At 59.2% G+C, this 115,343-nt stretch carries 96 protein-coding genes and 10 pseudogenes (1 of these 106 running past the window's edge); 51 read left to right on the forward strand and 55 right to left on the reverse strand.

Annotated elements, in window-relative coordinates:
* Positions 1-828 precede the first annotated feature (828 nt).
* The 4 genes and pseudogenes from HDG37_RS13650 to HDG37_RS13665 all read left to right on the forward strand — a co-directional run bounded on the left by HDG37_RS13650 (position 829) and on the right by HDG37_RS13665 (position 5,763).
* A complete protein-coding gene (locus tag HDG37_RS13650; RefSeq protein WP_184048152.1) occupies positions 829-2,010 on the forward strand; it encodes a porin in 1,182 nt (393 codons plus the stop codon).
* A 235-nt stretch (positions 2,011-2,245) separates the two neighbouring features.
* Positions 2,246-3,874 carry an MmgE/PrpD family protein gene (locus HDG37_RS13655; RefSeq protein WP_184048155.1) on the forward strand — a complete coding sequence of 543 codons (1,629 nt, stop codon included), beginning with the start codon at positions 2,246-2,248 and terminating at the stop codon, positions 3,872-3,874.
* A 471-nt stretch (positions 3,875-4,345) separates the two neighbouring features.
* Positions 4,346-4,515: pseudogene (locus HDG37_RS13660) on the forward strand (aldehyde dehydrogenase family protein); the annotation flags it as partial.
* Between the two features lie 61 nt (positions 4,516-4,576).
* Positions 4,577-5,763, forward strand: a pseudogene (locus HDG37_RS13665) (acetyl-CoA C-acyltransferase family protein).
* Between the two features lie 877 nt (positions 5,764-6,640).
* On the opposite strand, the gene HDG37_RS13670 reads toward HDG37_RS13665, so the two are convergent.
* Together HDG37_RS13670 and HDG37_RS13675 are read right to left on the reverse strand one after the other, a co-directional pair.
* Positions 6,641-7,099, reverse strand: a complete 459-nt coding sequence (locus tag HDG37_RS13670) for a hypothetical protein (protein WP_260334807.1) — start codon at positions 7,097-7,099, stop codon at positions 6,641-6,643.
* Between the two features lie 238 nt (positions 7,100-7,337).
* Entirely contained in the window at positions 7,338-10,190 is a 2,853-nt protein-coding gene (locus HDG37_RS13675) for an AAA family ATPase (RefSeq protein ID WP_184048158.1), read from the reverse strand.
* 217 nt (positions 10,191-10,407) lie between these two features.
* Here HDG37_RS13675 and HDG37_RS13680 point away from each other — a divergent pair, with 217 nt between their 5' ends.
* Positions 10,408-10,890 carry a conjugal transfer protein TraD gene (locus HDG37_RS13680; RefSeq protein ID WP_184048165.1) on the forward strand — a complete coding sequence of 161 codons (483 nt, stop codon included), beginning with the start codon at positions 10,408-10,410 and terminating at the stop codon, positions 10,888-10,890.
* A gap of 259 nt (positions 10,891-11,149) precedes the next feature.
* Here the strand turns inward: HDG37_RS13680 and HDG37_RS13685 are convergent, their stop codons facing one another.
* Complete coding sequence (locus tag HDG37_RS13685; RefSeq protein WP_311541296.1) at positions 11,150-13,132, reverse strand: ParB/RepB/Spo0J family partition protein; 1,983 nt, start codon at positions 13,130-13,132, stop codon at positions 11,150-11,152.
* A gap of 219 nt (positions 13,133-13,351) precedes the next feature.
* On the opposite strand from HDG37_RS13685, the gene HDG37_RS13690 reads away from it, so the two are divergent.
* The 7 genes from HDG37_RS13690 to HDG37_RS13720 all read left to right on the forward strand — a co-directional run bounded on the left by HDG37_RS13690 (position 13,352) and on the right by HDG37_RS13720 (position 17,432).
* Positions 13,352-13,765: an antirestriction protein gene (locus HDG37_RS13690; protein WP_184048168.1), complete on the forward strand. Its 414-nt coding sequence runs from the start codon at positions 13,352-13,354 to the stop codon at positions 13,763-13,765.
* 52 nt (positions 13,766-13,817) lie between these two features.
* Positions 13,818-14,651, forward strand: coding sequence for a DUF932 domain-containing protein (locus tag HDG37_RS13695; RefSeq protein ID WP_184048171.1), 834 nt, complete (start codon positions 13,818-13,820; stop codon positions 14,649-14,651).
* A gap of 65 nt (positions 14,652-14,716) precedes the next feature.
* Entirely contained in the window at positions 14,717-15,043 is a 327-nt protein-coding gene (locus tag HDG37_RS13700) for a hypothetical protein (RefSeq protein ID WP_184048174.1), read from the forward strand.
* A 20-nt stretch (positions 15,044-15,063) separates the two neighbouring features.
* A complete protein-coding gene (locus HDG37_RS13705) occupies positions 15,064-15,321 on the forward strand; it encodes a hypothetical protein (RefSeq protein ID WP_184048177.1) in 258 nt (85 codons plus the stop codon).
* A gap of 54 nt (positions 15,322-15,375) precedes the next feature.
* A complete protein-coding gene (locus HDG37_RS13710) occupies positions 15,376-15,738 on the forward strand; it encodes a single-stranded DNA-binding protein (protein WP_184048180.1) in 363 nt (120 codons plus the stop codon).
* A 695-nt stretch (positions 15,739-16,433) separates the two neighbouring features.
* On the forward strand, positions 16,434-17,144 hold the full coding sequence (locus tag HDG37_RS13715) for a hypothetical protein (protein ID WP_184048182.1): 711 nt from the start codon (positions 16,434-16,436) through the stop codon (positions 17,142-17,144).
* Between the two features lie 27 nt (positions 17,145-17,171).
* Positions 17,172-17,432 (forward strand): XRE family transcriptional regulator, encoded by a 261-nt coding sequence (locus HDG37_RS13720; RefSeq protein ID WP_184048184.1) that lies wholly within the window; start codon positions 17,172-17,174, stop codon positions 17,430-17,432.
* A gap of 281 nt (positions 17,433-17,713) precedes the next feature.
* Here HDG37_RS13720 and HDG37_RS39225 read toward each other — a convergent pair.
* Positions 17,714-18,040: pseudogene (locus HDG37_RS39225) on the reverse strand (DNA methyltransferase); the annotation flags it as partial.
* A 619-nt stretch (positions 18,041-18,659) separates the two neighbouring features.
* On the opposite strand from HDG37_RS39225, the gene istA reads away from it, so the two are divergent.
* The 3 genes from istA to HDG37_RS13735 all read left to right on the forward strand — a co-directional run bounded on the left by istA (position 18,660) and on the right by HDG37_RS13735 (position 26,052).
* A complete protein-coding gene (gene istA / locus HDG37_RS13725; protein ID WP_184048187.1) occupies positions 18,660-20,159 on the forward strand; it encodes an IS21 family transposase in 1,500 nt (499 codons plus the stop codon).
* Positions 20,156-20,977: an IS21-like element helper ATPase IstB gene (istB, locus tag HDG37_RS13730; RefSeq protein WP_184048190.1), complete on the forward strand. Its 822-nt coding sequence runs from the start codon at positions 20,156-20,158 to the stop codon at positions 20,975-20,977. Before istA ends, istB begins: the two co-directional genes overlap by 4 nt.
* 713 nt (positions 20,978-21,690) lie before the next feature.
* A complete protein-coding gene (locus tag HDG37_RS13735; protein WP_184048193.1) occupies positions 21,691-26,052 on the forward strand; it encodes a CHAT domain-containing tetratricopeptide repeat protein in 4,362 nt (1,453 codons plus the stop codon).
* A 107-nt stretch (positions 26,053-26,159) separates the two neighbouring features.
* Here HDG37_RS13735 and HDG37_RS13740 read toward each other — a convergent pair whose 3' ends face one another.
* The 8 genes from HDG37_RS13740 to HDG37_RS13775 form a co-directional block, all read right to left on the reverse strand.
* Positions 26,160-27,668 (reverse strand): hypothetical protein, encoded by a 1,509-nt coding sequence (locus HDG37_RS13740; protein WP_184048196.1) that lies wholly within the window; start codon positions 27,666-27,668, stop codon positions 26,160-26,162.
* Positions 27,643-29,769: a CHAT domain-containing protein gene (locus tag HDG37_RS40030; RefSeq protein ID WP_184048199.1), complete on the reverse strand. Its 2,127-nt coding sequence runs from the start codon at positions 29,767-29,769 to the stop codon at positions 27,643-27,645. The genes HDG37_RS13740 and HDG37_RS40030 overlap by 26 nt, the downstream gene beginning before the upstream one ends.
* Positions 29,770-29,813: 44 nt before the next feature.
* Complete coding sequence (locus HDG37_RS13750; protein WP_184048202.1) at positions 29,814-30,914, reverse strand: CHAT domain-containing protein; 1,101 nt, start codon at positions 30,912-30,914, stop codon at positions 29,814-29,816.
* A gap of 34 nt (positions 30,915-30,948) precedes the next feature.
* Complete coding sequence (locus tag HDG37_RS13755; RefSeq protein WP_184048205.1) at positions 30,949-34,563, reverse strand: tetratricopeptide repeat protein; 3,615 nt, start codon at positions 34,561-34,563, stop codon at positions 30,949-30,951.
* A gap of 933 nt (positions 34,564-35,496) precedes the next feature.
* The gene (locus HDG37_RS13760; protein ID WP_184048208.1) at positions 35,497-36,510 is read right to left on the reverse strand and encodes a tyrosine-type recombinase/integrase; all 1,014 of its coding nucleotides are present in this window, start codon (positions 36,508-36,510) and stop codon (positions 35,497-35,499) included.
* Positions 36,503-37,477, reverse strand: coding sequence for a tyrosine-type recombinase/integrase (locus HDG37_RS13765; protein WP_184048211.1), 975 nt, complete (start codon positions 37,475-37,477; stop codon positions 36,503-36,505). Before HDG37_RS13765 ends, HDG37_RS13760 begins: the two co-directional genes overlap by 8 nt.
* Positions 37,474-38,427: a tyrosine-type recombinase/integrase gene (locus tag HDG37_RS13770; protein WP_184048214.1), complete on the reverse strand. Its 954-nt coding sequence runs from the start codon at positions 38,425-38,427 to the stop codon at positions 37,474-37,476. The genes HDG37_RS13765 and HDG37_RS13770 overlap by 4 nt, the downstream gene beginning before the upstream one ends.
* Before the next feature lie 764 nt (positions 38,428-39,191).
* Entirely contained in the window at positions 39,192-39,476 is a 285-nt protein-coding gene (locus HDG37_RS13775; RefSeq protein ID WP_184048217.1) for a hypothetical protein, read from the reverse strand.
* 87 nt (positions 39,477-39,563) lie between these two features.
* On the opposite strand from HDG37_RS13775, the pseudogene imuA reads away from it, so the two are divergent.
* From imuA to HDG37_RS13810, 8 genes and pseudogenes are all read left to right on the forward strand, one after another.
* Positions 39,564-40,270, forward strand: a pseudogene (gene imuA / locus HDG37_RS39235) (translesion DNA synthesis-associated protein ImuA).
* A complete protein-coding gene (locus HDG37_RS13780) occupies positions 40,200-41,669 on the forward strand; it encodes a DNA polymerase Y family protein (RefSeq protein WP_260334820.1) in 1,470 nt (489 codons plus the stop codon). The pseudogene imuA and the gene HDG37_RS13780 overlap by 71 nt, the downstream one beginning before the upstream one ends.
* 6 nt (positions 41,670-41,675) lie before the next feature.
* Positions 41,676-44,825, forward strand: a complete 3,150-nt coding sequence (locus tag HDG37_RS13785) for an error-prone DNA polymerase (RefSeq protein ID WP_184048223.1) — start codon at positions 41,676-41,678, stop codon at positions 44,823-44,825.
* Positions 44,826-44,871: 46 nt separating this feature from the next.
* Positions 44,872-45,831, forward strand: a complete 960-nt coding sequence (locus HDG37_RS13790; protein WP_184048226.1) for an SOS response-associated peptidase family protein — start codon at positions 44,872-44,874, stop codon at positions 45,829-45,831.
* Between the two features lie 101 nt (positions 45,832-45,932).
* Entirely contained in the window at positions 45,933-46,625 is a 693-nt protein-coding gene (locus HDG37_RS13795; RefSeq protein ID WP_184048231.1) for a helix-turn-helix domain-containing protein, read from the forward strand.
* Positions 46,626-46,889: 264 nt separating this feature from the next.
* Positions 46,890-47,030 (forward strand): hypothetical protein, encoded by a 141-nt coding sequence (locus tag HDG37_RS13800; RefSeq protein ID WP_166665149.1) that lies wholly within the window; start codon positions 46,890-46,892, stop codon positions 47,028-47,030.
* A 140-nt stretch (positions 47,031-47,170) separates the two neighbouring features.
* Positions 47,171-47,431: a hypothetical protein gene (locus HDG37_RS13805; protein ID WP_184048770.1), complete on the forward strand. Its 261-nt coding sequence runs from the start codon at positions 47,171-47,173 to the stop codon at positions 47,429-47,431.
* A gap of 46 nt (positions 47,432-47,477) precedes the next feature.
* Positions 47,478-48,356 carry a tyrosine-type recombinase/integrase gene (locus tag HDG37_RS13810; protein WP_311541302.1) on the forward strand — a complete coding sequence of 293 codons (879 nt, stop codon included), beginning with the start codon at positions 47,478-47,480 and terminating at the stop codon, positions 48,354-48,356.
* A gap of 208 nt (positions 48,357-48,564) precedes the next feature.
* Here HDG37_RS13810 and HDG37_RS13815 read toward each other — a convergent pair whose 3' ends face one another.
* Genes HDG37_RS13815 through HDG37_RS13825 form a run of 3 tightly spaced genes read right to left on the reverse strand, consistent with a single transcriptional unit; the run spans position 48,565 to position 50,937 of the window.
* Positions 48,565-49,041: a DUF6527 family protein gene (locus HDG37_RS13815; RefSeq protein ID WP_184048237.1), complete on the reverse strand. Its 477-nt coding sequence runs from the start codon at positions 49,039-49,041 to the stop codon at positions 48,565-48,567.
* Positions 49,038-50,225 (reverse strand): ThiF family adenylyltransferase, encoded by a 1,188-nt coding sequence (locus HDG37_RS13820; protein WP_184048240.1) that lies wholly within the window; start codon positions 50,223-50,225, stop codon positions 49,038-49,040. Before HDG37_RS13820 ends, HDG37_RS13815 begins: the two co-directional genes overlap by 4 nt.
* Positions 50,200-50,937 carry a multiubiquitin domain-containing protein gene (locus HDG37_RS13825; RefSeq protein WP_184048243.1) on the reverse strand — a complete coding sequence of 246 codons (738 nt, stop codon included), beginning with the start codon at positions 50,935-50,937 and terminating at the stop codon, positions 50,200-50,202. The genes HDG37_RS13820 and HDG37_RS13825 overlap by 26 nt, the downstream gene beginning before the upstream one ends.
* A 133-nt stretch (positions 50,938-51,070) precedes the next feature.
* Between HDG37_RS13825 and HDG37_RS13830 the strand changes: the two genes are divergently transcribed.
* The 6 genes from HDG37_RS13830 to HDG37_RS13855 all read left to right on the forward strand — a co-directional run bounded on the left by HDG37_RS13830 (position 51,071) and on the right by HDG37_RS13855 (position 54,289).
* Positions 51,071-51,286: a ribbon-helix-helix protein, CopG family gene (locus tag HDG37_RS13830; protein ID WP_221312003.1), complete on the forward strand. Its 216-nt coding sequence runs from the start codon at positions 51,071-51,073 to the stop codon at positions 51,284-51,286.
* Positions 51,283-51,906, forward strand: coding sequence for a GNAT family N-acetyltransferase (locus tag HDG37_RS13835; RefSeq protein WP_184048246.1), 624 nt, complete (start codon positions 51,283-51,285; stop codon positions 51,904-51,906). Before HDG37_RS13830 ends, HDG37_RS13835 begins: the two co-directional genes overlap by 4 nt.
* Positions 51,907-51,908: 2 nt before the next feature.
* The gene (locus HDG37_RS13840; RefSeq protein WP_184048249.1) at positions 51,909-52,400 is read left to right on the forward strand and encodes a helix-turn-helix transcriptional regulator; all 492 of its coding nucleotides are present in this window, start codon (positions 51,909-51,911) and stop codon (positions 52,398-52,400) included.
* A 21-nt stretch (positions 52,401-52,421) separates the two neighbouring features.
* Positions 52,422-53,357 carry an ImmA/IrrE family metallo-endopeptidase gene (locus HDG37_RS13845; RefSeq protein WP_184048252.1) on the forward strand — a complete coding sequence of 312 codons (936 nt, stop codon included), beginning with the start codon at positions 52,422-52,424 and terminating at the stop codon, positions 53,355-53,357.
* Positions 53,358-53,629: 272 nt separating this feature from the next.
* Positions 53,630-53,923 (forward strand): hypothetical protein, encoded by a 294-nt coding sequence (locus HDG37_RS13850; protein WP_184048254.1) that lies wholly within the window; start codon positions 53,630-53,632, stop codon positions 53,921-53,923.
* A gap of 57 nt (positions 53,924-53,980) precedes the next feature.
* A complete protein-coding gene (locus HDG37_RS13855; protein WP_184048257.1) occupies positions 53,981-54,289 on the forward strand; it encodes a hypothetical protein in 309 nt (102 codons plus the stop codon).
* Here HDG37_RS13855 and HDG37_RS13860 read toward each other — a convergent pair.
* From HDG37_RS13860 to HDG37_RS13880, 5 genes and pseudogenes are all read right to left on the reverse strand, one after another.
* On the reverse strand, positions 54,269-55,966 hold the full coding sequence (locus HDG37_RS13860; RefSeq protein ID WP_184048274.1) for a phage integrase family protein: 1,698 nt from the start codon (positions 55,964-55,966) through the stop codon (positions 54,269-54,271). The two genes, HDG37_RS13855 and HDG37_RS13860, sit on opposite strands and share 21 nt — an antisense overlap.
* A 456-nt stretch (positions 55,967-56,422) precedes the next feature.
* Positions 56,423-57,050, reverse strand: a pseudogene (locus HDG37_RS13865) (malonic semialdehyde reductase).
* Between the two features lie 10 nt (positions 57,051-57,060).
* Positions 57,061-58,038, reverse strand: coding sequence for a zinc-binding alcohol dehydrogenase family protein (locus tag HDG37_RS13870; protein WP_221312004.1), 978 nt, complete (start codon positions 58,036-58,038; stop codon positions 57,061-57,063).
* A 57-nt stretch (positions 58,039-58,095) separates the two neighbouring features.
* Positions 58,096-58,275, reverse strand: a complete 180-nt coding sequence (locus tag HDG37_RS13875) for a nuclear transport factor 2 family protein (RefSeq protein WP_311541358.1) — start codon at positions 58,273-58,275, stop codon at positions 58,096-58,098.
* A 41-nt stretch (positions 58,276-58,316) separates the two neighbouring features.
* Positions 58,317-59,498 (reverse strand): hypothetical protein, encoded by a 1,182-nt coding sequence (locus HDG37_RS13880; RefSeq protein WP_184048277.1) that lies wholly within the window; start codon positions 59,496-59,498, stop codon positions 58,317-58,319.
* A 106-nt stretch (positions 59,499-59,604) separates the two neighbouring features.
* Here HDG37_RS13880 and HDG37_RS13885 point away from each other — a divergent pair, with 106 nt between their 5' ends.
* Entirely contained in the window at positions 59,605-60,288 is a 684-nt protein-coding gene (locus HDG37_RS13885) for a TetR/AcrR family transcriptional regulator (protein ID WP_184048280.1), read from the forward strand.
* Between the two features lie 116 nt (positions 60,289-60,404).
* On the opposite strand, the pseudogene HDG37_RS13890 reads toward HDG37_RS13885, so the two are convergent.
* Positions 60,405-60,592: pseudogene (locus HDG37_RS13890) on the reverse strand (DDE-type integrase/transposase/recombinase); the annotation flags it as partial.
* Here HDG37_RS13890 and HDG37_RS39240 point away from each other — a divergent pair.
* Positions 60,569-60,646 (forward strand): annotated as a pseudogene (locus HDG37_RS39240) (hypothetical protein); the annotation flags it as partial. The pseudogenes HDG37_RS13890 and HDG37_RS39240 overlap by 24 nt on opposite strands.
* Before the next feature lie 117 nt (positions 60,647-60,763).
* Here the strand turns inward: HDG37_RS39240 and HDG37_RS13900 are convergent.
* The 3 genes from HDG37_RS13900 to HDG37_RS13910 all read right to left on the reverse strand — a co-directional run bounded on the left by HDG37_RS13900 (position 60,764) and on the right by HDG37_RS13910 (position 64,386).
* Positions 60,764-61,543 carry an enoyl-CoA hydratase/isomerase family protein gene (locus HDG37_RS13900; RefSeq protein WP_184048283.1) on the reverse strand — a complete coding sequence of 260 codons (780 nt, stop codon included), beginning with the start codon at positions 61,541-61,543 and terminating at the stop codon, positions 60,764-60,766.
* A 272-nt stretch (positions 61,544-61,815) separates the two neighbouring features.
* The gene (locus HDG37_RS13905) at positions 61,816-62,886 is read right to left on the reverse strand and encodes a cytochrome P450 (protein ID WP_260334834.1); all 1,071 of its coding nucleotides are present in this window, start codon (positions 62,884-62,886) and stop codon (positions 61,816-61,818) included.
* A 264-nt stretch (positions 62,887-63,150) separates the two neighbouring features.
* On the reverse strand, positions 63,151-64,386 hold the full coding sequence (locus HDG37_RS13910; RefSeq protein ID WP_184048289.1) for a cytochrome P450: 1,236 nt from the start codon (positions 64,384-64,386) through the stop codon (positions 63,151-63,153).
* 155 nt (positions 64,387-64,541) lie between these two features.
* Here HDG37_RS13910 and HDG37_RS13915 point away from each other — a divergent pair, with 155 nt between their 5' ends.
* Positions 64,542-65,462 carry a LysR family transcriptional regulator gene (locus tag HDG37_RS13915; RefSeq protein ID WP_184048292.1) on the forward strand — a complete coding sequence of 307 codons (921 nt, stop codon included), beginning with the start codon at positions 64,542-64,544 and terminating at the stop codon, positions 65,460-65,462.
* Here HDG37_RS13915 and HDG37_RS13920 read toward each other — a convergent pair.
* Positions 65,446-66,621, reverse strand: a complete 1,176-nt coding sequence (locus HDG37_RS13920; protein WP_184048295.1) for an amidohydrolase family protein — start codon at positions 66,619-66,621, stop codon at positions 65,446-65,448. The genes HDG37_RS13915 and HDG37_RS13920 overlap by 17 nt on opposite strands.
* 416 nt (positions 66,622-67,037) lie before the next feature.
* On the opposite strand from HDG37_RS13920, the gene HDG37_RS13925 reads away from it, so the two are divergent.
* From HDG37_RS13925 to HDG37_RS13940, 4 genes are all read left to right on the forward strand, one after another.
* Positions 67,038-68,036, forward strand: coding sequence for an SDR family NAD(P)-dependent oxidoreductase (locus tag HDG37_RS13925; RefSeq protein ID WP_184048298.1), 999 nt, complete (start codon positions 67,038-67,040; stop codon positions 68,034-68,036).
* A 348-nt stretch (positions 68,037-68,384) separates the two neighbouring features.
* Positions 68,385-69,281, forward strand: coding sequence for a crotonase/enoyl-CoA hydratase family protein (locus HDG37_RS13930; protein WP_184048300.1), 897 nt, complete (start codon positions 68,385-68,387; stop codon positions 69,279-69,281).
* 139 nt (positions 69,282-69,420) lie between these two features.
* The gene (locus HDG37_RS13935) at positions 69,421-71,049 is read left to right on the forward strand and encodes a FadD3 family acyl-CoA ligase (protein WP_260334840.1); all 1,629 of its coding nucleotides are present in this window, start codon (positions 69,421-69,423) and stop codon (positions 71,047-71,049) included.
* A 181-nt stretch (positions 71,050-71,230) separates the two neighbouring features.
* Positions 71,231-71,551 carry a 2Fe-2S iron-sulfur cluster-binding protein gene (locus HDG37_RS13940; protein WP_184048303.1) on the forward strand — a complete coding sequence of 107 codons (321 nt, stop codon included), beginning with the start codon at positions 71,231-71,233 and terminating at the stop codon, positions 71,549-71,551.
* Positions 71,552-71,761: 210 nt separating this feature from the next.
* Here the strand turns inward: HDG37_RS13940 and HDG37_RS13945 are convergent, their stop codons facing one another.
* A complete protein-coding gene (locus tag HDG37_RS13945; protein WP_184048305.1) occupies positions 71,762-72,172 on the reverse strand; it encodes a cupin domain-containing protein in 411 nt (136 codons plus the stop codon).
* A gap of 183 nt (positions 72,173-72,355) precedes the next feature.
* On the opposite strand from HDG37_RS13945, the gene HDG37_RS13950 reads away from it, so the two are divergent.
* Both HDG37_RS13950 and HDG37_RS13955 read left to right on the forward strand, forming a co-directional pair.
* Positions 72,356-73,141 carry a TniB family NTP-binding protein gene (locus HDG37_RS13950; RefSeq protein WP_311541312.1) on the forward strand — a complete coding sequence of 262 codons (786 nt, stop codon included), beginning with the start codon at positions 72,356-72,358 and terminating at the stop codon, positions 73,139-73,141.
* A complete protein-coding gene (locus HDG37_RS13955) occupies positions 73,119-73,667 on the forward strand; it encodes a TniQ family protein (RefSeq protein WP_184048785.1) in 549 nt (182 codons plus the stop codon). The genes HDG37_RS13950 and HDG37_RS13955 overlap by 23 nt, the downstream gene beginning before the upstream one ends.
* Positions 73,668-74,005: 338 nt before the next feature.
* Here HDG37_RS13955 and tnpC read toward each other — a convergent pair whose 3' ends face one another.
* Both tnpC and HDG37_RS13965 read right to left on the reverse strand, forming a co-directional pair.
* Positions 74,006-74,371, reverse strand: coding sequence for a Tn3 family transposase post-transcriptional regulator TnpC (gene tnpC / locus HDG37_RS13960; RefSeq protein ID WP_184048308.1), 366 nt, complete (start codon positions 74,369-74,371; stop codon positions 74,006-74,008).
* Positions 74,368-77,354, reverse strand: a pseudogene (locus HDG37_RS13965) (Tn3 family transposase). Before HDG37_RS13965 ends, tnpC begins: the two are co-directional and overlap by 4 nt.
* A 253-nt stretch (positions 77,355-77,607) precedes the next feature.
* On the opposite strand from HDG37_RS13965, the gene HDG37_RS39245 reads away from it, so the two are divergent.
* The 4 genes from HDG37_RS39245 (at position 77,608) to HDG37_RS13985 (ending at position 80,596) form a co-directional block, all read left to right on the forward strand.
* Positions 77,608-77,988, forward strand: a complete 381-nt coding sequence (locus HDG37_RS39245) for a hypothetical protein (RefSeq protein WP_260334845.1) — start codon at positions 77,608-77,610, stop codon at positions 77,986-77,988.
* A gap of 83 nt (positions 77,989-78,071) precedes the next feature.
* Positions 78,072-79,019 carry a ParA family protein gene (locus tag HDG37_RS13975; protein ID WP_184048311.1) on the forward strand — a complete coding sequence of 316 codons (948 nt, stop codon included), beginning with the start codon at positions 78,072-78,074 and terminating at the stop codon, positions 79,017-79,019.
* 9 nt (positions 79,020-79,028) lie between these two features.
* A complete protein-coding gene (locus HDG37_RS13980) occupies positions 79,029-79,523 on the forward strand; it encodes a hypothetical protein (protein ID WP_184048314.1) in 495 nt (164 codons plus the stop codon).
* A 293-nt stretch (positions 79,524-79,816) separates the two neighbouring features.
* A complete protein-coding gene (locus tag HDG37_RS13985; protein WP_184048317.1) occupies positions 79,817-80,596 on the forward strand; it encodes a hypothetical protein in 780 nt (259 codons plus the stop codon).
* 205 nt (positions 80,597-80,801) lie between these two features.
* Here HDG37_RS13985 and HDG37_RS13990 read toward each other — a convergent pair whose 3' ends face one another.
* The 3 genes from HDG37_RS13990 to HDG37_RS14000 all read right to left on the reverse strand — a co-directional run bounded on the left by HDG37_RS13990 (position 80,802) and on the right by HDG37_RS14000 (position 83,587).
* Positions 80,802-82,505 (reverse strand): DUF2326 domain-containing protein, encoded by a 1,704-nt coding sequence (locus tag HDG37_RS13990; protein WP_184048320.1) that lies wholly within the window; start codon positions 82,503-82,505, stop codon positions 80,802-80,804.
* Positions 82,506-82,709: 204 nt separating this feature from the next.
* A complete protein-coding gene (locus tag HDG37_RS13995; protein ID WP_184048324.1) occupies positions 82,710-83,339 on the reverse strand; it encodes a hypothetical protein in 630 nt (209 codons plus the stop codon).
* Positions 83,336-83,587 carry a hypothetical protein gene (locus HDG37_RS14000; RefSeq protein WP_184048327.1) on the reverse strand — a complete coding sequence of 84 codons (252 nt, stop codon included), beginning with the start codon at positions 83,585-83,587 and terminating at the stop codon, positions 83,336-83,338. The genes HDG37_RS13995 and HDG37_RS14000 overlap by 4 nt, the downstream gene beginning before the upstream one ends.
* A 272-nt stretch (positions 83,588-83,859) precedes the next feature.
* Here HDG37_RS14000 and HDG37_RS14005 point away from each other — a divergent pair.
* A pseudogene (locus HDG37_RS14005) lies at positions 83,860-84,506 on the forward strand (IS5 family transposase); the annotation flags it as partial.
* A gap of 607 nt (positions 84,507-85,113) precedes the next feature.
* Here HDG37_RS14005 and HDG37_RS14010 read toward each other — a convergent pair.
* Positions 85,114-86,313 (reverse strand): YhcG family protein, encoded by a 1,200-nt coding sequence (locus HDG37_RS14010; protein WP_184048329.1) that lies wholly within the window; start codon positions 86,311-86,313, stop codon positions 85,114-85,116.
* The gene (locus tag HDG37_RS14015) at positions 86,310-86,588 is read right to left on the reverse strand and encodes an HU family DNA-binding protein (RefSeq protein ID WP_184048332.1); all 279 of its coding nucleotides are present in this window, start codon (positions 86,586-86,588) and stop codon (positions 86,310-86,312) included. The genes HDG37_RS14010 and HDG37_RS14015 overlap by 4 nt, the downstream gene beginning before the upstream one ends.
* Before the next feature lie 192 nt (positions 86,589-86,780).
* Between HDG37_RS14015 and HDG37_RS14020 the strand changes: the two genes are divergently transcribed.
* Positions 86,781-86,948 (forward strand): hypothetical protein, encoded by a 168-nt coding sequence (locus HDG37_RS14020; protein ID WP_184048335.1) that lies wholly within the window; start codon positions 86,781-86,783, stop codon positions 86,946-86,948.
* A 129-nt stretch (positions 86,949-87,077) separates the two neighbouring features.
* Here the strand turns inward: HDG37_RS14020 and HDG37_RS14025 are convergent, their stop codons facing one another.
* The 12 genes and pseudogenes from HDG37_RS14025 to HDG37_RS14085 all read right to left on the reverse strand — a co-directional run bounded on the left by HDG37_RS14025 (position 87,078) and on the right by HDG37_RS14085 (position 99,524).
* Positions 87,078-88,118: a YhcG family protein gene (locus tag HDG37_RS14025; protein WP_184048338.1), complete on the reverse strand. Its 1,041-nt coding sequence runs from the start codon at positions 88,116-88,118 to the stop codon at positions 87,078-87,080.
* A gap of 49 nt (positions 88,119-88,167) precedes the next feature.
* Entirely contained in the window at positions 88,168-88,491 is a 324-nt protein-coding gene (locus tag HDG37_RS14030) for an HU family DNA-binding protein (RefSeq protein WP_311541360.1), read from the reverse strand.
* Positions 88,492-88,714: 223 nt separating this feature from the next.
* Complete coding sequence (locus tag HDG37_RS14035) at positions 88,715-89,149, reverse strand: SET domain-containing protein (RefSeq protein ID WP_184048788.1); 435 nt, start codon at positions 89,147-89,149, stop codon at positions 88,715-88,717.
* A 147-nt stretch (positions 89,150-89,296) separates the two neighbouring features.
* Positions 89,297-89,578, reverse strand: coding sequence for a hypothetical protein (locus HDG37_RS14040; RefSeq protein WP_260334853.1), 282 nt, complete (start codon positions 89,576-89,578; stop codon positions 89,297-89,299).
* A gap of 35 nt (positions 89,579-89,613) precedes the next feature.
* Positions 89,614-90,648: a DNA-binding protein gene (locus HDG37_RS14045; RefSeq protein WP_184048344.1), complete on the reverse strand. Its 1,035-nt coding sequence runs from the start codon at positions 90,646-90,648 to the stop codon at positions 89,614-89,616.
* Between the two features lie 463 nt (positions 90,649-91,111).
* Positions 91,112-92,186: pseudogene (locus tag HDG37_RS14050) on the reverse strand (recombinase family protein); the annotation flags it as partial.
* 182 nt (positions 92,187-92,368) lie between these two features.
* A complete protein-coding gene (locus HDG37_RS14060; protein WP_260334855.1) occupies positions 92,369-93,034 on the reverse strand; it encodes a hypothetical protein in 666 nt (221 codons plus the stop codon).
* Between the two features lie 412 nt (positions 93,035-93,446).
* Positions 93,447-94,472, reverse strand: a complete 1,026-nt coding sequence (locus HDG37_RS14065) for a hypothetical protein (RefSeq protein WP_184048347.1) — start codon at positions 94,470-94,472, stop codon at positions 93,447-93,449.
* A gap of 440 nt (positions 94,473-94,912) precedes the next feature.
* Positions 94,913-96,112: a formaldehyde dehydrogenase, glutathione-independent gene (gene fdhA, locus HDG37_RS14070; protein WP_184048350.1), complete on the reverse strand. Its 1,200-nt coding sequence runs from the start codon at positions 96,110-96,112 to the stop codon at positions 94,913-94,915.
* 108 nt (positions 96,113-96,220) lie between these two features.
* Positions 96,221-97,393 carry a 4-hydroxybenzoate 3-monooxygenase gene (locus tag HDG37_RS14075; RefSeq protein WP_184048353.1) on the reverse strand — a complete coding sequence of 391 codons (1,173 nt, stop codon included), beginning with the start codon at positions 97,391-97,393 and terminating at the stop codon, positions 96,221-96,223.
* A gap of 118 nt (positions 97,394-97,511) precedes the next feature.
* Positions 97,512-98,471 carry a PDR/VanB family oxidoreductase gene (locus HDG37_RS14080; protein WP_221312006.1) on the reverse strand — a complete coding sequence of 320 codons (960 nt, stop codon included), beginning with the start codon at positions 98,469-98,471 and terminating at the stop codon, positions 97,512-97,514.
* An 18-nt stretch (positions 98,472-98,489) separates the two neighbouring features.
* Positions 98,490-99,524, reverse strand: coding sequence for an aromatic ring-hydroxylating dioxygenase subunit alpha (locus HDG37_RS14085; RefSeq protein ID WP_184048356.1), 1,035 nt, complete (start codon positions 99,522-99,524; stop codon positions 98,490-98,492).
* A 134-nt stretch (positions 99,525-99,658) separates the two neighbouring features.
* Here HDG37_RS14085 and HDG37_RS14090 point away from each other — a divergent pair, with 134 nt between their 5' ends.
* The 5 genes from HDG37_RS14090 (at position 99,659) to HDG37_RS40315 (ending at position 105,165) form a co-directional block, all read left to right on the forward strand.
* Entirely contained in the window at positions 99,659-100,582 is a 924-nt protein-coding gene (locus HDG37_RS14090) for a LysR family transcriptional regulator (RefSeq protein WP_184048359.1), read from the forward strand.
* 450 nt (positions 100,583-101,032) lie between these two features.
* Positions 101,033-101,698, forward strand: coding sequence for an OmpW family outer membrane protein (locus HDG37_RS14095; protein ID WP_184048362.1), 666 nt, complete (start codon positions 101,033-101,035; stop codon positions 101,696-101,698).
* A 49-nt stretch (positions 101,699-101,747) separates the two neighbouring features.
* Entirely contained in the window at positions 101,748-102,698 is a 951-nt protein-coding gene (locus tag HDG37_RS14100; protein WP_184048365.1) for a hypothetical protein, read from the forward strand.
* Positions 102,699-102,816: 118 nt separating this feature from the next.
* Entirely contained in the window at positions 102,817-104,277 is a 1,461-nt protein-coding gene (locus HDG37_RS14105) for a benzaldehyde dehydrogenase (protein WP_184048794.1), read from the forward strand.
* A gap of 66 nt (positions 104,278-104,343) precedes the next feature.
* Positions 104,344-105,165: a hypothetical protein gene (locus HDG37_RS40315; protein WP_409260111.1), complete on the forward strand. Its 822-nt coding sequence runs from the start codon at positions 104,344-104,346 to the stop codon at positions 105,163-105,165.
* Between the two features lie 88 nt (positions 105,166-105,253).
* Here HDG37_RS40315 and HDG37_RS14115 read toward each other — a convergent pair whose 3' ends face one another.
* Entirely contained in the window at positions 105,254-105,610 is a 357-nt protein-coding gene (locus tag HDG37_RS14115; RefSeq protein ID WP_409260124.1) for a winged helix-turn-helix transcriptional regulator, read from the reverse strand.
* Between the two features lie 144 nt (positions 105,611-105,754).
* Between HDG37_RS14115 and HDG37_RS14120 the strand changes: the two genes are divergently transcribed.
* Together HDG37_RS14120 and HDG37_RS14125 are read left to right on the forward strand one after the other, a co-directional pair.
* A complete protein-coding gene (locus tag HDG37_RS14120; RefSeq protein WP_184048370.1) occupies positions 105,755-106,651 on the forward strand; it encodes an SDR family oxidoreductase in 897 nt (298 codons plus the stop codon).
* A 285-nt stretch (positions 106,652-106,936) separates the two neighbouring features.
* Positions 106,937-107,098, forward strand: a complete 162-nt coding sequence (locus HDG37_RS14125; RefSeq protein ID WP_184048373.1) for a hypothetical protein — start codon at positions 106,937-106,939, stop codon at positions 107,096-107,098.
* Positions 107,099-107,143: 45 nt separating this feature from the next.
* Here HDG37_RS14125 and HDG37_RS14130 read toward each other — a convergent pair whose 3' ends face one another.
* The 9 genes from HDG37_RS14130 to HDG37_RS14170 form a co-directional block, all read right to left on the reverse strand.
* Positions 107,144-108,019, reverse strand: coding sequence for a fumarylacetoacetate hydrolase family protein (locus HDG37_RS14130; protein ID WP_311541316.1), 876 nt, complete (start codon positions 108,017-108,019; stop codon positions 107,144-107,146).
* Between the two features lie 112 nt (positions 108,020-108,131).
* Complete coding sequence (locus HDG37_RS14135) at positions 108,132-108,983, reverse strand: 3-hydroxyacyl-CoA dehydrogenase NAD-binding domain-containing protein (RefSeq protein ID WP_184048797.1); 852 nt, start codon at positions 108,981-108,983, stop codon at positions 108,132-108,134.
* Between the two features lie 74 nt (positions 108,984-109,057).
* A complete protein-coding gene (locus HDG37_RS14140) occupies positions 109,058-109,957 on the reverse strand; it encodes a hypothetical protein (protein ID WP_184048379.1) in 900 nt (299 codons plus the stop codon).
* 24 nt (positions 109,958-109,981) lie between these two features.
* Positions 109,982-110,779: an aldolase/citrate lyase family protein gene (locus tag HDG37_RS14145; protein ID WP_311541317.1), complete on the reverse strand. Its 798-nt coding sequence runs from the start codon at positions 110,777-110,779 to the stop codon at positions 109,982-109,984.
* 145 nt (positions 110,780-110,924) lie between these two features.
* Positions 110,925-112,106 carry an OmpP1/FadL family transporter gene (locus tag HDG37_RS14150; RefSeq protein WP_184048385.1) on the reverse strand — a complete coding sequence of 394 codons (1,182 nt, stop codon included), beginning with the start codon at positions 112,104-112,106 and terminating at the stop codon, positions 110,925-110,927.
* A gap of 360 nt (positions 112,107-112,466) precedes the next feature.
* The gene (locus HDG37_RS14155) at positions 112,467-113,435 is read right to left on the reverse strand and encodes a PDR/VanB family oxidoreductase (RefSeq protein WP_184048389.1); all 969 of its coding nucleotides are present in this window, start codon (positions 113,433-113,435) and stop codon (positions 112,467-112,469) included.
* Between the two features lie 83 nt (positions 113,436-113,518).
* The gene (locus tag HDG37_RS14160) at positions 113,519-114,442 is read right to left on the reverse strand and encodes a 3-keto-5-aminohexanoate cleavage protein (protein ID WP_184048392.1); all 924 of its coding nucleotides are present in this window, start codon (positions 114,440-114,442) and stop codon (positions 113,519-113,521) included.
* Positions 114,443-114,483: 41 nt separating this feature from the next.
* Positions 114,484-115,185, reverse strand: coding sequence for an alpha/beta fold hydrolase (locus HDG37_RS14165; RefSeq protein WP_184048395.1), 702 nt, complete (start codon positions 115,183-115,185; stop codon positions 114,484-114,486).
* A 99-nt stretch (positions 115,186-115,284) separates the two neighbouring features.
* On the reverse strand, positions 115,285-115,343 hold the final stretch of the coding sequence (locus HDG37_RS14170; RefSeq protein WP_184048398.1) for a 3-carboxyethylcatechol 2,3-dioxygenase. 922 nt of this gene lie beyond the right edge of the window; the window shows 59 of its 981 coding nt (coding positions 923-981); the start codon falls outside the window, past its right edge; its stop codon occupies positions 115,285-115,287.

The raw sequence follows: 115,343 nt of genomic DNA on the forward strand, positions 1-115,343 counted from the left end.
TGAAAATCCATACCGTGTGCCCGTACCACGGATGCCAACGATACAGAACTTCCCTTGACTCGCTGATATGGGCGTTGTGTTGCCGGCTTGTACAACCAGAGACGACCTCATTCGAGTCTGGATGACCGCACGCCGGATGAGGCATACTTCGCGACGCTGCCTGCGATCAAATTGGCAGCATGACCGCCTAGGACGTTCCACTTAAAAATCTCAGAAGACTGTCCGAACGAGTGAGGCCACCTCTCTACTCGCCGGGACGGTGTGCATGAAAGTCGGATGTGCCGCCGTGGCAAACTGTTTTTTTCCTCTTGTTTGCTGCAGGTCGTCGTTGCCAGCGTTGGGGCGTGACTGTTCGAGTTCCGATAAGTCCGTGACTTCGCATCTTTCGGTGCGTTCGGAGTACGGAACGTCTAGAAGCAATTTGTTGCTCCATCGTTGTGTCCACTGTCAAATGGCTGGACAAAATACATAGATGGAGACACTCATGTACTGCACTGACTTCCGACGATTACCTGGTTAGCCAAAGCACTTACAGGCCAGTCAGCATCCAATGAATACCTAGTGCCGACATCGCGGACTTCAACGCCTTCGTCCACTATGCCAGCGCACTTCCCGGCGAGAGGCGGTCGACCTGCCATCTGATTTTCTTGGAATTTCGATAGTCGCCGACAGATGGAGTGGCGCGGGGACAGTTATGGTCCTTGGTCCGATGGGCGCGAATGGACAGGAAAAAGCGTAGCAGAGGGGCACGCGCTTTCTTTCTCGTCTCTTTTCATTAGCAGCATGTTGCAATCAACACACCAATATATAAATTAACGGAGATTGTAAATGAAGAAGTCTATCGCACTATGGATGTTGCTCGGGACGGCCAGCGGTCTCGCGTACGGACAGGGCAGTGTGACGCTTTACGGCATTATCGATGAGGGATTCAACTACAACAGCAATGCCGACGGGCATCGGCTCTACAACTTATCGAGTGGTGTGCTGCAAGGAAGCCGTTGGGGCCTGCGCGGAAAGGAGGATCTGGGTGGAGGACTGGCCACAGTCTTTGTCCTCGAGAGCGGATTCGATGTTAATACCGGCAAACTCGGTCAGGGCGGACTGCTGTTCGGTCGGCAGGCATATGTCGGACTATCCAGTCCTTATGGCACTGCAACGGCAGGTCGACAATACGACTCCGTCGTAGACTATCTTGGTCAGTTCGAAGTCGGCGATCAATGGGGAGGTTACATCGCCGCCCATCCTTCCGACAATGACAACTTCAATAACACCAACCGCACCAACAACGCGATCAAATACACGAGTCCTTCTCTCGCAGGTTTCACCTTTGGAGGTGTGTATGCGCTGGGCGGAGTCGCCGGCAGCGTGGGACGCAATCAGATCTGGTCGCTCGGCGCGAGGTACACGAACGGGCCACTCGCTGCGGGCGTCGGCTACCTCAACGTACGCAATCCCAACACGTCTTTCTATGGTGGCGGTGGAACTGTCGCTCCGGTGACCGGTGGCGTGCCAGGCTCGAATTTCGGCGCCTCGCCGGTGATTTCGGGCTATGCGTCCGCGCGGTCGCTACAAGTGATCGGCACCGGCGCGGCCTACACGTTCGGAGCCGCGACGTTCGGAGCGACGTACTCGAACACTCAATTCCGGAACCTCGGCGACAGGACCTCGGGTCCTGTTCCCGCTGGTGGCATCGCCGGTACCGCGACCTTCAACAACGTCGAAGTCAACTTTAAGTATCAAATCACGCCAGCCTGGCTTGCCGGTGCGGCTTACGTCTATACCAAGAACAACGGTGCGGGCGGTTCCAGCGGCGCCAAATATAACCAGGGCTCCGTCGGCACCGACTACTTCCTCTCCAAACGCACCGACGTCTACCTCGTTGTCACTTATCAAAAGGCAAGCGGGACCGATTCCACGGGAAAGGAGGCAGTCGCCTCGATCAATCAGTTGACAGCTTCGACATCGAATCATCAGACTGCCGTACGTATCGCTATTCGCCATAAGTTCTGACAGATGGATGCGGAATACAAGAGGGCGTGCCCCCTGCTGCAGATGGGTAGGCGGCCTGCGGCACAGGCCTTATCGATGTCGGCTGTCGAAGCGTCCGTATAAAAGAATTCGTGGCTGATCGGCCTTCCGGAAAGCGAACGTGCTTCCTGCCGATCAACACGGAGCGGTGGTGCCGTCGAGCCAGTCATGGCGTAATCAACACCGCAACACCGGCCCCAAAAACGTAGGAGCGTGCATGTCGGATCAAGCGGATCAAAGAATGCGGGGAGGGGATGCGTCGGCAGAAGTGAAGCTGAGCCGTCGCCAAGCGGTCAAGGACATCGGTAAGATCATGGCGGCTGCTGCGATACCGCTTGCTGTCGGCACCGACTCGATCGCGCAGATAGTCGGACAGACCACGTCTGCGGCCGTACCATCGTCGCCGGTAAGCGAGACGAGTGCGGCCGAGTTGCCAGTGAGCGAGGTAATGACGCGCTTCAGCGCCTACATTAGTCAGGCGCGCGTGCACCCGCTCCCGCCAGACGTGGCGGAGAAAGCTAAGTGGGCGCTGCTCGACGGCTTCGCGGCGATGGTGTCGGGCGCGCAACTGCCCGGCGGCCGCGCGGCAATCCGTTTCGCACGCGAGAACGGCGGCAAGCCGACCTCGACGGTGATCGGTAGTCAGGCCGCTTGCGATCCGGTCACCGCAGCGTTGGCGAATGGCACGATTGGCCACTCAGACGAAACAGACGACGTGCTCGTCGGCCCGTGGCATCCTGGCTGCAACGTAATTCCGGCTGCACTCGCGCTTGGCGAGAAATTCGGGATCTCGGGCACGCACTTCCTCCGAGCGATCGCGCTCGGCTATGATGTCGGCTCGCGCGTGATGAAGGCGACCGGCGTGAAGATGGACTTCCGCGCGCCCACTAACAGCATGGGCGGCACGTGGGGCGCGGCGGCGGCCGCTATCTGCGCGGCAGGCCTTAACGAGGAGCAGACACGCTGGGCGCTCGCGTACACCGCCCAGCAATGTTCGGGCATCGACGATTTCCGTCGCGATCCCCGGCACATCGAGAAGGGCTTCATGAACGGGGGGATGGGCGCACGCAGCGGCGTGACATCGGCGTTGCTCGTGTTGTCAGGGTTCGACGGCGTGAACGACATAATGTCCGGCGACGTGAGCTTCTTCACCGCCTATCGCGAAACGGCGAACCCCTTGCTGCTCGTCGACAAACTCGGCGAGGATTATTATCTTACGCGCGCGATCTACAAGCACTGGCCGACAGGCCTGCCCATCAGTGCGCCATTGGACGCACTGCGTGAATTGCTCAGGCGAGGTCAAATCGACTCGAAACACATCCGCGAAATCGTTGTGTCTTATTGGTCGCCTGGATCGATTACGGACAACAGCGGACCTCCGGACGTTAATATGCAACATGCGGTTGCATTGATGCTTGCCGACGGGCGGTTGACGTTCAAGTCGATTCACGACTATACACGTCTGAAAGATCCGGAGGTGATGCGGCTACGTTCGATTATCCGGATCGCGAGTCGGGCCGGGGATGTGGAGTCGATTATTGGCTCGTCCGGGAAACAGCATTCGACGGCGCCAGCGATTCAAATCACGATGGACGACGGTACACAACTCGTGCAAGCGGCGGCGACGCCGGGGCCCGGAACTCCGGATATGCCTTACACGCGTCAGTGGATGGTCGGGAAGGCGAGGAGTCTGATCATGCCGGTCTTCGGGCGGCCGCAGACGGATAAGCTGATCGAGACGATTCTTGAACTGGAAAGCCAGCGGGATATTCGAGTCCTCGGGCCATTGCTCACGGCGAATGCCGATCTGCCGCCAAAGTTGTCGGATTGGCCTATGGAGCAGTAGGGTTGGGCGGTGGGAGCCGCCGCTTTGCTTACGCAAAACTGTGGCAGGTTTAATTCGCTCGGTTGTTCGACTAAGGCGGCCCTTTTCACCAGTCAGCGCCATGTCGCGGTTAGTCGCTCACTCTCGTGCGTTGGTCTGGATGACGTAACTCAGCGCAACGCCGCGGTCGAATTCAGATCGGCGTTCATCGACATGGACTAACTGAGCGGACTAGGAAGTGAACGAGCGAGAGCAATCTGAATGGTTCCGTGTCGCGGTCGCCGGGGTCGCGTCGAGCGTGCGCTGCGCCAATAGACAGGGGTAACGATGCTCGAAACCTTCGGACCAGCGCCACTAAATCAGTCGATGAAGATGGTCGCCTTGCGTTACGTGAGGAGTACATGCCCTGCTATTGCGGTCGACTTTCAAAGACAGTCTTAATTTCACAGACCGCCGAAAATGCATTCGGCCATCCGGCGTTGTGAGCCAATCCGGGTAATGGAGGCACTTGAATGCGGCGTCATCGGAATAAATGAAAGCCTGGTGTTCAATGAAGTCGCCCCCTTCGACGGAATCAAGGAATCGGGTATAGGGAGGGATCGCATTCAGGAGTGGAAGAATACCTAGAGCCGAAATACGTCTGTTTCGGAAACCTCGGATAGATGTTCATGGCATTTGGCCACGGAGCAATTTTCGTCATTTAATTGTCAAGGAGAGTAATCGTTGAACAATCGTGATGTAGTGGTACTGGGCGCAGCCCGGTCGGCCATTGGAACGTTCGGCGGGTCCCTCTCGGACATTGAGCCGCCGGAACTGGCCGGCATCGTGATGAAGGAGGCGGTCATGCGCTCCGGCGTTGACCCGACAGCGATCAATTGTGTAACAGTGGGCACCACAATTCCCACGGATAGCTGCTTCGCCTACGTGGCGCGTGTGGCGGCCATCCAAGCCGGGCTGCCTATGGATTCGGTGGCGATGTCGGTGAATCGCCTTTGCTCGTCCGGCCTTCAGGGCATCGTCACGACTGCACAGAACATTTTGCTCGGCGACTGCGACTATGGTATCGGCGGCGGGGTCGAGGTGATGAGCCGCGGCGGCTCTATCTATCCACCACGACGCGCAGCGGCGCACGCATGGGTGACACGACGCTGATCGATACCATGGTCGCCACCTTGACCGACCCGTTCGGTGTCGGCCACATGGGAATCACGGCCGAGAATCTGGTCGCAAAATGGGGCATCACGCGTGAGCAGCAGGATGCACTGGCCGTGGAATCGCATCGTCGAGCAGCGCAGGCGATCGCCGAAGGGCGCTTCAGGTCGCAGATTGTTCCGATCGTCAAGCAGACGAGAAAGTGCGAGGTGATATTCGACACCGACGAACACGTGAAGCCAAACACGACAATGGAGACGCTGGCCAAGATGAAGCCGGCGTTCAAGAAGGACGGCTCGGTGACCGCCGGCAACGCTTCAGGCATCAACGACGGCGCGGCCTTCTTCGTGCTGGCCGACGCAGCAGTGGCAGCAGCGGCCGGCCACAAGCCGATCGCGCGACTGGTCTCCTACGCGGTGGCCGGTGTGCCCAACGAAATCATGGGTGAGGGCCCGATTCCCGCGACGAAACTAGCGCTCAAGAAGGGTGGCCTTACGCTTGACCAAATGAACGTGATCGAAAGCAACGAGGCGTTCGCGGCGCAAGCCATCGCTGTGGCGCGCGCGCTTGAGTTCGACATGGAAAAGACCAACCCGAACGGCGGTGCGATCGCGCTCGGTCATCCGATCGGCTGCTCGGGCGCTTTTCTCGCTATCAAGGCGATCTACGAATTGCAGCGCATCGGCGGCCGCTACGCACTTGTTACGATGTGCATCGGTGGCGGTCAAGGGATTGCAGTGGTATTCGAGCGCCTCTGAGGCTCAAGCCCAGGTCAAACGTCGGTAAAGCAAGCGATGACGCAATGTTTTGACTCGACGCTATGCGATCCGTCTATGCCTGATCTGAGCCGGCGCCGGCACTTGGGAGGCAGAGCGTCGGATCAGATGCCGATCTTCATGCTTACTGGAATCGTTGGTTCACTTAATTTTGTTCCTGCGCGTGGCCATTCGAATTGCGGCTCGCAGTCCAGAGGACGGGAACAATTTTATGCAAACCGACGGGGATCGTCGGTGCAAGTAATTTTTGTTACTACTGGACCGCCGCAAATTAGCGGCTGCCACGACCATCGAGAACAAAATTGCTTGCAAAAAGTTCAAGCAAAATTGTTCCTTCGGCCGACAGTGCAAGCAATTTTGTATCCTTTTCAACACGTTTGTTGCTGCTTCGACGTGAGCTGCTCGCTGCGGCCCAGTGCTTCGAACTGCTGGCCTTTCCTGACGATGAGCCTGCGGCAACACCGCGGCGATCATGACCCGCCCGGCATAGCCGCGCTCATGATCTATCTGCGTTGTCCTGCAGCGTGGAGTGTACGGGCTGCTCACCGAGCCGCTGACCGACGAGCATGAGGGTTCGAAATAAAATTACTTGCAAAACAGGAACAAATTTACTTGAACCGTGAGGCGTTCAAGTGAAATCGCCGGACTGCAAGCAATTTGACATAAAAAGAATTAGCAATTTTTCTAAGTACTCCTACATATATCACCGATGCTCGAGTGTTCAACGACGTTAGCGCTCCGCCTTGCGCGCATCTGAACGTGGTGGGCGTGGCTTCGCGCTGCTAGAGATCACCGCTCACACCCAGGAATGTCGTAGCTTAAACTCACACACCTACAAGTCAGTGCAGCGGCGTGAGTGTTACTCCTCGACGACGATAGGCGAACTTTCGGTTCCTGCGAGAAAATCCCTGAGTTGCTCTTCGGCGTGACGTACCGCATGCAGTGGTGCGCGGGCAAGTTGCGCGTCATACAGCGCTATCAGTTCTTCAAAGTCGCCGATGACGTCCGGCATCAGACGCCACTCGCCCGTCTCATGCGCGTGCACCAGCGTCACCTCCACAGCACACTCGGCGACCTTGAAGTGCTCGGCGGGATGCCTTCCGTAGCCCGCGCGTTGCAGAAAATAAGCAAGATAGACGGCGCGCATCAGTTCGTTGATCAGGTGACTATTGGCCTGGCACTCACGACAAGCGACCAGCGCCAGATGCAGTCTCAGGGACTGTTCGCTAGCGGACGCACGATCCATCGGTAATAACAGCGCCTTTGTCAGCGGCCGGCGTGGCTGGCTGGCCCGGGACCGGTTTCGTTTGACGGACATCTATTGGGAACGGAGGTGTGAAAAGGTAGTCCGATTATAGCGAAGCTTTTTGGCGGTTCACTTCGGTGGTCACGCCACCGGCTTATGCGTCCAGGTATTGGAATCGGAGTGTATCCGCAAAAAGTTGTAAAAAAACCGTGCTCCAGGACGTCAACAGGTAGGCAGCAGTTCAATTAATCCGGATTTCCCGCAAATCATCCCGCGCTTCAGTTTTACTTCGTAACTCCAATAATCGAAGTCATTCACCGATTTCCGGGCCGCCTCGACCGCGCGATTCTGACCTTTCACGCAATGAACTGCTTGGCTCGACCATCTGACCCGCCGCCTCGCGGAGCTGCGCTTTGAACTCATTGCGCCGGTCCTGCCGCTCCTCGGGTGTCATGTCGGCAAAACGTCGGGATGCTCCGCTTCCGGGCGTCGGTTGCGAGAGCCCGGCGGCCTCATCATTGACTCCTGAGTGCTGTGCCCGCGCAGCTCTCACCTCGTTGACGAGCGCTGCTGCCCGCGCGGCGCCGCTGAGCTCAACGAGTGCGCGCCACGCGCGATCATCCCGTTCCACCACGTGGCGAATCTCGCGACGCATCGCGGAATCGGCCCTGTCCAGTTCCGCGCCCGCCCGCTTCAGCGCCGCGCGATCTTTCGCCGGTACCGGCCTGCCCGCCCGGGTTGCGGCCGCCGCCGCAGAGAGGGCGTCGGCATACTGCCCGACCGTACGATTGAGGGTCTTGTCCGGGCGTTGTGGCCGCGGTGCGTTCGAGAACTCGACGCGTCGCTGATTCAGCGTGTGCCGGTAGCCCAGCTCCGGCTGGCGGTCACGCTCCGGTCGTAGCTCATGCTGTGCGCTGAACGATTTATCGTCGGCACGCGCAAGACTACGCATCAGCGCGTCGCCATCCACGAACGCGTCCCGCCCGGCCGCCACAACCAGCTTTTCCCTGTGCCGCGTCATCGCGACGTAGGCCAGCTCGGCGTGCATGCCCTTCGTGGCCAGCACGTACGCGCGATCGACCGTCACCCCCTGGCTCTTGTGGACTGTGAGCGCGTAGCCGTAGTCGAAATGACCGTACTGCGCCGTATCGACCGCGAGTTGCCGGCCATCATCGAGCCGCACATGCAGGACGGCGCCGGCCGCTTTCGTGTCAGTTGCTGTGTCAGCTGTCGTGCCAGCCGCGGCGTCGATCCGTTCGACGGTCGCCAGTGTGCCGTTTTTCACCAGCATCACGTACTCGTTCTGCAGGAACATGATCCGTTCACCGGCGGCGATCGCAATATGCCGCTCACCGGTCCGCACGGTCCGTTCGTCACCGAGCTCGCCGGCGATCCGCTGCAATTCGCGCACGCGTGCATTTAACGCACAACGCTCGTCGTTGGTGTGTGTGACCAGTAGCTGGGACAGGCCGGGGGCTCTCCGGCGATCGTCCTGCCATTGCGCAATCAGCTGCTCGCGCGCGTCGGCGACGGTTGGATACAGCTGCACGCCACCGTGCTCCGCATACGCGGACACCGCCGATTGCACGTCGTGCCGGGCTAGCGCGGAGGTTGCCTCGCGCTGCCAGGCCTCCTTCTGTCGCATGATCCCGGTCAGACTTTCGAGCTGGCCGGCGGCCGCCGCTTCGCGCGACACCGCCCGAAACGCGTCGCCTGCGTCAACCGCATGCAGTTGCCACGCATCGCCCACCAGGCGCACCCGTGCACCGGCCGCCTGTGCGTGGCCCAGCAGCTTTTCCATCTGCCGAGAGCCGACCATGCCCGCTTCGTCGATCACCAGAACGGTTTTCGGATCGAGCGTGAGCGCGCCGCGTTCGATGCCCGACAGCAGGCTGTGCAGCGTCCGGCTTGCGATGCCGGCATCGCGCTGCATGTCGTCGGCCGTTTTGCCCTGCAGCGCCGCGCCCATCACGCGCAATCCATCCGCCTCGAGCGCCTCGCGCGCTGCGGCAAGCACATAGCTCTTGCCGGTCCCGGCCGCCCCATTCACCACCACGAGCTGGGCACGCCCGGCGAGCGCCACAAAAGCCGCGTCCTGTCCTGGATTGAACTTCCGGGCTGTGCGTACGGTTTCGCGCACCGCGGCGTCGCCCGCAATCCCGTCACTGATACGACTCATCGTGCGCGCGCGTTCGACCAGCCGCACCTCGATCGCGCGTAGCTCCGCCGACGTGAACCATTCGCCGTGACGACCGGAATCGCTGAGCGCGAGCAGTTCCTTCGAATTCATCAGGCGGGCATAAACCTGCCGGAACTGTTCCGCCCCGTCGGTGTTGCGGAACACGAACTGCTCGACATCGCGCCGTGAGAAGGTGGATTGATGGATCGTCAGCGCGGCGACGCCGATCGCCGGATTGATCAGCAGTCGCTGACCGTTGCGGAAAGCGCGCTGGCGATTCTCTTCCAGCACACTGGCCATCACGCCACGCTCGCCCGCATAGCGCGCCACGCCCACCTTGACGGACGGTTCCAGCTCAATCCCCAGCGTCCGGTAACTGCGGTGGTCAATGCGGGCCTCGATGCCCGCCTGAGCCATGAAGTGATTGGCGGTGACCGCCCACTCTTCGCGCACGTCGCGAACAAACTGCCGGCTGCTCAGATAGCGATCCTTGCCGGCACCGCCCTTTTCCGGTTCCGCCGCGTTCCAGCGCCTGAAATAGTGCGCCGGATCGCGCGCGATGCCGTCGTTCACCCGCTCCGTGAACATGATGTGCGCGTGCGGCTGTTCCAGCCCGTCGCTGGCGGCCGGATTGTGGATCGCCCAGGTGTACGCGTGCCGCTCGCCGAGCGTGTGTTCGACGAATTCCCGCACCAGCGCGACGCGCTGTTCGTCGTCCAGTTCGCGCGGAATCGATACCTCGATTTCGGTGTACGGGCGGCCATTGACCCGTTCATGGGTGTCCGCGGCCTGCCAGAAGAGGCTCGCGTCATGCGCGGCCCATGCCGGCAGGTTGCCGCTCTCGGTCATCTTCAGGTCGCCACGCTCCTCGAACTTCCCGCCGCGGGAAATGTAGGCGTAGTGATCCTCCCGCGCAATGTACTTCGCGTGCTCGCCTGCGGCGGCTTTCCTGCCTGCTTTCACGCTCAGATGGTACGTTGGCATGGGCGGTGTGCTTTCGTCTTACCATAAGCTGTTTCCATGCTAGCATGGAAACGCGGAAGCGCGCCTTGACCCGCCCTGCTCACCAGGTCCTGCGGCGTCCCCTTCCCTACTGGCCGCTTTTGCATTTTTCATGATCCGGAATGGTGTCACAAGCAGGGCCGATGCCCGGCCTGTGCTGCCGCTCGATGCAACGTCAATCTGCTTCAGGAGAAAGATGATGGCAAAGAACGAATGGCTCACGGAACACATTCAGTACATCCAGGGTTTGAAGTCCCCTACGGCCACGCAGACCCTGCTGGTCGAACTCGCGACGATCCCGGCGCCCACCGCGCAGGAGTCCCGCCAGCTGGACAAGCTGGTCCGGCTTGAAAAGATCAACCAGAAGGCAGACTCGATGAAAGCGGAAGCCGCCCGCATGTTGAGTGAGCGACGCGAAAACCAGCGCAGGGCCCACACGCGCGAACTGATCGAACTCGGCGGCATCGTCCCGATGGTCGATTTTCCGGTGGATCGCGGCACGCTGACCGGCGCGTTGCTGTGGGCGCTCGATCAGTTCAGGACGGACGGTGACTTGCAGCGCACGCTGAAGAAGCGGGGCGACGCATTCATCGCCGAGCGGGAAAATGACAAGAAACCGGAGACACAAGCCAGCGCCGGGGTAGCGGCTGAAGCGGCTACGGCGGAGAAGGCGCCCGCGTAACGGGTCGTATCGAACCGGATCGCCCCTGTGCTTTGCTCCGGGTCGGCGTTGTCAACGATCTGCGGCGCGGCGAGGTACCTGCCGACTCGCGCTCCTCGTCGGAATGCGACGGCGCGCGCAACATGCGGGAGCGGATTGGACGCGTGAAAACGGGCTTGCCGGACGACGGAGCTTCAGATCCGCACTACGAAAAACGGGCCGCGCGACTGGCGGCCCGGCAGGTGTCGCCCGGACCACCTGGCCCGGGCTTTGTGTGACGTTAGCGTGTTTTTCCGCGCTTCGTTTCGCTCATTGCACGGTTCCTCAGCACTTCCGGCAACCAGCCGCTTTCTGCCATCCGGAGCTCGGCAGCCGCAGCGGCATCGCCCTTCTTCATGCCTTGCAGTTCTGCCGCTGATTCCAACGAAACGGCTTCGCTCACCACGTCGATGATCCGTGCTTTGGAGACGTGATTCAGGTAGCTTTGCTGCGTTGGCTTCCAGTAGAACGCCATATCAATCTGCATCACGTCGGCGAGCGCGCTGATCGGGTGGGCACTATCAGTCGCGCTGATACCGTCGAGCGTCGCGGCCACGCAAAATGCGAACAGGCTCGCCATGACGTCGGTTTCCTGATTGAGCAGCCAGGGCAACAGGTCGTCCACTTTATTCGGCAGCAGTTTCACCCATTTCGCGCAGTCGGCTTCGATCTGTTCAAAGGCCACACTCGATTCCATGTCGTCGGCCTCGCGCACCAGCGCATCGCGCGATGCGTGCGCGTCGATCTTCACGGCGCTCCCGGCATAAGCGAAGTGATAACGCTCGTCGAACACGGTGGGAATTACCCGGTTCATTAGCGCGGCCAGTGCTACGACAGGGCGGCGGGAAAGTTCAGCCTGCACCGCAGCGGTCCGGTGCGCCGTCAGACGGCGGCACAGCTTTTCGCTGTGCACTGGCTTTTCTTTGGCCTGCGGTACGGTGGCCGTCATGTCTCCCTCGCCATCGTTCGCGCCCTCCTTCGGATACACACGTGCCACATCCTCGCGCTTGACCAGTCCGCGCTCGATGTTGAGCTCCCCCTCCTGGTCTATCGTAATGAACACCCCGCCCAGTTTCATGTCGTCGTCCGCCCAGGTCTCAAGCCGCTCCCCGAACGCGTCGACCTGGTCGCTCAGCGCATACGCTTGCTGTTCCAGTTGCTCGCGTCGTTCGTCATCCTCGACCACTTCCCCATCCTCGCAACCGTTCAGCTTTGCGTCGGCCTCGTCGCGTTTCACGATGAGCGCATCAAGCTCGGCCTGCTCGTCAGCCGTCAGTTCGCGCGAAAATGAGGGCAAGCGGCCATACGCCATGACTTCGCCATAGTCGCGCTTCGTTCGCGTTTCGACCCAACCCCATCCTTCCGCTGCGACTTCCTGCGACGCGGCGACCAGCCGTTCGGCGGCCAGCCGGTGCAGCAGGTCCGGGTCGGCAATATACCCGGCATTCTCCGCATCACTGAAAAGGTCCCGCCTTATGTAACCGCCTGCGGCCGCATAAGCGTCCAGCCCGACAAATCGGGCGAGGTGGCTGCGGCTCGCGTCAATCTCGGTGCCGGTGATCGCAGCACGCAATTCCCGCGGTTCGCGTTGCCATGCCTCGCTCGCCTCCAACCACACGCGCTCCTGCAAATCGTGATCGTCGGCCAGCGCCAGCGCTGTCACCTGCTCGATATTCATTTCGTCGTTGCGGAACAGGTCAAGCAGCTTTGGTGAGACGTTCGCCAGTTTCAGACGCCGACGTACCATCAGATGTGAAATCCTGAAAAGCGCGGCGATGTATTCGACGCTCCGGCCTTCCTCAGCCAGCATCCGGAACGCCTCGCACTGGTCCGCCGGATGCATGGTTTCATGCTGGTTTTCCAGCAGTGACGCGGCAACGGCTTCGGCCTCGCTGACTACCTTCACCGGCACCGGATGGTCTGATGCAATCTTGCCCTGCGCGAATAGCAGGTCGAGCGCAGCCAGACGACGCTGACCGGCGCATACGCCAAGTTTCGGTTTCTTCGCGCGCGAGCCCTTTATGGCGTGCACGACCAGGTTCTGCATCAGGCCTTTGGCTTCAATCGTGATCGCCAGTTCTTCAATTCCAGTCGGGGCTTTCCTGCGGACGTTTGACGGCGACCTGCAAAGCAGCCCGTAAGGCACATACTCGATTCTCGTTTCATTGCCGAAATTCGTTTCGAGTCCAGTTTCGGTAATTCTGTTTTCAACAGACACAGTCACGGTTTATCTCCGGTTTCGGACCACAACGGAATGTTGGGCCACGTGTATATATTAGGTCTAAAAGACCTGTATACCAAGAATAACTCAATCAATAATATCAATTACCCATAAATATCAGTTAACAATATCAATCTGAATATTCCTTGTATTACGGTCTATAAGACCTATTATTAAGACGTGGCCCGACATTCCGTTGTGGTCCGAAACCGGAGATAAACCGTGATTGATAACGAATTCAAGGTGTCGTCGAACGTCGTTCCGGAAGAACTGCGCCTTAACTTCCTCCCTCACTACCTGGGGGCGCACTACCTGCAGGGTGAGGCAATGGTGTACGACTGGGCGCGCCGTCTCTGCCACGCCTACAACGGCGGATCATGGAACTTCTTCCAGCTGTCCAACGGGGGCTTTTACATGGCCCCTGAACGGTGCGGGCAAATGCACGTCCGGTGGCACATGAACGGCTACAACGACATGATGGGAGCCGACGCCTTCGGCATCGTCGTCACGCTGTTTGCCTTGTGCCACCTGCTGGAGAAGTGCGGCGATGACCGGATCGCCGACCACTACCACGCGCTACGCGCCTACGCGGCGCATCACGTGGAAGCCGCCAACATCCTCCGCGCGATCGACTAACCGACCCGCCCCGGCCTGCGGGCTGGGGCTGATCCCGACATTGGGGAACAGCATGGACACCACTTACCTGGCAAACCGCTTCAGCCGCAACGCAGTTGGCACACGTTCGGATCGCCCGCTGACGAATGACGAGATTGCAGAGGTTGCCCCGTCGATCTTCGCGCTATCCGCGCACGAAAGCCGCTCCGAACGGTACACCTACATTCCAACCAGCGATGTACTGGACGGCCTGCGCAAGGAAGGTTTTCAGCCCTTCATGGCCTGCCAGACCCGAGTGCGCACTGACGACAAGCGTGCCCACACCAAACACATGGTCCGCCTGCGCCACGCCGACCAGATTACTGGCCGTGAAGCCAACGAAATCATCCTTCTGAACAGCCACGACGGCACCAGCAGCTACCAGATGATCGGCGGCATGTTCCGGTTTGTCTGCCAGAACGGCATGGTCTGCGGAGACACCGTTGGCGATATCCGCGTGCCCCACAAGGGCGATGTGATCGGCGAGGTGATCGAGGGGGCATTCATGGTGCTCGACGGCTTCGAGTCGGCGACCCGGCAGCGCGAAGGGATGGCCGGTCTGGCGCTGACCGACGGCGAACAGACCGCTTTCGCGCGGGCCGCGCTTGCGCTGCGGTACGACGACGACAAGCCAGCGCCCATCACTGAACGACAACTCCTGACACCGCATCGCATGGAGGATCGCTCTCCGGACCTGTGGACGACGTTCAATCGCGTGCAGGAAAACATGATCAATGGCGGCTTGCGTGGTCGCAATGCGAATGGCCGGACCACCACGACCCGCGCCGTGACCGGCATTGACCAGAACATCCGACTCAATCGCGCCCTCTGGGTCCTTGCTGACGAACTGCGCCGCCTGCGCGGCTAACGGGTACGCCCCGACCCGCCGGTCGGGGCCTGCTCTCACGACATCAAATACGATAGGGACATCAAATGGATACCGTTCATATCCGGCCAACATGGCTGACCGCCCTCTTCCCCCTGCTGGCTGTCTGGCAGTATGGCGACCGGTCGGTGGTGCGCGCCGAACTGCTGCGCATGGCGCTGTCGGCCGACGCCGCCGCAAGGTCAGCCGAAGCGCTCAACCGCATTGCGAACATGCTTGACCGCGATGGTCACGCGATCGAGATGCACCGCGACGAACTCCGTGCAATCGCCCGGACCGCCCTGTCCGAGTTCGACCGGGTGCCACCGCGCGCCCCGCTACCGACCTCCGCCGACGCGGACCTCTACCACGCCTTTTGCGTCCAGTCCTGCTGACATCTTCCGGAGATCACACCATGCATGAAGCAACCGACACAATTGTTCACGGCGTAGACGGCGCGCTCGCGCTGCGCCGGGGTATCGCCGAACTCGCCCGCATCGACGTGTTCGATGAGGATGGCGACATTTTGCTGTTCAGCGCCCCTGCCGACTGGTTGCCCGGACAGATCAATGTCGCCGTCCAGGCCTACCAGCGCGGCGTCAGCCACGGTGAGTTGCATGGCGAGCGCAAGGCGCGCTACGCGATCCGGCGGGCGCTAGGCATTCACCAGTAGCACAGCATGTTCCGCATGCCCCCATCCCCGCATAGACAGATAGGAGTACGTATCATGAACCAGCTTTTCTTTACCGGCCGTGTTGCTGCAACCCCGGTCCTCTCGAATCACAGTGATTCAAAGGTGGCAAAATTCACTCTGATTTCCAACGAGTATGCCGGTCGCGACGAAAGCAGCGGCGAAGCGAAAGAGCGTCAGGTGCGAATCCAGTTTACTGCGTTCGGTTCACGCGGTGAGGTCATCGCCAGAAACGTCCTGAAGGGCGATCAGCTGATCGTTGAAGCGAAGCTGTCGAACAATGACTACCTGGACGGCCAGGGTGTCGAGCGCTACGGCTACAACTTCACAGTCGATAACTTCGAATTCGGCGCACCTGGCGAACTCAGGCGGGCGCAACTCGCGCGGCGTCAGGAATAGTCCATGTCGGGCCCCGGTTCATGCCGGGGCCATTGACCGGAACAGGCGATGAGGCGGCAACCGTGGGCGGCGGCGATATTTGGTGCGGCCTCGCATCTGCCTGAAAATGGCATGAATGGCATCCGCGTCCCAGCCGTCCGATATGGATACCCCCCTCCTGCCAAACTTTGGGCCCGGCTAACCGCAGGCGTCTCGCGCGCGCCGGCGCGCCCGAATCGAGGCGCATGGGGACCCGCGCCAGCAGGCGTGGGGAGAGCGCCGGCGCGGCGCAATAGCGCCGGGACGATCCGGTACGGCACAAGCAGACCGTGGCCGGGGTCGTCAAGCAGCCGCAGGCTGCGTGTTTCCCCCGCGGCGAAGCCGTGGGGGCTGGATCCAGGACCGGTACGGCCTGAGCTGTCGTACGATCCGGTGCGGGAACTGAATCAACGGGAGCAGATAATTGGAAGGAAGAACGCTTTACGCCGGCGCCAAAGGACTGGAGGAGCTTTTTAAGGCACACAGGGTTGTGGCCTGGCGCAAACGGCAGCAACGCACTGGCGTTGACTACAGCGGCGTATATTTCTGCGGTATGGTTTCAGGGCTTGCACTGCCCGAAGCCCTGGATGCGACGTTGTCGTTCGGCGTCGCCTCTTCTATCACCGAACACGGATGTAAGGTCGAAGCCCCCCACTCCGGACAAGCAAGGTAACACCATGAGCATCCCGCCCCGCCCGAAAACACACCGGATTACCAGCGACGTGCCCGAGCACCTCATCGAGGCGTTCCAGCACACCATCACGGAGTTTTTTGCGAACGCGCACGGCGGCCAGACCCCGGCGCAGCGTGCCGCGGAGATTCGCGCCGGCGATCGTGACCGTGGCCTCGATTCGCTCCTGCAGCTCGTCGACGTGGCCGAAGGCGACACAGTACAGGCAGAGACCGTCGCAGAATTGCTCGCAGGCCTGTACAACGGGACGGACTACCGTTTCGATCTCACAGCGTTGCGGGCACTGGACGACGATATTTTCGAGCACTGCCTGGCCGTACTGCGGCTCGATCATCGTCCGGACGTTGAGGTACATGAATATTTCCCCGACGGACAGCAGCGGTGGCAGCAGATAATCGCACGCTGGAATCTTGACAAACGCCCTGCGCCAGAGCCGCCGCCGGTTCGCGGCGAACGCCATCAGGCGCGCTATGTGACGCATTCTGAAGCGCCCGGCTATCGCGACATCACGCTGGTTGTCGCGATCGACGGGGACCCGGCCCGCGAGTTGCCGATCGAGCTACACTTTTCGGCTGCTGACTCCGGGAGCATGGCTCGCGATCTGCTCGATCTGCATCGCCATGCGTGGACACCTCGTGAGCACCGTGTCGCCCCGCTCGACGCGAAAGAAGGCGAGCGGCGGCCTCAGTGGCTTTAAAATTCGATCGCGAGCAAAGGAGCGAACATGACAATAGAGGTTCAGATAAAAATTCGCCCGGAATGCCTGCAACCGGCCGTCAGCTGGATGGAGCCTACCGGGGCGGAGATACAGGAAGTGATTCGCCTGGCGGGATTCTCTGGCAGGCAGGCCGCCGATTTCCTTGGGCTCGCAGATAAGAGCGGCCGCCAGCTTAGACGCTGGATAAGCGGGGACGCAGGCATTCCCTATTCGGCATGGGCGCTGCTCTGCGCCGCGGCCGGGTTAGGCCAGATATGGGAGGGCTGAAGTTGAGCCTGCCCGCCGTTACGCCCAGCATCACGCCGGAATGCTTGTGGACCGATACTGCCAGGCCATCCGACGAAGACGATACTCACGTAGCGCCTGACGGCACGCGCGTTGCTCAGAACATCGTCTTCGACGCCGGATAGCCAGCAGCGGGAAGACGCTGGCAGGCAGTGGCATCCGGGATCCGCGCCGGGTTCCAGTGCATGATGAGAAATCCGTGAATGGCGCCCGTGACGCAACGTCGCTGGCGCGGAACGTGATTCAGCACTTACATCGCACTTGTTCAGGCGGGCTTGCGCAGCGGCATACCACGTCGCGTCCAGCTCAACGCCAATGTATCGGCGATCCAGCTGCTGCGCGGCCAAGCATGTCGAGCCGGAATCCGCGAAAGGGTCGTTTGACGAACCGCGCTCTGGATGCGTACGGCTTGGCGAACACGATGTGCCCCACAATCCGGAAGCCGGCGCGCTTCCATGCGTCAAAAAACAGATCGGCCCGGGTCCATCCATAGAAGCTCGCGCACACGTTTCAGCAAAAACGGGTGCAAGCCAGTCCGCATGAACATCGTTCGCGATCGAGCGCCCGCTACGATCGTGATAATTGACGAGAATGCGTCGCCGCAACCTGCAGCCAAAGGTCGCGACGCAGACTTGATTCTCGCGCATCCCTCGCATCCCCCTCGAAAGACTTGACGGACGGACTCAGGGCGTGAAGCTGCTTTCGAGCCAGCGCCAATTCAACGGCGCTTTCCGAGGTGCAACGACCATTCGCCGGGGCCCGTCGAAAGACGAGTCGTCGGCCTTTGCTGCCATTCGAACGGCGGCGCCGGTCAGGCGGCTACGGGTCGCTTTCCTGACATTCGCAGGTCGGCGGCGGCGAATGACCGGTCTCACGGAAGCTGAACTCGTGCTTTTGTCTTAACGAGAACCGTCTCATGCGATTGGCACGACTTGCCCGCGTCTTGCACTGCTGCGAACGACAGCACGCGCCCGATTCTGAAAAACTCGATGGCTTGCGGTTCGGCCTAGTTTTCACCTCTTACGCCGAAATTCTTCGGGCTAGCGTGGACGGCGACAATGAACTTGTCCGGTGTAGCGGCAATCATCTTGGCCGGTAGTGAGGAGTCGGAGGCGGCGTAGCCGCCGGAGACGACGAGCTACCGGCGGCGCTGGTTCGGCGGAGGCTAGGATGGGCTGACTGAAGCTAAAAGAAGAAGCGGTCAGCCCCATGTCTGGAACCCGCATTACCGACCAACAGGTCCGCCTCTACATGAGCAATCGCAAACATCACTCCCAGAAGCTCGCTGCCGCGAAGTCCGGTATGAGCGAGCGCACGGCGCGACGCGTCGAACACCACGCCGGCCTTCCATCACAGCAACCCCGACGCTACTGGCGCTCGCGCCCTGATCCGTTCGCCGATGTATGGGAGAACGAAGTCGTCCCGTTGCTGCGCAGCGTGCCCAGGCTCAAGGTAATCACCCTGCTGCGGAAATTGCAGGAGGACCATCCGGAGCGGTTTCCCGACAGCATGCGCCGCACGCTGGAGCGACATGTTAGCCAGTGGCGCGCGCTCGAAGGCCCCAGCAAGGAAGTGTTCTTCCCGCAAACGTATCAGCCCGGCGTACGAGGTCTGTCGGACTTCACTCACATGGAGACGCTCGGCGTGACGATCGGCGGCGTCGCCTTTGCCCATCTGCTGTATCACTTCGTGCTGGCGTTCTCCCGCTGGGAGTATGCCAGCGTGGTCGATGGCGGAGAGAGCTTCCAAGCGCTCGCGACAGGATTGCAGAACGCATTGTGGCAGGCAGGCGGCTGCCCGCGCGAACACCGCTCCGATAGCCTGTCGGCGGCATTCAGGAACCGCCAGGAAGAGGAAGACTTCACGGTCCGGTATGCGGCGTTGCTCGACCATTATGGAATGGAAGGCACACGTAACAACCGGGGCCTGGGTCATGAGAACGGCAGCGTCGAATCCTCGCATCGGTATCTGAAGGACCAGATCGATCAGGCCTTGGAGTTGCGCGGTCATCGCGACTTCGCCGACCGGGCGGCCTACGACGAATTCGTTCGCGGGGTTGTGATGCGGCGAAACCGGCGTAATGCCGCGGCGTTCCAGGTCGAGCGCGAATACCTGCTGGATCTGCCTGAGCACCGCACCACCGACTTTGCTGAGGAAGAGGCGCGCGTGACCCGCTGCGGCACCTTCACCGTGCGCGGCGTCCTATACAGCGCGCCGTCGCGGCTGATCAGCCACCGCCTGAAGGTTCGGCTCTACAGCGACCGGCTCGATTGCTATCTGTCCGGCGCGCTTGTGCACAGCACCGCGAGAGCGACGAGCACAAGCAAGGGCCGTGGCCGGGCCATCGATTACCGGCACTTCATCGACTCGCTCAAACGCAAACCGCAGGCCTTCCGGGGGCTCGCATTCCGCGATGAACTGTTTCCACGCGAGGCTTACCGCCGGGCCTGGGAGCGACTGGATCGGGACATGACGCCGCGCAACGCCTGCAAGACCATGGTGGGCCTGCTTGAACTCGCCGGGAACCACGGCGTGGAAGCCAAACTGGCCCATCGACTCGATGCATTGCTCGAACTCGGTGAACTGCCCGATCTGGAGAAGCTGTTCGCCGAATTCGCGCCACGTCAGGCTGAGTGTCCGGAGGTTGTGGTCGAAATGCCAGATGCCTCGCTCTACGACACGTTGCTCGATGAGGAGGTGCTGGCATGAACGCATCCGCTTACGACGCCGGCAGCATGGGACTGATGCTCAACGAGTTGCGCCTGCCAACGATCGGCCGACTGTGGTTGGACTTCGCGCAACGCTCGGACAAGGAAGGCTGGCAAGCCTCGCAGTTGCTCGGCGTGCTGCTCGAACATGAACTGGCTGAACGGGCAAAGCGCAGGCTGGAACGTCACCGGTCCGAATCACAACTGGACCCGACCAAGACGCTGGCGACCTTCGACTTCGGCGTTGTCCCAATGGTTTCGAAGGCCCACGTCATGGCGCTGGCCACCGGCGATGCGTGGCTTGAGAAAGGCGCCACGATTCTCCTGTTTGGGCCACCTGGTGGCGGCAAAAGTCATCTTGGGAGTGCGATCGGACATGCGCTGATCGACGCCGGATACCGGGTCCTGTGCACGCGGACCAGCGAACTGGTGCAGAAGCTTCAGGCAGCCCGCAAGGCTCTGCAATTACCTTCGGCACTCGCCAAACTAGATCGCTTCGATCTGATTATCCTGGACGATCTGTCCTACGTGAGAAAGGATCAGGCCGAAACCAGCGTGCTGTTCGAGTTGATCGCCGAAAGATACGAAAGAAAAAGTCTTCTCATAACGGCCAATCAACCGTTCTCGGGCTGGAATAACGTCTTCCCCGACCCCGGCATGACGGTGGCCGCCATCGACCGGCTCGTCCATCATTCGACGATCTTCGAGCTGAATGTCGAAAGCTATCGACGCCGCAAAGCCAGCGACAAACAGAACGCGCGTCGGCGACAATCACCCAACGACAACGATGAAGGAGCAGCGACAACCATGACCACCTAACCCTTGGCAATCACCTCGGCCGACCGGACAAGATGATTGTCGGTAAACCGGACTTCCTGCTTGACGCTGTCCAGGCTAGCGGTCCTTTCTCCTCTCCTGCCGCTATGCGCTCCCAAATGACCTTGACCTGTTCATTGGTCAGCGATGGAGAATTATCGAACCATTCCATTACGTGGTGCGCGGGATTCGGGTCCTCCACCGCAAGGTGCTGCAGTCGCGCGAGGATTCTGAATTAGCGCTTGCGTAGGCGCAGGTTACGCAATTGGCGACGCACCGCCGAATTCTGCTCGCCGCCGAATTCCGCGCACCGTGGCAACCCATGTTCCGAGTCCACACACTATATTTAAGGTAGTACTTGAACAGCATTTCCCGACTAACTGGAGAATAAGCGCGCCGAGTGGCTGGTCAATGACACTTTCCAGGTTGGGAACCGTCCGTGCAGCGCGCGGCATGGCCGCCGGAGTCACCCGGCGGCGGGATTTGAGCGCGGTTGGCGGCACTATACAGGTCTTCGGCGTCGCGCCCGCCGTCCCGTCGCCTATCACTAAATAGTGTGTCGGGTGCTTGCCACCCCGCCACGGCATTGCGATCTCGCGGGTCCCGTTCGTCTTTTCGTGGAGAAGGCCCCGCCCGGAATTGCAGATGCTCCGCCCGTGCCGCTCCGTCAGCCATCGGGAGATGGTGCGGGCTCAATGAAGAGCGAGGTTTGACCTATGCCGGATTTATCAGAGTGGTTGGCCGCGGTGTTTGCACGATTGACAGTGGAACAGCAACAAACGCTTCGCGCTATCCTGGAGCGTGCGCCCGACGCGGAATCATTTGGCCGCGAGATTGAGAACGACCCGGCACTTCTTTCGGCCGCGCTTGAAACACCTCTTTTTCCCCGTGAAGATCACTTGCCCTGTGACTTACCGGGTGTCCTCCAGGAGCTCGCACGACCCGCGAATAACTTGGGCGAAGTTCCTCGACGTATCGAGCTGTCTCATCTAGCGTTGACCAACGTTAATCGCAACTCGAACGCCTTCTTATGGGGATTCCTGCATTACAGCTTGGGTTCTAGCTTGATGATAAATCCAATGGGTTCACGCGAGGATAATATCGAGCAAGCTGTCTCTCACTTCAAAGAGGCGCTTGAGGTATGGGAGCGAAAGGCGCATCCGGAAGATTGGGCGATGGCTCAGCAGAATTTAGCAGCAGCATTCGGTATGCGCCTTAGTGGCGTGCGCGGTGATAATCTCGAACTATCGATTGCACACTACGAACAGTCGCTCGAGGTGCATACGCGCCAGTCGCATCCGGAACAGTGGGCTATGATCCATGCCAATTTGGGGATTGCCTACCATGGTCGTCTTCGCGGTGATCGAGCCAATAACATCGAGCAATCGATCTCCCATTACAAGCAGTCGCTTGAGATACGGACCCGACAGTCGCATCCGGAACAGTGGTCGAAATCCCAGCAAGGATTGGCAGCCGCTTATTTGGAGCGTCTCCGAGGCGATCGCGAGGACAATCTCGATATGGGCATTGCATGCTGCGAGCAAGTGCTCGAAACGTTTACGAGGGAAATTGATCCAGAACAGTGGGCGTCGATTCAGCACAACTTGGCAGGTGCTTATCTCGTGCGTTCCCGAGGGCAGCGATCTGAGAACCTTGAGAGGACGATCGCTCATTACGAACAGGCGCTCAAGGTATGGACGCGCGATTCGACCCCTGAACAGTGGGCAATGACTCAGAATAACCTGGCCGAGGCGTACATGGACCGCTTTTGCGGGAATCGCGCCGAAAACCTCGAACTGGCGATTTCCCACGCCAAGAACGCGCTCGAAATACTGACTCAGGAGAAATTTCCGAAATACTGGGCGCAAGCTCACAGGCGCCTTGGCGACGCCTATTCCGATTGTCTCATCGGTGATTGTGCCGAGAACATCGATCTGGCGATTACCCACTACGAACAGGCGCTTGAGGTATGGACGCCCCACGAATACGAAGACTGGCGGATGACGAAGCACAACTTGGGGAATGCGTATTTTGCCCGCCTAAGCGGAGACCGTGCGGAGAATATTGAACGTGCGGTCGCCATTTTCGAGCAACTGCTCGAAGTGTGCACACTGGAGACCGATCCTCAAACGTGGATGGGAACCCAAAGCAATCTTGCCGCCGCATATTGCAAACGCGAGAACGGCAAACGGGCGGAGAACATCGAACACGCGATCACCATTTGCGAGGGCGTTCTCAAGGTATGCGTCAGGCAGAACGATCCGGAAGCTTGGGCGAGTGCGCAGAACAACTTGGGTACTGCGTATCACGATCGGATGCACGGAGAGCGGGCTCAAAATATCGAGCGGTCGATTGCCCATTTCGAACAGGCACTTGAGGTACGAACCCGGCAGTCCTATCCCGAGAAATGGGCGGGAATTCAATTTAACTTGGGCATCGCGTACCACGACCGACTACGCGGCGACGGCGCGGAGAACCTTGAGCGGGCGATCGCTCATTGCAAGCGGGCGCTTGAGGTATACACCCGACAGGCTTATCCGGAACGGTGGGCGTCCACTCAGAACAATTATGCTAACGCGTATCTGGATCGCATCCGCGGCGAGCGAGCTGAGAACATCGAGCACGCGATGGTCCGAGCGGAGCAGGCGGCCGAGGTGAATACGCTGGAGAATTATCCGGAAGTCCGCGCAAGGAACCAGCAAATTCTGGCGAGCGCGTATCGTATGCGCCTCGTGGGCGACCTGGCGGACAACCTCGAGCGAGCAATTTTCCATTCCAACAACGCGCTTGAAATATTTACCAGACGGACGAATCCGGAATACTGGGCGGCGACTCATGCCAACTTGTCCGCAGCATATCGAGGTCGCATTCGAGGTGACCGGGCTGAGAACGTTGAGCTGGCAATCCAACATTGCAAACAGGCGCTTGAGGTACATACACGGCAGGCTTATCCAACACACTGGGCGCATACCCAGAGCCGGTTGGGGGACGCTTATCTTTCTCGTGATATCGGTGATCGTGCCGAGAACCTCGATCTGGCCATCGCTCACTACGAGCACGCGCTAGAAGTGCAAACTCGACAAACGGAGCCAAAGTCTTGGGCAACGAACCGCATGAGCTTGGGCTCAGCATACAGCGATCGCATCCGCGGCGAGAAGTCTGAAAACCTTGAACGGGCGATCACCCACTTTGAACATGCGCTTGAAGTGCTGACCCGGCAGACCGAGCCGCAAGCTTGGGCGCAGGCACAGAATAACCTAGCGGCCATATATTTGCAGGGCGTTTACGCGGAGCGGTCGAAAAACTTCGAACGAGCAATCGAGCTCTACATGCAAGGTCTTGAAGTGGCAACGCTTAAGAGCTTTCCAGCGATTTTCCAAAAAATTAAGCAGAACTTGGGTAACCTGTATTTTGGCGAAGGAAAGTGGGACGAAGCGCTTTCAGCGTATCAAGATGCGATTCGTGCGGAGAAGGTGTTGTTAGCAGGCGCATATACCGAGGCCGGACGTCAGACGGAGACGGCTGCGACCGCAGACCTCTATGCCAGCGCAACCTATGTCCTTCTGAAACTCGGCAGGGCGGGTGAGGCGTTGGCACAGTTGGAGCAGGGCAAAACCCGCTTGTTATCTCAAGCGCTAGCACTCGACGAACTCGATTCCACCCTGATACTTGCCGAGCAGCAGAATAATCTCAGCAATTTTCGCCAGACGATAAGGGAGCTTGAAAGCGAGATGCGCTTGCCGGAAGACACGCCGTCCCGTCGGGACGATCGTGTGCTTGCCCAAGCGCTCAGGGAAATCAGGGCCCGTCTGACTGAGTTGATCGATAGCATTCGTCAAGCACATCCAGATTTCATGCCCGAGGGGCTGGGGCTTGCTGAGATCCTGGCCGTCATACCAAACGCTGCGGTACTGGTGGCCCCGGTTGTCACCTCACAAGGCAGCGCGGTCTTCGTCGTGCCAGCATGTCTTCAGTCGGTGACCCTGGACCATGTGCTTTGGCTGGAGGAATTCACGAAAGCGGATCTTTATGCTTTGCTAAGCGGGCCTGCCGAGGACCGGAGATGGGCTGGCTGGTTGGGGGGGTATTTCAACGCGCACATGGATGCGAAAGCTTGGTCCGACACCATCGAGAGCGCCGGACAGGTATTGTGGGCTCGATTGATGGGACCGATCGTTCAGCGGCTTGCCGCCCTTGGCGTCCAACAGGTCTTACTGATACCCCAGGGAGGCTTGGGCTTGTTCCCACTGCATGCCAGCTGGTGCGAGTTGGACGGCGTGCGGCGTTACTTTGTTGACGACTACAGCGTCACTTATGTGGCCAGTGCACATATGAGGCAAGTGAGCGAGGATCGCCTGCGTGATGTACGAAGACAGGTGAGGACCCTGTTTGCTGTTGTTAATCCCACCAAGGATCTGGCGTTCACGCCGGCCGAAGGGCAGCAGGTGGCCAACCTTTTCGGAGAAGGGAACTCAACTGTTTTGTTGGGCGAGCAGGCCACGCCTCAGGCGGTAAGGGACGTGCATGCGAGCTATCTACACTTCGCCTGCCACGGCTTCTACCACTGGGATGACCCGATGCAATCCGGCCTGATCCTCGCCGCAGGAGAGCCGCTCACCTTGGCACAGATCATTGGGCACCTCAACCTGGATGCCACGCGCCTCGTCACGCTCTCGGCGTGCGAGACCGGTATCACGGACATTCGCAAGGCGCCGGACGAGTACCTCGGCCTGCCGGCTGGTTTCCTCCAGGTGGGCACGCCAGCCGTCGTCAGCACCCTGTGGGCTGTGAACGACCTTTCCACCGCGCTGCTGATGGAACGCTTCTATCAACTTCATCTGGACGGCGAGGACATTCCAACTGCGCTGCAACAAGCGCAAATCTGGCTGCGCGATGTTACCGCCGGCGAACTGGAGCAACGCTTCACCCACGAGGAAGAGAAAGCATTGCTCGGAGAAACGTGCATGGACATCGAGACGGCCTCCGCCTTTTTTGCCCGCTTCGCCAGCCACAATGCCGCGTATCGGCCATTCGCCTCCCCCTACTATTGGGCTGCATTCACCTTCAGTGGGGCATAGCGGTAACATGAACCATCGCGCTCAATTGTGAGAGAGGATAAGGCGTTACCGATGCGGAATTTCGTTCTCTCTTTACGAACTATGCGCAGGCGCGCTGTCACACGGCGCTACATCAACCATTCGATCAGGTGATCGCGCGTTGTGCTTTGCCGAAACAGATTGGAATGGTGAACCTGTGCATCCTCACCGAATGACAATATTCGGCTGGCCTTGAATTGCCCACCTGACCAGAGACTGACACCATCTGTGGGCACAACCACGTCATTTTTCTCTTTGCCGAAAATGATGTTCATAGTTCGGTCGGCCGCACGCATGGCGGTCAGCGCTTTATTGGACGACACGTAGTCGGCCTGAACCGCCGCATCCAAACCGTCGGGAACAGCGGAAAGGAGGGCCATCAGACTGCTGTCCGGCTTCTGGTCGTCCAACCCCGGTAGCTGCGGCATGACTTCGGCGACAAGAAGCTTTGCGGTCGCGAGGATGGCGTCCACGGTGACGTCAACAAATTCCGGCAGCAGGTTGCTCGCGGTCATCAGCATCTCGAGATAGAACTGCAAATGCGTGGGCTGAGCCAGCGACGTCCCCATGTTTGGCGTTGCACCGAAAATGATGCGGTCTACCTCGACCGTGACGCCATCGGGAATACGCCAATTCGTTCCCCAGTTGATCATCCCCTCGTCGTATACACCACGATCGACGTCGATCCGAAAGCGCTGCTTGAGTTGTGCCTCATTCATGTCACGCAATGCACGAGCAATGAGGCCGCCTCGACTGTGGCAAATGACATCAAGTGTGTGATGCCCCGGAGATAGCCGGTCAAACAGTTGCATTACGTTTGTGGCAACACCTGTTGCGAGGGTCGCGTGATCGAAGCCGTAAATGTGTTTCCCGTATCTTTCTCGTATACGCTGCTGAAACGCATCGTCTTCCGGTATGCCACTAAACGCCGCGGCAACACGACTGAAAGTGCCATGAATGAATAGCAATGAGCGATTCGCGACAGGAATGTGGGTGATTCCTGACTGAGCCTTTGGCACGAACAGCGATTCATTGTCCAGGACCCGAAGAGGCCGATGCGCAGCTTCCCACGCTCTCACAAGCGGAGGACCCACTCGTCTCGCCGCAGCCCCGACGACTTTCCACCCAATCACTTTGAGCACGTGCTTGGCGACTATGCCTCCAATTCCTCGGGTACCATCACCTGAAGCCTCAGCTACGCGCAACTCGACATCCACCCGTAGCACGGCGCCGCTGGAAGCGCGTACCCCCGGAGGTGGGCGAGTGTCAATTTCCGGAACGTGGATTGACACTCGCCCGTCCCCGTCGAAATATAGAACCAGCCGTCCATCTGCGTCGCTACATCCGGGTAGGCGTAGCGCCAGGCTCTTCTTCTCCTTGCGCTCCGGGTGTATATCGTTGACGACGACGGTACCCATCTCCCGTACGTCGCTGGACCGCAGTACCGTCGGAGTCAAGCCGGAACCGCTGCTTCGCGTGCCGGGCGAAGCAGGCGGATAGGTCTCGATCATGGCATCCAGACTGTCGGATGCGATAAGGATGTCGAGTCCGGGTAGCGCCGCCGAAATTCCGTCACGGTGAAGACGTAGTTGTGCCATGTGCTGTTACTCCATCGAAGGGTTCGTATTCGAGTTTCGCGAGGGGATGTCCCAGATAAAGGTACGCCAGATAGGTGAACAGTCTATTGTTGCTACTGAATTTCGCTCGAATCCGCTGCATGACCTCCCCAAGCGGGCGCTGCTCGGAGATGGCCAGTGTGTAGAACGTCTCGGCGATGTCGCGTGCATGCCTGTCGTAGACGCTCCACAGAGGGCCGACATAACCTCTATAACGCTGACCGAGTAACGCGCGTCCCCATCCCCCGTTGCTCCCTAGCGGTCCCTTTGCCGCCCGCCCGACATTGCATGCGTTAAAGAATGCGAAGACGGGGCGCAACTTACCCAACTGATTTCCCAGGTCGGTGCTCGCGCTATTGATGTCGTACAAAGCCGTGCGATTCGTCAATACAAGCCAGTTTCGACGTATCGCGTCTGTGCAGCAGTCTCCGTGTCCCGCAAAGTGGAGAATGCCCGCTCCTTCGGTTGGAGCCCCGGTTCTCATGAACTTGATGAAATCGTTCGCATTGTCCGGTAGCTCAAACGCTTGAAACTTTGTGCTTAGAAACTGCCTCTCCTGCTGCGCTTGTGGAAGCGGTGATTCGTCGTATGTCGGCGCCGCCACAACAAAACCCTTGAGATCGAGTCGTGCGTCGGGAACACTCGTTCCTGTTTCCAGCAGCCAGCGCCCCACGCGATGCGCGGATCCGAGAAGCAACGGCATGGCGTCGTCGACCACCTTCTCGGAGACCGGCATCAATTCCCAGGGGATATGCGTATCAGCGGTAATCAAAAGAATCGAAAATGCTTCAGATTCTGCGCCAGTCGATGTGTACCGGCCCAAGGCGGTCTCGTAGAGCATCCAGAATCGACGAGGGGCGCAATTCCGCAGCATCAAGAGATTGCTATAGAGTGCATTGACGGAAAGGGGCTTCAGGTTTCCATCGGTGTCCATGTGGTCTTCTGGCCACTCGCCTGGCATGCCGAACGGTGCGAGGTACTGCCGGACGAACTCTTCAGCGCCCAGATTGCGTGTCAAAAGCGGTTCAGCTCCCACGTCCGTCGCAGCAAGGTGGGGCGAATCAATCTGCCAAAGCAGTTGCTGCGGATCGACCTCGGATATCGTGATGGTGAAATCCACAGGGGGCAGATCCGTGCGTACGGCCACTGGCGTGAGGACCGGCGGCGATCGCGTCACGCCACGCTCGTCGAGCGGGTAGCCCGGGACAGGAGGGAACGCGCCGAGCAGCGTTGGCGCGACTGCCTCGTTCGACAGTACTTCGACGCGGCGAACTGCGTACCCCAGCAATTGGCCGTCCAACAGGAAGTGAACACGGAGCGTAGAGAAATATCGCGCTTCCATTCGATCACGCGGGCGCAACACGAATGTGCACGCGCCGGAGGCGCGCGCCTCGGGGTAGAAATTGACCTCACGTGTCCATCCGTCGGCGTTATGCGTTTCATCCAGACCGAAGTCGGGCGCGACAAGTCGGATCTGGACTTTCACGATGGCTTTGCCTGGCTCCACGAGGACCGCTAGGCCCGGTGCTGACAGATGAGGGCCCTCTTGCTGAGGTTGGTCTGAGAGTTTCACATCCAGCCTATAGGCGGTGTCCACATAGCCGTGATCGTCCCCGATGATATGTGGATAGGACGTGACCGAGTTCACGTCATTTGCGAGGGAATCGACTGTCGGTGAGATGACATCGTCGGACGTCAACGCGATCGCTTCGATTAGGTCCCTTGCGATCGCTACGAGATCTTCCTTTCTGCCATTTCCTTCCACCCGGCCGCAATGTTCCCGATCCTCTTCCAGCGCTCTGCTCAAATGCTGCCTAACACCGTTCGGCAGGTCACTTCGTTCTATGCCTTCCAGACTCTTTGCCAGAAGCGTCTTTATGTGTGTCTCCGCATGGGTGCCCCTAAAGCTCCGAAAGACGCGATTCACGCGAAGCACTAGCGATTTGTCGTCCTCTGTTGAGACAATCTCTTCGAGAAGGGCAAGCAACGTCTTCTTGAACTTTGGCCAGTCGTCGCCGACCAACTCGCGCAATTGGGCGAGATTCTCAAAAACCTGCTCGAGAAAACGAATCGAGTTTTGCACGAACGATTTCCTCAACGTTTGGAATCGGGCCGCTATCGACGTTGTCACCAAGCCCCGGTAAACGCGAACGCAGCCCAATAGAAGGGGTGAGCAAACGGGCGCTCCGAATCATTCATGGCAGCAAATCGCGTGAAACTCTCAGACGCCGTTGCAAGGTCCATCCGCGTATGCATCAGATGCGCGTCTTCGTGTTCAGCGAAACGCTGAGCGAGCTCGCTCGCGCTAATGCTACGCAGCCATATCTGAGCTCCTCGCAAGGCATCCGGAATGGCCAACCCTCGCAAGTGGAGCTTATAGAACTGCTCCATGAGCAACATCGTGGAAAGGTCATTGACCGACCAAAGAGTGCTCACGACCGCAGGCGATCCTGCCTGGAGGAAGCCTGTCGACAACCCAAGATATTCATCGGGCGACCGAAAGATATCAGCTAGGCCCGTTTCACACGCAGATAGCGTCACAAGTCGACTCGAGCCCAGATCCATGTCCGCAATGATCTCGCCCAGCGTTAGCGGTTCCGCGGACGCGAGATATAGCCTGGACTGCATCGGCTGATTCCACGCGTACAGACCGTGGCAGGCGAAATGGACATAGTGCGCGTCGGCGCGTTTAACTTCCTCAACGGTGGCTCGGTCACCGCAAATAACGGTGGAATTGTCCGCTCCAAACAGACACTCCAACTGCTCGCCTTCGACGGGCGCGTACGGTAAATCGCACGTTGGGTTGATCGCTGCAAACAGGGTTCGCCCTACTCTTCGCGTCTGATAGAGACGCGATTTACCAAGTCGAAGCGTGGAGATGCTCGGCACGTAAGAAATGCTGTACTCGTCTATAAGGTAGCGCTTTTCGCCCCCCACGTTCCGCCATGCGGCGTGTAACGGCAATAGTCCGAGACGTCCCTGGACCATAAAGAGGATATGCTGGACTTTGAGTTGATCGAGTTCCTGCGCAATTGCGCTAACCAATCTCACCCACAATGCCTCGCCGCTGAATTCGATCGCGTCGAACCATGCACCTATATTGTCACGTGCACCTAGATACGCTCCCAACCATCCTCCCCAGTCCGACCTCCCTTCCGGACCGGTGACCAGGAGGTTGAGGTCTGCTTCCGTCCATCCATCCAACCACGCTATGTTGTCGGGTCCCACCGTGACAGTGCCGCCTGGCACGATAAAAACTGCGCTACCTTGCGACGTCACCACAGGGGCAACTAACGCAGACCCCATCCGGGATAGCGGCGAGGATTGCAGAGATGTCCAGCGCCTCCGGCAGCAAATGTGGGCGTGACCGGCGAATGCATGTGATGGCTTCGTTCAGACGCGTCCGGGCATTCTCGAGCTGTACCCACAGCGCATGCTCGTTATTACGATCTAGTGTCTGCTGGCCTTCGCGAATTTCTGCTTCGATTTGCCGGACAGCGTCGCGCGATTGAATAAACGGGTACCTCTGGTCGTCCGACAATTCGCTTACGTCGAGGTCGTTGACCGTCAAGGTCTGCGATAGCACTTGCGTCTTGCCGAGCTCAAGATGAACCAGTGCCTCATCAAACTGCTCGAGCTTGAGCAGCGCGTAGGAGACTCGCGGATATGCCGGAGACATTTCTTGCGTCTCCACGGATCGGGCCAAGTCTGTATAGGCCTCCGTCAACATGAGCTTCCCTGCGCGCACGGCTTTTCTATAGGCTGAAACAGCCTCGGCCCACTGTCGCCGTTCGAAGTGCATATCCCCAAGGAACTGCTGTCCCTTTTGCGTCAATGCCGGAGACCTATCGAGGGTAATCATTTCGAGCGCAAGATGTGCGTGCTCGACGGCAAGCTTGAAATTCTCCGTTCCTTCGCCAACCGGTCGGCCGTTGAAGAGATATGCCAAACTCAGGTGAAACTTCCACCAACGCAGGTCGTCTTCGTCCTTCTTTATCAGTGCAATGGCCTGCTTGTAGTATTCGATAGCCTTTTCATAGTTGGCAGCCCGGTCGCCTATGGTACGGCGCCTGAATGCCTCCGCCAAATCGGCGAGTAGCGCCGACTGACTCCATTTATCGTCCTGCTTTGCGGTTAGTGTTCGGGCACTTTCGGCGTAGTCGATGGCCCGTTCGATATTTTTGTCACGTTCTCCCTCTGTTCTGTGCGTGTAGGCAAGTGCTAACCCGTGCTGAATCTCGATCCACTGCTTTGGCATTTCCTGCTGTCTGCACACGCCAAGGGCCCGTTCAAGGCACCTGATGCTCTCTTCAGTATTGTCCCCTGTCCTGCCTTTGTAGCGAACGCGATACAAAATGCCCAGGCCTATCAGTTCATTTACCCATTGCAAAGGCGTCAGTGTCGGATTGAATACCTCGAGCGCCGCTTCACTATAGCTAATCGCGCGCTCGAGGTTGTCGGCCCTTGCCCCACGAACTCGCATGCTATAGGTTTCGGCCAAAAGGGAGTGCAACGCCGCCCAGCGAGGCGGGAAATCCTCTCTACTAAAGAACTCAAGCGCCTGCTGAGAATATTGGATGGCAATCTCCCAATTCTCTGCGTAATCACCGAGGTTGCGGTGTCGGAAGAGACCTGCGAGGTTCCATACCACGTTTGCCCGCAGTAGAGGATTGTTGTGGCGTGTATTGAGCGTAAGAGCCTGCTGGCAATAGGTAATTGCTCGCTCAAGATCATCGGGGCTGTTGGGGCGTCGCCGCATGCAGGCCTCACCGAGATGGGCCAGCACGACAGCCTGGTTGGCGTGATCTGAATCTCGCACATAGACATTCAGTGCGTTCTCGAGGCACGCCGTCGCACGGTCGAAGTTTTCGGCATGCTCGCCCCGCTCGGTACTCAGGTATGCGGCTCCCAAGTTACTGTTTGCTTTTGCCCATTCGCTCGAATGCTCGTTTTGATCGAAGATTTCGATTGCCTGTTCGCAGTGAGCGATTGCTTCGTCGGCATTCTGGTCTTCGTCGCCTTCCGTGCGCTCCTGAAACCAAGCGCCGAGATCATTGTGGACAAGACCCGATACGATCGGATTTGCGTGGCGTGTAATGGTATGCAATGCCTGCTGTGCATGCCAGATGGCTTGTTCAATACTGTCGTCCCGCTTGCCCTGACCGCGCCCTCGTAACATTCGAGCAAGTTCATGGTGGGCGAGACCCCAGTGCGTCGGATGGACATCCTCGGAAAATTCGGTCAACGAGTTCTCATAGTGAAGAATCGCAAGCTCGATATTGCTAGCCTTATCACCGATAACGCGGTTCGCGTACGCCCTTGCAAGCACTAGCTCAGCGAGCGCCCAGTCTTCTGGCATCTCCTCGCGGGTCAGGACAGTCAAGGCCGCGTTTAAATGAAGAATCGCTTCCTCGATATTGTCCGATTGGACGCCAAGTACGCGCCTTAAATACGTGGCTGCGATATTGGCGTGGGCGACCGCCCACTCTTCGTGATCTGCAATCCTTGCACAAACGTCGAGCAACGCTTCATAGCAGGCTATCGCCTGTTCGAGGTTTTCCGATGGATCGCCGCTCCTGCGTTCCCGGTAGGAAGCTGCTAGCTGTTTGGTCAAAGTGACCCACGCCTCAGGTTCTCCGCTTTGCGAAAATACCTGTAAGGCTGCTTGGGCGTGCTCGATGGCTCGTTCTACGTTATCCGATCGCTCCCCAAGCACACGCTCGTTGTAGGCGCTTGCGAGCTCGCCTTCAATCGCCGCTCGTTCGGTCCGTTCGACATCTTCGGAATACGATTCGAGTGCGCTGCGAAAAAGTGCGATTGCCTTTTCAAGGTCATCGGATCGGTTGTCACTCACACGAACCAGGAGTGCTTTCGCGTAAAGACCTTCAATCCTGGCACGCCGCTCGACGCTCAAAATTTCATCCGGCATCTGGAGCAGTTGCGAGTAGCATTGAGTCGCCTCTTCAAGATGGACTTGCCGGTCCCCCCGACTAAGGTCACGGAGTGCCTCGGCGACGCTGTACTGGATACTGATCCATTGCTGGGGATGTGTCGCGCGCGTATAGACCCGCCGGGCCGACTTGAAGTGGGCGATAGCCCTCTCAAGATTGTCGTTGCGGTCCCCGTTGGGCCGGTTACGATATAGATTGGCGAGATCCACTTGCGCCTTTGCCCAAGGCACAGGACTGCCTTGCTCGGTGGCGACTTGAAACACGCACTCGTATGCGGCGATCGACCGCTCGATGTTGTCGGCCTTCACACCGAATGAACGATCGCGGTAAGCAACGCCGAGATTTCCCTGGGTTGTCGCCCAGCTAAGAGGAAACGCAACGGGGTTGAAGATGTCGAGCGCCTTCGTATAGTGCTCGATTGCCCGCTCCAGATTCTCGCCCATGTTCCCGCCGGATCGGGTGTGATATGCGTTGGCGAGGTTTGCCTCCGCCATCGCCCAATCCTGCGGGTGACGCTCTTTCGTTAATCCTTTAAGTGCCAGTTCAAAGTGCTGAATGGCGTTCTCGAGATTTTCTTCGTGAGAGCCGAAGGGGCTCTGCGAGAGGCAGCGGGCGAGTTCGTTGTGAAGCAGGGCGCATCGCTCGGGATCGCGTTCACGATCAACCATGTCCAAGGCAACGCTGCAAAGCTGGATACGCCGTGGAATATCGGCCACATTGGCCAAAGGGACGGAAAGCTCAGCGAAGATATCCTGCAGTGTGATGGCATTCAACGTCGCGATGAGCGCCGGATACTTGGCTATTGATTGATCGAATGACGTTCGGTCTCGTGAGTCACACAGCAGCTGGATAAAAATCTGCCTCTCCTTGGGAGGGAGGCGAGCCATCAAAGCTTGCAGCTGCTGGTTCGATTCCGACGTAATCATCGCATCTCCCACACGCCCTTCCGTGCGTCCCGCGTACGACGCGCCTTTTAGTGCAATAAACGCAAGGCCCTTCTTGCTGCAAGGATTTAGGGTCGCGCGAAAGGTACACGCCAAGGCGACGAACAGTCTAGAGTATGGAGCTAGTCGCGACGTTGATGCATCAGTATATTTATACTACCGACGGTTGTATCGACAGTGCGATGACACACAAATACCATGGGACGCGTGGCCCGTCAGGAGGATGTGGCGGTGCCTTACCACGCTGCGCTGACCGAATGCACGCGCGAGCGTGTCCCGCTGGACTGGGCGCCGACACAAGCCAACCTCAGGGCCGCACTCTCTAGGCCGGGCGAGCGGGGAAGCGGCACGGCTCTCCTGGAGGAAGCAGTGGCTGCCTTTCAGACGGCGCTGACTGAACCCAGCGCCTGTGCTTTCGACTGGGCCGATGCTAGCTGAATTTAAAGGTGGAGGAGCAACTTACTTAAAGCTATATTTCTCGACCGTGAACGGCCGCTTCGACACGGATGCTGTTGAAAAAGTCGCGGCAGTAGGTTAGCCCCCGCCGGCCAGAAAATCGACCTCTCAGATCGGCCTACAAGCCGTTCGCGGGCCTCGGTCAAGGGTAAAAACCTCGCGATGCAGACCGCCGCCGACTTTTTCAACAGCATCCATTAGAAGCGGCCGTCCAGTCGGAGCCACCCGGAAGGACCGCTATCGGGTCGAAAGTACGAATTCGGCTTCCGGAGACCTGTCATTCGCGACCGCCGACGCGCGAATGTCAGGAAAGCGATCCTTAGCCGCTTGACCAACACCGATACTCGAATGACGGCAATGGCCGATTATGCCAAGTCGTTGATTATGGAAAGTAGCCGGCCGGCGCCCCCCCAGAGAGCCGATGGGCAGCGGCCAGTTCGAATTCCAGCCTTTGCATAATTACAGTGCCTTCAGGAAGTTGATCAGCGAGTCCGGTGCCCGATAGCGCTGAATTCCGGTCTGCGGTTCGTGAAGCCTGGCCAGAGCACGTTCCTTCATGTTGAGATCGGCTTCGACATAGTGGTGCGTCGTGATGGGGCTCTCATGTCCGAGCCATAGTGCAATGACGCTGATGTCGACACCTGCCTGAAGTAAATGCATGGCGGTGGCGTGACGGACGGTATGAGGCGATACATGTCGCTTTGCAAGGCTGGGGCAGGTTCCGGCTGCGTTCCCGGTAGCCACTGTTAGCCTCAATGCAACATTGGCTCTCGTCATTGCATGGCCATTCCGGTTCGGAAACAGCGGCGATGTGGGTTGGAATTCAGGATTTACCTTCAGCCATACCCGTATCGTCTTCGCAGTTGACCGCCACAACGGGACGCTGCGCTGCTTTCGTCCTTTGCCACGCAAATGGACGCAGGCAGAACCCTCGTCCAGGACCACGTCGCCAACTTTTACCCCGATGATCTCCGAGACACGCGCTCCGGTGTTGTACATCAGCAGGAACAGCGCATGATCGCGTTGGCTTAGCCAGGAATCATCCGGCTTACCGATCACAGCCAGCATCTCTTCGCGCGACAGATAGCTAAGCGTTGGGCGCTCGAAGCGCTTGACTGGAACGCCCAAGGCGCATTCGATCACGTGCAATGACGCTACATCGCGATGCGCTGCGAACTTCAGGAACGAGCGAAGCGCCGCGAGTCGCGCATTGCGACTGCGCACGCAATTGTGCCGCTGGCGTTCCAGATGATCGAGGAAGCCCATGATCAGTTCCGGCGTCATATCCGCCAGTGTCATCGTGGCTGGCGACTTGACCAGGCGCGCCTCGGCGAACTCAAGGAAGAGGACGAAGCTGTCGCGATAGGCGGCTATGGTATGTGCACTAAGCGCTCGCTGCTGGGTGAGGTATTCGGCGAACCACGCTTGCACGAGCGCTGCAAACGAAGGCGGTGCCTTGGATCGCCTATTCATTGCCGTCTCCCGCGACATCGGCGAAACGCTCGAACCTGGCGCCGGCGACGGCCATCAGTTCCGGAACTGCCGTCAGATACCAGTACGTGTAGAAGATTTCCGCATGGCCCATATAGGTTGATAGCGCCAGCATCATCTGATCGATGTCGGTGCCCTCGGCATGCCAGAGCATCATGCGACGCACCGCAAAGGTATGTCGCAGATCATGAAGCCGGGGCGCTGCGTGGGCACCACGATTCACCCAGCCGAGGCTGTCACGCAGCGCGTTGAAGACACGTTGAGCCTGTCGTTCACCAAGAGGTTGTCCCAACCGCTGGCCACGGCTGCTGACCAGGAACGACATGCTGGGGTTCGTGGCAACCTGCCGTTCGCGCTGCCGCCGGTACCGCGCTAACGCGGCAACCGTGCTCGTATGAATGGGCAACTGTCGGGACTTGGCGAACTTGGTCTGCCGCACAGTCAGCATCCCGCGCTTCAGATCGACATCGGCATCGCGTAGGTGGATGGCCTCCGAGATTCGCAACCCGGTTGAGGCCATCAGGCCAAACAGGGTCTCATACGTCGCTGGGCGCAGACTCCCCTTTGGCCCGAGCCGACGGGCCGCAGCCAGCAATGCAATGACTTCCTCTTCATGGAAGATGTGCGGGGCGACGCGTGCCCGCTCAGGGCCGAAGACCGGTTCCTCCGGAATCTCAGTGTCAGGCTCGAACTGCCTCAGGTAGCGGGCGAAGTGGCGAACAATCGCTAAACGTGCAGCCCAGGTAGCAGGGGTGTCATGGTGCCATTTATCCTGTCGCGCCCAATCCGCCATGAGCTCTGTCGTCAGCGCTCCACGATGATTCAGGCTCGCGACATAACGGGCGAAGCTGGCTAATAGCGTGCTCCGCGAGCGCAACTCGAAACCCAAACGGTGCCGTTCGGCAAGGTAGTTGTCGATCCTCTTCTGCAAGCTGACCCGTGCGCTCATGATTGGCTCCCGGGCCACGGCAGGGCAACAGCCGCCAGCTTCGGCGTGTCGAGCTTGGCGTAGATCAGGGTGGTATTGAGCGAACGGTGGCGCAGCAGGTCGGCTACTTCCTTGAGCGAACTGCCGTTCTCAACCAGGCGGCATGCCAGGGTATGTCGAAGCGCGTGAGCACTGTGGTGTGGCAAGCCGATGCGACAGCAGGCCCGTTTGATCACCTTCTGGATCGCCCTGGGCGTAATCGGCTGGTCTCGCTCCGTCACCTGCCGGACGAAGATCGCCGGATGGCCGCTCATCGGACGCTCATGTTGCAGATAGTCAGCGAGTGCCTGCCCGGTTTCCATCGGCAGCGGTAGTACGTCCTGCCGCAGCGACTTTGTGCCCCTCAACGTCGCTGTGCCTGCGCGCCAGTCGATGTCGCTGATCATGAGTTGCGCGATTTCGGCAGAACGCAGGCCCATGTCCAGCGCCAGACGGACAATCGCATAGCTACGCTTCGGCCAGCGGCGAGCGCCTGCAACCGCGCCCAGGAGGTACTCAACTTCCTCTGGCGCGAGCGCGCGTGGCAGCGATGCGAGCTTCCAATGGACGGGATTCAGGATGACGGCGCTGAGCTTGCAGACCTGGTCGCCGCACGTCGCCCGGTAACGCAAATAACTGCGTAAGGTACAAGCCAGTTGAGAAGCATAGGAGGCCGAGCCTCCGGCCCCTGACTGTGACGAAAGGAACCGACGAATATCGTCAGGGCGCAGCTTTCTCGGATCGACTGCGCGCCGCTCGAAATTCTGTCGCAAGAACAAACCGACTATGCGGAGTTGATTACTCCGTGTTGTGGCTGCCAGTCCCCGCGCATCGTGCAGATACGCATCGTAGCGGCGCAATTCGTCAGCAATGTGAGTCGGAAGTGGTCTACAAGACCGGGCCCCGGCTTCGTGCAAACTGGTTGGCTTCATAACGGTCCCCTGAAGTGGAACCGTTACTCCAGATCAACGCTGAAATTATGTCGAGTTCCCGGCTGAACCGCCTGCTGCCGGCCCCTTGTTTGCCGGGCCTCGTCGGCAATCGGCTCGGCTACTTTCCATAATCAACGACTTTGCATAATCGGCCTTATGCGAAGCTTTCCATAAGGACGATGAAGCAACATTCGTCCTCGCGAATTGAATGGCCGCCTGCTGGATGCATGCGACGTCCGAGCCACGGAGCGGGCGAATGACGCTCCGTGGCCCGCACTGAGACAGATGATGACAGACGGAGCTCGCCCCTCTTCTGCCGTTCGTGATCGACTACTTGCCTGAAGGACTCATGCTCTCGATCAGAGAGGGGCCTTCCCAGGCGGACCTTTCTTATCGGACCACTTCGACCAGCGCTCCCCCATCGTGCACGCGGAGCACATTCCCTTCGGGCGTCATTATTCGGGGAAGATCTGTCGCGCGCGGCATAGCGGCCTTACCAGGGCCATTCCCCGCGCGTTTGTTCGGCAAGGACCTCGTTACCGGATCGGCGACCCGGCGCGGTGTAGCTTTCGATACGTGATGTGAGAGCACCGCAACCTTGCCTGGTTTAGGCTTGCCGTTCCCGGATGGCTGCATCCGCGCTTCAGGCGGGTTCCAGATTTCAACGTAGTGTTCGCCTGCGGCTGCGGTCGAAGCAAATGCAAGCAGCATTGCGCCCACACTGAAAGATCGAAACATATTCTCTCCGTATAACCTCGTGCCGTTCACGCCCGGCACGATTTCGCGGTACCGACACATGACCCGTCGCAGTCGCCACAGTAGTGACGGTTCCGCACCGCCCCGTCGACACGCCACACGTTGGCTTGCGCTGGCGTAGAGGTGCCAACAGTGCGGCCATTTTCGCACGCGTAAAACGTCGGTTCTCCTGCCTTGCCGCGGCGGATGGCTTCATCGATTTCCGGCTCGCCGAACGCCGCTTTCATCCCGGCAACAAATGCCGCAATTTCCGGCATCGGATGGCTGACAGGCTTGCGAACGCGTCTGTCCATCTGAACTCCCCGAAAAAAAGTGCCTGTTCATCGCTACGGATTTGCGTGTAGGATACTGTATATCCATACAGGCATTCGCGCAATCCAATGACCGCCACATCACCCGTCCCGGAAGCCATACACCCATCCCTGTGGCGGGCGTCGCAGCTTGCGCGCGGCCGGGGCAGGACGGTCGAGACCGGCTACCCGGCCCTTTCAGCCGAGCTGCCCGGCGGCGGATGGCCGATCGGCGCGCTCGTTGACCTGCTGGTCCAGCAGGCCGGCGTGGGAGAGATGCGGTTGCTTCGGCCGGCGATCTGCACACTGGGTAAACGGCAGTTGCAATGGTTCAGCCGCCGCACGTGCCGAACGGCCCCGGTCTCGAGTACATCGGTCTTTCCCCAGAACAGCTGCTGCAGATCCGCGCCGCGAAGACGGCCGATGCTTTGTGGTCAGCCGAGCAGATTCTGCGTGCCGGAAGCTGCGGCGCACTCCTGTTCTGGACGCAGTACGTCCAGACGTCTTCACTGCGGCGGCTTCATCTGGCCGCCCAGTCTTCGGAGACGCTTTTTTTCATGGTTCGCCCATTGGCGGCCGCGCAGGATGCGTCCCCCGCCGTTTTACGACTGGCGCTAAGGCCAGAGCGCGACGGCCTGACCGTCGATATTGCGAAGCGACGAGGTCCAGCACGCGCAGACCCTCTGTCCATTCCTCTTCAACCAACCCCTGTTCTGTTTTCACACCATGCGCGTATTTCTCGCCGTCCACTTGCCCCGGTTGCAGCTCGAGGTCTTCCGGCCACGGTGGCTGCCTGAACCTGCGCACGGCTGCGTGGTCCTGGATCGCGACAAGGTGCTCATTGCCGACGGGGTTGCGAGGTCAGCGGGCGTACGGGTCGGCATGAAACGCGGCGGAGTGCTGACGCTCGCGCCGGAAGTGGCGCTGCACGAGCGCGACCCCAGCCGGGAATATGCGGCACAACGCGAGGTCGCTGTTGCGCTCATGCAATTTTCGCCAGATGTCGCCCTGCTCGACGAGGCTGTCGTGGTTGTCGACATCGGCGCGAGCCTGCGTCTGTTCGGCGGTCTGCTTGCGGTGTGCCGCCAGGCCAAAGCGATTCTCGAAGCGATCGGGCTAACCGCATGCATCAGCGCGGCACCGACCGGGCAAGGCGCGTGGTTGCTCGCCAAGCACCGCAACCGGCGCGTCCTCAAGATCGACTCGCTCGAGCGGCAACTGTCCGCATTGTCATTGCTGTCAGTGCCGGAAATACGGCCGTTCGCGGACTGGTTCACGGGACTTGGCTGCGAAACGATTGCCGACGTGCGACGGCTGCCGCGTGCCGGACTGCAACGCCGTTGCGGCGAGCACCTCCTTGATTCGCTGGACCGCGCTTTCGGCACGGCACCTGAACTCTTTGATTGGCTGGAACTGCCGCCGACGTTCTCCGCACGCATTGAAATGCCCGACCGCATCGAACACGCGGAAGCCGCCCTCTTTGGCGCGCATCGTCTCGTCGTCCAGTTATGTGGCTGGCTGTGTGCAAAACAGCTGGCGCTGACAGGCGCAACCCTCCTGCTGGAACACGAGCGCGGAAGGCAGGCAATCGAGCCAACCTCAATCGAGATCGCGCTGGGCGAGCCGACCTGGCGCGAGGACCATCTTGTCCGGCTCATCAGGGAGCGCCTTGGACGGATCGAACTGACCGCGCCAGTCATTGCGCTGCGGCTCGATGCGGCCAGTGTGCAACCTGCGGCGCCCGCATCGGACACGCTGTTTCCGGAACCTGGCGGCTCAGCTGAGGATCACGCCCGTCTGGTCGAATTGCTGGTTGCACGGCTCGGTGAAGGGAACGTACTCCGCCCTGCCCCAACCGCGGATTACCGGCCGGAGATTGCCAATCGGTGGGTGCCTGTCGCCAGTGCGTCGAAAAGCACCGTGCTGCCTGAAGGACTTCCGCGACCGACATGGCTTCTGGAAAAGCCGGTGCGTCTTCTTATGCGCAAACACCGGCCGTTTTACGGCTCGCCGCTGCGCATGGTATCTCCAGGCGAGCGCATCGAGGCTGGGTGGTTTGACGGCGAACTGGTGACCCGGGACTACTTCGTCGCCCAGAGCGAAGACCAGAGCTGCGTCTGGATATACCGCGAACGCGTTAGCAGCCGGGACGCAGAAGAAGACCAGCGGTGGTTCCTGCATGGCCTGTTCGGATGACACGCCATGGACGCCACCTTTTCCACCCTGCCGGCATATGCCGAGCTGTTCTGCTTTTCCAACTTCACCTTTCTGCACGGCGCCTCCCATGCGGAAGAACTGGCTGAACGCGCGGAGCAGCTGGGCTATTCAGCGCTGGCCGTCACCGACGAGTGTTCGCTGGCCGGCGTCGTGCGCGCACACGTTGCAGCGAAGGAAGCCAGGCTGCCGTTTATCGTTGGGTCCTACTTCCGCCTGGTGAACGCCGACGGTTCCCCCGCGTTCGGGCTGATTCTCCTCGCGAGAAACCGCGAAGGATACGGCAACCTGTCCGAGCTGATTACACTGGCCCGCACCCGCGCGCCCAAAGGCGAATACCGCCTGACGCCGCAGGACCTGTCGCGACCCGACAGGGAAAACCGGCACCTGCGCGGCCTGCCCGACTGCCTGGCCATTCTTGTACCGGACTTTCCGGCGAAAGAAGACGTGCTGGCGGCACAGATCGAATGGCTCGATGACACGTTCACGGGCCGCGCCTGGGTGGGACTTGTTCTGCACCAGCGTGCGATGGATGATATCCACCGCGGCTCGGTCGAGTTTGTCGCACGGAATCAGGACGTCCCGGTCGTCGCGCTTGGCAACGTCGTCATGCATGTGCGCTCGCGAAAGCCGCTGCAGGACACCATGACCGCTATCCGCGTTCGCAGGCCCGTGCACGAGTGCGGCTATGACCTGACACAGAATGCCGAGCAGCATCTGCGTTCCAGACTGCGGCTCGCCAACCTGTACCCCGACGACGCGCTTGCCGCAACCGTTGATATTGCAGGCCGCTGTACTTTTTCGCTGGATGAACTGCGCTACGAGTATCCCGACGAACTTGTTCCAGCCGGCTTCACCCCCTCCGCCTATCTGCGGCAGGAAACGTACATTGGCGCGCAACGACGCTTTCCGTCCGGCATTCCGCACCAGGTGCAGGAACAGATTGAGCATGAGCTTGAGCTGATAGCGGAGCTGCGATACGACCCTTACTTTCTCACGGTGTACGACATCGTGCGATTTGCGCGTAGCCAGCACATCCTCTGCCAGGGACGAGGCTCCGCGGCCAACTCTGCCGTCTGCTATTGCCTCGGCGTAACCGAGGTGGACCCGGCCCGTGGCAACATGCTTTTTGAGCGCTTCATCTCGAAGGAACGTGGCGAGCCGCCGGACATCGATGTCGACTTTGAGCACCAGCGGCGCGAAGAAGTCATCCAGTACATCTATCGCAAGTACTGCCGCGACCGCGCGGCAATCGCGGCGGCAGTCTCGACATATCGACCGCGCGGTGCGCTGCGTGAAACCGGCAAGGCGCTCGGCGTTGATCTCCAGATCGTTGATGTCGTCGCAAAGTCGCACCACTGGTTTGATACGAGCCAGGATCTGCTTGCGCGATTCAGGGAGTCCGGCCTCGACCCGGAAAAACCGCTGATTCAGGCGTGGGCAAAGCTCGCGTCACAATTGCTCGGCTTCCCACGGCACCTCTCCCAGCACTCGGGTGGCTTCGTCATCAGTCGCGGCAAGCTGACGCGTCTCGTACCAGTCGAGAATGCCGCCATGGAAGACAGATCTGTCATCGAGTGGGACAAGGACGACCTCGAGGCACTCGGTCTGCTGAAGATCGACGTCCTTGCCCTCGGCATGCTCTCGGCCATCCGGCGCACGCTTGACATTGTGTCGGAGCAGCGCGGCGAACGTTTCGAAATGCAAGACATCCCGGCAGAGGATCCTGCGACCTACGACATGATTTCGGCGGCCGACACAGTCGGTGTGTTCCAGATCGAGTCGCGTGCCCAGATGAGCATGCTGCCGCGGATGCAGCCCCGGACGTTCTACGATCTCGTGATCGAGGTGGCGATCGTCCGCCCGGGGCCGATCCAGGGCGGCGCCGTGCATCCCTACCTGCAGCGGCGCCAGGGATTCGAGCCGGTCTCCTATCCCAGTGACGCGCTGAAAACCGCACTTGGACGAACCCTGGGCGTGCCGATCTTTCAGGAGCAGGTGATGCAGGTCGCGATTCTTGCGGCCGGCTTTACCGCCGGTGAAGCTGACCAGCTGCGTCGGGCGATGGCGGCCTGGAAACGTAAAGGCGGACTGGAAAAATACTACGACCGGATCGTTCATGGCATGCAGGAGCGCGGCTACGATCTCGCCTTCGCCGAATCCATCTTCGAACAGATCAAGGGCTTTGGCGAATACGGTTTTCCGGAAAGTCACGCGGCCAGTTTTGCGTTGCTTGTGTACGCGAGTAGCTGGTTGAAGTGCCACGAGCCGGAGGCGTTTCTGGCGGCGATGCTGAATTCACAGCCGATGGGTTTTTACTCGCCGTCGCAGCTCGTGCAGGACGCACAACGGCACGGCGTCAAAGTCCTGCCCGTCGACGTAACAGTCAGTAGCTGGGACTCCGCACTGGTCAACCTGCCAGGCGCCGGAAGGCCGGCCGTCCGGCTCGGCATGTCGCTACTGCGAGGCATGAAAGACGGCGCTGCGGAACGCGTCGGGAACGCGCGCGCGGTGCGGCCATTTGACAGCGTCAACGACCTTGCCCGCCGCGCCCAACTGGACCGCAAGGATCTTCATGTGCTGGCTGATGCCAACTCGCTCGCCTCCCTTGCCGGTAATCGCCGTGAAGCGCTGTGGCAGTCGGTTGCGGCGGTACCAGATAGGGACATGCTCGCGACAGCAGCTGTTCAGGACGAGACGCCAGCGCTCGGTGCGCCAACTGAGGCAAACGACATCGTTGCTGATTACCGCTCGGTGGGCCTGACGCTGGGCCGACACCCCCTTGATCTGCTCAGGCCGCAACTACTCGCCAACAGGCTGATGCCGGCGTCGACGCTGCGCACCTATCGCGATGGGCAACTCGCGCGTGGCTGCGGGCTCGTCACCGTGCGTCAGCGTCCGGGCACGGCCAAGGGCGTGATGTTCGTGACGCTCGAGGACGAGACCGGCAACGTGAACGTGATCGTGTGGCCCAGTCTGCTTGAAAAACAGCGACAGGAAGCGCTGGGTGCATCGCTACTCGCCGTGTATGGAACGTGGCAATGCCAGGGAGAGGTACGGCACCTGGTTGCACAACGACTGGTAGACATGTCGCACCTGCTTGGCTCGCTCGTCACGTCGACGCGAAACTTCCATTAGGAACCGGCGTACCATATTGGCGCACCTTTCTTCAGGGAGAGCAACCGTGTGCTATTCAGCCCAGATTCAGGCGGACTACCGCAAGTACGTCAGGATGTTTGGCGCGCACATGAGTATCCGGGAGTTCGCGCAGCTGTACTGGGAGCGCGCCGAGGGCAGCAACGTGAAAATTCCGAAAGCGATGGACGCCGCGTTCTCGGTGCCCGGGACAGACGAGGAACGGCGGATCAAGGAAGCGATCGAACGGTTCAACGGCGAGCAGGCAACCAGGCTCGAGCAGGAATTGTTCAAACAGCGCGCGCGGCTCGCCGACGCGGACCGCACCCTTCAGGGCAAAACGACGAAGGCGGCCACCGAAAGCAAACGGATCGCGACCAGCAAGATCGAGTTGGCGCTGCGCGGGCTCGACGATCTCCGGCGCACCGAACTGAAAGACCGCGACTCGCGAATTTTCCCCGGCAACTATGCTCCGGTGATGGTCATGGAAGACGGCAAGCGTGTCATCAAGCCGATGCGATATCTCTGTCGCCCAGCTGGCAAGCCTGCGTTCTACGACAAGAAATATCCCGGAATTTACAACGCGCGTCGGAACAACCTTGAAGGGTTCTGGAAGTCACTGTTCGGCTATTCGCACGGCATCATGCTGGTCAGTGCGTTCTATGAGAATGTCAGCCGCGCCCGGACGGAAGGACGGAAACTGAAAGACGGCGAAAAAGACGAGAACGTCGTCCTCGAGTTCCGGCCGCAGCCTGCTGGCGACATGCTGATTGCCTGCCTATGGTCACATTGGCAAAGCCCAGGTCAGCCCGACCTGTTCTCGTTTGCTGCCATCACGGATGAGCCGCCGCCGGAGATCGCGGCCGCGGGCCATGATCGCTGCATCATCCCAATCAAGCCGGAGCATATCGACGCCTGGCTTTGCCCCGAGCCCAACAATCTGGCGGCACAGTACGCGATTCTGGACGACCGCCATAGGCCGTACTACGAACACCGGATGGCGGCCTGAGTTTTTCTCGAGCCGATCTGTCGGCCGGATGTCGGGTCGCTGTCGTGTCGTCGTTGCAGGCGCCGTCGCATCATTATCCCGTCTACTTTCTGGAGATTACGATGGCAACCACCGAACAAACCCAGCCGCGCCTGCTGACCGAAGGCGAACTCGCTGTAGTGGTCAAGTTCTTTCGCGAAAGCCGGCAATGGTCGCAGGAGCAGCTTGCAGACCTATCCGGCTTGAGCGTGCGGACAATACAGCGTGTCGAACGGGGCGATACATCCGGTTTTGACACACGTCGAGCAATCGCGCGAGCCTTCGAGTTCGAAGATATCGACGCCTTGAACAAACCGTTTTTCATCCCGTCGGCCGAGGAAATGCAGGCCGCAAAAGAGAAGTTTGACCGCGAACACATCACGCTCAAGGCGCAGCCGCTTCAGACCGGAAAGCAGCTGGCGAAGCTTGCCGAAGCCCATAGCATGGATCTATCCACGCCAGGGTTTGAGATGCCTCGCGAGGCCGATGAAGAGTTTGCTGCGCTGATCGACTGCATTCGCGAATACCGCGATTGCAGCGATCTCTATTCTGAGGTGCAGAAGTTCGATGTCTACGACGACATGCAACGGTACATTGATGCGCTGAAAACACTTAGAGTTTCGCTCTGCTCCGCCGAGCGCAAAGTGAAGATACGGTTCAACGGTGACGCGGATGCTAAGCCATTCGAAACAAGCGCCCTTTACGTCGTAGCGTTCCCGGCCGGTGAAGAGCCGGCAGAATTTGCTACGCCGCGTGCTGTGGGGATAGGCCGGTAATGCTACGGAGAGTGGCCCGTACGTATATGCGAAGAGTTGTCACGCAGGCAGCCCTTCTGAATGAAAACAAGGATTCAAACTCTTCGGGACGCTTTTCGCATCTAGCTAATCAGCCCAAGCTCGGGTTGGGGTCCATAGAAGCCGGGGCAATGCGCCTCGACATGCCTGCTGCCCGTCGTCGGCGCAGCGAAGCTTGAAATTCGCCGTTCTTGTTCATACGATTAATGTGCCCTGAATTGAGGGGTTCGACCACCAGAGGTGACCATGGCAACAGGCAAGAAACCAGCATCGGACGCGGGCAAGATTCTGCGTGATCCGAAATCGTCCAAGAAGGAGAAGGAGGTCGCCGCTTCGGACCTCTCCCAACGCAAGGGCGCGACCTCGAGCAAACCGAAGAAGAAGTAGATTCACGGGCGCGGCGGCGCCGGTTCTTCGGAGCCGGTGCGTCGCGCTTTCTTCGCTAGATTTACTATTGATAAAATATGTTATCAAGAGTAATGTGTGCGTTTAAAAGGTGAGCTTATGCAGGGAGAAAGATGGCGCAGTTGAGGATCAAGGGAGCGAGCGGCACAATGGGCCTGCTCACGCAGCACGAGACGGACACGGGCCGGTTATGCCGGTCATTGCGCATGGAGGCCAGCGACGATGGAAAAAGTGTCGTCCTCGTTGAGTTCGATGAACGCAAGGTCGGCATCCAGCGCGAGTACCGGTTTGAACTGACCACGGGCGAACTGATCGCCCTGATTCGCGCCCACGGCGCGGAGCTGCCTGGAGAAAACCATGTCCGTACTGCCAACGCTTCCTGATCGCGCGCCACGACTCACGTCCGCGCAGTTTCACCAGCTCGCCGACGTGCCAACCGAAACCGAATGGTTTGCCAACCTGGACAACCCGCGCACGCGTCGCGCCTATCAGGTCGATCTGCGCGACTTCATGAGTTTTACCGCCGTCACGCGGCCCGAAGACTTTCGCATCGTCACCCGTGCGCACGTGCTGGCCTGGCGCAAGGCCCTCGAAGTCCGCGCGCTATCAGGCGCCACGATCCGGCGCAAGCTCGCGGCGCTCTCCTCGCTGTTCGAATACCTCTGCGAAAAGAACGCGGTCGATTTCAACCCGGTGAAAGGTGCCAAGCGGCCGAAGGTGGACAGCAACGAAGGAAAGACGCCGGCGCTCGGTGACCATCAGGCGCGCGCGCTGCTCGATGCGCCGGACCCGTCCACACTCAAGGGCAAGCGAGACCGCGCGCTGCTGTCGGTGCTACTGTATCACGGCCTGCGCCGCGAAGAGCTCTGTCAGCTCAAGGTCCGCGACATTCATGCACGCCGTGGTGTTCTGCATCTCCGGATTCACGGCAAAGGCAACAAGTTACGTTACCTGCCGCTGCACGTGGGCAGCGCAGAACGCATCCACGCTTACCTCGAAGTGGCAGGACACGGCGAAACACCCAACGCCCCCCTCTTCCAGCCGGCACGCAGGAAGACAGATGCGGCATTGACGACCGATGGCGTCTACAAGATCGTGCTCGCGTACGCAGCCGTCGCGAAAATCGATGCGCAGGGCTTCGGTGTACACAGCCTGCGGGCGACGGCGGCGACCAATGCGCTGGAACATGAAGCCGATATTGCCAGGGTTCAGGAATGGCTCGGTCACGCCAACATCGCCACGACCCGTATTTACGACCGTCGCAAAAGTCGCCCGGAAGACTCGCCGACATTCAGGATTACATATTAAAAAAAGACTGAGATCGGTTATGAACGGCCGTTAGCGCGCCCTCTAACACCGCCGTTCAAGTGTCGCTGCCGCCTCGACAACCGCCATTCGAATGCAAACCGTGATCGACCAATCTCGATAAGGCGGACACACATCAAATGATGTTAGTGGCCGGGCTCCCCGTAAATTAGATTCAAAGGTTCGCCCCTGCACCGGGCCGATCATGTCGTCACTTCTGCCGAAAAACAGCAATCAATATGTCCCACCAGGTACGCGAAGCGGGAACGGTTGCTTCCTGGGTTGCTGCTGGCAACTGCGGAATTCGCTCCTCCACCTGTGCTGCTGGCACGGCTGGATGCGATCGCCGCGCGTAGTGCTTGGTCCTAGCGTTTCGGTCACGTTCCCGACCTTCATCTATCGCCCATTGCGGCATCTCAGCATCCCATCGAACCGTGCCGCCTTTGATCCAGTAATGGGATTTGCACGGATAGCTCCAGTTACCGATGGAGGGCTCGAGGCTTACGTTTTCTCCGTCATAACGCATTCGCCATCCAACTGGCGATAGTGGCGTGACAACTTCACGGTTGCATCCACAGGCACAGGCGTGGGAGGCAGTAGCGAACTCCATCGACAGATAGAGAATGCCCGCCTCGAGCTTATCGGGGATGTACTCGACAAACTGCGGTTTGAACCGGTTGATTTTCACGATCCAGATTCCTCATTTGTCAACTGGTTCAGATTGACGTTGTAAGTTGAATCGTGCTCGTTGCGATCGTCAACGTAAAACTGGCTCAGGCGCTTCCATTTCATGACGGCCAGCGTTGCGTTCAGGCAGTTCAAATCGGCAATCTGTATATTTGAGCCATAGACCTCGTCGTCACGGTCCGCCTTGGGAATTCGGGCGGCAGCAAGCGCACGCGTAGCAGGCGTACTTGTAGTCACGCGGCAGGTGCCCCAGAGCTGGCTTCTGTCGTCCGTCAGGTTAATGCCCATTCCGGCATCAATGAACCGCACAGCATGCGTTTCGAGCGCCCGCGCGATCAGTTGCCGGACTTCGCCTTTGTCGACGCAGACGAACACGAAGTCGTAACCGGACAGATCTGCGATGTTCGCCTCATTGATCATCACCTCGTGAGGCACGACGCCTTTGCGCATCGCCGAATACACCTCGACCCAATAGGCGACCTTACTCAGCCGCCGATCGAGCTTCTCTCGCGATGCGGCGCCGGGTGATCGGAACGCATTGTGCTGTCGATACGGGTCGCCATCGTAAAGATGAATTTCCCTAACATGGGTCTTTGCGACCAGGTCCAGTACATATGCGCCCGTCCCGCCAAGTCCAACTATGGCGATACGCTGATGCTTCAGTCGCGCGGCGATCGCCTGGATGCCGGCGCGACTCGACGCCGTGTCCTCGTAAAGGAACACGGACTCCTCCTCTACCGAGTCGACCATTTTCCATGTCCGTGCGTCCGCGGTGGGATCAATGGCCCTGGCCTGGTTTGAAATGACGCGGGCGTAGCTGGTGACCTTCTCGTAGTAGTTCTCGTAGGCACCAGATTTCGGCTTGCTCGAGAAGTAGTGGTTCGCGACCAAGTCATCAGCCAATTGGTAGGTGGTCGTCCCGTTCTTGATCTGGACAAGCTCGGATCCGTCAGGGTTGCATGGATGCTCCCCGATGAAATAGATCTGATGCGTGTTTGGGCGGTCAAGAACGCCTGGCGACACCATGTTCATTTCCGACACGAGGATTCCGCGAACGACCTCGCGCCGTGAATTAACGTAAGGCACCGAATGGACGAGCAGGTAGTTCGATCGGATCTCGAGTTCGTACCCTTCGTCGCGCAGGCGCTGAAGGTCAGGATTAAGAGCGATCAGTCGGAGTGACATAGAACACCATATTTTCCTTGATCTTCACGTGCTGGCCCTCGACCATCGAACCCTCTGGATTCGCGTGCGGACCACGAGCATAGTTGATCGTATAAATGATGTCGTCGCTCTTCTGCGCGGCGGCAAACGCTAGCTTGACGACCTCCCAATACGAGAGTCGACGCCGGAACACCTCCCTGCGCTTGGCATTCACAACGATGGACAATCCGACGGGCCTTGTGACGAAACGCTCAACACCGGCCGCCGCGAGGTCCGCGAAGCCGTCGTCCTCAATCATCAGGTCGGAACCGCCCAGCGCCTGCTGCCATACGTCCTGATTATCCACATCGACGCCTGCAAGGTGTTTGAGAGTGGCGCCCGAAATCCGCGATGCGCCCCAGTCGAATGCACGCTCATCCAGCATGAAGCGGAAAGCGCGATCACTCCGGAACACGACGAACTTCTCCACGCCGTCCGAGCGCAAATCCACCGCCGAATCAGGACGTAGTTCTTCTGTCACGCCATTTCGCGCGATCCTGAAGAGGAGGTAGTCATCCACCGGAAACGTTTCGGCCGCCTCCAGGATTGCCTTGCCGCTCGCCACCGGATGCGCAAGAACCACCTTTCGGAAGTCCAAGCCCTCCCGCCCGACTCGCACGTAGTACGGGCCGTGCTCGCGGATAGCGCGGCCCGCCGTAAGCGCGTCCTGCAGATCTTCTATCGTCGTATCCATACCAATCTCCGTGAATCACGTACCGGCCACCCGGTAGCTTGATGTGGATTATATAGCTAGTTTTTAGCTAGTCAATAGCTTTGACATGGCTATTTTTTGCACCTAAAATTGCGGGAAAAGTGAGGAGCAAACTATGGCCACGTCAAAGAAGACTATGACCCTAAATCTCACGGATGCTGAGATGAACGCCCTTGAGGAACTTTGCGAAAAGAAAGATCTGAGCAAGACAGCGGTCCTTCGGCAGGCGCTTCGGCTTTATCAGGCCATCGAGGTTCGGGCTGAGCGAGGCGATAAATTCTTTTTCGAGGATGAAAAGACCAAGGAAAAGGCAGAAGTCGTGATGCTATGAGCGAATTTCCGGTATACCTGCTTGATGTCGCGTCGGGCGCCGCTATCGAGGCAAGCCTGATCGAGGGCATTTCCGAAACGAACGTTCATGACTGGGAAGACGCCTGGATGCCGGCGCTCGCCCGCGCGCTCCAGCAGTTGAAAGAGAAGGGCGTGGACAGGCGGCTCTGGCCGCAAAACCGTCACTGGGACTGGCGCAGGAAAGCCGAGGCCTTCAAAGGGTTGCTTGCGGCTCCGTCATTCAGCATCGTGTGTCAGGGGATGACCCAAGGCTTGATGATTGTCGAAACGCTGGAGTCTTGCCGGCTGCCGCAGCAAAAGGGCAAACCGCTTGTTTATATCCAGTACCTTGAGACAGCGCCGTGGAATCGCCCGGGGTTGGCGACGGAACGTCCGCGTCTGACAGGCGTCGGGACGCTGCTGGTTCGGGCAGCGATTGAGCTTAGCCGCAGCGAAGGGTTTGCCGGGCGAATTGGTCTGCACTCGCTGCCTCAGGCCAACGCATGGTACGCAAATGTGTGCGGTATGTCGGACCTCGGTATCGATCCCACCAAGGAGAACCTCCGCTATTTTGAGATGACGCCTGAACAGGCGGAAGCGTTCATCGTCAAAGGAGTCTAGTCATGAAATTTGAAGTAACGAAAGAATGGTGCATGAAAATGGCGAGGCTTGAGCACGAGCACGGAACCGACGTGGAGATCGGCGCGGGCCTGTTCGCCGCGGATCCGTCAACGCAACAGCCGGCGTACGCGATGGAGGAGTCAGCCGATCCCAGGATAGCTTTCGGCCGATTTGTCAGGCTCATGAGGAGGGGCCGAAAGCAGACTCTGGAGAAGCTCGCGGAAGATGCCGACATTGACATTACCGAGCTGGTAGAAATTGAGGAAGACTCGCACCATACGCCCGAGCCGCGCACGGTCTATCAATTGGCTAATTATTTCGCGATTCCGAGTACAAAGCTGATGCAACTGGCCGGTCTGTCGCAACAGCGAGATAGTCATCTTGTCAGCGAAGCGATACGGTTTGCCGCACGGTCCGAAAAGGTAACGGACCTCAATGAAACGGAGCGCTCTGCACTGGAGGCGTTCGTTGCCGTACTGAGCGAGCAGAAATAAACAGAACCACATGGGGTAACTATGGCCAGAAATCTTATTCTTTCTGCTAGGACTTCGAATGACATCGACAGCCGGGTCGACCGCGTGCTCCGGGGACTGGGAAACCCTCAGCCGCCGTTGCGACTGGAAGATGTTCGTGAACTCCTCAAGTTAGACCTGGCCTTCTATACCTCTAACGATCCCGGTCTGGCCCGGGAAGCCATTAGCCGGATCCGTGTAGCGGCGGTGCAGATATACAACCGGCCAACGCTGATTCTGGATGCCGTGAAGAAGTTTTCGCTAAAAGCCTTGTATCTGCCCGATCGCAAGCGGATTATGCTCGACAGCGCGGTGCCGTCGCTCAAGCATCGATGGAATGAAGCCCACGAAATTGGACACAGCCTCATCCCGTGGCATCAGGACATGATGCATGGTGATAACGAGAGTACCGTTTCAAGAGATTGCGCGGAACAGATCGAAGCCGAGGCTAACTACGCTGCCGGACGGCTTCTTTTCCTCCGGGACCGATTTGTGACCGAAGCGAGGTCGTCATCGGCGTGTCTTCAGTCGGTAATCGATCTGAAAAACATTTACGGGAACACGCTGTCGACGACGCTGTACCGGTTCGTTGAGAGCGTCGGCCAGGAAACTCCCGTCGTTGGACTCATGAGTTGCCACCCCCATGTCGACCGTCGGCCTACCGATTTCGATCCGGTGCGGCCTTGCCGCCATCTCATTCAGTCTGCCGCTTTTCACGCGAGATTTTCGAGAATCGGTGAAGTGGAACTGTTCAACGCTGTGAGTTCCTATTGCGGACGACAGAAGGGTGGTCTGCTCGGCGAACGAGAGCTCATCCTGACGGATGACAATGGCGATTCGCACCGCTTTTTCTTCGAGACATTTTTCAATCGCTACGACGCTTTGACGCTGGGAGTCTACCTAGGTGCGGAAGCACTCATGGTTCCTGTGAGCGCGTGACTAGCCCCGTTTGCTAACTCCAATATTTGCTGTCCCGCGATTGCAAAAACGCCCATGTAGGGCGTATACGCATACGCCGTAACCGCCGATTTTTCCGGCGTGTGGACGCTATTAGCAATTGAAACGGCGGTCGCGAACGCGCGATTCCGTTGTCGTCCAAGAATGGACGGTGAAGTGCGTCCGGATTCGGTCGGGGAAGCACGAGGCATCGCCCGTCCGACGCGCACGATGATTTCTCAAATCTGCCGCATCATGCGTTGGAGTCCCTATTCATGGAATGCTGGATCTGCAGCGCTGAGGGCGCTGCCACGCGCGAACACCTGGCGAAAGCCTCGGATCTCAAGGCACTATTCGGCAAGCCCTCGCAAGCGAAACCACTCTTCTTCAACGCAAACCACCAGCCAAGTCGGCCTCATCGTCGCAACCTGAAGGTCGGCAGCCTGAAATCGGACACGCTGAAGTTCGCGCACCGTATCTGCCTGACTTGCAACAGCAAGCGAACCCAACCGTATGACTACGCTTGGGAGCACAGAGCGGGAGAATTGGGCAGTGCCGTGTCGCGGTAGCTAGGGGCAGGATCGTTCCGTGCCAACTGGCTCTTTCCCTACGACACGCGGCGCTGCATGCGGCGCGTGCACCTGCACTTCACCAAGCTGTTCGGCTGCCTTGTAGTCGAGGGCAACATTCCGATCGACGTTGCACCGCTCGCCAAGGCGTTGGCCGACGCGCAGCCGCACCCGCACATCTATTTGGCTTTCGGCTATTTGCCTTTACCGGTGATGGCCGCCTTCGCTTCTCCCGCTTTGGCGATTGAAGGAACTTGGGTCGTGAACAAGGTAAGCGCAATTTCCTATCATAAGCCCCGAGGTTATGGAATTTCGAAGGCTTATGTGTCGAACGCTATAAACGACTTACTTCTTGAAGTCCCGTGAGCCAAACGCCTGATCGAACTGCCGCGCTCGCTGCACTTCGTCGCTATGCAGATAGGTCGACGTCGTCGCGATCGAGGCATGCCGCAGGTTGTCCCGCACCATGATCAGCTCGGCGCCTCGTGCCAATGCGTGCGAGGCATGGGTGTGCCTCATCCAGTGCGGGCTTGCGCGGCGCAGCTTCTCGGCGGTCGCTGGCCGTTCGTCCTGGATTGCGTCGGCCGCCTGTGCAAAGAACCGTCGCAGCACGCGCCAGAGCCGTGTACTTTCGATGCCCGCGCCGTCCTCGTCGAGACTCGCGATAAGTGGCGTCGCCGGATTCCAGCGCGCCGGCGTGACCGGCAGCCTACGCTGCAAAAGATGCTGATCCAGCGCGGTTCGCGCGAGCGGCGGCAAGGAAACCTTGCCGAGCTTGCCGCCCTTGCCAAGCACGTGCAGCCAGTGATCGCCGTGCTCGTCGCGACGGATGTCGCGGAGCGTTGCCCCGACCAGCTCGCTCGCGCGCAGGCCGGTCGCGTAGCCAAAATCCAGCAGAAACCGCAGGCGCTGAGCCGCGGGCGCGCTCCAGCTGTACGACCACTCGAGGCCGTCGGCGAGCGTGCGGATCAACAGCCATTCACCCTCGGTGAACCCGCGCGACGCGTCCAACCCGGCGCGCTGTGCGTGGCTCTTGACCTTCACGCCGGCGAACGGATTGGCGAGCACATAGCGTTGCTCGACGAGCCAGCGAAACAGCGCGGACAGGACGGTCAGCGCGTACGCCGCCGAGCGTGCGGACAGCGGGCCGCTGAACGGTCGCCATTCGACGCTGTGCCGCGGCCGCGACGGCCCCATCCAGCGCTCGCGTGGTGTCGGCCGCCGCAGGAAGCTCCGGTAGGCGATCGCGTCGTCGGTGGTGAGCGACGACAGTGCGCGACCGCGTTCGACGATCGCCCACAGGATCAGACGTTCCGCTTCTTTACGGTAGGCGCGCTGCGTGGCGGCCGACTCGTGCAGCGACAGCCACGACTGAATCGCCTCGTAGTCGTTCGAAGCGTTCAGCAGGCAGGCGGCCTGCGGTGCCCGGAACTGCCCATGTGATCCATCAACCTCGTGCGGCACGCGCAGATGTTCCCAGGGCACGATTGCGTCGGATCGCGCTGTGGCGATCAATGCCCGCGCGCGTTCGGTCAACGCCGGATGGGCGGCGAAAACCGCTTCGATCCGGCGCGCGCCGGCGGCGCCAAGTCCGGCGATCGCCGACCACCAGCGACGCCGTCGAGGAATCCGCACGGTCAGGTCGGCCAGCGTCCGAATACCGTGCGCGTGAAGCGCCTCGGCAATGCGCGGCGGCAGCCATAGGTCGACCGCGTCGGTGATCGAGGGCGTCGGCATGGGCAAATTGCGCAGCGCTTCGATCGCGCGGTTCGCCCGATCCGCCGACGTTTTCGCCGGACGGTCGGTGAAGACGGCCGCCAGGTCCTCGCGATGGCGAGCCTGAGCGAATGCGACCATCTGTCGGCGAATGCGGCCCAGGACACCGCGCGACGACGCGCCGATAGCCCGCCGTTCACCCAGATACCGGGCGACAGCGCCCCGCGCGTCCAGCCCGGCATACCAGCCGCGCAGCGCGGCGAGCTCCGCTTCATCCGGGAAGCTGGGCTCGGTCGGGTCGAGGGGGACGGTCTCACGCGTTTTCATGATCGCCAGTTTAGATCAAATCCGAGGCTGGACTGATAATAATCCTTATCAGTCTAGCGCCTTCCTGCTCAGTACGACGTTCGCGCGCGGTCGCTGGCGTCCGTACTCCATTCGATTGCAATCTTGCTGCCACCAGATCAGGCTCTACGTAATCCGGCCGGTGTCAACTGGCATTGCGGATCAAACGCGAAAATTTCGAACAGCGGCAGGGTAAACAGTCTGCGATCGGCGGTGCTGCTCGTCCTCCCGTGTACCACACAAACTGACCATTCAGCCCGAGCGGGGCTGAACGACCGAGAAGGGCCGGTCACGGCGCCCTTGGCGCGACGGGCCAGATCAGATAGGGATCGTCCCTGCCCGCGGGGGAGGCGGACCATGTCGAGTCAAATGCGGCGATCTCGATTCGTGGCAGGCTGCGGGCATACTGACCGCAGCACGTTTCGGAAACAACTTCACTCACTTGAGCGTGCATGCCTGCTCGAACTCAAGCCGTGGTCCGCGCGGAAAGAGTGACGAGTCGTCTCCGTATCCAAGGTTGCAAAGGAAGTTCGACTTGATATGTCCTTCCGGAAAGAATTCCTGGTCGCTGCCCTCGTCGCTCTTGCCCGCCCCAAAGAACGCCTCATCAGCCTTCGCGTTGTCGAATCCCGACATCGGGCCGCAATCGAGTCCCAGCGCTCGTGCGGCCAGGATCAGATAAGCGCCCTGCAAGCTCGAGTTGCGCTTTGCCGTCGTCTTGACGAGTTCGGGTGAATGCGCGAAGTGGTCACGCATGCCGGGGTTATGCGGAAACAGCACAGGCAACTTCTCGTAGAAGTTGAGCAATGATGGCGGTGACCGGGGCGCTCATGACCTTGTCGACATTGCCGGGGGCAAGCGCCGGTCTCAGCCGGTCCTTTCCTTCCTTCGTACGCAGGAACACTACACGCATCGGGTTGCAGTTGGCGCTCGTCGGGGCCCACCTCAGCAGGTCGTAAAGCCGGCGCAGCGTTTCGTCGGAGACGGGTCTTTCCAGCCATCCGTTGTAGGTGCGCGCCTCGCGAAACAGAAGATCGAGGCCAGCATCGCTCAGTGGAGTCTCCATAAAGCCCTCTTCATGTCAGCACGACGATCTTTCCGCCGGCCTTGTTTTCTTCCATGCACCGGTGTGCCTCCACGATGTCCGCGAGTCCAAATACCTTTCCGACGGGGATACGGAGCGTCCCTGCCTTGACCCGGTCCAGCAGTTCGTCGTACGGGGTCTCCATGAATTCGTCGACGCCGCCGTCGTAGATCGTCAGTCTCACGGTGCTCGGTATCACGTCCATCGGGCTGAAGTTCTCGAACGACCATTGATTGCCCACAATGCCGGTCATGCACACGACACCGCCTGGCTTCGCGCAGCGCAATGAATCCTTCAGGGTCATGGTTCCGATGAGTTCCAGCACCTTGTCGACGCCGCCGGGAGAAACTTCGCCGATCTCCTGCGCGACCATGCCTGAGTCGATGACAACACGGTCAGCTCCGTTGGCACGCAATGCGTCGCCTTTCTGTGGGTTGCGGGTCGTCGAAATCACGAACGCGCCGTGCGATCTGGCGATCGCGGCGGCGGCGAGCCCAACCGAGGTCGTCCCGCCCCGGATCAGCAGGCGATCCCGTTGCTGAAGCGCAAGCGCCTTGAACAGCGAGCCCCACGCGGTCTGAAGCATTTCCGGCATCGCGCCGAGCGTTTCCCAAGGCAGGCTGGTGACCAGTTTCTGCACCTGCCGGGCCGGGACGCAGGTGTACTCCGCATAACTGCCGTCGAACTGCCGTCCCATGCCGCCCATCGCGGTGGCAACCGTATCGCCTTTCACGAATTCCATTCCTGGTGCCTCTTCCACGATGCCGACCGCTTCTATCCCCAGCACGCGCGGAAATTTCACGTCCGGCGAGAATCCCTGGCGCGTAAACATCTCGGACCGGTTAAGTCCGAACGCCTTGACGCGGATTAGCACCTCGCCTCGCTGCGGCGACGGTATCGGACGTTGCTCGAGCCTGAGCACCTCAGGGCCGCCCGGCTCGTGGATCACTACTGCTTTCATCGTCGTCATCGACGCCCCCTTGCGGCTCGCGAGCACGCGCATACGCACGCGCGCAGGCTGTGGACTTCAACCCTCTCCCTGCTTCGGATCCGTGTTGAACGTGTAGAGAACGATCTTCCACGTTCCGTCGATCTTCCGAAGCACGAAGACCTCCCGGTTATAGTCGGTCACCTTCCTCCCATTTTCAATGACGGTGGCACCCACATGGTGGTGCGTGCGCACGACCGCCGTGTCGCCATAGACGATAACCGGTCCCCTGGCGAGGGCTGCGCCTTCCTATGTTGGCCTCAAAACCGATAGTTCCATGCTTGGTCGATGCGCCCGCGTTCGGCAACCTCTCCCCAGGCGAACCATGCTTCGGGCTCTCTTCTGTCGCCCAGACGGCGCCAACGGCCTTCAGTCTGCGGCGTGAATGCCGTTGTCGCTCCTGTGCCCAACATGTCCGGCATATGGCCTTGTTGGTCAGGAATGAATTCCCATTCTGCTCCGGATGATGTACGTACCGATACTCGCTTCGGCCACGGTTCGTTCGACAGCAATTCGACTCTACCGGTCACATTGGTGTCGAGAACAAGTTGTCCACGCTCGTTTGTCAACAGCGCAAAGCCGATGCGATCGGTGCCCAGAACGAAGTGCCCAGCGTCGTAGCTACCGTCCTTATAGCGCGTACCCCATGTGTACCAGGTTCGATGGTGTTCCTTCGGGCGAAAAAGGGGATCCTTGCCGCCGTACATTCTGATGCCCTTCGGCAGATAGGCCTTGTCGAACGCCATCACACCGTGAACCGGTTTGCCAAGGGCGACGCCCTTCATTTCATAGATTTGCGAGACATATAGCTCACTGCCCGACGGTTCGGCGATGTACCACTGCAGTCCGGGACCCATCAAAGTGCCCGTAACATCCAGCGCTCCGGCCTCGGTCCAATGAATCGTTCCGCCGTCGGCCGACATCGTGAGTTCATACGGCTTGCCCTTCGCCCCGTCCGGTGAACGCCATATGCCGTTACCACCTTCGTTCGACGCGACAACTTCTGCCGCCGCCGCCATGAAGATATCGGGCGCCACCCTCAGTGCGTCCTTGCCAAGGTTGGACTGCACGAACAGACCCTGACGAGCGGCATCTGGCTGAAGGTTGAAATTGCGGACCCACTCGGACATGTTGCCGTCGGAGTCTCGGAGACAACCGTAAATAAAGGACATCTGGGGTGGTAGGCCAAGCAGTTCGGCCGTATCGAGCATCAGTTCCGCAGATGGCTGGTGCGGCCCCACGATCGCCTTGCCTCCGAAGGCACCCGCTGGGGGCCAGGACAACGACTTGTCCGCACTCGCGACTCTGGGAGTCGCCGTTGCGACCCCTGGTGCGATCATGCTAAAGAGGCCGTTCACGCCAACCGCCGCGGCGCCCAGCAGTCGCATCGCCGTACGACGGTCCATACCAGCTGCCTGGCCCATTCCACACTTATCACTCATTGCATCTCCGTGTTGGATTTGCGTTGCCCAGATTTAAAGGTACGATACATTACCTTTAATTGCAAGCGACAATTGCGTCATTGAAGACCTTCAGGCAAAACCCTTGATGTTGAAAAACACCAACCCAATCCGGCGCGGGCGGCCGGCCCGTGTGGTAGCAGAACAGTTGGAACGGCATCTGCTTGATGTCGCCAGGCGCCTATTCGTAACGCTGGGCTATGAGGCGACGACAATCGATGCGGTGGTCGTCGAGGCACACACGTCAAAGCGAACGCTATATAGCCGATATGCCAACAAGGAAATGTTGTTTGCCGGCGTCGTAATCGACCATATGACGCACAGCTTCGCGCCGGTCGAAGCTGCACTCACGGGTAACGACTTCAAAGTCGCGTCTGACTTACGAGCGCGATTGCTGATCATCGCCCGCGTATATGTGGAACAAGCCACTTCACCCGAGAGTCAGGCGCTCGATCGGATTGTCACGGCGCAGCGAGGCAGGTTTCCTGAGCTATTCGATCGTCTGCACCGCGAAGGCTATCTGCGAGCGACCACCATCGTGCGGGAGCTGCTGGTCCAAGCCGGTGCGCGTGAAGCAGTGATTGCAGCACAAGCCTTTTATTCTCTTTTGGTGCTCGCACCGATGCGCGAAAATTGGGGGCTAGCAGACGCTTGCGCGCCAGATCTCCAGCGCGTCGTAGACTTCGTAATGTCTGGTGCAGGGTTTCCGGCTGATCAGGTGTCCGACCGGGTCTCCATACGCCAATGCGAGTTACGCAATGGCTCACAGTAGGAGAAGAATGACGGAATGCCAGGACTCGCGCACGGGTCGACGCGGCGGCGGTACACCGGCGGGTTCTGTCGCAATAAGGGCGACAAGTCGACAAATGTCAGCATAGTAAGGAATCCCTATGATATAAGGGAGTAAAACTGCTGGGCAGCCGACAACGGGGCATTGCTTATACACTTCATCTGTCCTTTCCTGATCATGTGGATGACCTCGATGCCGCCGAGAATGCACGGTGGAAGACCTTGAACCCCAGCATCGGCCGGGTCCGGCGTTTGATAGCCCGATGGTCCTGTTCGACGATATTATTCGTTACTGGCATCCGATATTCGTTGCATGGCGCGAGTCCCGGCGCACGGTCACCATTCGATACCATCCGGAGGATCTCTCACGCGTGTTCGTGACCGCCGGTACCCGTGACTACCTCGAAGTCCGATACGCGGATATGCATGCCGATCCCGTCGCATTGACCTGGCCGAGGTCACGCGCCTTCTTCCTTCTTAACAACCAGCATTGCGCCAACCGAAAGGCCTTCCATGGCCAACCCCAAGCTCAATTCGCGCTGCAGCGATTCCTTGACGGGCTGTGCGAAGAGCATGCGCGTATAGCGCAACGTCGCTATCGACTTCCTCGCCAGTGTCTCGGCGATCTCCCACGCCCGCGCCAACAGACGATCGGGTGAAAGGATCTCGTGGACAACGCCTAGCTCCTCCGCCTTCTGCGCCGACAGCGTCTCTGCGGTCAACAAATAGTAGTGGCCACGGCTGCGTCCCAGCAGCAGGTTCCAGACGGCGTGACAGCCGTCGCCCGGCACGACGTTCTGCCCGATATGGCTGTCGCGGAACTTCGCCGTTTCGGACGCGAGCACGATGTCGGCAAGTACGCACAGCTCCGAGTGGATCAGCGCAGGGCCATTCACCGCCGAGATCACCGGCACGTCGATGTCCAGCAGGTTCATCAGCATGTCGCGTCCTTCGCGGGTGATGCGATACCAATAGTCCGCGCTGAAACCTTCGTTGTATTCGTTCATGTTGCGCTCAACGCAGAAAGCGTCACCGGTCCCTGTGAAGATGACAACCTTGTTCTCTGGGTCCGTTCCCACGTCGTGGAACGCATGACCCAATTGCTCGTGGACTGCGCCCGCGTCGGCACCCCACTTCATCGGGCCGTTATCGGTGTGCACGCTCATCTGAAGCACGCCGCCGCGGCGCTCAAAGCGGATGTTTCGATAGCGATTCTGATAATCAGAAAGGTGGCTCATGGTCTACTCCGGGCAAGCATTAAGGGAGACAACAGTTTCGAAAGCATCCCGCGCCTTCAAACGCAGCACCGGGCTGCGCCAGCGCCTGTCGAGAGGACTTCCGGCTGCGTCCAGTTGAACGAACCTCAACGTGTCGGCGGCTCGCGCACTTCGAGTACCGTGAACACGTTTTGCACATGCGGACGGTTGAGCGTGACGTGTCTAACCGTGCGGTGTTTCATGCCGGTGCTCGCGGCAAGCGGACGTCAGGTTCAACATTTCAGGAACATCGCTCAGTCGAATCGCACGCACAGCTTGTCCGGTGCCCGGGAATTGAGACCGATCACCTTCGGTACCGGCTGATCTGGATCGAGCCGCAATCTTGGAAAGCGGTCGAGCAATGCGTTCAGTGCACGCTCCATCTCGAGTCGAGCCAGGTGTTGTCCGATGCACACGTGCGGTCCATATGCAAACGCCATGTGCCGTTCCTGCTTGCGCATAATGTTGAAATTATCGGGATCGTCATAGCGCGCCGGATCGCGATTGGCCGATCCCACCACCACGTCGATCTTGGTACCGCACGGCACAGCAACACCATCGACGGTGGTATCGCAAGCTGCCTCGCGAGTCAGCACCGTCAGTGGTCCTTCCCAACGCAACGTTTCGTCGATGGCTGGTCCGACTAGCGAACGGTCGCGACGCACCACTTCGAGCTGTTCTGGGTGGGTCAACAGGGCCGCAAGCAAAGAGCCCGTGCTGCGATAGGTGGTGTCTCCGGCCGCGTTCATCAGTTGGCGGAGGAACGAGACGGCCACGTCGTCGGGCAGTCGATCACCGTCGACCTCTGCGTGGGCGAGCATACTGACCAGGTCGCCGTCGACCTCGCATTGCGCGCGTCGCTCTTCGAGCAGCATCTGGAAGTACTCACCCATTTTTCGCGAAGCTTCGAGCGCATGCGGGTAATCCACCATGATGCACATCAAGCCCACAGCCAGCCGCTGGAAGGCCGCGCGCTCCTGCGCGGGCAGCCGCAACTGCTCGTAGATGACATCGAACGGGTATTGCAGCGTGAATTCACTCACCAGGTCGGCGCGGCCATTTTCGGCGAAGCAGTTGATCCGCTCGGCAACGACGCGCGGCACGAGTTCGGAACCCCACTTTGCAATGGTGGTCGGCATGAACGCACGTTGGAACAGTCGACGGTAACGCGTGTGCTCCGGCGGATCCATGCCGTTGATCGATCGTCCAAATGAGTCAGCGAAGATGCGCTGCATGATGCCGTTCGAAAACGTCACACCGTCGCCAAAAACGGTGTTGACGTTGGCGTGACCGAACACCATCAGGCTGGGCATCTCTTCCCACAAGGCAAACGGCTTCAGATCGAAGTGTTCACGTAGGTCTCCTCGTTGCACGCTGCCTGCAGCGGCGAGCCGATGAATTACCGGATACGGATCGTCGACTTCGCCGAAGCCCTGGGCAGCATCGAATGTGCTGAACGGGTCGAAAGCGAGATCGTCAAAATCCCGCACGCGCAACACAGGCGAACCCGCCTGGCCGCGCCCACCAAGAGTCACGCCTGGAATCATTGTCGTCTCCTGTCATGTTGATCGGGCATGCGGCGATCGAGATCACCGTATCGGCCACGCCAGCGGCAGCCGGAGCATCCCGATCACGTTGCCGCCGGCGGTTACCGGAGGATCCTGCGGATCTATCGAAAAATCGGGGATTCGCCGAAGCCATTCTTCCAGGAAGATGCGCAACTCAGCACGCGCCAGCAAGGCTCCGGGACACTTGTGCACACCGCGCCCGAAAGTCATGAGGTTAGCCAGCGGCCGCCGGAAATCGACCTCCCGAGCGTTCTCCCAGAAGTGGGGATCCAGTCCATGGAGCGAAGTCGTCAGGATCAGCAAATCACCCCGCTTCATCTTGACGCCACCGAACTCAAGATTTTGCGTGACCCGCCGCGCGACCGATGGGATCGCCCAACGTCGCAGCAGTTCCTCCACCGCATTTGGAATCAGGCCTGGTTCGTCGATCAGTTGCTTGCGATAGTCCGGGTTCTCGGCCAGGAAGCGCGCGACGAGGCCCATTGTGCTGGCCACCGTGTCAAGGCCGCCGAACAATGACAACGCCGCCTCGCTGAGAGCCTCCTGGCGGGTGATCGGGCGGTCGCCGATCTTGACCTGCAGGATGCGGCTGATGAGGTCTTCGCCTGGCTCGGCAGCCCGCTTTTCAAGCCATCCTTCAAGATAGCCGATGATGTTGTTGTACGCTTGAATCCGCGCGGCTTCGTCCTCCGCCCGCGGCATCACCTCGACTTGCGAGATGAGCCATGCGCGATCCTTCAGCGGCAGATCGACGAGATACAGAAAGATGGTCATTGGCAGATGCATCGCGAAGTCCTGAACGAACTCGCAACGCCCGAATGGCCTGAACCCTTCGATCAGCTCGATCGCCAACGCACGAGCCATCTCACTGAGCGCGGCGAGACGCTTGGGCGAAACCGCGAGATTGAGCGGGAGCCGGAAGTACCGGTGTTCTGGTGGATCGGCCATGATCGGCAACTGCGGAGGCACCTGCTCGGGTAAGGGAGGAATCGAGATCGCTCCGGACGAGGCGAAGCGCTCGTGGTCGCCGAACGCCTCCGCGATCAACTCCGCGCGGTTGAGTACCCAGTACCCGCCATGACGGGGGGTGTAGAACACCGGCGGTTCCGTCGCTGCCACGTGAGCCCACGCTGCATGAACGTCGGTGCTGGCACCCGGCATCCGGTAGATATCCACATCGCGGATCAGCTCTCTGGGTACATGGCCTGGCACTGGCCATGAATCGATGACTGTGTCGCAATCGGGAGGTCGGCTCATAGGTTGTTTCCTCAGATTTTCGAGTGCGCTAATGCGGCAACCGCACTGCGGTAAAGCAACATATCGCCTGAAAGTGTAGGGAAATACGCACCCCCGATAAAGTGAGTTTGACTTAAACTGACAGTTGAACTTTTGTCACATATTACGGACCCATCATGGATGAACTCCGACCTTTGTGGATTTTCTTGCAGGTGGCCCGTCATGGCAGTCTCAGCAGCGCGGCCCAAGCGTTAACACTGAGCCCCGCGGCACTGAGCAAAAGTGTGAGTCGCCTCGAAGCCCGGTTGGAGGTGCAGCTCTTCACCCGCACGACCCGCAGCCTTCAACTGACCGACGAGGGGCGGCGGCTCTTCGAGCAACTCGACAATTCGTTCAGCGACATCCAGACCGCGCTTCATGGTCTGCGGCTGAAACAGGGCGACGTCAGTGGATCCGTCCGTTTGTCCACCGTCACCGGATTCGGACGAGCAAGGGTGCTTCCGATCCTGGGAGAATTCTTCGAGCGTTATCCACGCGTGGACCTGGTGATGAGCCTCCACGACGGTGCGCGGGGGTTGAGCCGCCATGCCTACGATGTGCGCATCAATTGGGGGGAGGAGCTCGAGCAAACCAAAGTGGGGCACCGGCTGTGCAAAATGGATCTGGTCCTCGTTGGTTGCCCTTCTTATCTCGCGCGGCGTGGGAGTCCTCGTCGACCGCGCGATCTGGAGGAACACGACTGCATCAGCGTCGGCCTCGCGAACAATCAGCGGGCTCGCTGGCAGTTCTCGAAGCGAAACGGTAGCGCGAAGCAGGAGACCGTCGTCCCGCACGGTCGATTGATCGTCGTCGACGAACTGGTCAGCGTGGTGGACGCCGCCCTGTCCGGGCTCGGTCTGACGGTTGTCGCCCGGGACCTGGTGGCTGCGCACCTCGCCAGTGGCGCGCTGGTGCAGCTACTCGCAAGCTACGCCATAGAGGGCGTCGACGTAGATCAAACCGTACTGATTCTGCAACACCCGAAACGCCGGCTGATGTCGCCGGCGACGCAGGCATTGGTGGACTTCCTGATAGAGAAGCTCAAGCAGTCTTCTTGAACACGGTTTCGCGCCAGTTCATCTGGGCTGCCTTTGTATGGGCCAACTTTTCGATATCGAAACCAAGCAGGCGCTGGGCGTTACCAGCAACGATGTCCCATTGGTGCGCGGCGCTGAGACCCGCGAGAATGGTCGCCAGATGCCGGCGGGTATTGGGCCATGTGCCCTCGGTATGAATGTAGTCGGATCCGAAGGCAAGGTTCGCCGCGCCCAGTTGATCCAGCTTGCTGACCTCGTTCTGGTCGAGCGGGCCGGCAGCGAATCCCTGGCGTGCCCACTGCTCGCTGGGCTTCATCTTCAGCTTGTGGGACGGATCGGTCGTCGGCGCCAGGAAGAAGCGGTCGAGATGGTGCAGGATCGGCGGGATCCAGTCGGATCCGCTCTCGATGAAACCGATGCGCAGATTCGGGAAACGCTCGGGCACGCCGGATAGCAACAGGTACTTCAGCACGTGGTGATGCGCAGTTTCAACATCCATCATCTGCAACGCCTCCCAGCCGCGCTCGGTTCCGTTCCACCGCCACTCGGGCTTCTCCCGCCCCACTGAGGCGTGCCAGATTGCAGCCATGCTGCGCTCGTTCAGTGCCTGCCAGACGGGGTTGTACATGCAATGATTGAAGTCCGGCAGATCCGGGTGCGCGAGTTGAGGGCGCGGTGGCAGGTGAACGGCGCGCATACCAACCTCCCAGGCTGCCTCGATCTGCCGGACCACCACGTCGATGCCCGCCGCAAGACTGACCACGAGAGCGCCTGTAAAGCGGAAGGGGGCCGGTGCGGTGAAGTCCTTGAACCATCGCGTGTAAGCCATGGTGATCTCATCCTGCAACTTCGGATCGGACGTCACCGCGCCAAAGCCGTCGATCAGCATTTCCGCAGCCACACCGTCTTCGTCGATGAGCGCCAGGCGCTCATCGGCCGTCAGTACTTGATGGTAACGATCCGCATCGACCTCCACCAGCTTGTCGGCAGACTCCCAGGCGAAGTCTGCGCCTGTGGCGACCATGTCGCAGTAGTAGCGATTACCGAGCTTGAATAAGCGCTCGCCCTCTTCCATCGCATCGTCGAAGTCGGCATGCAGCCGCGACGGCAGCCACGGTTTCAGATTCAGAAAAGCCTCGGTATGGCCGTCCAGCGAAATAATGACGTTGTCTCCACTCATGTCTAGCTCCAGTTGTTCTACACGCGAAGGTACGCAGTATCGAACCTCGTGGCTGCAATTGAAAGTGACTGAAATACAAGCTGTTTTTTGACAATTTGTCATTAATCGCTTATGGCCGCCGCGCAACACGAAACTTCACGGGTGCGGCCCGACCCACGATCCTTCTGATCGAGCAGCGCCCGACCTTCAACCTTTTGTCAAACAACGCTGCAACCTCCGGTGCATCGAAGAGTTGTTGCAGTTCTCGTAAACTCCATCTCTCCACGTTGTGCAATCAGGACTATGACATTGGCGTCCCTTTCCGCCTTTCCATTCAGCTTAGGCGGCAAGATCGCCGTCGTGACCGGGGCCGCTGTGGATTCAAGCTCTGGTCGACAGGCGCACTCGCTTCATCACGCAATCATCGAGGACCAAGCATGACAATCAGATTCGACGGCCGCGTTGCAGTGGTCACAGGCGGCGGTAACGGGCTCGGTCGCGACGACTTCCTTGAACTGGCCATGCGCGGCGCGCGCGTTGTAGTCAACGACCTGGGAAGTACCGGCGCAGGGCAAGGCAAGTCGCATTTAGCGGCCGACCAGGTAGTCGCCGAAATCCGTGCAACCGGTGGTGAGGCGGTCGCCAACTATGACAGTGTTGCGACCCGGGATAGTGGCAATGCCATCGTCGAGACCGCGATGATGACCTTTGGCCGCGTAGACATCCTGATCAACAATGCGGGTTTCCTGAGAAATAGCCGCTTCGAGGATCTTACCGACGAGCAGATCGACGCGATGATGGACGTGCATCTGAAAGCCGCGTTCTACGTCGCGCAGCCTGCGTATCGCGCGATGAAGATGCAGAAGTATGGCCGCATCCTGTTCACTTCATCGGCCGCTGGCGTGTTCGGCAATCCGTGGCAGGCGAACTACGGCGCCGCCAAGGCGGGACTGGTCGGCCTCATGAATGCGGTGGCCCTCGAGGGCGAGCGTCACGGCATTCTCGCGAATGCCCTCCTGCCCACCGCACACACCCTTCTTGCCGCGGAAATCGATGAAGGTTGGATGGAGGTGACCTCGGTCGCCAAGGTACTTCCAGAAGTCGACTTCTCTGCGATCAGCAGCCACCTTGGTGTCGAGCAGAATACCCCTTTGGCGCACCATCTCGTCAGTCAAAATTGCACCTCGACACAAAACTGCTATTCAGCGATTGCCGGGCGTTATTCCCGGGTGATCTTGGGTTCCACCGACGGTTGGTCCAACGGACTAACCGAATTGGCGTCACCAGCAGATGTGGAGGCTCATTGGGCGGAAATCAATGACCGCGCGCGGTACCACGTGCCGCGTTGCGTCTTCGAGGAGTTCGTGCCAGCTATCGCTTGTATAAAAGCTGCTCGCAACTCGCAGCAAGCGCGACAATGGATGAACCCCAACTGAGCCGCCCGCCTCGGTTTATTGGCGCCCCGCCGCTGGTCTGGCCCTCCATGGATGCGTGCAGGACAGCATGAAAAAACGAATGTGTGGCCTGCAACGGGATCTTCCTCCATTTTTAACTTTCATTCATGTCCCGCCTTAACCCATGGTCACTTGCGCATTTCCGTGCATCCCGAGCATCATCAGCGAAGTCCGTTAGACGCGACGACAGATCGCGAGTAACGAATACTCGACTCGCCGTAAAGATCGTCAAGGTCGACGTTGGGAGTACTCGGAGCGGCTCTGCGCGAGCAGGTTTTCAGTCTTCGTCCCGTCGACGAAATCCATTTCGACTTCGTGAAGGAAAAACAAGTGAGCAAGTGGTTGAAATCCAGTGAATGCATCCTGTTTTCGGTCGTCGAAAAAGTCGCCACGATCACGCTGAATCGCCCCGACAAGCGTAATGCGATCAGCCAGGTCCTATTGCGCGAATTTCACGAAGCGATGCTCGAAGCCGACGACCTCGTCGACGTCAACGTCATTGTGCTCGAAGGCGCAGGCCGGGATTTCTGCGCGGGATTCGACCTCGCCGGGATATACGCCGGGAGAAGTGACGAGGACAGTGTGAAAGAGCCTGCGCGCTATCGCAGCCTGATCGGCAACTTCGACGACGACTGCTTCCAGATGGAACGGCAACAGGAGAAGCTACGGATTGCGTTCGATGTGCATAAGCCTGTCATCGCCAAGGTTCAGGGCAACTGTCTAGCCGGCGGAACGGATCTCGCCCTGAACTGTGACATGGTGATCGCCTCTGACGATGCACGAATTGGCTTTCCGGCAACTCGCGCCAACGGCATGCCGCTGAATCATCTTTGGTTCTACCTCGTCGGACCGCAGTGGGCCAAGCGCCTGTTGCTCTCGGGCGATTGCGTTTCGGGCCGCGACGCGGCGAAGATCGGCCTCGTGCTTGACTCAGTGCCAGTGGATGATCTCGATGCCACTGTTGCTGAGACGGCGCGGCGACTGGCATGCATCGATTCGGAATTGTTGTCAGCCAACAAGCGCATCGTCAATCTCGGGATGGAGTTGGCAGGGGCACGTACGCTGCAGCGCCTCGACGCCGAAATGGATGCACGGGCCCATCTTTCGCAAGGTCCGCGCCGCAGCCGCTTCAAGTCCGACATGGCCAACCATGGCCTGAAGACCGCCCTGACGCAACGCGATGAACCCTTTGGAGACGGCATGGTGCGCGTGCGACGTGGCTCGTGACGCATGCCGAACGTGAACTGTACTTGGTCATTCTGATTACTGAGCCGGTCGACATATTGACGTTGAGGACTGTCCCTCTCGATGCCCCCAACACTGGCCTACTGCGCGAAGAGCCGCCCCAGGAATTCCGAGAACCCAAATGATGAACGACTCACTTGCGCAGCGGCCAATCGCATACGTGACCGTAGGCGATGCCTCGACCAGTCAGCCACAAACCATGTCCGCATTGCTGAACAGTGCCGTGGAACGGCATGGTGACAGGGAAGCCTTGATCGATGACAAAGGGCGCATGAGTTTCAGGGAACTCGTCGATGCCTGCCGTGACGCCGCGCGGGCATTCATCGCCTCGGGCATGACCAAGGGCGACCGCATCGCGATCTGGGCACCGAATGTTCGGGAGTTCGTCATCGCCGCAGCGGGCTTTCAAACCATTGGTGCTGTACTGGTGCCCTTGAATACCCGTTTCAAGGGTACTGAGGCGGCAGATATACTGCGCCGAAGTGGTGCGCGACTACTTCTGACGGTGAGTGACTTTCTCGGTCAATCCTTTCCCGCAATGCTCGAAGGACAGGCACTGCCTGATCTGGAAAGTATAGTATTGCTGCGCGGTTCGGCGCCGCCCGGTAACTTGATCACATGGCAAGCCTTCCTGTCGGCCGGGCAAGCTGTGAACGACACGCAGGTCGATACGCAAGCCTCGCAAGTGCTTGAAAGCGACATATTGGACCTGATGTTTACGTCAGGAACCACCGGTCGCTCCAAGGCGGCAATCAGCACGCACGGCAAGTCGATGCGGGCTTACTGGATGTATACGCACAAGACCACGTTGTGCCCTGACGACCGCTACCTCATCATCAATCCGTTCTTCCACACCTTTGGCTACAAGTACGGATGGATGTCCTGTTTGATGTCCGGCGCGTGCATGCTGCCGGTTACGTCATTCGACCCCGAAGTCGCGATGGCCCTGATCGAACGCGAGCGTGTCACCCTGATGCCAGCGCCACCGACGGTCTATCAGATGCTGCTCCAGCATCCCAGGCGACGGGATTTCGACCTATCGAGCTTGCGCATGGGTCAGACCGGCGCGAGCAACATTCCGCAGGAACTGATACACACGATGTATCGGGAACTGGGTCTGAAGACGGTGCTAACCGGCTACGGACTAACCGAAAGCTGCGGCATTGCGACTTGCACCGATATGGACGCGGCCGCATTAACCGTTAGCACCACTGTCGGCAGGGCTTGCCCAGGTGTCGAGATTCGCATCGCTGACGAGAAGGGACGCTCTCTTCCGGCTTGCACCAAGGGGGAGATACTGCTGCGCGGAGACAACATCATGGCCGGCTACTTCGATGACCCCGCTGCTACTGCCGAGGCGATCGACGCCGAGGGCTTCCTGCACACCGGCGACGTCGGTGTACTGGATGAAGATGGAAATCTGCGTATAACCGATCGCCTTAAGGACATCTACATCGTTGGTGGTTTCAATTGCTATCCAGCGGAAATAGAAAACATGCTGTGTGGCATGCCCGGAGTCGCCCAGGCAGCTGTCATCGGTGTGCCGGATGAACGCTTGGGCGAGGTTGGCATGGCCTTTATCGTTCTCAAGTCAAACATGATCTTGACGGAGGCCGCGGTGATCGCGTGGAGCAGGGAGCACATCGCAAACTTCAAAGTACCTCGCTATGTGCGCTTCGTTGATTCGTTGCCAGTGAACGCCTCTGGAAAAGTTCTTAAGACCTCGCTGCGTGCACAGATCGTGGCGTGAATGATCTTCCCTGCGGCGACATGACGATCGGGCGCTCGTACACGGCCTGGAGTCGAGCCACCCGATGACCGCTGAGCGCCACACCACCGATTCCTGCAGCCACTATCTGAATACCTTTCCTGCTTGACGGGTCTTTCATTGACCCGCCTTCATTTACCCTTCATATCCAGGGACTTCAAACATGCCGACCATCACATTCATTGAACACGACGGCAAAGAACACCGTGTCGACGTTGATGTTGGCAAAAGCGCGATGCAAGCGGCAGTCGGCGCCTCGTTGTCCAGCATCCTGGCGGACTGCGGTGGTTCCTGCTCTTGCGCTACTTGCCACGGATATGTGGATCCTGCCTGGATCAATCGCGTGCCGCCCGCTGACAGCATGGAGACGGATATGATCGACTGTGCGCTCAATGTGCAAGAAAATAGTCGCCTAACCTGCCAGATCCGCGTTACCGAAGCGCTCGACGGGTTGGTGATCCGCCTGCCCGCCTCGCAGATCTGACCAATCTGCCTGATCTGGCCGATGAACGTAATTCGATCTTCCGGCGTTCGTCGGATCCAGCAACGCTCGAGCCGGACTGCGCCACCGCTTCGGGTATGCATCGCCTAGTCGAAACTCGATGAGCTGCAACCGTCGGCATCGATACCTTCGCGTTTATCAAGGTTGCTGCGCGTGTGAATAACCGTTCGACGAATGGTCACCACCCTCTCATCAGGCTTTCGGCGATTCACCTGCATGCCCCTTTCCGAGCGACTCGCCCGCGATATGGGTGTAGTGATTATCGAATGGCTTGTTCGTAATGAACAGGCATGTGACGTCGTTGTCCTGTTGCGCGCCGTGTTCCATCGTCGTGCCCTCAGGAAGCCAGACGAAGCTCCCGGGACCAAACGACCCTGCACTCGTGACCAGCATCCCGTCCAGCACATACATTCCGTGAGCGCAATTGTGCCAATGCGAGACATTGGTAAAACCGGCCTTGTAACAGATTTTCGTGACCGTCACGCCTGTGTCGTCGTCGATGACGCAGAGTTTCTGAAGAATCTGCGCATTCAACTCGGGAACGTCGACGACATCCCGGGGAATAGTGTTCCTATCGACGACCTTCACTTCGGAGTTGCTCATTTCGATGCTCCGTTTGGCCGTAGCCCGTTCCGCGACGAGCCGGTTCGCTCTCGCGCTTGCCGAGAGTTGGAGCGACTTCCCGCGCTTATTGTGAAGGGCAAGTCGCCTGCCAGAGATGGCTTGCCGACGCGTCAGTTCGCTTCAGCGATCTCGGCCTCGGCAGATGCATGTGCCGGGTAGTCGGTGTATCCCTTCTCTCCACCGCCGTACCAGTCCATCGGCGCGTTGCAGCAACTTGAGCGTCTGTATGAAACGCCTCGTCGCGATCGGATGCCATGCCTGCTCCTGCATGGCGACTCAAATATCGGCAAGACCAAAATCACCGCGAAATTCCGGCGCTCGCATCCCAACGAATTTGACGACAGGACTGGGGTCGAACGCTGTTCGGTCGTTTCCATGCAGATGCCGCCGACGCCAGACCAGCATCGTTTTTATTCGGGCCTTCTTTTCGAGCTAGGCGCTCCGCACAACGCCGCGGCTGGTCTGGCGTCCCTGGAGCGGCTAGCTCGTGACATTCTCAGGCGGGTATCGCCACGCATGCTTGTTGTCGATGAGATCCACCATCTGCTCGCGGGCAGCTATCGGGACCAGCGTGCGTCCCTGAATCTTCTCAAGTTCCTCGCCAATGACCTACAGATCAGCATGGTCCTGGTCGGAACACGCGACGCAGTATTGGCACTTCAGACCGATGCCCAGATGATCAGCCGTTATACCCCATTTGAGATCCCCCGCTGGCGCGAAAGCGACGGTCTACGGCGGCTGCTCGCCGCATTTGAGCGGGTGCTGCCGCTGCGCAAGCCGTCGGATCTCGCGCGACGCGAGATTGTTCAGTATGTCTTGAGCGCGCGTGGGGGATTAACCGGCGAAATATCTGCGCTGCTGAACAACGCCGCGGAGCTAGCAATTCGCAGTGGCGACGAATTGATCGACATGACACACCTTGAGCATGTCTGCCGGATCACGCAGTAACTCGGCCCGGTGGCCGGTCGCTCCAAGGCCATTCTATGAGGAGGCTTTCGGAAGCTGGCTAGGCAGGGTTGCGGCGCGCTATCAGCTCAGCGTCGGGACATTGTGGGAAATCAGCGTTTCGGAGGAGATGCCTGTGCTGGGAACAGCGGGCTGGATACTTTTCCCGGCGATTTCGCGATCAGCACTACCGCAATTCGCGACCCTCGCACGTCTTGATGACGGCAGGTTGAGCCACCTACAGACGCCACCGGCATGGCTCGCTGACCGCCGCTGCATGCCGTACTGCTTCAGATGTCTCGTGCTAAATGACGCGGACGTATCAGCGCCACGCTGGAAACGTGAGTGGCTTGATCCGACAGCCGAATTCTGTAGCGTGCACCACAGGCCCCTTGAAACAGTGCCGGCGTCCGTGTTCCGGGTATCAAATCACTTCGACGCCGCGCTTGGGGCGATCAGCCGTTACCGCGAAAAATGCTTGTTTCGGCCACCGGCCGCCTGCGCTAGCAGAATTAATGGACAGCATTAGCGATTGAACGGACACCGCTAGCAAAATTTATGATCTCCAACAGCTTTACGCCACTATCGCCATGGGCGGCGGGGCTGTACTCCGTTCGCGTTGCATCGGACGTCGAAGATGTCTGCGGCAACAGCGTACTCGCGGCATTCGACAGACCGCTCCGACCGGGCCGCGAGCTGGCGATCGAAACCGGGAACTGCTCGATTCCACTCGAATTTACAGACTCGGTGCGTCAACATTCGTACACCGCGAACAAGCAGGGGGCGCTCGAGGTTGAGCTGATCTGTCCGACTGGACGTTCGGCTCGCTCCTGAATCGCCGCGTGCTCACGATTCACCCCGGCTAGTTCAGTCTTCGCCAAACCCGTCCTCTGGATGCAGCGCCTCGAGCGGCTCGAGGATCGTTCTCACCCGCGTGAGCTCCATGACAAATTCGTCAATCAGATCGAGCGCATCCAGCACCTGCTCAGGCAACGTGCCTTCGCGTCGCGACAGTACCGACGGTGCGCCGTTCAATATCGAGTGCGCCATGCTGTGGATTTCGAGCAGATCGTCGCGTAGCCCTTCCGGATCATGAAGTTGGGTGCGGAGGCGATCGACGATATCGACGGCGGCCAGCAGGCAGGTGGTGTCGTAACTCGATTCGAGCCGCTCGAGCGCGGCGGTGTCGACATCGCCGAAACAGGTCGTAGTGATGGCCGGGCGTGCAGTCATGGGCGGGATGCGTACGTACGGGCAGCATGGCCGAACAGGGGGTCCCTGATCCAGGCTTCCGGCCGACGGTCCAGGTGCAGTTTATAGTGACCGAAGCGCCGGATGTTGTGGGTCGGGTACGGGCTCAGAAATTCGATGTCTTCGGCGCGCACTTTCTCGCCGTTTGCCGCCATCTCGCGCAGCGCCTGCATCATGTCCACGGTGTTCTGCAGGATCACGGCCGATGCGACCAGGTCGTTGTAGCGTAGCCGTTTCTGCTGCTCCTCCGGCTCGTTCTCGGCAATCACGTCGCCACCGAACGACAGCCATTTGGAGAAGCCATTGTACGACTCGATCTTGTTCGTGTTCGCGGTGACCTCCTGTCGCAATTCGAGGCTACCGATCCACTCGAGCAGAAACACCGTGCGCACGACGTTGCCGAGCTCGCGCGCGGCCAGATACAGCCGGTTCTTGCGGCTTTCGGAGCCGAGCCGGCGCAGCAGCAGCGGCGACGAGATCGTACCTGCCTGAATCGACAGCGCGACCTGCATCAGCTCCTGCCAGTGCTGCTCGATCAGCACCCAGTCGATGGTCGCGGTAAACAACCTGTCGATGTGCTTGTATTTGGCCTTGCTGTCCGGCCGGTACAGGACGAGGTCCTTCCAGTTGCGAATCCGCGGCATCAGGTTGATGCCGAGCAGGTACGTGAACGCGAAAACGGCGGCCGACTGGCCCTGCGTGTCGGCATGGACGGTATCCGCCTTGACCGACAGCCCGGCTTTCAGCAGTCCCTCGATCACGTAGATCGCTTCCCAGACGCCCGGCGGAATGAAGTGCTGGAACACCGCGATATAGTTGTCGGCGACGTGCCGGTATGCGACCGCGCCCATTTTCCGGTAGCGGAAGTGATAGCCGGCCAGCAGGTTGTTGTCGTAGAAATCGTACTGCGTGCCGTCAGCCGCCACCGTCTTGCCATCGCCCCAATGTTTCGGCAGATCGAGCCGCAGGTACAGCTCGATCAACTCGCGCTGCGCGGTCTCGAGTTTATCCAGGCTCATATGCCGGCGGTTGACGAAAGAAAGCATGTGCGCGGTGACATCCGAATCGAGATGGCGGGCCGCCTGGGTCGGGCCGAGATTGCAGCCCATCGCGAAAATGGTCAGCAGGTAGCGCTCGGCGGCCTTGCGAATCTGGGGATCGCTTCCGGAGAGCGGCCCGAAGTGCCGTGTGAAATGCGTCCAGTGTTCGATGTTCGCGAGGATATCCAGCATGTTCCGCGTCGGCAGGCGGGCGTTGAGTCGCTCCTGTAGCACGATCGCACTCGCCGGAATCTCCTTCGCCACGGTTTTGCGCAGGATCGGTTCGCCGTTGCGGTCGATCACGACATGCTCGCGCTTACGCGGCAATTCTTCGTCGAGTTTATGGGTAGCGTCCGTCAGCCATTGACGGAGGTGGCGCACGAAGTCGCTGCTGCTGTTCGGCATGCCGAGCTTGTCGCAGTAATCCGGCAACTGCTGCTCGCATTGCCGCCACGGTAGCAGGTGGTCGCGATAGTCGGCGTAGGCATCGGAGCCGGAAACGCACAGATCGCCGACCCGTAACTCTTCGGCCATGTACGAGAACACGCAGAGCTCAAGATAGCGGCGGTTGGTCGGCAATCCGTCGCCGTGGGAGCGACGCGCGAGCTTGCGCCACCGCGGCGCCGCGAAGCCCAGATCGACGTCGGCATCGATCCACTCCCGATGCAGCGACTCGTTTTCCAGCACGACGTCGAGCGCATTCAGCAGCGTGCGGACTGGGCTGGTCGAATCCCACTCGAGAGTGCGGGCGACGCGCACCATGACCGAGCGATGCGCCTTGAAGTGCTTCCAGAGCAGCGGCAGGTAATTGCGGCCGCTGAACGCGCGGATCGCCGCGCAGCTCTCGCGCAACGGCTCCAGGTCGCCTTTCGGCGCGAGCAGCTTCCGGATCGCCCTGGCGATGGCGGTCTCGTCGGATTCGTCGGCGAGGATGTCAGCCACGCCGTCGAGCAGGACCACGAGGTCCTCGACCTGATCACGCTGCTTGCGCTGGATCACGTCCAGCTCGTCGCTCGCGCGCTTGTGGATCGCGGCCATCCGTCGCACGAACATATCGGCGAGATCGTCGCGGGCGCGCACGCGCATGCGGTTGAGCAGCGCGACGATCAGTGTGTAGCGCTTCTCGGGAAGCGTGTCATTCTTGAGCGCGGACGCGTCGAGCGCCATCGCCTGATTCGCGAGCGAGCGCAGCTTCGAGGCCGGAATCCCGGCGACGGCCAGTGAAAAATCGCCGAGTTCGTCGAGCCAGGCAAGCTGGTCGATCAATATGTCCAGATGCTGGCGCGATGGGCGTTTCGCATGCCGCTTGATGCGGTTGTAGGCGGTCTGCCGGCTCGACAGGTCGCGGGCGAGCAGCCGGTCGAGCGCGAGTTTCTGTTCATCGGTCAGGCGTCGCGTGACGCGCTTGAAAAGCCGCGACTGCGCCCGGGCGTGGATCTGTTCGGTCAGCCGGTCTAGCGTCGAGAACGCCGGCAGCTCGATATCGCGCGCGATCAGTTCGTCGATGGTCGCGTTGATGATGTCGACCGGCTGGTCCATTGTCAGCGACGCCGTGTGCGCCGCGCGTGTCGCGATCGCGTTCGCGTCGGTGCCGTAATACGGCTTCACGTCCAGCCAGGCGCGTACCGCGGTGTAATGCCGGAAGAGCGTCGGAGACGACGCCGTGTCGTAGCCGAATTGCACGGCGGTGCCGATGTCGGCGGCCGCCCGGACATGATCGACGATGGCAGCCGGAATACTCTCGAGCGGCGGGAAATAGTGCAGTTGCTGAAAGACCTTCAGCAGCACCAGCAGGCCCAGACGAGGTCGCTCGCCGCGAGTTGACCGGCGCGCCCATTCGAGTTCGTCGGGGAGCGGCATGTAGCAGGCTTGCAGTTCCCGGGGTGCCAGAACCTCGGGTACGCGGTGCGTTCGAGGGTAGCCATTGCGGATCGTCCGGATCGCAGAGGGCCGCTCAGATTAGCGCAAGAAAAATCGGATGTTACTGCGTCAAATCGTAATGATCGACGCATTCTTTATAACTGCAAAGCTTATGATAGGAAATTGCGTTTACCTTGTTCATACCCCAACTTCGGCGGCCGGCGCACCTCAGTTAAGGGTGGTACGCCGGAACCACCGAGATTTTGTCGGATAACGTCGCTAGCGTAGTTTTCGGCTGCTTGAGCTATCCGACACTGTTTGTCGCGCAAGTTTTGCCAGCATAAGCCTGCTGTTGCGGTCTCCGGCACGGCAGCGTCGGAAATCACCTGTTTGGCGACAGCTCGCGTCGGTGCTGGCTTTGAACCCATGCCGGAAAAATCGGCAGGTCCGGTGTTTACCCCGTTCGAGTCCGATTTTCTCGCCTACGTCGAAATGCTCCGCGAATGCCGTGCGACCCAGCTCTTCCTCGAATTGAAGTCCCGCGCGAACAGCCGCCGCAAAAACGTCACCCGCCGCTTCGCCGACGACCTCGACGATCGCAAGGTTCTCCACAGCTTCCGGCGCACCTTCATCGGCCGCATGACGGAGCTTAACGCGACGCTCGACCGTTTCGACAGCACATTGCCGCTAAATTTTTAGGCCGTGATCCTATTCGTCAGGCGTATGCGTTACCCTCTAAGCGGGCCAAGAGAGATTCAAAACCATACAAAGAGGACTAGAAAATGCCGAAGATCGTTAGCATGATCAATTGGAAGGGCGGCGTGGGGAAATCGACGCTTTCGCTTCACCTGGGCGTCGGGGTTATGCGTTTTGCCAAGAAGGAGCCTCGGGCGCGAGTGCTCTTGGTCGACTTGGACCCTCAATGCAATCTTTCGTATCTTGCGCTAGGGGTTTCCAAATACATCGAGCACGTTTACGACAACAAGAAGCCGACCCTGAAAAATCTTTTCGACTCGTATTTCAAGGGGGAAGCGTTCAACGCGGCTGACGCCATCATCCCCAAGCCGATCAAGGCCAGCCCCGGTAAAATCTGGTTGGACGTCGACCTTCTTCCTTCGCATCATGAATTGGTTCTTGTCGACATGAGACTCGCCCGCGAGAAAAAGAGTGGGACAACCCACCAGGAAGAGACCAGGTACGAAATCGACAAACTGTCGATCATCAAAAACGCGATTGAGCAGGTGGCCGACCAATACGACTACGTGATCTTGGACTGCCCACCGAATATCAATTTGGTCACTCAAAACTCCTTCTTCGCCAGCGACTCCTACGTGATCCCCGCCATCCCCGACTTCCTCTCGACGGTCGGCATTTCGTTGATTCGATCGGAGATGGATCGGCTCAACAAGAACTTCGGCCAGATGGTCGACTACTCGGGCATTGAAACGCCCTACTCGAACGCCGAGCTGAAAGGCATCATCTTCAACATGGTGGATGAACACGGCGGTGGTCCAAAACAAACTCACCGAGAAACCATTCAATCGATGCAGGCACAGCATCCAAGCATGCTCTTCGACAACTACGTGACCGACGGCGACGGCATTTCGACGGCGGCTGACAACAACATGACCGTTTACAGCTACGACCATTTCCCCAAAGCGAAGGCGAACGGGAAGAAGCAAGCCGACGCCTTGCAGCGAGTGTCGCAAGAATTCATTGCCCGCGTATAGGGGGGACAAGTGAAAGCGAACGAACTGTCAAGGCTCCTGCGCCAAGCTGCCGAACTCCTCGATCTTTACGAAGGCAAGGACTTGCTCCATGTGCTCGATGATTTGACCAAGCTCAAATCGCGGGCCTCGCAGCAAGGCGAGCGAGCGAAGCCGCGAGGGCGCGCGAACCCGGTGCAAGAGAAAGGCCGCCTAAACGATTTCGCCTCATGGTGCGCATCGGCGGACCTTCGTGAAATTGAGGCCGCCATCCAGTCGGACGACTTGTTCGCGGTCGGCGAAAACATACGCTCCCTAGCGAGCATTCTCGGGCTCAACCTCGGAAAGCGCCAAAGTCGCGACGACTCGATTCAAACCCTTATAAGTTACCTCGACCGAACGCGAGTGCATCAGGTCATCAGCCGCAGAAACAGCCCGGAAGCGTCAGCAAAGCCGGTGGTCGGAGCTCGCGAAGAGCAGGGTTCGGACGAATCGAACGAAGAAGGAAGGGGAATTGGAAATGGCTGATTCAACTTGTCTGAGACGGGCACGCGCTTGATGTCATCGACTCGGTCTGCCAAAGCCAATGCACCAATCGTTTGTCGTTGAAATAGGTTGTCCACCAATGTCAGTTTGCTTTTCTATTAACGTGAGACTGAACACCCGCTGCCTCACCACTCGCACGAAAAGACGTGCCGCATGGTGGGGAAAGCGGCGAGCTGTTTGATGAAGTCGCCATCTGACTATCGGATCGTGCGCTCGCTCTGACTTTTTGCGGGACAAGTGGCGCTTGCCACCGTAGACAGGACGGAACTGCTCCAATGTCACATGAACCACTGCCACTCGGAGAGCCGGACGTATGGCCGACCAGACTGACTAAACTGCTCGATGAACATCGCGAGGTGTTCCTGAACTGGGAGGTCGCGCCGGATCGAGTTGGGGCGCCGTTCTGGGATACTGCAATCATGGCGGTTGCCGAAGCGCTCTCGCGATATTCGATAACCGGATGGCACTGCACACGGCTCACCGATGCCGAGATAGGGCAGATCATTGCGTCCGGTAAGCAGCTGCCGGACGGCGCGATGCTGCGCCGCCGTATCGAGGCCCTGGTGCTGGCGAACCTGCTACCTGGCGACGTTGCCGGGCGACTCCAGACAGTCAATCAGGCCGACGACAGCAACCGGGCGGGCATGCTCTGGTTCTGCTTCTTCCCGCCGCGTCTGGCCGGCGAACATGGCATTGGCCGCTTTTTTCGCTACTGGGGAGGCGAAGCGCTCTATAACTTGCATGAGGACGATGCCGCGACGTCGCAGCTGCTGCGCGCAATTGGCACGCCGTGCCTGGTGGAGGCGGACGTCCCGGTGAGCGCGCTCAAGTCCGCCGTCGGCCTTGCGATTAAGCTAGTGCGCCGCGACCTCATCCGCCGTGGCGATTCGACGGAAGAACCAAGTGAGCACGAAGACCGGTGCATTCAGCCGCTCGCGGCCACGTGTATCCGGAGGGTGATCCGCGGTGGCGATCCGGAGTTCGCAACGCTGACCGGCGGTCATGCGTGGCTTCGACCGCCCGACACGGTCCAGCGTGGCATGGCCGCGGACTGACACGGGGTCATCGTCGCCCGGATCACGCACTGCTTGTCCGGTGTGGTCCGGCTGTCAGTCAAGCCCTTCAGCGGCCGCGGCGGCTTCGAGATCCGGTCTGCACCGGTGCCAGGGGAACATGGGCCGATTCTCGTCAGGGGAGTTACGTCCCAAAGCGCAGCTATATGATTTCAGTTTTCGCCCACCACCCTCCGCCGGCCGCGCGTCAGAAGCGGAAAAGCTTGTCTGACTGCGAAAGCTCGACAACAGTGTTGTCGTCGATAAATCCATCTTCCATTGCCGGAAGCTTGTCACGCAGTGTCGCAACAATCAATTGTCCTTCAGAGGTGGCCGCATGCTCCAACAGTGATCGCAGTTGATTGTCATGGATAGATTCCAAACCATCATGACATGCGAATCTGGGAAACCTCAAACCCGTTTCCCTCAAGAACTCAATGTAAGCAAGATCAAACGCCGCAGTCTGAGACATCTTTTTGCCGGCTCCGACGTTGGCGCCAACAGCAGTTAGCTCAAATCTCAATGTGCCCCGAACTGATTCTTCGAAATGCAGCAAGTACTGCTCTCCATACAGATCTTTCGACAGCCTTGAAAAATACTGGTTGAAAACGCCTACATGTTTGGTCAATAGCCACTTAGCTTCTTCGAGTTCCTTCGCAGTGGAATCCAGTTTCTTATTGCTGTCAGATATCTGTTGCTTCAAGTCCTGAATGGCTTCGAACGACTGCTCTAGGCTTCCAAGCTCCTTGAGCTTTTCTTGCAGATCCGCTCGCACATCGAGTGCCCTCAAGAAGTCCGGTGAATGTTCAACCTGCGAGACAAGCAGATGTTCACGTCGCGCCAATGCCTCCAAATCGAGGTTAATCGCATCTATGCGTGCGCCCAATCCCTCGGCTTGTGACTTCAAAAAGGTCTGCTTACGTTCGCGCAGATTGTCTGCGAATGATCTGACTTCAGTCCATCGCTTGTGGAGCTCAGGCAGGTACGCCTGCGCCTCCTGATAAGTGCGCTCGATCACTGAATCGTCAACGCGAACGTATTCCTTCTCAAAATCTTCGAGCGCCAGCTGGATTGCATAACGTTCCGCTTGGGCTTCGCCAAGCTCGCCCGACAGACGTGACGCGCTGGCCCTAATCGCCACTATGCTCCTCGCACGCTCGGTCAGCTCAGGCACTTCACCCCGAATCGTCGACGCACTTTCGATGGCTTCGATTTCCTTTCGCAAGTGAATTAGCAATTGTTCAATCTCTCCCTCTTTCCGCTTTCGTGAGACGGCGAGCAAGTCGCGCTCTAGCCGTTTCGTCAGCGTGACTAAGCGAGGTCTGGCTTCCAGCACTTTGACGTTCAAGAAACCAAAGAGGAATAGATGAATTACTTCGTACTCAGCGTCGCGCGCGGGACCTGAGAGGAACTTGAGCGTGCGGCTCATTCGCTCTGAAGTTGATCTTACGAACTTCGGAGCAAGTTGCCGGAGCGACGGTTTTTCGCCAACCGAACCGAAAAGAATCGATTTGACAGAAAGCCTATAAGCCGTAATGTTTTTGCAGGCGGCACCGTCCACTACGAGCGCTGCAGGGTCCTTGGTTCGTGCGGCAACGAACCGCCGTTCCAGTTCATGCTGCACGCCGATGGTGTCAACGAACCGTAACGTCACAGAGACTGGCGCGGGGGCATGAAGGAAATCGTATATTTCCTGGTTAACTCGTTTGAATTCGGCGTCCGTCCAAATATCGGTGCCGTCAGATCCCAATGCAAAGTCAATCAGGCGAAGTACAGTGGTTTTACCAACGTTGTTCCCCGATTGCGTCCCCGGAACGGTAGGTCCGTCGAGGATGAGGTTAAGACCTTGCTTAAAGGTGACTGTCCGAATCACTTGTCCGCCTTTTGCCACGGTCAGCGATGTCAGTAGCATAGGTGCAACGTTCCCTCGTCGTCTAATCTAACTTTCTCAAGCATATATAACCAAGTCGCGGCTTCAGTCACCTGCGTTGGCGAAATCTGTCGCCCCAATCTCTCTGACATTCGAGTCTGAAGCCTGGGAAGATCTGCGGGTGATACTCTCAGGCATTGAAGCGCAACTGCCCCAAGAACGTAGCCGCAGTTCCAAGAACTCTGTTCACGCGGCAACAGCATTCTTGGGCCTCGCTAGCACCAGACATTCTGTCATCGCATCGAACACAACCAGCGAAATTGCGAGATCAACCAGTTCAATCTCTTGCGCATCGGTGTTGATGGAAGCCTTATAGCCTTCCGTCAGGCGCGCGATCGTCACATCGAGAAGCAAATGCGCGTTCATGCATGCAAATTCCTGCCTGAGCGCGACCGAAACCGTATTAGCAACGCAAGCTTCAGTCAGCGCAGCTTCGTACGCTCGGCCAGCGCTACGTCGGACCAGCTCTCGCGCGCTGCTATTCTGCTGTTCGACACCTTGATATGCCCGCAACAAAAGATGAAAGAAGAGACGGTAGTCACGAACCAGCGAGTGGTCCGTGACCTGGTTGTGTATGAGCTTGGCTTCTATCGGTGGTAGAAGCTCGCTAGGCTGACTGGACGCTATCGCAGGTTCATTCAGGTCAAACTCTGCGAAAACATTGATCACCTGCGCAAGATAGCTGGGTAGCTTCTTGGATGCGTTAGCGACGGTAACTCGCGCCCCCGGCGAGCCGCTAATGTTCACCACCGAACCCCTGTTGTCCCCACCCATGGAGACCGAGCCGTCGCTCGCAACGGTCTTGGTGCCGATCATTTTGTGAGCAGATGCCAAACGGTGGCAGCGATTCCTGCCAGCTCGACAACGATCGCCAATATAGTCAGGACACTATGACCCGCACCGTGTCCAGATCCAGCAGTGTTGGTGTTTGTGATCGTTCCCGTGTTTTTCCCACCAACTGCAATGCTTCCGCCGCTTGCGCTGACTTTTTGTTGCTGCCGGATACTTAGAAAAAACAAAATCACGCCCGCAACGATAGCCCCAATCCCGAGTGTCAATATCACCGCTCTCCCCGCTGGTCTGAATTTTTGAGTTAGACCGGGATAATAGCAGTTTGCACGATAACCCGTCCTGATCCCCGACCCGCTGCGTCGACGGTACCTACCATTCGCGGGGACTGTTAGTGTGGCGATGCGGACCGCATCACAGGAAACGGACCGATCGCAGTTGCACGCTCCGATGGAGCGTCACTTTAGCCGTCCGTTTCTCGACAGTCATCCGTTCTCCCATGGCGAATTGCATTGCGGACCGCAGAAATCCCGGGCGCACTTAGCTGCTGCCACGTGAGATGGGCTGCGGCAACGGCATGAGCTGCTGGCGCCGTCTGCGCGACTGGCAGGCCGCCGGTGTCTGGGACCGGCTGCACGAGGTCCAGCTCGCAAAGCTACGCGAGGCCAACCAGATTGACCGGTCCCGTGTCGTTGTCGGTTCGTCTTCGATCCGCGCCGTGGGTGCAGGTCAAAAACGGGACCGAATCCCACCGACCGCGCGCGACCAGGTTCAAAGCACCACCTGATTACCGAAGCGCAGGGCATCCCACTTACGATAATTCTCACCGGTGCCAACCGCCACGATGTCACCCAGCTTCACGCGCTGGTTGACGCCATCCCGCCCATTACTGGCAAGCGCGGCCGGCCACTTTCGAAACCCCGCATCGTCCAGGGTGACCGCGGCTACGATCACGACAAATATCGCCGTCCGCTACACGCAGCCGGAATCGCCACTGAAATCGCCCGACGCGGCGAACCGCACGGCAGCGGACTGCGCAAGACACGCTGGGTTGTCGAGCGCACCATCTCGTGGCTCCACAACTTTCGGCGACTGCGCATCCGCTTCGAACGCCTTGCATTTATCCACGAAGCCTTCATGAAAATCGCTTGCTGCGTCATCTGCAGGCGAACACTGAAGAACTCATTTTGTTAACGTCGTTAATGACCGTTGCAACCCGCACAACTCTGCCACGGCGGCCAGCATCCGACAACACAGCACGAAAAACCGATCGGCTGCGCAGCGTCCCGCGACTACCAAGCGCAAGTCGGCGCCGGTCAATGTCGACAAGGAGATGTTCGATCCGCTCGCCCGACTGAAGGTTCTGCGCATCGCACGAATTCGGCCCGGACGACGACGCAGGCGCATCGCGTCGTACTGCGCCTGTTAGTGTCCCGATTGACGCTAGCAGTGTTCACAGAGGCGCTAGCAAGTTCAACAATGCTGCTAGCGTGGTCATCTGTTCGTGGAAACCGGGGAGTTCGCTAGCGCGAGATTGCTCGAAGCGCCGCACCGAAATTGGTGGCTTTTCCGAATACCGATGCTGGGACCGTTTTCACCAGGCCATGGTGCGCTGTTCAGTATTCAGCCCCCGGATCGAGTCATTCGCTCTTCTACCGGGGGTCGACACGTCGATATCGTTGACCACGAGAGCCGACATGACGCACGCCGGGCTGTGACACTTCATCTCACCGGAACCGCGGGTTCGATCTCAATAGACAACGTTGAGCCGCCTGGCGAACTTGCCGTGGATGCCCCTTCATCAATCTCCCGTTGACGCTGTCTCTGTACCGTCAGCCAACCGATGCCGTTCGAGTTCGGCGCGGGTCCGCTCGAGCTCGGCGGCGATCAGCGTTTCATCGGGAAGCATTGTCTGGTACTCCGCCGCGAGAATCTTGTTCGGCAGGTTGTCGAGTGCATAGCGTGCCTCGGCCGCACCTTTCTCGGCACACAGGATCAGCCCGACCGGCGGATTTTCGCCAGGCTTGACCCAGTGCTCGCGCGCGTAATTCAGATAGAGGTGCATCTGGCCGGCATCGGCATAGCTGAATTTGCCCACCTTCAGATCGATGATCACCAGACATCGCAGTCGGCGGTGGAAGAACACCAGGTCGACGCGGAACCAGCTGTCGTCGATCCTTAGACGCCGCTGCCGCCCGATGAACGCGAAGTCGTCACCGAGCTCGAGGAGGAAGTCCGTCAGGCGCTGGATCAGCGCGGCCTCCAGGTCCGATTCCGAGTACTCGTCCTTGAGATCGAGAAACTCGAGGACAAACGGATCGCGGATGGCCTCCTCCGGGGTGAGCACCTCACTAGGCTGCACCTCAGCCGCCTTTTTGAGGAGGGCCGCCTTGTTGCGCGACAGCGCGAGCCGCTCATGGAGCTGGCTGCCGATCTGCCGGTCGAGCTGTCGTACGGACCAGCCTTCGCGCAGCGTCTCGGTTTCGTAAAAGCTGCGGGCCTCCGCGGTTTTCACGGCGAGGAGACGAACGTACGCGGACCACGGCAGCGGAAACGCCCGTGCGATGGTGCCGAGCTCGGGGCCGCCGAGCCTGGGCCCAGTGTGCGCGGCCAGACTGGAAACCGGTTGCCCTGCAGAAAGTGCAGACACCGTCTGCACCATTGAAGCGTCGGCCGATAGTGCAGACAGTGTCTGCACTATCCGGTCAACCGGCCACGCCAGGTAGAAAGCCCGCATCTGGGCCAGGTTCCGCCCGCCGAAGCCACGACCGAGCCTCGCTGAAAGATCCGCACCCAGCCGCCGGATCAAGGCCTCGCCGTAAGTGGCACGCTCTGCCCCGCCCTGCTCGAACTCGACAATGCGCCGCCCGATCGCCCAGTAGCTCGCGGTCATGAGCGCGTTGACACTGCGCGCTGCGGCCGCGCGCGTCGCGGCAACAACGTCTGCGATGTCCTGCTGGAGGTCCGCGTACGCGACCGGCTCGATCCCGTCCTGTGTCATGCCCCGTTCACCGCATCCTTGAAGGCCTTGCCCGCGGTGAACTTCGCCGTCCTCGCCGCCGGGATCTGGATCTCTGCGCCGGTCGACGGATTGCGGCCCACCCGGGCGGCCCGCGTGCCCGTTGAGAACGATCCGAAGCCGATCAGCTGGACCACCTCACCATTGGTGACCGCGCGTGTCACGGTCGCGAGGACCGCATCGATCGCCGCACCGGTCGCGGTTTTGCTGTCGCCGGTAGTCTCCGCGACCGCGTCAATCAGTTCCTGTTTGTTCATCTGCTGTCCGTCGGGTTAAGAAAACATGCACACACTACCGCAGCGGACGGGCCACAGACAAATCGTAGGCAACCGGGTGTCTCGCCGAATTACCGCTGACCGCCTCGACCTCCCCGGCTCTATCCGCCCTTCGACACTGCGGAAAGCCGGCCGACCCAAAATCGCCATATCTGATAACTGGAGCTATCACGAATGTCGATTTTGCTCGTCAAATTTCACGTGGCCCGCTTCACTGACCGGGAAACCCCGCCCGGCAAGGCGCTGCGCCGGGTTGGCCGATCGCCAGAAACTGCCCGCCCGACCCGCCATGTCCCTCCGACGCCGTCCGATGAAGGAAAAGTAAGAGCGTTTTCGAACTAAAAGTTGTAGCGGCCACCGCCGAAGCCGCGACCGCTCGTCGGATCGCACGCCAAGCCACCACGCCAGCGGTTGACGGAGCGCCGCCATTTCGCCACCCGTGCTGAAACACAGCCTGTCCCGCTCTCACTTCTACGGCTTGTTCTGCAGCCTCAGCCGCGCCGTCTCAATTGACTGATGAAGTTTGGCCTGCAACGTCTCTCGCGACGGCAGCACGGTCAGATATTCCGCAACATGGATCCCGCTCCTGTCCAGTTCGAGCAGTTCAATCCGCTCCTGTTTCTTTCCGGCGCACAGGATAATGCCGAGCGGCGGCAGTTCGTCCGGCTCCTGCTCATGCTCATGCTCATGCTTTGCGAGCCAGCGAAGATAGAGTTCCATCTGGCTTTTGTGTTCGGCCTTGAAAGCGCCAAGCTTCAGTTCGACGGCCACCAGTCGCTTCAGCTTGCGGTTGTAAAACAGCAGGTCAATGTAGAAGTCGTCGTTATCGATCTGTAGCCGCTTCTGGCGAGCCACAAACGTAAAGCCGGCGCCGAGTTCAAGCAGGAATTGCTCCATTTCCCGGAGGATCGCGTCTTCGAGATCCTTTTCGAGGTAGTGATCGTTCAGGCCGAGGAAATCGAGCACATACGGATCTTTCAGCAAAACGTCCGGCTGCACCCGCTTTTCCTGCCGCAACTGCGCCAGGTCATGCCGGATGGCCTCTGCCGGCTTGCGTGAAATCGCGCTGCGTTCGAACAGCATCGAATTCATCCGTTCCTGCAGTTGCCGGGACGACCAGCGCTCAAGCCGGCAGAGTTCAAGGTAGAATTCGCGCTTCAATGGGTCGTCGATATAGATCAGCGCCTTGATATGCGTCCAGCTCAATTCTCTCCGCGCTGCGGAGAGAATTGCCTCGTCCGTAAAAATCTCCGCGGCGCGCAGACAATGCCGTAGTTGCTGTTCGCTCCAGCCACGGCCATAGTCGGTGGTCAGCGCCTGTGCAAGCGACGCAATCACCTGCTGCCCATATTCTGCACGGGTGCCCCCCAGCACCTCCGCGCGGATGCAGCGCCCCACCCGCCAGTACAGCAGGCTCAGCTCGGCGTTCACGGCTGCCGCCGTGCGCTCACGTGCCGAATCGATCAGGACCCGGACTTCGTTCAGCAGTGGTGCGGGCGTGAGCGCGCTCATGCGAGGTGCGCTCCGGCCACCGGCGGAAGAAAAGGCGTCACCATACCATTCACGCTGCGTTCACGGCGTTCTTGAACGCCTTGCCTGCCGTGAACTTTACGGTCGTTGCCGCGGCAATCTGCATCTCCGCGCCGGTGGCGGGGTTACGACCAATCCGTGCGGCGCGCGCTCCGGTCGCAAAGGTACCGAAGCCGACCAGCTGCACAGCCTCGCCTTTCGCGACCGCGCCCGTCACCGCCCCGATGAGTGCATCGACTGCGCCTGCGACGGCCGCCTTGCTGTTTCCGGTCGCAGCAGCCACGGCATCGACAAGTTCCTGCTTGTTCATGGTTTCATTTCCTGTGAAACGGGCACTGCGATTGCGTTGCCCGATGTGAGAGAAAGATACGTTACCGGAGCCGGTGCTGGACGGCCAACTGGGCGCGACTTTCCCGGTTGCCCTACATTACCTCCGCAGTGCGGAGACAATCTTCACGTCGCTTCAGGGACGGCGCTTTCGGTTTCAAAACAACTACACGACCAGGATTCAGGAGCTGCCCGTTCCACACGGCTAGCGCTGGGTTCCCCTGCATCTGGCGCAAGCCGTTTTGCGCTCGTCAGGCTAGCATTGAGCCCGTGCACTTCTTCGACCCACAGCGGCACACGTAGTCAGCGACGATTTCTGGGGACAGCACCTCATCGATCGTGAGTCCATAGGCGATAGAAAGCTCGTCGCCCGGCATGACGTCTTTGAGCGTTTCGATAAAAACCCGTCCCCGCCCGTCCTCGATCGCCTCACAGTTCGGCTGGCAGGAGTGGTTCAGCCAGCGGGCGCCGTTGCCCCCGACGCTGCCGTCAATCACGCGCCCGTCAGCCAGTCCGAAGATGAACGTATGGCCGGGCACGCCGGAGCGCCGCTGCCGGGCAGAGGCCAGCCGCCACGAAGTGACCTCACCACGATATTCGAAGATCCGCTGGCCCGCAGGAATCGCCTGTAGCGCGAAGACGCCGCGGCCATGCACCGATGATTTCCTGACTGTCACGCGCCGCACTTCTCGCTCCGGGTCTATGTTGGAGGGTGAGAGCATATCGACCAGCCGCTTGCGCGGCAACCGGTACTGACGCCTCAGAACAGGCTGATCTGCCGGGAGTCTCGCGGCGGGGGGCGGGACACGTCGGTCCGGCCGGTCTGCCGATGTTTAACGCTCCCTTTTTCCGATTCGCTCTAGCCGCGCCAGCATCAGGCATTCGCCTGCGCCATCGTTGAAGCGCAGCTCGAACACGCCGGTTTCGCCGGGCGGACATGGCGCGGTTGCGCGGAACGACAGGCGCAAACCTCGCCGTTTCGCGCGGGCAATCATCTGTGTGCGGCTCATGCCTGGCCAGCAATCCGACACGAAGCGCGTCACTGTCCCGGGCAGCGACTCATGCGCGACGCCTCGTGGAAGCGTCAGTCCGGAGAGCAGGTAGATATCAGCCATGCAGCCCATGTCCCTGGTGGCAGGTAACTTTGCGTTTATACCGCTTTCTTGCGACGCCTGGCTGGGCTGGCGGTCGGTACGACCCGGGACGAACGGGTCGAACGTGATGTCTTCCGGACCGCTGCAGGGACAGCAGACGGCCTGTCTTCCCGCGCACGCGTTTCCGCTTCGCGCAGCGTCATCACCTCCGTCTGCAGCCGGGCATTCTCGGCCTGAACGGCTTCCAGGCGCCCCTGCAGCACGCCCGCGTGATGACGCGCGTCACCCAGCTGCGCGCGCATGGTTTCCGATGCACGGCGCTGGTCGTCGTCCTTCCGGTCCGCACGACGCGCGGCTTCTTCCAGCTCCTTCTGCAGCTTCGTTGCGATACTTCGCTCGCGATCAATCTCCAGCAGGGCGCGCTTTTCGGCGGCCCGCAGCCGTTCCCCGGCCCGTTCAGCCGCTTCCCGCTGCTTCTCCAGATCGCGCGAAAACCCTTCCCTCACTTCCACGAGTTCGCGATCGCGCCCAGCCAGCGCGTCCCTGAGTCGCGCGAGCTCCGCTTCGAGTGACTGTCGCTGCGCGTGAGCTTCAGCCTGCGCCTTTTCCAGCTCCCGGACCTCGACCTGCGCGGCCAGCAGCGCCGCGGTGCGCTGCTCGAGTGCAGTCTCGGTGCGACCCAGTTCGTCGCGGGCAGCAACGACCGACTGCTGCGCCTCGGCCCGCCGCGCCTCGACCTCGGCGCGCAGCGCGTCGAGCGCGGCCACGGCTGACGCGGTGGCGCGCGTCCAGAGGGTCGCGACCAGTTCACCGGCGGCCGCACCGAGATCGGCAGGCAGGTCGGGATGGTCGATGCGCACGCGACTTTTTTCGCGCAATTCGGTCCAGAACTCACCGAGGACCTGGGTCGGCGTGCTCATGCTGCCCCGCTTCACCAGTTGGTAAAGCCGGTTCGCGGTCGGCGTGATGCCGAAGCGGAAGAACAGCAGCGCGCAGACCTCGCGGTACAGCTCGCGGGTCTTCGGGAACCGGGCCTTGAGGTGCTCGATCTCGGCGGCCAGCGCGGCGTCGGAGGACGGGACATCGATCATGAGGTCGTTCTTGCGTTGAGGTTTTCGCATATATTACTACGTAAACCGGCTCATATCCGACGACATCAGCGCAGAATTTTGACATTAATTCTGTAATGTTAAGATAAGTGTCTTGGCGACATCTTCCAATTAGGCAGGCGCGCCCTCGGGCGCCGGCGCCCGAGAAAGCTCACCGATATGTGCAAGCCGCCTTACGGTAGCCTCCTTGCGCTGCGCCCAGCACCGCTTGAGAGGCTCGCGATTCCCTCTAACATTGAGGGTCGCGAGGGAACAAACCGCGCGACGGGCGGGCACGCGCGGATCGCCGCGGCAAACGCGATCGCGAGGCCATTCGGGCATCGCTCGCACGCGCCGCCGACGAGCCGACGACGTTAGATAGCTACCGCAAGAAATTTGGACGGTTGCCGCTCTGGCCGCTCGTGCATCCAGGCGAGAGCCCGTTCGATTTCCGGCAATGTCATGCTCATGTCTGTGTTTCTCGCGTTGAAGGTTGAGGCTCGGTGCCGTGCTGCGCACCGAGGGTAAAGAGTTCGCCGTATTCGGCGGCAGGACGGATCAGCGGGTGGTCCTGCGTGAGAGGCAGTTCGAGTTGCGGTGCCTGATCGAGACGCTCGAGTGCCTGTTCGAACAGCTGCTCGACGATCGCGCGCACCTGTTTGTACCGGTAGACGTGATGACGTAGTGCGTGGTCGCAGGCCTGTTCAACGAGCCGGGCGGGATACTTCTTCGCCAGACCGACCATGCCCCACATGGCGCGATGGCCGACGCGACCTTCGCTGTCGAACATGTGTTGGCAAAGCGCCTTGGTTTGCGGCCCGATGTCGCCAGCGCTCGCGAGCAGGAAGGCGCTCTGGCGGGACGGATTGAACGGGCGTTCGTCTTCGGGCAGTTCAAGCGAACCGGCCTGCAGGGCGCGAGGATGGGTGCGCAGCAAGGCCTGCGTACGGCGATCGCGAATCTCGATGGTGGAATCGTAGATCCGCACTGAAACGAGACTACCGATCGGTGCGGGTCGTGCCGCACAGTTGCTGCGATCGATGTTGACAGTGGTGTCGTCCCAGACGGTACGCACGACCTCCATGAAGTTGCGAAAGCCGGTGGTCGGCAACGGCCGCAGATGCGGCCTCTCCTCCTGGAACATGGCCTCGACCTGTCGCCGGGTGCTGCCATGAATGCGTTTGGCCGCCCAGTTCGCCTCCCAGTGCATCAGGAATTCGTTCTGGGCTTCGAGCGACTCGAAACGGCGGCCGGCGAGCGCGGTGCCCTGCGTATGTTGAATCGCGTTCTCGACGGTCCCCTTTCGATTCGGGTCGCGTACACGGGCAGGGTCGGCGACGACGCCGTAATGCTCGAGCATCGCCTCGTAGAGCCGACAGAATTCGAGCGAGGTGCCAGTCACGCCCGTTGCGCGCGAGCCGGGACGCTTCGATACAGAATACTGCGCCCACCGCGCCGCTACAAAGGGCGGCCAGCAAGCGCTCGAAGCCGGGCCGATGGATACCCGAGCCCGAGCGGCCTAGGTCGTCATCGATGACCGTCACCTGAACCGCCTCTGCAGCCTACTCACTTGTAACGCCTGTTGCGATTTGCTCCCAGAATCGCCGCACGATTTCACGCCGATGCGACGACCCACCTGGCGAATCGAGTTCGCAGTTTGCGTTTGGTTGCCTCCGGCACCGAGGCCGATCGCAGGACGCGCTCGAGCAGCGTTAAGGGCGATTCATAGTGCTTCGTCACCTCGGCGCCGTGCCGCGTCTTCGATTTCAGCTTGAACGACGGCTGGAAGAAGTTGATATAGAGCCGCGGCGACACCTGGTAAAGGGAAGCAAGGGTTTTGGTGGCCTCGAGGCCCTGTAGCCTGCCATAACCGACACAGTCTCTCGTTCATGAAGGCGGTATCGTTGTCGCAATCCAGACCGCGCTGCGGAAACGACAACGCACGGCTGACCTGCTCGATATGCTCCAGGACGAATGCACCACTGCGAAACGGCGTTGCCAGACATTCGGTCCCTCCCGTCGCGATATCCGTCATCACAAGCGTGTGCACGAGGTCGCCGTCAACCTTGCCGCCACCGCAATGCTGAACGAAATCGATCTCGAAATGACCGGGCAGCGGATCGTTCCAGTCCCAGAACGTCCGAATCGGCACGGCGCGGCGAATAGCACTGCCAACTCCGCTGGCGCGCCGGTGTTGGCCACCGAAAGCCCGCTCGCGCACGTGGTGCAGCATTCGGTCAATGGTGGCGGCGCTGACCTGATTGAGCCGTTGGCGCACAGCCTTCGATAGCGTGAGGTGACCATGCCGCGTCAGGGAGTCGATTAGCGTCGGAATGAGCGCCTTCAGACGCTTGCCACAGATCCGGTCTGCAGCCTCCCGCAGCATCATCAACCGGGCCCGCACCTCGTCATGGTATCGTCGCTGTAGACCGGGCTTCGCTCTCGGCGGCTGCGGCTCCTGCGCAGTACACGGATGGCGTGCTTGCGGTGATAGCCCGTCACCTCAACAAACTTATCCGGTATCTCGCGCTTCTAATGCCGGTCAGAACCACGGTACCGCTCACCGACTGCCTCAGTCAATTCCCGCTGTGTTGTCATGCGGAGCCGCCTCGTCATAAGTCGCTCCCGCCAGCATTCTGACGGGTAGCAAATTACATGAGGCAACGACCTTGGCTCGGCAACGAATAACTTGAGTCAATGCGAGGCTTGACGTGTCGCGGCCGCGCACCGGCGAGAACTCGCCAGAGGTTTGACCGCGTAATCCGCCTGCCTGGTTAGCGCTGACCCTTCGGCGCCGCAGGCTAGGACTTTTTGCCTTTTGACGTGCCATTGGTCCCCGCTCCCGCCGGCGCAGCGACAGCTTCGCTGCGCGCAGCGCTTGAGACCGGACATCTCAGGGGCGAGCTTGGAGGATCGATATGCTGGGCCGGCCGCACTTTCTCGAGCCTGGCTCGCTCCGGCGTCGAAAGCGTCGGGTCGGGCAACACGTCTTCGACCAGGGCAAGATAAACCCCGAGCCCCTTGAGGATGAGTTTCTGCGCCGCAGGATCAGGATCGCCCATTTGCATGAGCTTGCGGATGCTCGGAATTTGCAACGAGAGAACGATCTGCTCGCCCAGAGCCCTCAAGGCGCCGGGGAAATAAGCATCATAGAATTGTTCGTTGATGGCTTGACTTAGGAGCCGGCCGGACTCGACCTGCTCCCAAGGCTCCGCTTCGTATTCTTCGACGAATTTGAGCATGGCGTCGAAGCTTTCCGGGTAGTTGGTCACATACCCGTCTTCACTCCAGAATATCCGCCCGACCGCAGCCCAATAACGCTGCGTCGCAATCTTCTGCTTTTCCGTGAAACCGGGCAATCCAGCGGCCAAACGGAGACGGTGATAGGCCACGCCGATCCATGCGCTCGTGTAGATCACATCTCGCGCGGGAAACGTGCCCGGCAGGCGCTTGGACAAGGCTTCGTGAATGCGATTGACATGCTCCACCGACCCACGCGCGCGGAGGTCGGAAGGACCGTATTCGAACCAGGCCCAGAAATGCTGCAGAGTATCGTCGGCACGCTTCTGACCGTAGTCGGCCGCTTTCCGGGTGATCTCGCCCATCATGATGCTGCCATTGGGCGGCTGAGTAAACGCCGGAATTCCAAGCGTATAGACCAGGTTCATCAAGAAGTCGTCGATGTGATACGTCATCGTCAACTTCCAAATCCGCTCGTAATCGACTTCAGGATCGAGAGACTCGATCTCTTGAGCGATCCATTTTTTCGGGCGATGGGATGGCCCGAATTCAGTGTTGCTCTCGTGGGTCTCAACTTGGTCTGTCATTTGGATTCTCCTTCAGTGGAATCGAGGCCGTTCAACCGTGCCACCATTCTGTCCAACAATTCGGAGCGACTGCGATTTTCCGACGGGCGCTCCTTCAAGAGGAGCCGAGTGAGAAAGAGCCATCCAGCACGGAAACCACGCATGCGCGCAGCCTCCGATGTCGGAAGGCCGATCGAGCATTGGCGTGGCTCCAGCTATTTTGTAAACCACATGGCACCATAAATATTGTGGCGGAATTTCAAGGCGCTGCGGCGAATGTGCTCAGCGCCTGGCAAAGCTTTCGCAACGACGCCCATCCCGCTCAGGGCTAATCGAAGACCAGGTTAGAACGGCGCGGATCGCGAGCGGCTGCGCCTCTTCTGCCTGGTCGGTGGCAAGGTCGACGTTAGCGTGTGCGGCGAAACGACCCGCACACGCATTGAGAACATCGACCCGGAGCCTCAGGCTGCGTTCAGTAGACCATGCGGATCGAGTACGAATTTCATAGGTACACCCGAATCGAACTGAGAATAGCCTTCGGGTGCGCGCTCCAATCCGATAACCTGCACGTTCACAACTTCGGCAATGTTCAGTCGGTCCCACAGGATCGCTTGCATCAGATTACGGTTGTACTTCATAACCGGGGTCTGGCCTGTGAAGAAGCTATGCGACTTCGCCCACCCAAGTCCCAATCGTACAGACAGGCTGCCCCGTTTGGCCGCCGGGTCGACCGCACCGGGATCATCGGTTACATAAAGACCGGGGATACCGATTTTCCCCGCAACACGGGTGACCTCCATCAGAGCATTCAGCACTGATGCTGGCGCCTCAGTCTGTGAAGCACTGTGTCCGTGCCCACGTGCCTCAAAGCCGACACAGTCAATCGCGCAATCAACTTCGGCTTCACCGAGGATGACCGCGATCTGGTCCGACAGGGATGTGTCCTCGGACAGATCAACGGTTTCAAAGCCGACACGACGGGCATGGTCCAAACGAACTTTGTTGACGTCGCCTATGATCACCACCGCAGCACCGAGCAGGCGCGCAGATGCAGCCGCGGCGAGGCCCACAGGTCCAGCACCGGCGATATATACGGTCGAACCCGGGCAGACACCGGCTGTGATTGCGCCGTGATAGCCGGTAGGCAAAATGTCCGACAGGCACGTCAAATCACGGATCCTTGCCATTCCTCGGTCCCTATCCGGAATTTTGAGTAAGTTGAAGTCCGCGTACGGAATCATCACGAACTCTGCCTGACCGCCGATCCAGCCGCCCATGTCGACATAACCATAGGCGCCGCCAGGGCGACCAGGATTCACATTGAGACATACCCCCGTGTTCTGCGCCTTGCACATTGGGCATCGGCCGCATGCGACATTGAAAGGCACTGACACCAGATCGCCCTTGGCGAGCGTTATGACGTCAGAACCAATTTCGATGACTTCGCCCGTGATTTCATGGCCCAACACAAGCCCTGCCGGCGCCGTCGTCCTCCCTCGAACCATATGCTGATCTGAGCCACAGATATTCGTGGCGACCACTCGCAGGACCACGGCGTGATTCGCCTTCTTACCGTTCGGCTCCGCAAGCTCTGGGAATGCTAGAGCACGGACTTCGACCTTGCCTGGACCAACGTACACGACACCACGATTTCCCGACATGCCTGCCTCCAAATGTAAGTTGTGACCACCCTTACGGGCGCCGGGTGCGCAGTGCTGCTCTACGCGTCCGAATAACGGATACTTTGTATTTTCCAGCGAGTGGCGCACTCAACTCGCAAGCATGCCGACGTAGTTTTCCGCAAGGGCCGTCGAGGCAGCTCTCGAAGATGAGACGTAATCAAGTTCCGCGAGTTGCAATTCCTGCTGGAACGGTGTGGCATCGTCGAACCTGTGAAGCATGCTCGTCATCCACCATGAAAAATGCTCTGCCCGCCATACCCGTTTGAGGGCATTTTCAGGGTATGTTTCGAGATTGGCTTTGCTGCCAGTCGCGTAAAACAATTTAAATGCCTTAGAAAGAATGCGAACATCATTCACCGCCAGATTCATCCCTTTGGCACCCGTAGGCGGGACGATATGGGCAGCGTCGCCCGCGAGGAACAGTTGGCCGTGTCGCATCGTGCTGCAGACGAAGCTACGCATCCCAACGATGTTTTTCTGGAAGATACTGCCCTCGGTAAGCTTCCATCCATCTTTCACCTCCACGCGAGCGTGAAGCTCCGACCAGATCCGGTCGTCCGACCAGTTCTCGACGGAATCACTTGGATCACATTGGAAATACATCCGCTGTACACCAGGCGAGCGGGTACTGATCAGCGCAAAGCCGCGATCGTGTCGCGCATAGATCAGCTCTTCACTCGACGGCGGAGCCTCGACTAAAACGCCAAACCAGCCAAATGGATAGACTCGCTGGTATTCTCGTCGAAGATGTGCCGGGATAGCCGCGCGCGACGGCCCGTGGAAACCATCGCACCCGACGATGTAATCGCACTCAAGCACGTGGTCCTTGCCTTCGCTGAAGTAGCGAATACTAGGCCGCTCGGATTCCAATCCTTTCAATGTCGTACCCGATACATTGAAAACCGGCACTGACCCGGCTGCAACCCGCGCGGCGACGAGATCTTTGATCACTTCGTGTTGCGCATACACGGTGATTGCGTGACCGGTCAGCTCGGTCAAGTCGATCCGATGCCGTGCGCCTTCAAACGCCAGTTCAAATCCATGATGAAGCGCACCTTCCCGACGCATGCGCTCACCGAGCCCGCACTGGTCGAGTAAATCCATGGTCCCTTGCTCAAGGACCCCGGCCCGGATTGTTGATTCGATCTCCGCTCTGCTGCGGCTTTCAATAACGACCGATTCGATTCCCTCCAGATGCAGGAGGTGTGAAAGAAGGAGGCCCGCCGGTCCGGCTCCGATGATCCCAACTTGAGTGCGCAAAATGGTCTCCGACCCGCTTCGAATGGCGGGAAATACTAATCAATCATCTAAACCTGTACCGCCGCCCCTGTAGGCCGCGATCCGATTTGTCACCAGGTGAGGCAATCAATCCGCATCGCTACAGATCAAGCACTAGCAACGGCGAACACGAGCGCGAACAACAAGGAGTGAACTGGTCATTAGCTGCATGTTCTTCGTCAGTCAGGAACATATCTCTGTGCAAGGGCCTGCCCTCGAGAACGCGCGTAAGGCACGTACCGCACACGCCTTGCTCACACGACGTCGGAATGTCAACGCCATGCTTGGCGAGTACCGACAAGGCCGTTTCTTCGGTGCCGACTTGCAAGACCTCGCCGCTGCTCGCGATTCGGATCTGAAACGGTCGGTCCTCCGCGTGGGTGTCTTCGATTGCGCTAGCAAAGTATTCGCGATGCAAGAGCTCCTCGCCATATCCGGCAGCTCGCGCAGCCGCCAAGACGTAATCAATGAAACCACCCGGCCCGCAGACGTACACGTGTGTGGCCGGACCGTTCGCAACACTGAGAACGGAGGCCGCATCGAAACGCTGTGCGGCGTCGCCATCGTCAAGATGGAGGATGACCCTCGACACAAAGCTCGATGCCTTCATGCGTTCCATGAAAGCAAGCTTAGCGCTTGAGCGGGCGCAGTAATGGAGCTCAAAAGAGTCGCCGGCCCTGGCGAGGCTTTCGGCCATCGACAAGAGCGGCGTAATCCCAATGCCACCAGCTACCAGAACCGAGTGCTTCGCGTCCCTCGAAAGCTGAAAGTGATTTCGCGGCAGGCTGATTGTGAGGGTGGTTCCTTCCTTGAGCCGGTGCATACCAACGGAGCCTCCACGAGAACCAGGAGCCTTCAGCACCCCGATCGAGTAACGGTGTGTCTCGGTCGGGTCGTTGCAAATCGAATACTGGCGGACGGGACCGCCAGGGAGATGCACGTCGATGTGCGAGCCCGCGGTGAACGATGGAAGACGACTTCCGTCTGCACTTACAAGATCAAACGCGCATACATCCTCGGCGACCAACTGCCTGGCCGCAACTTTGACAATCATATTCATGATATTTCCCGCCTGGATTCAGAGCGGCGCCGGCGCCGATTCCGCCTTGATCATTGCTGCCCATAGTCGACGCGCCTGCACCGGGGCGATATCGAATCCAATGTCGATGAACGGCCGGTCAGGAGTGCGCTTCATACTGCGGTATTGCGACTCGATGATTTCCTTGTCTTCACCGAATGTGATGACGATATTCCGGTAGATTTCGTCTGTGACCGATGGCTCATCGAGGCGAAAGTTGTGTGCGGCGGACCAGAAGTAATGCGTTGTGTCGTCCGTTTCGGGAGTCATCGCGTTGAGACCGCGGAAGCCGAAACCACCGTCCCGGTTGCCTTCCGGTGCTCCCGTGCCCACGTCTTTGGCTCCGGTGAAGATTCGCACAAGTCCAGGTTCAAACTCGATTTCCTGCCAGCGGTCGACTCGATCGGTGCCAAATGTATAGGAAGAGGTATAGGTGGGAGGGGGAACGCAATCCAGCATCCAGCGCTCCACGCGAACACCATTGTCCGTGCGCGTCGTCTTCGTTGTCGCTGCAAAGTGAGTTTCCGCGTCGCCACCGATAGTCTGCTTGTGGACGTAACCCAGATGCGTCAGGTCGAGCAGATTGTCGTAGATCAGCAGATGGTCTGCGTCGATAAGGTAGGTGTTTTTCCTGTACTTCCATTTGCTGTCCCGATGCCACGGGTATGCGGGAATCTTGCTTGCATCGGCCTTCTCGGCTTCCCCCATCCAGATCCAGATCAGGTCGTCGCGCTCGACGACCTGATAGGCTTTCACCCTGGCCTTGGACGGGATCTTGTCCTGGCCGGGAATACGGACGCATTGGCCGTTTAAATCATATTCCAGTCCGTGGTAGGCGCAGCGCAGGCAGTCACCTACAACATCGCCGTGGCGCAACGGCAGCGCACGATGACAGCAACGGTCCTCCAGCGCCGCCACGGAACCTCCGGTGCCTCTGAACAGGACGACGGGTTCATTCAAGAATGTCCGCGCCAACGGCACGGTTGTCACCTCGTCGGCCCAAGCCGCGACGTACCACAAGTTTCTGGCAAACATAGTTGTCTCCGTATTTCCGAGATGAGATCGGCGGACGCCGTCCGACCGTTTTTCTGCTCGATTGACTTTCCGTCAGTTTCACGGTTGCCGTATCATCTGGCAATCCGATAGCATAAATAACGGTGATAGACAGAATGGATAACTTTGATTTAAACCTGATCAAGGTCTTTGACGCCTTGCAACGGCACGGACATGTCGGCAAGGCTGCGGAAGAGTTAGGCCTAAGTCAGCCGTCCGTGTCTTACGCTCTCAAACATTTACGCCAACAGCTAGGGGACCCGTTATTTGTAAAAGTTAGACATGGCATGGAACCCACGACGCGCGCGATCGCACTGACCCCCGTTGTTCAGTCGATCCTCGCCGATATCCGGGAGCACATCCTTACCGCGCCTGGTTTCGACTCAGGCACAGCGCGCAGAACGTTCACTCTTGCAATGTCAGATGTTGGAGAAATGGTCTTCTTGCCCAAAATCCTGAAACGGATCGCGAGAGACGCGCCCCTCGTTGACGTGCGTACTGTGTCGACTGCTCCAAAGGATCTGATGGCTGCGTTGCAGCGCAGTGAAGTGGATCTCGCCATTGGGTATTTCCCGGACCTTCAAGGTACGGACGTCTTCCAGCAACGACTGTTTCGTCACAGCTTTGTCTGTCTGGTCCGGGTGGACCACCCGGTTGTCTCAGAGGGGCTAACGAAGAAGCAGTTTCAATCGCTACCGCACGCCGTCGTGCAGGCCGAAGGCCGCAGTCAGGAAATCGTCGAACAGTTTCTCAAGACGAAAGGCGTCCAGCGCCGTGAGATGCTCCATTCGCCTCATTTCTTGAGCATTCCAATGGTAATCGCCTCCACTGACCTGATCGTCACCGTCCCGGCTGCCGTGGCCGAGGTGTTCGCACGGTTTGCCGACGTTTGTGCGCTTGAACCTCCCTATTCGATGCCGTCATTCGATTTGAAGCAGCATTGGCATCGCTCCCAGCAAAATGATCCCGGAAATCGCTGGCTGCGGGCTCAAGTGCTCGATTTGTTTGGGGACGATGCTACTGCTTCACGACGTAGATGACGGCGATGTCAACGGGCAGGGTTATTGATTCCATCTATTATGGTTATTTAACCCATCGGCTTGTCAAATCGTCGTGCCGTGCCGAAACTTCAGTTAAGCCAAGGCGCACGAAATAAGCGTCGGCGACACCTGGCGAGACCAACCATCGCGCCGGGGCATAACGAACTGGAGACAACCTCGTGCATCCACGACACCTCTTGCGATGGGATCAGCGCGCGCTGGCCCGTCGTCACTGTAAATCCGATTTGCAATCAGAAATCTTCTCTCGCCCCGCCACGAGCGCCTGACGCGTTCTCGTCGCCCTCAAAAGATCTATCGGCTGGCTTTCGCAGATGTAGCCCGGAAATCCGGATTGATGCGCGTTGTGCCAATGGTCTTAACTCCTGTCCGGAGTTGAGATGGCGCACCCGCACGCAAAAATACATAACGACGTAACTAGCGGAGACGAACGTGAATAAAGTTTTAAAGGAAGTTACTCCAGCCATTGTGGCTTTGGCGAGTCTTGCATTTGTTCAGGTTGCGCACGCGCAGGGCACGGCTGACTATGACAGGTGGTGGATCCGTACCGGACCGGCATGGGTTGCCTTCGATGAAAAGGCTGAGTTGTCCGTCGCGGGAAGCACAGTACCTGGAGCAGGTGCTGATGTAAAGGACAACGCTGCCTTCATCACGGAGTTTGGATATCGCTTCACACCGCATATTTCCCTGGGCCTTACGCTGGGAATTCCAGCGACCACCACGCTGACGGCCAACGGCACGGCCGCCAGCGTCGGCAAGATCGGCAAGGTCAAGTACGGACCCGCCGGCCTGACCCTGCAATACCAGTTCGACGGCATCGGCGGATTTCATCCGTACGTAGGCGCAGGGGTCACCTATTTGAAAGTATTCAGTTCGTCTGGTGAAGCCGTTCAGAATTTTGATGTTCACCAGGCATGGGGCGGCATTGCGCAGATCGGTACCGAATATAGTTTGTCCAAAAACATCGGCTTGTTCATTGACCTGAAGAAACTGATTTTGCGCACGAACGCGACAGGCACTCTTGGCGGGGCTCCGGTGCAAGCACATGTTCGGCTTGATCCGTTGGTTGTGCAGACTGGCGTGATGATACGGTTTTAGTCTCGCCGTTACGCCCACCTTTAAATAGCGCTGGATGAGGGAGTACAGCATGCAAGCAGCTTTGGAGTTTCCGACCCGCAAAGGTTATAAATGGATCGCACGGGAGATCGAGAGCCTCGACCCGGAAGTTCACTACGAACGTATATGGGCATTGTCGACGACATACTATGTTGACGACATGTTCATGAACATTCTGTACACGACGGGTATTCAGTGCTTTACGCAGCCTCCGGCCGGTAGCGTCATCATGGGTCAGATTACCAAGAAGGCGATCACGAAGAAGCAGAAGCGAACGGACGACACACTTCAGCACTTCTGGAAATGGTTCGAATTCGGCCCTTCCAACCCCGACGCCCGACGCTCACTCGCCCATGTCAATTCCGTTCACCAGGCACTGTCCAAGAAAGCGCCCGGGACCTTTCCGGCCCGTGACGTTATTTACACTACGGCGTGGATTGGCGCTGACATGCATCGGCTGCGCCTGTCCCTCGGTTTGCCGGGCTATACCGAGAAGCAGAAGATCGCGACCCAACGTTACTGGGCCGCGGTGTCGAGGCTCTTCTGGAGCGAAGATGGATACATAACAGACTACCCCGAATCATTCGAAGCAATGCTGATCTTCCTGGAGGATTATGAGGCCCAGCCATGGGAACAAGTGCAGTCAGGTAAAGAGCTGGCCGAGGCCCTCACTCAGCAGTATATGGAAGCATGGTTTCCGCTACCGTTCAGAGCGCTTGGTCGCCAGGTCATCCTATCGTTACAGAAGCCGGTTATCCGCAAGCTGATGCAGATGGGCGATCCCAACCCAATCGCGAAATGGGCAATCAGGAAAGCATTCTGGCTGATCATTATGCTCAAGGAGCGCGTCCTTCCAGATCCGAAGCTCTCAACACCAGAAAAAGCGCGACGTCGGAACCCGACGCCAAGTCAGCACCTCGAACCGCCGAAGGCGAAGGCCGGAGGGTGTCCGTTCCATGCGTCGATGTCGGACGATCAATAGACTTTTTACCTTGGCTGCGCCCTGTGATATTGCTGCGTGCGTATAGAGCCTAATCCATTAGCGAAGAACGATCATGAATAATCTCGCGTCGCCCGAAGCGACATCTGCGCATAGTCAAATGTCGGCCGGTTTTTTGCCGCCCTCCGTCTGGAATGAGCGATTCTATTCTTCCGGCTGGCGCAAAGCCGCGACCGATGCTGAGGTTATAGCACCGGGATCAGGAGAGTTGCTCGGACATACAGGCATGGCATCGGGTTCCGACGTCTCGTACGCGGCAATGCAGGCTCAGGCCGGCCAGAAGGCATGGGAGGCGACCGGCTACGACGCCCGCGCGGAAACGTTGAGAAAAGCGGCTCACCTCACAGAGCAGCACCGTGACGAGATCGTAGGATGGCTGATTCGCGAGAGTGGCTCGGTCAGAGCGAAAGCTGAGTTTGAGGTCGCGGTGACGATCAAATGTCTCTATGAGGCTAGTGCAATGCCGTCGCAGCCGAGCGGTCATGTGCTGCCGTCGGAGGCAGGACGGATCAGCCTCGCGCGACGTCGTCCTATTGGGGTGATCGGAGTCATTTCACCGTTTAACTTCCCGCTCTACCTTGCAATGCGTGCCGTTGCGCCCGCATTGGCAGTTGGCAACGCAGTCGTGCTGAAGCCGGACCCCCGCACTGCGGTGTGCGGAGGGTTCGTCATAGCGCGGATTTTTGAACTTGCAGGCCTGCCCATCGATGTTCTGCACGTGCTGCCTGGCGGCCGAGATGCAGGCGAGACGCTCTGTCGAGACGGTCGTGTCGGCATGATCCAATTCACCGGATCGACGAACGCCGGACGAGCGGTAGGGGAACTCGCGGGGCGCCACCTGAAAAAGGTTTCGCTTGAACTCGGCGGCAAGAACTCGCTGATTGTCCTTGATGACGCTGATCTGGATCTTGCTGTAGTAAATGCCGCGTGGAGCGTGTTTCTGCATCAAGGACAAATTTGCATGTCAGCCGGGCGGATCCTGGTTCAGGCAGGTATTGCAAAAGAATTTGTAGAGCGTCTGGCTGCCAAGGCTCGTGTTCTGCCCGTGGGTGACCCCGCGTCGCAAGATGTTGCGCTTGGACCACTCATCAACCAGCATCAAGTGGACAACGTTTCGAGGATTGTCGCCGCAAGCATAGCCGAAGGCGCGACGGTGGCCGCCGGCGGCAAAGCGAACGGGCTATTCTTCGAGCCCACTGTCCTTGCTGACGTGCAACCCGGAATGACCGCGTTTAACGAGGAGATTTTCGGTCCGGTCGCTTCGGTTTGTACCTTTGATACCGATGAGGACGCGGTTGCGCTCGCGAATGACACTGAGTTCGGCCTGTCCGCGGGCATCATTTCACGCTCCGTGGGCCGCGCGATGCGTATTGGTGAGCAACTGCGAGTAGGACTGCTCCATATTAACGACCAGACAGTGAACGATGAGGTCGTCAATCCTTTCGGAGGTGTCGGTGCCTCAGGGAACGGATCGAGTATTGGCGGACCGGCGAACTGGGATGAGTTTACGCAGTGGCAGTGGCTGACCGTCAAAGGTGCGCCGCCTAGCTATCCGTTCTAACGCAGTACGACCTACCGGACGCAAAAAACCCAAAAGCCGCGCTCCCGGGGGGAGGGGCGGCTTTCAATGGGCCTAACTGAACGGCGTTACACCCTTAAGGCCGCCTTCGGCAAGGACGGCACCGTCACGGCGGCCAGCTCCAGTTCGATCTCCGATGGTGCAGCGGCGTTGGTGATGATGCGTGAGTCCACCACCGCACGCGAGCGTGGGCTCGCGCCGCTGGCGGTTATCCACAGGCATGCCACGCATCCACAGGAACCGGCCTGTTCACTACTGCACCCGTGGGCGCGATTCAGAAGCTGCTCACCAAGATGGGGTGGCAGCTCGACGATGTCGAACTTGTGGGAGATCAACGAGGCGTTCACCGTAGTGGTCATAGCAGCAGAGCGCGAACTGTCGCTGCCGCATGAGCAGGTGAACGTACATGGTGGTTTCTGCGCGCTCGGTCATCCTATCGACGCGACGGGCGTTCGTTTTATCATGAAGTTGCTCGGGGCGCTTCGCCAGCGCGGGGTCAGGCGTGGCGCGGCCACCCGTGGATCGGCGGCGGCGAGGCCACTGCCCTCGCCATCGAGGTCGTCTGAACGACATCGTTGCTACTCGGAAGTAGTCTCAACAGCCGCTTTGCGGACGAAGGGTTTCGCGCACCCTGACCATGGGTTTTCGCGGCACAGAGGACCGGCCGCAATGCCCGTACACCATTCCGCGGTATGGGCGTTCAGATCGTCGAGATTGGCGAACTTAGCTGCACGTGGAACTGACGTGTGCAGATACCGCAGCGCCACTTTTCGCGGTGGTGGTAGCTTAGGATCCACCCCGGAGTCCGACTTAATGGTCAGGGGACGCTTCCTCCAGGCAAGTAGCAGTGCGCACATTGCGGATGACTAGAAAACGCAGCGGCCTGAGGCGAGTTAAGTCGGGAGAGATCGACCTGTCCGATGAAATCGGACCTTGCAAGGGCCGCTCCTTGCGCGGCTCAACTGGATGAAGTTTTTCTCCGCGCTTCCATAACCTGGCCCAGATTGGCCTCAACCCAGTCCGCAAGAGTCGCGACATGGCCTGAGGCCTGTCTACCCAAGGGCGTCAGCGCGTACTCGACATGCGGGGGAATCACCGGATGCGCCGTGCGCCTCACGAAGCCGTCCTGCTCCAGGCGCTGTAACGTGAGGGCTAGCATCCTCTCACTTACTCCCGTCGCCTTGCGGCGCAGTTCGCTAAAGCGCAGCGTGCCGTCGCGCAGAGCGATCAGGCATAGCACACCCCACAGACTCGTGACATGCTTGAAGACTTCCCGTGATGGGCAGTCGGCGGTGTGCAACTCTCCGCGTCGCATCGCTTCTGTCAAGGGAGCGCTTCGCCCTCCCAATTGCCTGGATTTCGACCGACTCATAGTGACACTAACATTTGTGTTGGTACTTCCATAAAGGGCTGTTCAAGGCTAGCCTGTCCATCTCACGACATCAACGAAGGATCCGCGATGGACAACCCTATCCTGGTTACGGGCGCTTCTGGACACTTTGGCCGGCGAGTGCTGCATCATCTGATTGAAACTCTCGCTGTTCCGGCCGCGCGTATCGTTGCGGCCAGCCGCACGCCGGCGAAGCTGGCAGAGTGGGCCGCAAAAGGCGTAACGACGCGCGAATTCGACCTCGATAACCCCGCTGCAGTGTCGTCCGCCCTGGTCGGCGTCAAGCGTGCGCTGCTGGTCAGCACCGATGCGATTGACCGCCCGGGTCACCGTCTCGAACAACACCGCAGTGCCGTGCGCGCGTTCGAGGCCGCCGGCGTGCAACACGTCGTCTACACGTCCGCGCCGAATCCGGAAAACGCGCCGCTACTGATCGCCGCGGATCACGAGCAAACTGAAAAAACTTTGGCAGCCAGCGGATTGCCAGGCTGGACTGTGTTACGCAACCACTGGTACTTCGAGAATCTGTTCATGTTCCTGCCGTCGGCGATCGCGTCAGGAACCTGGTACGCTGCGGACGAAGGCAGGGGTAGTGCCGACATCGCACGCGATGACCTGGCGCTAGCCGCTGCGACCGTGCTGGGCGGCAGCACGGAGGGCAAAAACATTTACACGTTGTCGGGCTCCAGGGCGCTCACCAAGCTGGAAATTGCATCCACCGTCAGTGCCGTCATCAACAAACCAATCGAAGTTGTGCAGTTGCCGCTTGAGGACCTGGTGCGAGGTACGGCGGAAGCTACAGGCTTGCCCGAGCCTGTGGTGCGCGTATTCGCGTCTTTCGATACGAATACGGCTGCTGGACGGGTCGAGAAAGTCACCGGCGACTTTGAGCGTATCACCGGTCGGGCGCCCCAGAGTTTCGAAAACTGGGTAGAGGCGAACAACGCTGAACTGGCGGCGCTCTGAAAAACGACGTCTGAAACCCGCAAGGCAATTGGTGCCCTCGACAGCGCGCGTTTTGCCAGCATCCTCGTACCAGGTATTCCTGCCTGAGATCTATACTGCGCTACCGACCAGCGAGCCGCCGCTCGTCCTTGTCCCGTCATACGCCTGGCCGCCCTGTCGTTAGGACTGGATTCAGATTCAGGGGATTCCGGTGGCTCGCCTTCTCCTCTGCTGAAGTCCAGTAGTCCGGTGCACGTACTGACACCGGGCTATTGCGTGAAAGGTCTGGAGCCATGGCTCCAAATAATGAAGCAGCGGCGTCCGTTGAACGTCGTCAGCGTCGCGATGCCCAACGATCTTGCCTGGACAGCATGGACGATGATGGGCCATCAACCTCTGTGGCGCAACGACTACCAAAGCATCGAACCATGCCTGTTTTCGTTGCCCGGTAGGGTGCAGGATTTCTGATCGGTTACGGAAGATTGTTTTTCCGTCACCTCGAGACTGGAGTCCTCAGCAACGCCTTACGGGGTTGACGAGGGTACACAGATTCTCTATCCCGACTCTTACGTCGCCACACGCCTCGGCCAGATCCTCTCCACGGCCGCGATCGAAACGTCCGTCGTTCATGCTGAACGCGACGATATCGCCTGGGTCCAGGCGTACTACCGCGGACAGCGACTGCAGGATGCTCGACATGGATACTGGCAACTCGCAGGTGGACCATCGCGAGCACTCGCGACCATCAATCGATGAGATCACCGCCACCTGTCGCAGATCGACGTCAAGGTCGTCGACTGTAATGAAGGGCCCGAGTGGCCCGAAGGTGTCGACACTGTTGGATAGCGCTGATATTTCGATATCATGGTTGGCCACGCAGGGCTTGCCAGGTGCTTTCTCCGAGCGCCCAGCGCTCCTCATTCCAGGCGCCATGATGTCATTCATGACGGTATAGCCGAAAATCGGCACATGCCCGGTCGTCCCGGCCGAATACGAGGCGCCAACGACGACTGCCAGTGCAGGGCGTGGAGACACTCTTCCGTACCACGACTTAATACAAACTGCTCCGAGATGCCCCACCAGCGACGAAGTGGACTTCATCAGGACTGTTGTCCGCGGTTCCCCATTCGGCGCCTTGTCAAAAACGACGCTTATCACTTTCGTCTCAGCGCTAACGGGTGGGAGCCACGTCAGCCGATCCATCTTAACGACTGGGGCGTCAGCCAGCACTGCGCTGAACCGCGATCGCGAATGAGACCATGCACCGATGACCTCGGATATGCGATTCGGGCAACCATCTCCACTGCGTCCAAGGATTGCTACGTTCTCACTGTCTACGGGCACGGCTATGCGAGGACTGGCCTCGTAGTACACGCTTCCGAACTTCATCGCATCCTCCTTAATTCCAATTACCGCGAAGACGACCCCAAAACGGACTCTTTCTCTTCAATCCTGGACGACTTGTCCCGGCAATACGGTTTTGTGCATTCGCAGACGGTGATCAGCAGTACGTGAAAAACCCCTGGCCGCTTTTTCTGCCTAGCCTTCCGGCGTCCACCATCTCGATGAGCAGCTGTGCCGGACGGAACTTCTGATCTCCGAAATCCGATGCCAGTACCTGCATAATCGCTAACAGCGTATCCAGGCCAATCAGATCCGCAAGCGCAAGGGGACCAATGGGCTGGTTGCATCCGAGCTTCATGCCGAGGTCAATGTCTTGCGCAGTTGCCACACCTTCCTGAAGGGCAAAAACGGCTTCGTTTATCATCGGGCAGAGCAGTCGATTGACCAGGAACCCGGGGCTGTTTCGAACGGAGATCGGTTTCTTGCCGATCTTTTCGCAAAACGCTAAAACCGACGAATGCGTCGCATCGGAAGTACTCAAGCCCCGCACTACTTCAACAAGCGGAAGGACAGTAACCGGATTGAAAAAATGCATGCCGATAAAGCGCGTCCGGTCTTTCAGAACAGATGCCAACCGGGTAATTGAAAGCGAAGATGTATTGGTTGCGACCAACGCCTCTGACGAAGCCACAGCTTCGAGCTTGCCCAGAATCGCCGACTTAACGGTGAGATTTTCAGTAGCGGCCTCAATGAAAAGATCCGCCGCCGCGGCGGACTCGTAGTCAGTGCTATAACGAATCCGCCCGTAAGCTTCGTCGCGCCGCGCCCCGTCTATTTTCTGCAGCTCGACGAGCCAGACAAGGCGCTGATCTATCGCGGTCGATGCTTTCTGTAATGCCACTTCCGACACGTCAAGGAGGATGACGTCAATGCCGCAAATCGCACATTGCTGTGCAATTCCCTGGCCCATCGTTCCTGCGCCAACCACTGCGATTTTGCGAATGTCCATTTCTTGAAAATTTCCTGACTCGGGTCTCAAACTGCGGCCTGTTTTCTGACTGGTACCGGACGACGCCTCGATCGTCATGGAGCGACGATCATTGGATAGTCGTTTTCATTCAACACCCAACCATCCTTTTGCGAGAAATCGATTCGCGGTGGAGAGAAAATGTCCACCAGCTGGTTGATTCCTTCGGACATGCCACGTGACGTGTGAATGGCAGGCGGTGGGATGACTGCCAGCGATGCAGCACCGCAATACTCGTGGTCGTCAGCCCTCCAGCTATTCAGATTCGACGTCCATGGCCAACGGACATGATGTGTGAACGAACCTTCCAGCGCTAACGATCCCTGCTCGAACGAATCGTGGAAATGCGGAGACAGCTTCGTTATATCCCGCGGTCCATGTTGAGTTGGTAATACGTTCACCATGAAAGTGGTGCATCGCCAGATTCGCCCAAACCGCCCGGGCTGGTCCGGAACATCGAGACTATATTGGCGGACCATGAACCCTTCGGGGGGATCTGGCCACGGCGCGAACGGTGGGATGTTGGGATGGGCCGAGCGATACGCCTTTGCGTTCGCAGATTTCTCGCACAGATCTTCACTAGCCGCCGTGAACATCATGACGAGGCGACCGGGCGCCGTGGCTCGGATCACGCTATCTCCGGCGGGGACAAAGACTATCGAGTTCCCCGCTACCTTGCTCGTTTTCCCTGCCCAGGTCACTTCGATCGATGTCGCCGCGTCAGGAATCAGGATGACGTACTCATCCGGTTGCTTCGGCCGGACATATTTCGCGCCGTCCAACACCTCCGCGTAGGCCACGACGAAGTTCTGGCCTCTTCCATACCAGACTTTCATTGACTCGGATTTCTCCCGCGGTTCCGTAGCGTAGAACCGAAGATATTCAGCGGCCGCAAAGTCTGTCGCTGTTGAGCCGCCTGAAGAGAGCGTGGATCGGGGATCCGATTGATCGTACATGGTCATCCTCAACGGTGGATGGTGTCATTTGCTGATGTTGTTCCTGCATGCAGCCTGAAAATCGCCCAGGGCGAGTTTCGCGGCGCTTCGCATGAATCCCTGATCGGACGAGATCACAAACGCCGACACGCCCAGAGCATGAAACTCAAGCGCCTCATCCGCGTCCGTTGCCAGCAGGCAGACCGGTTTTCGCAACCGGCGCGCGGCTTCGATTACTCTGTGTGTCGCGGCCTTTACCCGCGGCGTGCCCGGTTCGCGGTCGCCGAGTGCCACTGCAAGATCGCCGCGGCCAATGAAAATTCCGTCGAGCCCTTCTATGCCTAGGATTTCGTCGATCTGATCGACGGCTGGTGGGTCCTCGATCATGGCGATGACCGTCACGGTTTCGTCTGCATCGTCGATGTGTTGCCACATGCTTTTTCCACCATACCGACCAGCCCGCGGCGAGTTTGAGTACCCTCGCGTGCCCGCGTACCGACACAACGATACAAGTTGAGCCGCATCACGCGCCGAAGATATATGGGGAGCGAGAATGCCAGTCGCACCATCATCAAGAGCTGCGAGAATATATTCAGACGCTACAACCGGAACGCGAACCAAGGCACTAGTGCCCGCCGCTTTCGCAGCCAGCAAGGTCCTGTCAACTGAGACTCTGTCGAACGGCGCATGTTCAGCATCAATGATGACGAAGTCGTATCCGAGCTCACCGACGATTTCAACTGAATGTGAAGAAGGCGTCTTTATAAACGTACCAAAAAGGGGGACCTCGCCGGATGTGAAAGTCCGGCGAAACGTCCGTTTTGATGTAGTGTCCATTACCATGTTCTTCCCCTATTTCAACCCAGGATCAGGTCGCTGGAGCGTGCGAGTGAAGTTACGGTGTCAAGCGCAATCCATTTTCTCCACCGCTGCTTCGAACCAGCGTCGTCTATATCGAGCCAGCGGTACTTCGTACCTTGCTAACCAATCAGAATTTGTGTGTGTAGCCGATCGTATAGAGCTGGAGATTCGTGCTGATGTTGGTCCCCGTGCTAGGCCCAGTACCTACTATGGTTCGTGGGATGTCATATTCGAGCGACGCTGTCACGAGGTTCCTCTTGTCGATGGCATAGGTAACGCCAAGCGTCACCGCCTTATTGTTGATTCCGTTCGCGAAGAAGTTGGCTAGCGTATGATCAGAGTCGAGGTGGCTGTTGGCCATGCTATAGCCTGCGCGAACTGTCCAACGGTCGCTCAAGTCGTAAGAGGCTCCAAAACGGAAAACATTCTGGTCGTGCCAGTTGAAGCTCGATGCAATGTTGTAACCCGCGGCTTTCGACCATTCGATCCGCATGTAATCCATACCGACCGTCAGTCCTGGGAGTGGACGCACCGCGATGCCCGCACCGTAGTGGGCCGGACTGTCCACGTGTCCATGGCTTGGTGCGAAAAGGTCGTTTTTGTACCCGCTCAGCGCACTGAACCAGGTCTTGGTGTAGTAGGAGGCCCCCAGCGTCACGGCCGGAACAGGGGTCCACAAGACGCCCACCCCACTGCCGATACCCGCGGCCCACGAATTACCATGGCTCGGCAAGGCGAAAGGAATGCCGTCAGGGCCCGCACCGATAACACCGTTTGCGCGAAACTGTTCGATCCCCAGAACCAGCGAGAGGCCGATCGCGAGATTAGGCAACGGTTTGTATGTAACCGTCGGCGCGGTGTTCACGACGGTGAGACTTGCCTTTGCCGGGCCTGCTCCGGGGATCGGTAAGAGCGGCTGACCGTAGTTTGAGGCAAGACCTGCGCCGGTCACTGAAACGCCAAACGTCCATTGAGGAGCGATCTGAAAATTGACTCCTCCCCCCGGCGCGGGGACTATCCCTCGCGAATAGAACTTGTTAGCCGTCGAGCCAAACGTGGCATCAGCCTGAGTCACCAGCAGAAGGCCATATACATCGAAGCGGGCACCTAGCTCAGCCATACCGGCGGGGTTGTTCGCGGCTGCGGTGGTATCTTGGGGTAACGCGATTGATACTCCACCCATGCCAGAAGCGAACGGACCGTTCGCAGTGAGATAAGATCCATTTGTGGCGAACGCGGTACTGCTCAACGCCCCCATGCCGCACATCGATAGGGCGAGTTTGATGCCTCTGGGTACTCGGTGATTCATGTCTGTCTCCATATTTTTTATGAGTCGATCGAGCCTTGTCACCCAAAAGGATGTGGTTCGCCGATGTGTTGTGTAACTACCTGATTAGCCTTCGCAAACTCCTTCCGCACGATGACTCGATTGATAGCTGCATTCGCTGTACGAGAGAGCGTCGCAGAGAAAGCTGCCCAAAAGCTCCCATTGATCTCTGACCGCGCGAAGATCGAACGCTTTCAGCAAAGCTGTCACTGTCCCTGCTGTTGCGCGCCTGCACGTCTTCAATATCTGTTTCATATTCCCGTCCATTTGCCGCGCACCGGATTTCGAGGAACGTTCGCCGCTGCAGCATGCCGATGCGATTCTCCAGTTTGATAGACTCAGTCAGAGATCCAGAATCAGTCGAGCTGATTTTGAGCGTGAGCAACACGGAGTGAATCGATCCTTCTGGCGATGTTCTGCTTCGGTCAGGATCATGTCCCGATGGTCCGGATCACCATCAAGTACTCGCGTTACACAGGTACCGCAGACCCCTTGCTCACAGGAAACGGGGATGTCAATTCCATGTTCTGCGAGAACCTGTACAACTGACTTCTCGACGGGAATTTCGAACACCTTTCCGGTACTGGCAATTTCGACCTCAAACGTGCCTGTGCTCTGATTTGCCGTGGGCACGGCGGCGGCAAAGTATTCGCGGTGCAGGTTTTCCTCCGCCCAACCGAGCTTCTTTGCGGTTCCCAGGACATGCTCGATGAATCCGCCTGGTCCGCACACGTACGCGTGTGTGGACGACTCGGGGCGACCGAGGACTCTTTCCGCGTTGAACTGCTGGTCATTGGGACCGTCATCAAGATGCAATTGCACTCTCGAAGAAAATGACGAAGCGTTAATCTGGTCTACAAACGCCGTTCGGCTCAGCGAACGGCTCGCGTAATGCATTTCGAATTCCGCCCCGACAATCGCAAGTCGGTGGGCCATACAGAGAATCGGGGTCACTCCGATCCCACCCGCAATCAGGATTGTTTTCTTCGCATCACGCTTCAATTCGAAAAGATTTTTTGGCTTGCTGATCTCCAGAACCTGACCTTCGTTCACAGCGTCATGCATGCAGGAGGACCCACCCCGCGTTTTTGGATCACGGAGCACCGCGATCAGATAGCGATGATTCTCTGCCGGCGAATTGCAGAGGGAATATTGCCGGACCATGTTATTCGGAAGATGTACATCGATGTGAGATCCGGCACTGAACGGTGGCAGTCGATCGTCGCTCGCCGGCGCCAGTTCGAAACTGGCGATCCCATCGGCCTCCATCAGTTTCTTTACCACCCTAACCGTAATATTTCCGTCCGACATGATTCGCATTCCTGATTTACTTAAATACCTTCCCGTGGTGGAACAGGCGTTGCGGTATCTGGCGCCCTGGACGATCTCCAGATCTAGAATCCCACCCGATTGCGTCCCTTCAGTCGCAAAAGACCTCGGGCCTCCTCCGGAGTCGCGACTTCCAGCGAAAGAGCTTCAATGATGGTTTTCACCCGCCTGACCTGTTCTGCATTCGTCTGGGCCAATTGACCTCGCCCCGCCCACAACGAGTCCTCCAGCCCGACGCGACAGTTGCCACCCATCGACGCCGAGAGGGCGCACATGCGCATCTGATGCGCCCCCGCTCCAAGCACTGACCAGACGTAGTCGTGACCGAAGAGGCGATCAGCCGTCCGTTTCATTTGCAGCACGTCTTCTGCATGAGCCCCGATGCCGCCAAGAATGCCGAAGACCGACTGAATGAAGACTGGCGGCTCGAGAAGTCCCCGTTCAATGAAGTGCGCTGCCACGTAAAGGTGACCGATGTCATAGCACTCAATCTCGAATCGGGTATCGTTGTCGCGACATGACCCGAGGATGAACTCGATATCCTTGAATGTGTTCCGGAAGATGCGATCGTTGCTTCCCTCCAGATACGGACGCTCCCAGTCGTGCTGGAACTCCTTAAACCGATTGAGCATCGGATACAGGCCAAAATTCATTGAGCCCATGTTCAATGAAGCGACCTCGGGCTTCAGTTGCAATGCAGGTTGCAGGCGCTCTTCGACGGACATCGTCGGAGCCCCCCCAGTAGTCAGATTGATGATCACATCGCTAGCCGCGCTAATCTGCGGCAGAAACTGACGGAACATTTCCGGATCCTGGGTGGGGCGTCCATCGCGGGGGTCCCGGGCGTGAAGATGCACCATCGCGGCGCCGGCCTGCGCTGCCTCAATTGCGGATGTAGCGATCTGCTCAGGCGTGACTGGCAGATATGGCGACATTGAAGGGGTATGGATAGAGCCTGTAACCGCGCAGGTGATGATTACTTTGTTCATTTTCAGCTCGTAACTCAAGGGTCGACCGATCGGAAAAAACGTCAGGCAGCAAGAAAGGTGAGCGCCGCGCGCTGGAAAACATCCGACTCAGGCAGGTGAAGGTGATCCACGCCCGGCACCAGTTCAACCTGGCATCGCGGAAGAACCTCGGCCAGAGGTTCAAGTGGAAGCGCAATTGAATCGCGATCTCCGCAGACAAGCAGCGTTTCGCAGTCGACGCTGGAAATGGCCTGGGAAGACAGCACCGGGTTTGGCGACCGACGCAGGCATGCGGCAACCGACAGCGGGTCGTTACCCGCTGAAATAGCGTATTCGACAAGCGCTTTGATACCTGCAGGGGTGTCTTGCGTAACGCCCTGCTCCAGTGCAGATGCGACCACGTCGCCCAGCTTTTCGGGGGCAAATACGTTACCGCCCACCCCGGCGAGCACCAGTCGGCTGAACCTTCCCGGTGAGCGCCTTTCGATTTCGAGCAGGAGCTTCCCGCCGAGCGAATAGCCAATGCCGTACATTGCCCCGGTTTCTGGCAAGTCCAGGACCACCGATTTTGCGAGGTCTGCATAGTCGGCAGGGTCACTTGAATGCCTGGAGCGTCCATGGCCCGGCAGGTCGACAGCGATAGGTTCCATGCCCGCGGCCTCCAGCCTGGTTATGAAACCAGTCGCGCGCCATACCTTGTCGTAAGATCCTCCCCAGCCATGGAGGAGCAAGACCTTCGGGACCTGTCTTGAGTTATCGGACACAATTTGCTCCTCAGATTGCTAAGCCACGGGGATCGATTTCGCTAATGGACATCCGAGAAAAATCGAGTCACCGCGACCAGTCTGCCGGCGCTTTTCGGATCAGCGGGCGTGCACGATACCGACGCCGACAGCGAGGGTGGTGTTCGGCGAGTAGAAGT

The organism is Paraburkholderia sp. MM5384-R2, assembly GCF_014201025.1.
Lineage (GTDB): Bacteria > Pseudomonadota > Gammaproteobacteria > Burkholderiales > Burkholderiaceae > Paraburkholderia > Paraburkholderia tuberum.

Bases quoted from the DNA above. Each gene is read 5' to 3' on its own strand.
- HDG37_RS13675 (WP_184048158.1), bottom strand. From the start codon at position 10,190: ATGCCAACGTACCATCTGAGCGTGAAAGCAGGCAGGAAAGCCGCCGCA.
- HDG37_RS13840 (WP_184048249.1), top strand. From the start codon at position 51,909: ATGAAATTTGAAGTAACGAAAGAATGGTGCATGAAAATGGCGAGGCTT.
- fdhA (WP_184048350.1), bottom strand. From the start codon at position 96,112: ATGTCGGGAAATCGTGGTGTCGTGTACGTTGGTCCAGGCAAGGTCGAA.
- HDG37_RS13910 (WP_184048289.1), bottom strand. From the start codon at position 64,386: ATGAGCCGACCTCCCGATTGCGACACAGTCATCGATTCATGGCCAGTG.
- HDG37_RS14025 (WP_184048338.1), bottom strand. From the start codon at position 88,118: ATGAGCGCGCTCACGCCCGCACCACTGCTGAACGAAGTCCGGGTCCTG.
- HDG37_RS13870 (WP_221312004.1), bottom strand. From the start codon at position 58,038: ATGACGACGATGAAAGCAGTAGTGATCCACGAGCCGGGCGGCCCTGAG.
- HDG37_RS14130 (WP_311541316.1), bottom strand. From the start codon at position 108,019: ATGAAGTTCGGAAGCGTGTACTACGAGGCCAGTCCTCGCATAGCCGTG.
- HDG37_RS14160 (WP_184048392.1), bottom strand. From the start codon at position 114,442: ATGAACAAAGTAATCATCACCTGCGCGGTTACAGGCTCTATCCATACC.
- HDG37_RS40315 (WP_409260111.1), top strand. From the start codon at position 104,344: ATGGGCCTAACTGAACGGCGTTACACCCTTAAGGCCGCCTTCGGCAAG.
- HDG37_RS14135 (WP_184048797.1), bottom strand. From the start codon at position 108,983: ATGGACATTCGCAAAATCGCAGTGGTTGGCGCAGGAACGATGGGCCAG.
- HDG37_RS13655 (WP_184048155.1), top strand. From the start codon at position 2,246: ATGTCGGATCAAGCGGATCAAAGAATGCGGGGAGGGGATGCGTCGGCA.
- HDG37_RS13715 (WP_184048182.1), top strand. From the start codon at position 16,434: ATGAGCATCCCGCCCCGCCCGAAAACACACCGGATTACCAGCGACGTG.
- HDG37_RS13710 (WP_184048180.1), top strand. From the start codon at position 15,376: ATGAACCAGCTTTTCTTTACCGGCCGTGTTGCTGCAACCCCGGTCCTC.
- HDG37_RS13785 (WP_184048223.1), top strand. From the start codon at position 41,676: ATGGACGCCACCTTTTCCACCCTGCCGGCATATGCCGAGCTGTTCTGC.
- HDG37_RS13935 (WP_260334840.1), top strand. From the start codon at position 69,421: ATGATGAACGACTCACTTGCGCAGCGGCCAATCGCATACGTGACCGTA.
- HDG37_RS14125 (WP_184048373.1), top strand. From the start codon at position 106,937: ATGAAGCAGCGGCGTCCGTTGAACGTCGTCAGCGTCGCGATGCCCAAC.
- HDG37_RS14065 (WP_184048347.1), bottom strand. From the start codon at position 94,472: ATGACAGACCAAGTTGAGACCCACGAGAGCAACACTGAATTCGGGCCA.
- HDG37_RS13985 (WP_184048317.1), top strand. From the start codon at position 79,817: ATGTCACATGAACCACTGCCACTCGGAGAGCCGGACGTATGGCCGACC.
- HDG37_RS13990 (WP_184048320.1), bottom strand. From the start codon at position 82,505: ATGCTACTGACATCGCTGACCGTGGCAAAAGGCGGACAAGTGATTCGG.
- HDG37_RS13700 (WP_184048174.1), top strand. From the start codon at position 14,717: ATGGATACCGTTCATATCCGGCCAACATGGCTGACCGCCCTCTTCCCC.
- HDG37_RS13670 (WP_260334807.1), bottom strand. From the start codon at position 7,099: ATGTCCGTCAAACGAAACCGGTCCCGGGCCAGCCAGCCACGCCGGCCG.
- HDG37_RS13800 (WP_166665149.1), top strand. From the start codon at position 46,890: ATGGCAACAGGCAAGAAACCAGCATCGGACGCGGGCAAGATTCTGCGT.
- tnpC (WP_184048308.1), bottom strand. From the start codon at position 74,371: ATGACTGCACGCCCGGCCATCACTACGACCTGTTTCGGCGATGTCGAC.
- HDG37_RS14120 (WP_184048370.1), top strand. From the start codon at position 105,755: ATGGACAACCCTATCCTGGTTACGGGCGCTTCTGGACACTTTGGCCGG.
- HDG37_RS13945 (WP_184048305.1), bottom strand. From the start codon at position 72,172: ATGAGCAACTCCGAAGTGAAGGTCGTCGATAGGAACACTATTCCCCGG.
- HDG37_RS13995 (WP_184048324.1), bottom strand. From the start codon at position 83,339: ATGATCGGCACCAAGACCGTTGCGAGCGACGGCTCGGTCTCCATGGGT.
- HDG37_RS14045 (WP_184048344.1), bottom strand. From the start codon at position 90,648: ATGATCGATGTCCCGTCCTCCGACGCCGCGCTGGCCGCCGAGATCGAG.
- HDG37_RS13770 (WP_184048214.1), bottom strand. From the start codon at position 38,427: ATGAAGCCAACCAGTTTGCACGAAGCCGGGGCCCGGTCTTGTAGACCA.
- HDG37_RS13880 (WP_184048277.1), bottom strand. From the start codon at position 59,498: ATGAGTGATAAGTGTGGAATGGGCCAGGCAGCTGGTATGGACCGTCGT.
- HDG37_RS13855 (WP_184048257.1), top strand. From the start codon at position 53,981: ATGCGGCGCGTGCACCTGCACTTCACCAAGCTGTTCGGCTGCCTTGTA.
- HDG37_RS13820 (WP_184048240.1), bottom strand. From the start codon at position 50,225: ATGTCACTCCGACTGATCGCTCTTAATCCTGACCTTCAGCGCCTGCGC.
- HDG37_RS13860 (WP_184048274.1), bottom strand. From the start codon at position 55,966: ATGAAAACGCGTGAGACCGTCCCCCTCGACCCGACCGAGCCCAGCTTC.
- HDG37_RS13780 (WP_260334820.1), top strand. From the start codon at position 40,200: ATGCGCGTATTTCTCGCCGTCCACTTGCCCCGGTTGCAGCTCGAGGTC.
- HDG37_RS14015 (WP_184048332.1), bottom strand. From the start codon at position 86,588: ATGAACAAACAGGAACTGATTGACGCGGTCGCGGAGACTACCGGCGAC.
- HDG37_RS13680 (WP_184048165.1), top strand. From the start codon at position 10,408: ATGGCAAAGAACGAATGGCTCACGGAACACATTCAGTACATCCAGGGT.
- HDG37_RS14020 (WP_184048335.1), top strand. From the start codon at position 86,781: ATGTCGATTTTGCTCGTCAAATTTCACGTGGCCCGCTTCACTGACCGG.
- HDG37_RS13975 (WP_184048311.1), top strand. From the start codon at position 78,072: ATGCCGAAGATCGTTAGCATGATCAATTGGAAGGGCGGCGTGGGGAAA.
- HDG37_RS13845 (WP_184048252.1), top strand. From the start codon at position 52,422: ATGGCCAGAAATCTTATTCTTTCTGCTAGGACTTCGAATGACATCGAC.
- HDG37_RS13900 (WP_184048283.1), bottom strand. From the start codon at position 61,543: ATGAGCCACCTTTCTGATTATCAGAATCGCTATCGAAACATCCGCTTT.
- HDG37_RS14145 (WP_311541317.1), bottom strand. From the start codon at position 110,779: ATGGTAATGGACACTACATCAAAACGGACGTTTCGCCGGACTTTCACA.
- HDG37_RS13940 (WP_184048303.1), top strand. From the start codon at position 71,231: ATGCCGACCATCACATTCATTGAACACGACGGCAAAGAACACCGTGTC.
- HDG37_RS13650 (WP_184048152.1), top strand. From the start codon at position 829: ATGAAGAAGTCTATCGCACTATGGATGTTGCTCGGGACGGCCAGCGGT.
- HDG37_RS13735 (WP_184048193.1), top strand. From the start codon at position 21,691: ATGCCGGATTTATCAGAGTGGTTGGCCGCGGTGTTTGCACGATTGACA.
- HDG37_RS13920 (WP_184048295.1), bottom strand. From the start codon at position 66,621: ATGAGTGGAGACAACGTCATTATTTCGCTGGACGGCCATACCGAGGCT.
- HDG37_RS13795 (WP_184048231.1), top strand. From the start codon at position 45,933: ATGGCAACCACCGAACAAACCCAGCCGCGCCTGCTGACCGAAGGCGAA.
- HDG37_RS14115 (WP_409260124.1), bottom strand. From the start codon at position 105,610: ATGCGACGCGGAGAGTTGCACACCGCCGACTGCCCATCACGGGAAGTC.
- HDG37_RS14085 (WP_184048356.1), bottom strand. From the start codon at position 99,524: ATGTTTGCCAGAAACTTGTGGTACGTCGCGGCTTGGGCCGACGAGGTG.
- HDG37_RS13825 (WP_184048243.1), bottom strand. From the start codon at position 50,937: ATGGATACGACGATAGAAGATCTGCAGGACGCGCTTACGGCGGGCCGC.
- HDG37_RS14140 (WP_184048379.1), bottom strand. From the start codon at position 109,957: ATGTACGATCAATCGGATCCCCGATCCACGCTCTCTTCAGGCGGCTCA.
- HDG37_RS13720 (WP_184048184.1), top strand. From the start codon at position 17,172: ATGACAATAGAGGTTCAGATAAAAATTCGCCCGGAATGCCTGCAACCG.
- HDG37_RS14150 (WP_184048385.1), bottom strand. From the start codon at position 112,106: ATGAATCACCGAGTACCCAGAGGCATCAAACTCGCCCTATCGATGTGC.
- HDG37_RS14105 (WP_184048794.1), top strand. From the start codon at position 102,817: ATGTCGGCCGGTTTTTTGCCGCCCTCCGTCTGGAATGAGCGATTCTAT.
- HDG37_RS13775 (WP_184048217.1), bottom strand. From the start codon at position 39,476: ATGGACAGACGCGTTCGCAAGCCTGTCAGCCATCCGATGCCGGAAATT.
- HDG37_RS13835 (WP_184048246.1), top strand. From the start codon at position 51,283: ATGAGCGAATTTCCGGTATACCTGCTTGATGTCGCGTCGGGCGCCGCT.
- HDG37_RS14090 (WP_184048359.1), top strand. From the start codon at position 99,659: ATGGATAACTTTGATTTAAACCTGATCAAGGTCTTTGACGCCTTGCAA.
- HDG37_RS14155 (WP_184048389.1), bottom strand. From the start codon at position 113,435: ATGTCGGACGGAAATATTACGGTTAGGGTGGTAAAGAAACTGATGGAG.
- istA (WP_184048187.1), top strand. From the start codon at position 18,660: ATGTCTGGAACCCGCATTACCGACCAACAGGTCCGCCTCTACATGAGC.
- HDG37_RS14100 (WP_184048365.1), top strand. From the start codon at position 101,748: ATGCAAGCAGCTTTGGAGTTTCCGACCCGCAAAGGTTATAAATGGATC.
- HDG37_RS13925 (WP_184048298.1), top strand. From the start codon at position 67,038: ATGACAATCAGATTCGACGGCCGCGTTGCAGTGGTCACAGGCGGCGGT.
- HDG37_RS13830 (WP_221312003.1), top strand. From the start codon at position 51,071: ATGGCCACGTCAAAGAAGACTATGACCCTAAATCTCACGGATGCTGAG.
- HDG37_RS13695 (WP_184048171.1), top strand. From the start codon at position 13,818: ATGGACACCACTTACCTGGCAAACCGCTTCAGCCGCAACGCAGTTGGC.
- HDG37_RS13755 (WP_184048205.1), bottom strand. From the start codon at position 34,563: ATGATTACGTCGGAATCGAACCAGCAGCTGCAAGCTTTGATGGCTCGC.
- HDG37_RS14010 (WP_184048329.1), bottom strand. From the start codon at position 86,313: ATGACACAGGACGGGATCGAGCCGGTCGCGTACGCGGACCTCCAGCAG.
- istB (WP_184048190.1), top strand. From the start codon at position 20,156: ATGAACGCATCCGCTTACGACGCCGGCAGCATGGGACTGATGCTCAAC.
- HDG37_RS13740 (WP_184048196.1), bottom strand. From the start codon at position 27,668: ATGGCACAACTACGTCTTCACCGTGACGGAATTTCGGCGGCGCTACCC.
- HDG37_RS13850 (WP_184048254.1), top strand. From the start codon at position 53,630: ATGGAATGCTGGATCTGCAGCGCTGAGGGCGCTGCCACGCGCGAACAC.
- HDG37_RS13955 (WP_184048785.1), top strand. From the start codon at position 73,119: ATGTCTGCCGGATCACGCAGTAACTCGGCCCGGTGGCCGGTCGCTCCA.
- HDG37_RS14080 (WP_221312006.1), bottom strand. From the start codon at position 98,471: ATGAATATGATTGTCAAAGTTGCGGCCAGGCAGTTGGTCGCCGAGGAT.
- HDG37_RS13765 (WP_184048211.1), bottom strand. From the start codon at position 37,477: ATGAGCGCACGGGTCAGCTTGCAGAAGAGGATCGACAACTACCTTGCC.
- HDG37_RS13915 (WP_184048292.1), top strand. From the start codon at position 64,542: ATGGATGAACTCCGACCTTTGTGGATTTTCTTGCAGGTGGCCCGTCAT.
- HDG37_RS13760 (WP_184048208.1), bottom strand. From the start codon at position 36,510: ATGAATAGGCGATCCAAGGCACCGCCTTCGTTTGCAGCGCTCGTGCAA.
- HDG37_RS14060 (WP_260334855.1), bottom strand. From the start codon at position 93,034: ATGATGCTGCGGGAGGCTGCAGACCGGATCTGTGGCAAGCGTCTGAAG.
- HDG37_RS14040 (WP_260334853.1), bottom strand. From the start codon at position 89,578: ATGGCTGATATCTACCTGCTCTCCGGACTGACGCTTCCACGAGGCGTC.
- HDG37_RS13705 (WP_184048177.1), top strand. From the start codon at position 15,064: ATGCATGAAGCAACCGACACAATTGTTCACGGCGTAGACGGCGCGCTC.
- HDG37_RS13885 (WP_184048280.1), top strand. From the start codon at position 59,605: ATGTTGAAAAACACCAACCCAATCCGGCGCGGGCGGCCGGCCCGTGTG.